This window comes from Candidatus Paraluminiphilus aquimaris, from assembly GCF_026230195.1.
GTDB lineage: Bacteria > Pseudomonadota > Gammaproteobacteria > Pseudomonadales > Halieaceae > Luminiphilus > Luminiphilus aquimaris.
The window spans coordinates 346,029-461,371 of the sequence record NZ_CP036501.1; the positions used below are offsets into that span (position 1 = coordinate 346,029).

Genomic DNA, 115,343 nt, shown 5'->3' on the forward strand with positions numbered 1-115,343 from the left:
TCACAATCAATGACGGGCGCAAGCTGATTGATGTTGTCAGGCATGTACGAGAGAAAGCGTTTGATCTCCTCGATGCAGGCGCGCTCATCGTCCGCACCGTTATCAACGGTGCCGTTTTTCGTATGTACCTTCCAGCCACCGAGCTCATCTTTGGTCTTCTTCTCGCCCATGGCACGCTCGACCACAGCGGGACCCGCTGTGATGATTTGTGCCGTGCTCTTGGACATAACTGAGAAGTGCGAGGCAACAAGTCTTCCTGCCGGAAGCCCAGCCACCGCCCCCATCGCCGCGGTCGCCACCGGCACGGTCGCCATCGCTTTTGCTACAGACCGAAAACGAGAAGGCGCATTCACCGGACCGGGAAGATTTGGGCCTTTACCGCCGGTGCCCCCAACACTGCCACCCGAGCCCTCGTGCAAGCGAATTAGGGGTACTTTGTATTGAACGGCAAGGTCCTCAGCGTAAACACTTTTTCGAAGCCCCGCCGGCGAGGGCGAACCACCACGCATGGTAAAGTCCTCGCCCCCCACAATGACACGACGACCGTTCACTTTGCCAAAGCCAAGGATGAAGTTTGCCGGATCGTAACTGACGAGCTCCCCGGCCTCGTTGTAGACCGGCGTTCCCGCAACCGGACCCAGCTCCTCGAATGAACCGGAGTCCAGTAGCTGATCGACCCGTTCGCGTATGGTCAGTCGGTTCTGACTGTGCTGTTTCGCAACCGCGTCCGGCCCGCCCTGACCCAGTGCGAGTGCTCGGCGCTGCTTAATCTCATCGACTTCAGGTTTCCAGGTCATTAGTTACTCACTTCCCTCGAACGACTCAGAGACCTTAACGTGTACCGCTAGGAAATTTCGAGTCCTTTTAAATCACCCGCCTCGCGCCACTTCGCCATGAGGTTGAAAAACTCTATGGGGCCACCACCGTAAAAGGTGTTTTGGGACTCAAACTCAACGTGACCCTCGTTATTGTAATAACCGGGCGTGCAGGACTTCTGGAATTCCTCAGTTTGTCTCGCAACGCGCTTGATGGTGTTAATCCAAGCTTTCTCGGCCTTTTCTGAGGCGTCAATGCGCGTCGCACCACGTTTCTTCAGTTCACCCAAAATGTAGGCGGTCTGCATCGCGTTCTCATCGAGGGCAAATGTGTAGGTCGCTGTAAAGCCCGATTGCTGGGGACCAAAGAAAAAAGCGTTGGGAAAGCCGCGTGTGTGGAGGCCGTGAAACGTCGCCATGCCATCGGCCCATTTATCAGAGATCGTCAAACCGCCGACCCCCGTAACGGAGTAACCCGCGCGACGAGAGTAGTCAGTTCCGACCTCAAAACCCGTTGCAAAGACAATACAATCGACTTCAAACTCCTGTCCGTTCGCGACGATACCCTTTGCCGTGAAGGCCTCAACACCTTTTCCCTCGGTATCGACCAACCTTACGTTGGCATTATTAAAGGCCTGTAAGTATTCGTCGTGGAAGCAGGGGCGCTTACAAAACTGACGGTAATAAGGTTTGAGCGATTCGGCGGTTTCTGTGTCCTCTACCACTGAGTCGGCACGTGCCCGCACTTTTTCCATTTTGGCGAAGTCGGCCATTTCCATTTTCTCCTGGAGACCCATTTCAATCATGGCCTTATCGGTCAAGTACTGCTTAATACCGCGCTCTTTACGCGCGCTGGAGAGCGCCCACCCTAAACTCCATAACAACAGACGCCAGCCACTGGGGCGATACTGGCGAACACCCCCAAAGATATCCCTGAAGGCCTCAGTCCAACCGTCGTGCACCAGGTCTTCTTTGACCGGCATTCCGGCAAGAAGAGACTCAAAATTCGTTCGGCGCTTGTGATGCCAACCAGGCGGCTGACTCTTTAGCCAGTCACCGTCAATTTGCGTGTTATTTCGAACATCAATCGACGAGGGTGTACGTTGAAAAACATACAGTTCCTTGGCCGATGCAGCGAGGTGAGGTACACACTGCACCGCTGTAGCGCCGGTGCCTATAACAGCCACGCGCTTATCAGCGAGCTTGTCGAGCCCACCGAAGGGTCCACCGCCTGTATAGCGATAATCCCAGCGACTGGTGTGAAAGGTGTGCCCGGTGAACTTATCGATACCGGGTATAGCGGGCAATTTAGGGCGATTCAGCGGCCCATTTGAATGAATCACGAAGTTGGCTTTTATGCTGTCCCCTCGATTTGTGCGAGCAACCCACAGCTTCTCTTCCTCCGACCAGTCGGTACTGAGAATCTGCGTTTGCATGAGCGCAATGTCATTGAGCTTGTATTGCTCCGCGATAAGTTGACAGTACTCGAGTGTCTCCGTGGCGTTCGTGTAGCGCTGCTTGGGAATAAATCCAGTCTCCTCAAGAAGGGGAAAATAAACGAGAGACTCAATATCACACGAGGCTCCGGGGTAGCGATTCCAGTACCAGGTACCACCAAAGCCGCCACCTTTTTCGACAATCATTAGGTCATTAATTCCGGCATCACGAAGTCGCGCCGCGGCGAGCATGCCGCCGAAACCACCACCGATAATCAGAACGTCTACTTGTGTCGTCACAGGAGCGCGTTCAAAACCCGGTTCAACGTAAGGGTCGTCGACATAGTGTGAAAAATCGCCAGTGACCTCGATGTACTGATCATTACCGTCAGAGCGGATGCGCTTATCACGCTCCTGTCTGTATTTTTCTCGCAACTGATCGGGGTCGAAGTGGAGATTGCCAGATACTGCCGCTGTCATGTGATGTCCTCACTACTCATTATTATTCAAAGGCATCGCGTCGCCTGAGAGCAATGTAGCAAAGTCTGACAAAAATCGGCGGATCGCTGTCATTGCTCTGCACCGATATTTCTGCTTTAACTGATGGCAAATAAAAAGGACATCAGCCATGAACGACCTTACCCAAGGCCAGCGCAAAGAACTCACCGCCGAGCAACAATGGCAGCAATTCTCTGAGCTCAAAACGGCGCAAGACTATATTGAGAGTCTCAGAGGGAGAAAACTCGAGGTATTCCTGTTGGGCGAGCGCGTCGAAGAGCCCGTTGATCACCCGATCATCCGGCCCTCCATCAACGCCATGGCGGAGTCTTATATCCTCGCAGACGAAGATCCGCAGCTCGCAACTGTTTGGTCGTCAATTGCACAACAGCAGATCAACCGATTTTTGCATGTGCCCGAGTCACCGCAGGACCTTGTTCAGAAAAACAAAATGCAACGGCGCATGGGCCAGCTCACAGGCACCTGTTTTCAACGCTGCGCCGGCCTCGACACCTTGAGCGTACTCTTTTCCATTACCTACGATATCGACAAGTCACACGGTACGCGCTACCACCAACGTTATGTCGACTTCCTGAAAAAAGCACAAAAACGCAATCTGATTGTGGGCGCCGGCATGACCGACCCCAAAGGTGATCGGAGCAAGCGTCCAAGCGATCAGGCAGACCCCGATCTCTTCATGCATGTCACGCGTCGAACCGAGAAAGGTCTCTACGTGACAGGCGCGAAGGCCCATATGACAGGCGGACTCAACTCACACTGGATCTGCGTCATGCCCACCATGAATATGCGAGAGGCCGATAAGGACTACGCGGTCATTGGCATGATTCCAGCCACCGCACCGGGCCTCACCTATATTTACGGGCGACAGTCCTGTGATACCCGGGCGCTCGAGGTGGGTGACATCGACAAAGGCAACGCGAAGTATGGCGGCCAGGAAACACTCGTTATTTTTGACGATGTATTCATCCCATGGGAACACGTACTGATGGACGGCGAATACGAATTTGCGCAGGAACTCGTCTCTCGATTTACCGCCTACCACCGAGCCAGCTATGTCTGCAAAACAGGACTCGGTGACGTTATGATTGGCGCCGCTTCGAGTGTTGCCGAAATGAACGGTGCCGAAACAGCGAGTCATGTGCGCGATAAACTGGTGGAGATGACTCACCTTAACGAGACCATCTACTCCTCGGGCATCGCATCGTCTTATGAAGCGACACAGCACGAAAGTGGTGCCTTCATAAATGATCCCATCCTCGCGAATATTTGTAAGCACAACGTGACGCGCTTTCCCTACGAGATATCCCGACTCGCTCAAGACCTAGCCGGTGGTCTTATGGTCACACTGCCCTCTCAAGCAGATTTCGAGCACGAAACAATTGGCCCAAAACTCGATAAGTACCTTCAGGGTAAAACCTCAGTCAGCACTGAAGATCGGACGAGAATGCTCCGTCTTATCGAAAATATGACTTTAGGGAGAAATGCGGTCGGTTATCTCACAGAGTCAATGCACGGTGCCGGGTCGCCCCAAGCACAGCGCATTCAAGTCCTCAGAGAGACCGACTTTGGAAAAAAACAGTCGCTAGCTAAGCGTCTGGCAGGCATTATCGCCACTGACGCGGATTCCCATTTGGGATAAACGCACCCCAAAAACAACCAAGGTAGTTGTGCAGAGGGCCCTCTATACGAGGGCCTGCCTGGTTTAAACCCTATGTCGCAGTATCACAGCTTTATTCGATCACCCTATTTGCATGCGGCCGCTGCGATCTTTTTCGCCTCGTGCATGAACGCCATGATAAAGGGACTGTCAATCCACGAGAGCGTGATCGTGGTTACGGCTTGGCGCTACTCGCTTGGCGCCTGCTTGGCGATCCTTCTGTGGAGCCTATTTCGGCCCAAGCTTCCGGGGTGGCAGGCAGTGCCGTTTCACTTACTCCGTGGCTTTTTCCAGATCATGTCCGCGGGGCTCTTTTTCTGGGGTGTTTCCGTTATTCCCCTAGCCACCGCCGCCGCCCTAGGACTAACAGGCACCTTGATGGTCGGGCCACTCGCTTGGCTACTTCTGAAAGAGCCCCTCAAGCGCGACGTGATCATCGGAACGCTACTCGGATTCAGTGGCGCGCTTTATATTATTCACTTCGAGGCGAATCTCTTTTCCGCCAATCTCGAGGGACCACTATTTGGTTATCTGGCACCAATCTTTGCGTCGCTGTTTCACTCTGTCTCGGTCGTGCTACTCCGCTTTAGATCCCAGAGCGAGGACCCCATTGTCGTGGCTTTTTTTGCCAACACCTTACCTGCGCTTTACGTATTGCCCATCTTTTTCCTAATGGATATACAGCCACTTGAGGGGCTATTTACCGGCTACGCTATTGCGGCTTTATTAGGGGTCAGCTTTTGGTCTCTGACGACCCTTGCCTACTCGGGCGCTCCCGCCGCAAAGCTTGCGCCGTTCACCTACACGCAGCTTATTTGGTCCGCCCTAATCGGACTCACCCTATTCGGGGAGTGGCCCGGCATAAATACGTGGATAGGCGCATCGATTATTGTTGCCGCTTGCCTCTACGTGATGCGCGCATCCTCATCCAATACAAGCCCGCTTCGCGAGAAAAAATGAGTTTTTGGACACCCATGGCCTCTACGACCGTTGACGGTAGATTCTCAGTGACGGCGACACGCGCTATGTGCGTTGGTCCCGAGGATGTGGAGTTCGTCATGGGGGGCGTGGCCCAAGCGATCGCCATTGATGCGGCTGAAATGGCGACGAATAAACCCATGCTGTGGAGCACAATTCAATTCAACGCAGCCGCTCGAAATCACCAGCTAATTGACGTTGATACCTCGCTACAAAGCGGTGGCAACAGTTTGAGCCAAGTTCGTCTTGATATAAGTGCCGACGGCAAACCCGTGCAATCGATGTTTGCAGCGCTTGGCGCACGCCCCGGCATCTCCAGACAGTTTATCCAGATGCCCGAGGTCGATAGCCCCAAGAACTGCCCCAAAAAGGACGACCCGTTGATACAGACCGACGGAAATCTCATCTTTGAGTTCGATCGACGGACTGCGCTCGAAGATCCTGATGCAGGACTTGAGTACATGTGGATCAAGCCCATTCGCGACATCCCCATCACGTCTGGACTGTTGGCTCTTACGTCAGACTTTATGCTGGGGGCACATCGCAATACTCGCGGGGGCACAAGCCTCGACAACACCCTGCGAATCTTTTCTGTTGAGCCAACGGATTGGATTTTGTGTATTACGCAAATGTCAGGCTTTCGTGAGGGCGTTGCCATGGGCGTCACTCACCAGTTCACCGAGGAAGGGCGTCTGCTGTCGACCTCCAGTCAAACCGGTTTGTTACCGAGACGGTAGGCGAGAGGATCTAGGATGGTCTTCTATCGCGACCCCACCCGTGGGCGTGTTGGTCAGCTAACCGGGAGACGCGAGACCTGTCCTGATTCAAAAACCGAGACTAGGAGCGCTTAGCGAGCGTTTCCAAATTCGCCTCATGCCTGTGCCGGTCAACCGAATAAAGTGACAGGCAGGCGACCATAATCATCCACAATCCAAAAATCACCGGCACATAGAGCCAACCAAATGTCGTCAGCACGGCCTCAGGTACTTGGTCGGGTGTAGCGCCTGCGGGAAATTGGCTGATTGTCAGTAACACCCCTGCAACCGCCGCACCAATACCTTGGGTCACCTTTCTGACAAAGGTCACTGACGCAAAAAAGACACCCTCGCTCCTGCGCTGCGTTTTAATTTCTGCCTCTTCCACCAAGTCCGCAATCATGGAAGAGGAGAGTGTCTGGTAGGCAATAATCAAAGCCACATCTACAACGATAATGCTGAGAACAAGTGGAAAAAGCATTGGGTCACTGTTTTCAGGCATGAGTCCAAGCAAGCGCATGAGAATGGGGGCAGGAGCTACGGTAAATGCCATTAGGCCAATGGTTATTGCGCCGCGTTTTTTACCAAGACGACGCGAGATGGCCGGCGATATAAAAAACGCCATGAGCGCTGAAATCACTACACTCAAGGAGATCAGACCAATCTGTTCAGTGGAAAACCCCCAGAAGAAAGTGGAGAAATAAAAGCTGAGCGTTGTTGAAACACCTGAAGCAACCGCACCAAAAAGCGCGGCCAAGAAAAGCGCGAGAAACGAGCGACTTGCCAGCGTTTCAAACACCTCACGATAGATCAACATCAAACTCAGCTTTCGGGCCGGCGGAGGGGGCTTCAGGTCGGGAATCATTTTGTGGGTGCCCAGTGCCGAAATCATGATGGCCAGAAAGATACTCATTGCCGCAATCGCGCCGACCTGGCCATGCCCCTCAACGTTGAACATGCCATTTTGCACGGTCGCCGTCGGCACCAAAATGAAAATGGTGGCGAAAGCCCCCATGAGCGTACCGCCCGTCCACCCGAAGAAATAGCGGTAGCTCAGCATGCTGGTGCGCTCGTCGTAATCATCGGACATTTCGGCCACTAAAGACGAACTCGGAATCTCGTAGACGGTAATCAAGGTTCTTACCAAGATGGCTATCGTGACGATATAAGGGAAGAGCGCATCGCCCTCAAGACCCGCTGGCGGATTCCATACAAAGTAATACGCCACAGCCGCCGGTATCGCAGCGGCGTACATAAATGGATGGCGCCTACCCCAGCGCGAACGCGTATTATCGGAGAGATACCCAATGAGCGGGTCGCTCAACGCATCCACCATCAGTGCAATCATCAGCGCAAGGCTGACCAAATAAGCACTGACACCCATCACCTGGCTGTAGAAAATCAGGAAAAAATAGTCGAAGCCGTTGCTCTTGACGCCGAAAGCCACCGAACCAAAGCCATAGGCCACTTTGCGCCCTACACTAACGCTTCCCTTTGTCGACATCGATACTCCTCGTCTGGTGACCGTAAGGAGTCGTTGTCACGGCAGTTATTGTTATGGTGACACGCGCCCTCGTTAAGAGAGTACCGAATACAGTTGCCACATAAAAGCACGCCGCACCAACTGAGCGCAGTCGGCGCAACATTGCTGAACGTTGAAAGACACGACGTCCAAATACCCTAAGCACGGTTAATGCACGCTCCAGAATCCGGGTGGCTTGACGCAAAATGAGGGGGTACTCACTTCTGGCTCGAAACTGGCTATTATCAGGGGGTGATTGACTTGAGAACCCCCATGAAACGCCTACTGCTCCCCTTACTTCTGATTTTCAACGCCCCGGCTTTTGCTCAAAGCCTGACACTCAGCGACATCTTCGATAAACCGCCTGTCGTCAATGCTTCGATTCCTACACCCGAGGAAGTCACCGGAGTGCGAGTGGGAGAGCGCCACTGGTATCACTACGAGATCGTGAATTACTTAAACGCCTTAGCAGAGGCGTCACCTCGCATGGTGGCGCTTGGCGAGCATGCGCGCAGCTACGGCGGCAGGCCTCTCGTCAGCTACGCCCTGTCCACACCGGAGAATCTCGCGCGCCTCGACGAGATCAAGCGCGCCCGATCCGCCATTATCGACCCCGAAGCTGACGTAGACCTGAACAGGCAGCCCGCTGTGCTGCATATGATGTACAGCATTCACGGAAACGAGCCAAGTGGTGCAAATGCAACGCCATTAGTCGCCTATTATTTAAACGCTGCCTTGGACGATGCGCTGCTTGCGCAACTCGAAGACGTCGTCATTATCTTCAACCCCATGCTGAATCCTGACGGGCTCGATCGATTTGCTTACTGGAGTAACGCACACCGTGGTGTGAACCCCAGCTTTGATTCAAATGACCGTGAGCACGTTCAGTCAGTACCCAATGGGAGAACCAATTATTATTGGTTTGACCTAAACCGCGACTGGCTGCCTCACCAGCACCCAGAGAGTCGTGGACGGCTGGCTTTATTTCACGAGTGGAAGCCTAATGTGCAGCTGGATTTTCATGAGCAGGGCAGTAACAGCAACTTCTTTTTCATGCCGGGAAAACCCGAGCGCACCAATCCACTAACGCCCAAAATCAACCAGTTACTGACGGCTAAGATTGGCGAGTACCATGCGGCAGCGTTCGATGCTGAGGGAGTTCGCTTTTTTACCGAAGAGGGTTACGACGACTTCTTCATGGGTAAAGGCTCAACCTACCCTGATCTGTTTGGCACCGTAGGCATTTTATTCGAACAACCCTCTTCGCGCGGTGCGGGTCAGAGCACACTTAACGGAGAACTGACCTTCCCATTTAGCATTTCCAATCAATTTAGGGCGTCACTTTCGTCGCTCAAAGCAACCGCTGAGCTCAAAGACGATTTACTGGACTATCAGCGCAATTTCTACGCCAAGCAAAAGCGCTCACGCGGGCATTACCTTGCGAGCACCGAGGGCGATAGCACGCGCTTACAAGAATTCGTACGAATTCTGAAGGGCCATCAGATTGAGGTCGAGACGCTGGCCAACGATGTCACCGCAGAAGGTCAAGTGTTCAAGGCAGGTCAGGCCATTGCCATACCACTCGATCAACCACAGGCGACCTATTTAGAGACGCTCTGGCGAGCGCAGTTGGAATTTGAGGAGAACGTCTTTTACGACGTCTCAACGTGGACACTCCCCTGGGCCTTCAACCTCTCGCATACCCGTGAACCCGTGAGAAACGCAAAGACGAAAGCGCTGGCCCCCTCTGAAGCGGGTCAGGCATTGGCTCTTGCTGAGTCTCCCATTGGCTACCTTATTGACTGGCGTGACGCAAACAGCCCCGCACTGCTTTACGACTTACTCGAAGCAGGCGCCAATGTAAGAGTTGCGAAAGCACCCTTTACGGCACTGACCACCAACGAGGGCGCCGTTAACTTCGGCTATGGTACGCTGTTTGTGGCGCCCGAACTCCAAGAGTCGATTCCAGAGGCGGCGCTGTCGCGGCTGTCCGAGGCAGTTTCAAAAGGCTTAGGTGTTTATCCGGCAGCTAGCAGTTACACGCCCGAGGGAATTGATCTGGGCAGTCGTGACTTTGATGTACTCTCGCTTCCAAACGTCGTCTTAGTTACGGGGCCGGGCACCTCCGCCTATGGCACTGGTGAAATCTGGCACCTTCTCGATACGCGCGTCGATATGCCGATAACGATGGTCGACAGCCATAACCTGAAGCGCGTTGAACTTGATCGATACACGCATGTCATCATGACCACACCACTCCGAGCGGCTGGCGCCACGGCACAACTGGATGCGTTCGTGAAAAACGGTGGCGTGTTGTGGCTACAAGGTGCATCAACGGTGGCTTGGGCAGCAGGCGAGGGTTTGACCGAGGCAACCTGGCGCGAGACGCCTGCACAACGGCAAGCTGCTGAATTGAAACGTGCGAGGAACAACAAGGCGAGCCCCGAAGCTCAAGGTGCCCTGCTCCCAGAGCGCAAGCCTTTCTCAACTGCCTCGGACGAGTACGCCTTTACACTGGTGCGTGGTGCGATCTTGCAGGGCAACCTCGATACCTCACATCCCTTGGGCTACGGCTATACCTCCAGCGAGCTCGCGGTCTTTAGAACCACAAACCGGTTCATGAATCCGTCGTCAAATGCCTATTCTTCACCCATTGTATACACCGATTCGCCCTTGCTGTCGGGTTATATGTCGGAGGAAAATCGGACGCTAGTTGCCAATTCGGCGGGGCTGGTGGTGGATGAGCGAGGGCAAGGTGCCGTCGTTCTCAGTCTGGACAGCCCTACCTTCCGCGCTTTCTGGTGGGGAACTCAGCGATTGCTGGTAAACGGTATCTTCTTCGGCGACCTTCTCGAGGAACCTCGCTAATACAGGGCTCTGAAAGAGAAAAAGACGCCCGCTAAACGGCGCAAGGCACCGCTCACCGCAAAAGTGGGTCATCTGTGGAAAAGTAACCTAGGGTTTACCGGTCTTCTCGGATACCCTGCGGCCGCATAAACGCTGGCAAATATAGCCACGATACTTTTCATGAGGGGGTTCGCCGTGGGCGAGAAAATCAAGGTCGAAAAGCCACTTGTTGTGCTGCACGGCGACGAAATGGCACAAGTCGCATTTACCGAAATATTGGCGCGTTTCGTCTCGCTGCCACTCGATATTGAGCTTGTGGAAATAGATCTCTCTGCACCCAATCGTTTCACGAGTAACGGGAAGGTAATTCACGACGCAATTTCGGCATTGAAAGAGCACGGGGTCGGCATTAAAAATGCGGGCATGACCGTCAACCGTGCGCAGCTTGATGACCTCCTGGCCAAGCACCCTGACATCAAAGAAGCCGAGCTCGACCCACTTGCGACGAAGTCGCCGAATGGCGCCATCCGTAAAGGTATCAGTGGCAACATCACCCGCGAGGATATCGAGTTCAAGAACCTCAAGAGCGTCCGACCCGATTGGATCGGTCGTGACATTGAAGTAGACACCATGGAAACAGGTGGCTTGGACTTCAGTTATAGCGAACTCTCAAACGCCACAGGCGTGGCGAAGGTTGTATTTGTCGGCTCAAGCGGCGACCCGGTTGAACTTCATCGACGCTCGCTAAACAAAGGCGACCCCTGGATGTTGGCTACCAATGATCTTGAGGATGTCAAAGCCTGGGCGCATCGCTTCTTCCAGCGTGCAATTGATGAGCAGCGAGATATTTATCTTGGCCTTAAAGATACGGTCGTTTCTGGCTACGACGGTGTTATGCGCACGGCTATCGAAGAAATTTACGAGCAAGACTACAAAGCAAAGGTTGCGAAGGCAGGTCTTAGCTACCACTACGAACTCATCGATGCACAGGCTGCTCGTATTGTTTCAAACCCACCTGCGCGGGCGCTATGGGGTATACCCGATAACGTGAGCGGCATGAAGCTCTTCAAACTCGTTCAGCAGCTCAAGCGTTATGGTCTCCCCGAGCGCAAAGCGCATGTATCGATATCGAGAATGAGCGCAGGCGGCGGTGACCAGTACGGCAGTTACAACTTGCCAGCACCCGAAAAAGGTGTGATCAAGGTGATCGTCGACGGTGAAGAGAAACACGCCCGCTACGTGGACGAGGGCGACCCCATCCTCTTTATGTCGAACGACCGCGAAGCAATCAAAGACTGGGTTAGCCAAGTCTTTAAAGATGCGGCGGCGAATAAGAAAGAAGTCTATTTCGGTCTGAAGCGAGAGTTCGTCAACTACGACGAAGTTTACAGTTCGATCATTTTAGAGATTCGAAAAGAGCTGGCAGCGCTCGACACCCCCCCACCTTCTTTCATGATCATGCGACCCTCGCGTCAGCTCAGTAAGATGATCTGCGATCCGCCTCGCTGGGGGCTCTACCCTGCCCAAAATCTTGACGGCGATATCTTCTCGGATATATCCGCCGCCCTCGGTGGGAGTCTTGCGACCGCAAGCTCAGCAATTATCAGTAAAGACGGTACTAAGCTGTTCGAAGCACCACACGGAACGGCGCACGATCTCTACATGCGATACCTCGAAACCGAGGGTAAAGAGGCAAACTTCAACTCATCAGCGCTCATTTTTGCCGTCGCCAGTGCGTTAGAGGAACTCGCGTTGAGAGAAGCCAACCAAGCCCTCAACGATTACGCAGAGCGACTCAAAGGGGCTCTCATCGAGACTGTGGCACAAGGCATCATTACGGGTGATTTAAAAGGTAAAACTACTCACCCTGAAAAGGAGCGCATTGTCGACATGAACGGTTTCCTCGATGCGATCGCTAAGAACCTAAAAACCGACTGAGCGCTAGCGGACTGAATTAAAGGTTTGATTAACAGCGGCATAAGACGGGGCGGACCAAACCAAGATGCTCGCTAAAGCACAGAAACGTTAGGGCTCTGTGCTCCGGTTAGCTGTTGGCTTGACCCTCATTGCCTCACCCTAACTGGCTTGACTCTTACTGGCTTGACCCTTCATAGCGCGCAGTAACAGATACAACAGCAGGCCGATCGGTCCGGCCATCAAGGTTAAAAACAGGCACGGAATGACCAGGAAGTGATTGATCTGATGGGACTGACTGTCTCTTAGAATCCATGCGCCGATAAAAAGATCGAATACCAAATAGTGAATCCATCCTGCGAGCAAGAGTGCATCGACGCTAAACAGGGCTTTTACTTCCTCGAGTGTGCCAAAGCCACCCTCTGCAGGTGCCTCTCCTTGGAAGCTAATCATCAAATAGGCATACACCAGACCTAACATGACTGGCGCCACAAGCGAGGGATACAAGCGCCGAGCAAGGTCTGTGGTCGGAGCCACAACTAGCCCCAGCCAACCCAGCATGGCCAAAGCACCGCATAGACTAAAAATTGTTTCGAGTGACATGGGCCTATCCTTATTTTTCACAAACACTTTCAGTGTCACCATAGTAGCTACTGTCGCCAGTTCGAGCGAGACTAGGCGGCTACAAGCCCCCAACGAGAAGGTGCCTCATGAGTATTTCTGAACAGCAACATTCCATCGAAACAGGTTTTGGAAGTAAATCCGAGGCGAGCGAGGTCATGTCGGGCATCGACCTATCAGGAAAAGTGGCCCTGGTGACCGGTGGCTATTCTGGAATTGGTTTTGAAACAGTCAGAGCACTAACAGGTGCCGGCGCAAAAGTTATTGTTCCCTCGCGCGATGTCGATCGCGCTGTGACAACCTTAGACGGTGTCATTGGGGCTGAGCAAATCGGGTTTATGGACCTGAGCGACTTGCCAAGCGTTACGCGTTTTGGCGAGGCTATCGCGGCGAACCATCCAAAAATCGATATTGCCATTTTTAACGCAGGTGTCATGGCCTGCCCGCTGTATCGAACGCAGCAAGGACTTGAGTGGCAGCTAGGTGTCAACCATGTAGGTCATTATGTCCTCTTACAAACCTTGCTACCCGCCCTTCGCGCAGCCCGCGGTGCTCGCTTAGTTACCTTGTCGTCGATCGCACACCGCATGAGTGCGGTCCGCTTCGATGACATGAACTATACCGACCGGGAGTACGACAAATGGCAGGCCTACGGACAAGCTAAATCGGCACAGTCGCTCATGGCCGTTGAGTTGGATCGCCGTGAAGCAGGTAACGGCATCCGCGGCTTTTCTGTGCACCCCGGTGGCATTTTCACCCCGTTGCAACGCCACTTAGGGAATGCAGAGATGGCAGAGTTTGGCTGGACTGATACGGACGGTCGCCCCTCTCCCGTAGCTGAAAAACTGTTCAAAACGACAACGCAGGGCTGCGCAACCTCCCTATGGGCAGCCACCCACAGCTTGCTTGATAATATCGGCGGTGTTTACTGCGAAGACTGCAACGTATCCGACGTGGTTCCCGATGAGAGCAACGCTTTCACTGGCGTGCGGCAATGGGCTATCGATTCAGAAACGGCCCAACGCACTTGGACAGAAACCGAGGCTCTGATAAGTCGTCTGTGACAAAGGTGGTTCATGAAACACTAGGATTTAGGCGTTAAAAAGTATGTCCGCATCACGCCTTTTAGCGCGCACTTTTTCTAAGCTCATTTACGTCGGCGCGTCTTTCAACCGGCGCAGATCGATTCTCTGGGGATTTTGACAAGACAATGAAGATTCAATTCATCTCAACCGGCGGTACGATCGACAAGATCTACTTCGATGCGCTGAGCCAATTTGAAGTGGGCGATTCAATCGCCACAGCGATTTTGACCGATGCCCTAGTGGACTTTGACTACGATGTTGTTGCCCTGATGAAAAAAGACAGCATCGAAATGACGAAAACGGATCGCGAGAGCATTCGAGCGCATATCGAGAACGACCCAAATACGCACTTCGTTATTACCCATGGCACGGACACCATGCCTGAGACCGCGAAAGCCCTCGAGGGCATCACGGACAAGACGGTTGTCCTAACCGGCGCATTGACGCCAGCCCGTTTTCGAACCACTGACGCAGTGTTCAATTTGGGCATGGCCGTAGCCGCCGTGCAAATAGCTAAACCGGGTGTTTACATTGCTATGAGCGGTCAGATTTTTGAGGCCAGTCGCGTACGAAAAAATCGTGAAGCAAATCGTTTCGAAGCGACTTAGTCGCCCGTATCGGCATTTAACCCTGTCGCCTTCGCGATCGGCGTCCACCACCTGCGCTACCTCGATCTGACAGATCGGGCCACGGCTTACCCAGCGCTTGCGTCATAGCAAGCGGGTCAAACACGCGAGAGGGGGTTGAATTGAGTGCCTCAACCATCGCGGCTAAATGCTCCGGCGTCGTTCCGCAGCACCCACCGATAACCGTGGCCCCCGCGTCTCGCGCATGCAACGCATACTGTGCCATGAGTTCAGGACTGCCATGAAAGTGAATCTCACCATCGACATACTGAGGGATACCGCAGTTCCCTTTAGCGATAATCGGTAAACCACTGTTGGCATTTAACAGCTCTGTCGTCGAATCCATGAGCTCGGCGGGACCGATTCCGCAGTTTGAGCCAATCAGATCGAGTCCAACTTCCTGAGCAAAGCTTGCATATTCAGTGGGAGTGACGCCCATCATCGAGCGACGCGCCGTATCGAAGGTCAGCGTCGCTGCAACGGGTAAACCCGTTTTCTTTGCGGCCTCAACGGCGGCTGCAACCTCCTCCGTTGACGACATGGTCTCGATCCAAAGCGCATCGGCACCCCCTTCGGCGAGCGCCTCTGCCTGCTCGGTAAAAAAGGCGACCGTCGACTCGTGGGTAAGCTCGCCCATGGGTGCGAAAAGCTCGCCGGTAGGCCCCATTGATCCGGCAACAACGGCTATATGCCCACTGATATCTGCAAATTCTGAAACCGCCTGTCGGGCCAGTTGTGCCGCGGCTTTGTTTATTTCGTGAACACGGTGCTCGCTCTTGTGGAGCTTTAAACGCGGCGCGTTAGACCCAAAACTATTGGTGAGAATAAGGTCTGCGCCGGCCTTCAAAAATTCGCCGTGCAACCAGAGAACTTCCTCAGGCCGCTCGAGACACCAAAGTTCGGGGGGATATCCTGCTTCAAGTCCTCGACCAAAAAAATTGGAGCCCGTAGCGCCATCAGTGACACACCATCCCTTTCGCGCAATGACATCCAAAATTGGATTAGACATCCGACAGTTCCCTTATCCAAAACCCATAGTTTACATGCCTTTTAATCGCCGTGGACGTAGGCACAACGAGGTGGGACCCGAGGCACGAAGCGTGTTGGGGTCTTATACACTTTATGCACAGCGCGAGCTCCGGCTTGCGCCCGGACCATTTGCACTTTTTGCGTGCTGAGGGCGCTTAGATATCGCCATAAGGTCTCAATTGAGACGGGGCCTTATCCGTTAAAACGCTCAAAAAAAAGGGGATTGTTATTCAGCCCCCTTCTCGATAAGCCGCAGTGTCTCGCGCTGCGATTACTCGTTATCCATCGCTCGATCAATATTCATCACCAGCAACTTGGCATGCGCTTGGGAGACCCGATCTCCGCGGCGCTTGTTCGCTAACTGCTCTCGTAGCTCTGACAAGGTCAAAACCGCCAGTGCTTGTGCGGTGCTGTGATACTTCGATGCACCTTCCTCACTCGCCATCATGGCAAGGCGATCAACATACTCGACCTGTAAGTTACGACGGAAGCTGTTAACGCTGCCGCGTGCATCCGCTGCAAATACCGCATCGGTGAGGTCTTCGAATACCTCTACCAATGGGTATTCATTTCCATAAAGCTCAGTATCTGTGATTCGCTTGAGGACAGTGGAGTTCAGTAAGTGATCGAACACGCGCTTTTGCGAAGACAATACTGCGCGATGGATTTTAGGGTCTTCCGTACTACCACCGTGCTCAAAGCCGCGACGCTCAGGTGCCGCCTGGCGCCATAGCGCGCCATCGATCTCAAAGGCCTCCGGGCTAAACAGCTGATCACTAAGTGCTGCCATCGCCGCTTTTTGACGCTCCCGCTCAACAGGCCTGAAGGGCTCCGTCGCACCTTCTTGTCCAACTACGGCCCGGTCGACGTACACACCGCCAATCCATCGCGAAATCACGCCCGCATTTGTACCCCAAAGACGAACCAGCAAGGCCACACCATCGACCACATCCTCGTAGGAGTCACCCTCATCGGGTGTCCACTTTGCTGTCTTGTTCAACGTGTCGTGCATAAGCTTCATTTGAGTCGACGCGTAAGCAATCGAGTCAGAGCTGTTGTCATAAATATTGACGCGCGGGTCCATACCTCTGCCCGGGCTGCGCATGTCATCGGCGTCGTTACCAAATGACAAAGCATGTTCGGTTGACCGCGCTGCAATTGCCTCGAGTCGCTCAACTTCTCTGTCAGCGTTCGATAAACCGGGCGAGTAGGCGTATTCGATGTACCAATCGTCATAAGGTCCCGGCGCAATGGTGTAGAACAGTGTTTGATCATCGCGGTCAGGGGCATAATTCACTGCGGGATAGTCCATCACTGAGCCCGAAATAACACCCGACTCAAGTACCTCTGGGTCCGCGAGTTGCGCGGGACTGAGCAGTTGAGTGGCCTTCATATTGTGGTTCATACCCAGTGTGTGGCCCAACTCATGAAGAATCAGGTAGTACAGGCGATCGCGCTTGAGCTGTTCCTCGATGTCCGCATCACCACCGTCCATTTGAAGGGCGATATCAGCCATGAGCCCGCCCTCGGCGATTGCATGTCCAACAGAACAAAGGCGCGCGTCGTGACCACCCAGCATCATGGGCTCCACAGCCTCACCTTGGATCAACTCGCGCGTTAGCTTTGAGCGATTAAGGAAGGAGTACTCGAGCATGATGTCGGCACCGAGTAGCTGACCGGTTCGCGGATTAGAAAAGCTCGGTCCATACCCACCAAACGGGGGTCGTGGCGATGAAGTCCAACGCAATACGTTGTAGCGAATATCACCCGCGTCCCAGTCAGCGTCGTCGGGCTGTACTTTAACGACCATAGCGTTGCTGAACCCTGCGTGCTCAAACGCCTTATTCCACTCGAGCGCCGCTCCCATAATCAGGTCACGCCATTCGATAGGGGTCGTGTTTTCAATCCACCACGTTATCGGCTCAACGGGGTCTGATATCTCAGCCGAGGGATCCTTCTTCACCAAATGCCAGCGCTCCAGTAAATCGCGGTAGGGTGCTGAATCAGTGGAGGTAAGATCTGTTACCTGTACGTTAAACGATCCGAGTCTCGCATCAGCGAAGCGAGGCTGGTAATCGTTCTCTGGCACTTCTATCCACGTATGGCGGACGGTGATAGATACGTTGCGTGCATCGGTTACCGCATCGCTCCCGCCACGCTTAGGCTTGGGATTGTTAAACACATACTCGACTTCAACCGCTGTATTTTCGGGGTAGTTACGCAAGTCAAGAATTTGGCTCTTTTCCGGATCCAAGCCGCCAAGCGTAAAGCGATCACCCGGATCATCACCGCCGTAGTAAGTGACATTGGCAAATGCCTCAGACAAGAAAAGCGCGTCTGAGTCGATTAAGACCTCGCCGGTTTCCTCGTTCTCGGCAGCAATCGCGGTGACTGCCAACACGGCTCGCGAAATATTAGCCTGTGATGCCCTCGAGATAGCGTTATCAGGGTCAAAATAGTAGGCCGTGTTCTGCCGAACGAACTGTAATTTGTCGAATCGTCGCTCGATGGTGAAGATGTATTGATCGCCGTAGGAGCCCGTGAAAGCACCGGCATCGGTGACACCATTCATGGTGTGCTTGAAGTAAATGAACTCACTATTGAGCTGGTCGCCTTGAAGCAGCATTTTAGTGGCGCCGGTTTTGGGGTCGCGAAAAAGCGTAAATAGCCCGTCGATTCGGTCCATCTCCTCGGTGAGCTCGGCGATGGTTTTGGGCTTTTCCTCTTCCTCTTCTTCACCCGCTTCGGATTCCGCCTCATCATCAGAGGCCTTCTCCGACACTTCTTCGGCCTTCACATCAGGTGTTTCACCGCCCTCGGGCGTGTCGTGCGCCAGCGCGTTAACTGACAGTGTTAACGACAGCGGTAAGACGAGCAGCAAGAGCTTCCACAGGTCAGTACGGTTCATTGTTATTCCTTGGTCATGCATGAGTGCAATCGATCTTTTTGAGTGCAGGAAAGATACTCTCAGCCACCGGTAGAAATCAAAAAAAACAGGTCTAAAAACGAATAAATCCATCGATTAAAACGCCACAAGAGCAGTACACTTTCATCAAACCACTCGGACATTTAGCGATGCGCGCGCTCTACCCTCCTCTACAACCCTCTCACAGCGGCTGGCTCGATGTGGGAGACGGTCATCAGGTGTATTTTGAGGAGTCGGGCAACCCGAACGGCAAGCCCTGCATTTTTGTTCACGGTGGTCCTGGTGGGGGCTCATCTCCAGCGGCACGACAATTCTTTAACCCTGAACGCTATCGCATCATTCTCTTTGATCAACGCGGTTGCGGTCGGTCTCTGCCGCATGCGTCGCTGGACGCAAATACCACCTGGCATTTAATAGCCGACATGGAACAGCTCCGCGAGCACCTCGGCATCGATCGTTGGCTCGTTTTCGGTGGCTCCTGGGGCAGTACGCTGAGCATTGCCTACGCGCAAACACACCCTGAGCGCGTTACCGAACTCGTTTTGAGAGGTATTTTCCTGCTACGCCCCGAGGAAATCAGATGGTTCTACCAGGAAGGTGCCAGCGCCATGTACCCGGACACCTGGCAGAACTACCTGGCCCCGATTCCCGAAGAAGAGCGTTCGGATCTTGTCAGTGCCTTTCACAAGCGCTTAACCAGTGATGATGAAGCCGTGCGTTTGGCTGCCGCGCGTGCATGGTCGGTATGGGAAGCATCGACGAGTTTCCTGCACCAAAACAGTGACTTCATGGAACAGTTAGATGAGCCAGAGGCAGCACTTGCGATGGCGCGTATCGAGTGCCATTACTTTGTGAATGGCGGCTTTTTTGAAACACCTAATCAACTCCTCGAAAATATCGATTCGATTCGCCATATACCCACCGAGATCGTTCAGGGTCGTTACGATGTTGTCTGCCCGCCGACCACCGCTTGGGCGCTGCACGAGGCTTGGCCCGAGGCGACGTTTACCCTGGTTCAAAATGCGGGGCACTCGGCTTTTGATCCTGCGAATGCCCGTGCGCTGATTGCAGCCACAGATCGATTTGCCGATCGTTAACGCTGAGCCTTTTATGGATACAAAATACTGTCTCAGCTCACAGGCTTGATCGAGCGCACCGCGACGAAACTTTTAATGAGTCGGTCAATAGGCTCGCTGCCACCCCAATCGTCCTCGTAAAGGCCTGCAATTAAAAACCCGGCATCGAGCTGTCCGCCAAGCTGATCGTCGAGCGAGTGCACGAACTCAATCGGCGCGTGGTCACCGAACCATTGCGCGCGATCCGCCTCACTCACTTTGAGATCGGAATGTGGCATCGAAAACTTCAGCTGAAAAATACCTTGCTTATCAAGCGCTGGGTCAAAAAGTCCATGAAAGGGCTGAACAAACCCACTTACGATTGAGCCGCCCGGGCGAAGTACGCGGTAGGCTTCCTGCCAAATAGGTCGGATTGCCTCGGCAAAACAGTTCGAACAGGGGTGGAAAATAAAATCAAACGCCTCATCGTCGAAGCATGCTAGATCCGCCATATCGCCCTCTATGGTCTCTAATGACAGCCCTTCACGGCGGGCGACAAATTGATCTTGCTCAAGCTGTTTGGCTGAGGCGTCAAAAACGGTCACCTCTGCACCTGCCGCCGCCAAGATTGGACCTTGTTGCCCGCCACCAGAGGAAAGGCAGAGTAGGCGACAGCCCCGCAGGTCAGGAAACCAGGTATGAGGGACCGGCAGCGAGGGCGTGAGCAGAACCTGCCAGTCTCCCTCACGCGCCCGCTTAATGTCGTCAGAACTCACGGGAACAGTCCATCGATTTCCCGACTCAACCAGCTCATCCCAAGCGCGTCGATTAAACTCGAAAATAGTCACCACAAGCTTTGCACTCTTTAACGCGCCCTACCGGTAGCGCAAATTATCTCTGCTGAGCTCGCTGAGGTGTTTGACGCCCATTAAGCGCATATCGCGCTCGATCTCTGCACGCAGGTTACCCAATGCGCGCTCGACGCCGGGCTGCCCTGCAGCGGCTAAGGCGTATAAATAAAGTCGACCACCCGATACCGCCTTGGCGCCTACCGACAGCGCTTTCAACACGTGAGTACCGCGTTGAATACCCCCCTCACAAATAACATCAATTTTGTCGCCCACGGCATCACAAATTTCAGCCAGTTGATCGAAGGGGGCGCGCGACCCATCGAGCTGACGCCCACCATGATTTGAGACCATAATCCCGGTACAACCAATATCGACCGCACGCTTGGCATCCTCCACTGACATGATGCCCTTGAGTGCGAACTGACCGTTCCACTGCGCGCAGAGTTTTTCCGCGTCCTTCCAGGACATCGTTGGATCGAGCATGCTTGAAAAATACTCACCAACAGAAACAGCCACATTCGTCCCTTGATCGACATGCCCGGAAAGATGCGGCATATCAAATTTTTCTTTGGTAAAGAAATTCCATGCCCAGGCGGGATGCGTTGCAAAACTCCAGGCGGACTGAAGATTTAGTTTCGGTGGGGAGGTGAAACCGGTCCGTAAATCTCGTTCGCGGTTACCACCGGTAATCGTATCTACCGTGAGGGCCATCACATTGAAGTTAGCGGCTCGCGCCCGTTCAAGTAGCGCGTCATTAAGCCCACGGTCTTTGTGAAAATAAAATTGAAACATCTTCGGCCCAGGCGCAAGCGCAGCAATCTCCTCGACCGCAACCGTTGCCAAGGAAGATACGCCGAACATCGTTCCAAACTCAGTCGCGGCCCTACCCACCGCGCGCTCACCGTCATGATGGAACAAACGCTGAAGCGCTGTGGGCGCACAGTAGAGGGGCATATCGAGCTTCTGTCCCATAACGGTGACAGACATATCGACCGCGTCGACCCCATTTAAAACATTGGGGACTAAATCGACGGTCTCGTAAGCCTCAGTGTTGCGTCGGTAAGTGACTTCATCATCAGCGGCACCATCAATGTAGTGGAAAATCGGACCGGGTAGCCGTTTTTTGGCCAGGCGCCTAAAGTCGGCAAAATTATGACAGTCCGTTAATCGCATGACGCTTTCCTATTTACTGTGCTGATCCGTTTACAGCGCGGCACTATTTTCAATGCAGCCGTTGCACGGCATGATAAAACACTTACAGCGCATCGTACCGTAAAGCTCAAAAGCCGCAGTTTGTGAGTAGGCTACGTATCCCATCGATGATAGGAAAGAGATCACCATGCTAATGATTAGAAACCTGCTACTCGCCTTTGTTACGGCCGTCCTTACCCAGAATGCATGGGCGGGCTTGCTTATGAAACCAACGGCGGACCCAGACCTCGTATACGATGGGAACATTCTTGAGGGAACTTACTCAGACACCGTCTCAGACCCTGCGACGTTCCTCGGATTTGAAGCGGGTCAACGCGTTGCCAATCCGGCACAAATCACTGCAGCAATCATGGCATGGCAGGGTCAGTCAGATCGGCTCAAAGTTATCGAATACGCCCAAACTCACGAGGGTCGGCCGCTTTTCGCAGTCTTTATCTCATCGCCCACAAACCTAGCCCGACTCGACGATATTGAAGCGCAAATTAATAAATTGGCGGACGCCAGAACCCTCGATAATACAGAGGCTAACGCCATCATAGAGTCGCTACCTGCCGTCGCTTGGATGGCATATTCGATTCATGGCAACGAGACGTCGGGCGCTGACGCTGCGCTAGCAAGTATTTACCATCTGATTGCGAGTACCGATGACGATACCGCATCGATGCTCGACAACATGATCGTCGTCATCGACCCCATGATGAACCCAGACGGGCGAGCACGTTTTGCGAAATCACTCGAGCAATACCGCGGTACCGCGCCCAATGTGGATGATCAGTCCCTTCTTCACACCGGAGACTGGCCTTTTGGACGAACCAATCACTACCTTTTTGACCTCAACCGAGATTTTTTCTTGCTGACCCAGCCTGAAACACAGGGGCGCGTTGCCCTGATTAATTCATGGCGCCCGCAGCTCATTATCGATGGACACGAAATGGGTTCGCAGAGCACCTTTTTGATGGGGCCACCGCGAGAGCCTCTCAACGCTAATATCGACAACGACCTGCAGAAATGGGCTCGCGTGTTCTCTGAAGAGCAAGGCGCGGCGTTTGATGACCGTGCTTGGCGCTATTTCACCGGTGAGTGGTTCGAGAACTGGTATCCCGGGTACTCCAACTACGCTGAGTATCGCGGCAGCATGCATATCTTGTATGAGCAATCTCGTATGGCAGAGGACGGCGTCCGCCGCCCGGAGGGCACGGTGCAGACCTACATGGAGTCAGTGCATCACCAATTCGTGAGTACCATGGCTAATCTCGCCTCGCTCCAGACCCACTCACAGGCCATGTACAGAGACTACTGGGATGGCCGAAAGTACAACGTTTCCGCAAAGAGTGAGTTTGCCAATCGAAGCTACGTCTTTTTAGCCAATGAAAACCACGGACGAATGAATGCCTTGGTCGATCGATTAGAGGCTCAGGGCATCGAGCTTTTTACCAACAAGTCGCCGATCAAGGTCGACTCAGCGATAACCCAGCTAGGAGAGACGAAAAAGCAATTTGAAATCCCAGCCGGCAGTCTCATTGTTCCCAACCGCCAACCGGATGCTCCGCTTGTTGCGGCGATTTTGGAGTTTGATGCCGACGTTAAAAAGTCTGTTCTCATTGAAGAGCGCCAACGTACGCTTCGCGATGGCTCCTCGTTGATGTATGACACTACCGCTTGGAACTTCAGCATGATGTTTGGACTTCCATCCGTTACGGTGCCGACACACCTATCCAAGGGCCTCTCTCCCTGGCAGTCCCACACACCGATGCAGTCGGTCGACGAAGCAGCCATCGCCTGGGCGGTAAGTGGCGAGGATGATCGTTCCGTGGCATTTGCCGCAAGACTCATGGAACAAGGCGTAAAGGTTCGTGTGATCGACAAAGCAACAGCGCTGTCAGATCAAGCTCTCCCTCGGGGTACTGTCTTCGTCACCGCCATGGATAACCCGAAAAGTGAGAACTTAGTCGAACTCATAAGCGCTGAGGCGAAAATGCTGAATATCGACCTCGTCTCAGTGGGCTCAGGCTATGGTGCCGGTGACTTACCTGACTGGGGAGGCGCGCATTTCCGTCTTCTCACGCAACCACAAATCGCCATTCTCAGTCAGCAGGGCTTCAGCAGTTATGACGTCGGCTCGAGCTGGTGGGCCATCGACACTCACCTCGGCATTCGTCACAGCCAGATTGATACAGCGTACTTGTCGCGCGCAGATCTGAGGCGCTACAACACTATCGTGATGCCCAACGGCTATCGCCCAATGAATAGTGCCGAAACGAGTGCGCTCAAAGACTGGGTTAAACAAGGCGGTACGCTGATTGCGCATGACAACAGTGCAGCTCAGATAGCGCGAGATAACGGTATCGGACAAGTGCGCTCTATCGGTGATGTGCTCGACAGCGCGCAGGACTACGACATCGCATTACAACGCGAGCGTCTCTCAACAAGTGATCAACTCGACATGGCGGCCGTCAGTGCGCACAACGTCAGTACCGTAGTCGATTACCCTTGGGAGCAAGGTGCAAAGGCCTTATCAGCCGACGAACTAAAGCGGCGTGAAGCTTGGCAGAAGCGCTTTATGCCCTCAGGGGCCATGGTCGCAGGTCAAGTCGACATCCTGCACTGGATGAGCTTTGGATCACCCGAGATGTTGCCGCTACTTTACGAAAATCAACCCGCATTGATGACCAAAGGCAGTCAACAAGCGGTCGTTCGTGTCGGCGTTATGACCAAAGACCCCAGTGCTCGCGAGGCGCAAGCCATTAATTGGTCAACCGTCCCGGAGGGTCACGCGCTCACAGTCAGGATGAGTGGATTGATTTGGCCTGAAGCTGCGTCGCGAATCGCGAACTCGGCATACGTCACCCGAGAGCGCGTAGGTAAAGGCCAAGTTATTTTGTTCTCAGGCCAGCCCAATTTCCGAGGCTCGACTCGTGGCGTCGGTCGAATCTGGCTAAATGCCTTGGTCTACGGTGCAGGCCTTGGCACCTCTGCCAAAGTAGCGCTCTAGTCGATGCCCCCGTCAAAGAGAATTCGGCGTTGCAATTCAAGCGCGCTTGAATGACCCTGCGGGGTACTAAAAAATGAGTGTCATCACTCAGAAAAATACAAGATCACACTGTTAAGCACACTATAAGGAGAAGCGGTATGCCGCGAGTAAATTTAGAAGGAAGCTCTTCCATCGTAACCGGGGGCGCCTCGGGAATTGGAGAGGCTTGCGCGCGACAATTGGCAGAGCTCGGCTCAAAAGTTGTTGTTGCCGACCTTAACGAAGAGCGCGGCACAAAAGTCGCTGACGAAATCGGTGGTAAGTTTGTTAAGTGCGATGTCTCCAGCATCGAAGACGCCGACGCAGCCATTGCCGCTGCAGCGGAGATGGGTCCATTGCGTGCCTGTGTGAATTCAGCGGGCCTCGGCGCAGCCGGTCGCACAGTGAGTCGCGACGGTGAGCCCTTCCCACTTGATAAGTTCAGCTTTGTCATCAAGGTAAACCTAATCGGGACCTTTAACATGCTGAGCCGTGCGGCGGCTGAAATGTCAAAGAACGAGCCACTCGATGATGACGGTGGGCGCGGTGCGATTGTAAACCTCGCTTCAGCAGCCGCTTTTGATGGCCAAATCGGGCAATGTGCTTATTCGGCCTCTAAAGCGGGTGTTGTTGGTATGGCACTCCCCATCGCACGCGACCTTGCTGCGGTTGGCGTTCGTGTGAATACGGTAGCACCGGGCCTGATCGATACACCCATTTATGGCGAGGGCCCAGAATCGGAGGCGTTTAAAGCACACCTTGGTAAATCCGTTCTTTTTCCCAAGCGTCTGGGCTCCGCTGAAGAGTTAGCCTTTGCTGTCATGGACTGCATCACTAACCCTTACATGAACGCGGAAGTGATTCGATTGGATGGCGGCATCCGTATGCCACCCAAATAAGTCGGTATATCACCGGGATTCATCCCGCGTGAATCGCTGTTATTTGAAAAGCCCTTGGCCATAAACGCTGAGGGCTTTTTTTTCATTGAGTGCCCATAAATCCGGTCATCTACTGGGTTTCTGCGGGTATTGGTAAAAATAACCAGAAAAACACCCGAATTTTCTCCGTCAGGAAACGGCCATTTGCGGTCTAAGCCCGTACTATTTAACGCAATAAGTCACAGAATCACCGGTCCGCTCATTTAGCTGTGGTGATTCGTGTTTCACTTAACAACATAAAGATATTATGCGTTAACGCTGCCACCCAGAGCGGCGCGGCGCGCAGACAACCCTCGTTGTCGCACCAGTTATCACTCATATATCGGAGTTCGGGATGGATAAGCCCACGTTTAAAGAGGAATCGCTCAACTATCACATTGAGGGAAAACCGGGGAAGCTAGAGGTAAGAGCAACCACACCTCTTGAGACACAAGCCGACCTTTCAATGGCCTATTCGCCGGGTGTTGCGCACGCCTGTGAGTACATAGTCGAAGACCCATTAAACGCATCAAAGGTTACCGCCCGCGGCAACTTAGTAGCGGTTATCAGTAACGGTACCGCCGTATTGGGACTCGGTGCGATCGGCGCACTTGCATCCAAGCCAGTGATGGAAGGCAAGGCGGTGTTGATGAAGAAATTCTCAGACATCGACACCTTCGATTTAGAAATCGACGAAACCGATCCCGAGAAGCTCGTTAATATTATCGCCTCGTTGGAACCCACGTTCGGCGGCATCGTACTCGAAGACATCAAGGCCCCTGAGTGTTTCTACGTCGAGCGGCAACTTCGCGAGCGGATGAACATCCCTGTGTTTCACGACGACCAACATGGGACCGCCGTAGTATCGACCGCGGCCGTGATCTCCTGGCTCAAGCTCACCAACAAAAAGATGGAAGAGGTCAAACTCGTTATCTCAGGTGCGGGCTCAGCGAGCATGTCTTGCGCGGACCTCATCGTGAGCCTTGGTCTGAAGCGCGAAAACGTCTTCATGTGTGACAGTAAGGGCCTCATTTATGAGGGCCGTCAGGAGGGCATGAATGAATTTAAAGCGCGTTACGCGCGACAGACTGATAAGCGAACCTTGGCCGAGGCCATGGAAGGCGCGGACATTTTCTTCGGCTTATCGACGGGTGACTGTGTAACCCAAGAGATGGTTAAGCAGATGGCACCCAATCCGCTCATTCTCGCGATGGCTAATCCCAACCCAGAGATACACCCTGACCTCACGCGCGAGGCGCGGCCCGATGCCATCATCGGTACCGGAAGATCGGATTTCCCAAATCAGGTAAACAACGTCCTTTGCTTCCCGTTCCTATTTCGCGGCGCCCTCGATTGCGGCGCGACCACCATTAACGACGAAATGAAGATTGCCTGCGCCTACGGACTCGTCGACCTTGCACAGCAAGAGGCCTCAGAAGAAGTCGCACTCGCCTACGACGGGCAGTCGCTGAAATTTGGCCCTGATTACATTATTCCAAAACCCTTCGACCCGCGACTCTTCGAACGTGTTCCCGTTGCCGTCGTCGAGGCGGCCATGCGAACAGGTGTGGCCAGTCGACCTATCGAGGATATGGATGCCTACCGCCGAACGCTGAGCAAGCACGTGAACCGATCGGGCATGTTTATGCAGCCCGTTATCAATGCAGCCGCCAACAGTGGACTGAAACTCGTCTACTCCGATGCGGAGAACGAAACAGTCATTCGCGCCGTTCAAACGGTGGTCGATGAAGCCATTGCTCGCCCTATCCTCGTCGGACGACCCTCTGCGCTGAATGAGATTATCGAGGATCTCGGTTTGCGCATTCGTTTGGGAGAAGACGTTGATGTCATCAACCCACGAAGTTATGACAAATATGAAGAGTACTCACGGGACTACCACCAGATAGCGGGACGCAGTGGCGTTTCGGTGGAGCGCAGTAGCGTTCTCCTTCGCACCGACAGCACGGTTATTGCGGCCATGGCGCTTCGTAATGGTGACGCAGATGGCATGATCTGCGGTAAGGTTGGTCGCTTTACTGATCACTTTCAAACACTGCGCTCAGTGATTGGGACCCAAGGGACAGACGTGAGAGCGTCGACTCTAACAACGCTGTTATTCGATGATGGTCCCCTGTTTTTAACCGACTGTTTTATCGACTTAGACCCAACAGTTGATCAAATTGTGTCTAAGACACTGCTCGGCATTGAGCAGGTCCGCCAGTTTGGTATCACACCGAAAGTGGCACTCCTCTCCCACTCGAACTTTGGATCGTCGAACGCACCTTCAGCTCGCAAAATGCGCCTGGCGAGTGAGATCTTGCGTGAGCGGTTCCCCGACGTTGAGATCGACGGAGAGATGCACTCGCTGACGGCACTCGATTCGGCATACCGCCAGACAATCTTTGACGACAGCCAGCTTCAGGGCAAGGCCAATTTGCTCGTCTTCCCCGGACTCGACGCCGCCAACATTGCGCTCGGCCTTTTACGCCAAAAAGCGAATGGTCTGCTCATTGGTCCCTACATGTCAGGACTCAAGCGACCCGCGCATATCATGGTGAACTCGGCCACGCCTCGTGCCATTTTCAATGTCAGTGCACTGGCGGCGGCAGAGATTATAGCCAAGCAAAACTAAGAGGAGATTGTGAGCGGCTTCATGCCGCCTGTCGCAGGCGGCAAAGCAGTGTGAATCCTGTTATGCGGGCTTCAGGGTCGATTCATACTCGTCGACGATAAAGCTCTGGGTTCGGTCGCGATCAAATAGCCGCTCCTCATCTGCCGACAACTCCGCCTGAGCCGCGTCCGTTGTCATGTCGCCCATTGCCGCCTCCATTGCTCGGTAGTTTTCGAACCAGACCTCCATCATGACGTCGAATTCGGGATCTTCCGCCCCATCTCCGGCCAATATTGGATATCGACGAACGTACTTTGTAGCGTGAGAAGCCAAGTACTTTTCACCCAACTTAGAGTGATGCGTTTCGTAGTAATCGCGAAATGCGTCCGTCGTCAATTCGGGTTTTTTAAACAGCAGTGTCACAACTTTAATCATGCTCTTTGCTCCCGGGGCAGCCTAAACCGTTTCCATTCTGAGGCGACCAACACCTAAAACTGTACGAAAATATCGACGGTTGAGCGCCGCAGAAATCACTTCATGGACTGCGCTATGAGGTGATCGGCACCCTCGATTGTCCCGAACTGCTCTGCGCGCTGACTGAACATATTTTCTGGACTAACCGACTCGCGGCGCGCTGACTCGTCATCGGGATCCGAGTAAAAGCCCAGCACGTAGCCGCCCTTTGCGTAGCCGATAAGCGCACGCAACTCCGGACTCAATTTTGCGGCGTGGTGGGGTGGGCAGGAAAGGTACTGATTCTCTTCCTGTCGCAACCAACTCAAGGCGTAATGCATAAAGACACCGGTGCGCACCTGGTCCGTTGTGTCATTAGCGCCCCCGCCGTGAAGCACGGTACCCGTGTAACAGAGCACTGAACCGGGGGCCATCTCTGCATAGGCAATTTCATGGGGCTCGGGTGATCGACCCTTATCCCAGTGCTGTGACCCGGGTACCACTTGGGTGGCTCCATTGGCCTTGGTAAATGGCGTGATGGCCCAAATAGTACTGAATAAAGGCTCTACTTTTCGTGGCAGATAACCACCCCAAATTCCGCGATCTCGATGCAAAATCTGAGCACTTTCACCCGGTGCGATGGCCACCGCGGATGTAAAATGCAACTGAATATCGTCACAAAATGGCTGTAGATATTGACGCGCAGAGGCCAGCATTAGAGGGTCAAGGGCAACCGCCTGGCATGCCTCAGATCGTGCAATCAAGGCACCAATCCGCTGCGTTTTATAGCCAGTGAACTCATCTCGCCCAAAGACTTCTTTGGATAAAAAAGGCGCCAAGTCAGTATTGAGTTGATCGACCTGTGCTCGCGCCATGAGGCCGTCGATAATGACAGCGCCATCGCGCTCAATAATCTCAACGATTGCATCCGTTGTGGCGCCTGCCGCTAGGTGTTCGATCGTTGCCATGCTGCCCTCTCTTATTTGATGGTTCTTTCTAGGGATCGCTAGGACCATAGTAAATGACTACCCTCACGTGTCTATAGTGTCTGAGGTAGCGCCCTATTGATTGGCTCCCCCGCACTAGGCAGACTCTTTACGTCATTAAAGGAGCGCAGACTATGACCACACCTAACGCCGTTCACCATGTGGCGATTTCGACGACTGATATGAAATCCCAAATCGCGTTTTTCTCAGATGTGCTCGGTATGTCATTACAGGGCTTATTTTGGATGCACGGTGTCCCCAACGCATGGCATGCCTTTTTAGCCATGGGTGAGGCGTCTTTTTCGTTTGTATTCATTCCAGGCAATGAAGAGAAGGAGACCGTCATAGGTCAAACGCATGCGGGAACGGGCGCTGGCTCCTCTGCACCTGGCACGATGCAGCACATCGCTTTCAACGTTGACACCCTGGACGACCTGATGAACATGCGCGACCGCATTCGCTCACGGGGTGTTCCTGTTTTTGGTCCCTTGGATCATGGACTGTGCCACTCGATTTATTTCGCCGGTCCCGAAAACCTGACCTTAGAAGTGGCCACCAGTGACCAAGTCACCCATCCACTAGATTCCACCGGAACTTGGATCGATCAGGATGTCGTCAACCTGGCTGGAATTTCGCCCGAGGAGCTGGAATCCTATCTGCGCCCGGCCCAGTTTGAGGGACAAGATGGCGCGGTAACGCAGCCTGAATTCGATGCTGACAAGCCACACTTACACTACCCCAAGGACGCCTATCCGACCATGCTCGAAATGCCAGACTCACAGTTTAAAACCCGTCCGCAGGACCGTGAGCCGCCAAGTCCCAAGGCGTCGAAATAAAATCCGCTAGACCGGGAAGTTATATTCCCGCAGCCACGCCATCACACGCTGGGTTGCCTCTTTAGCGAGTTCAGGCTGCCCCATGTAGTAATGATTCGCGCCCTTAATATCAACTCTCGCTTTAGATTCATGCGACACCGCGTCGAATAATGCCTTGGTATGACTGGGCGTGCAGGCGTCATCCGCCGTATTCCCAACCACCAAAACCGGTACGGACACCTGCGCCAGACTCGAAGGCCCACAGGCGTTGGCATCATCGAGGCTCCATTGCGACAACCAGCTTCGAAGGGTACAAAAACGCGCCAAACCAACCGGTCCGTTATTAACAACCCTAGGATCCCCAAGGTAGCACGTGCCCGGTACACGATCGTTCGGATCGACAAGCGGGTCTAACCACCGAGGGTCTGCCATCGTACCGTGCGTCACGAAAGCGAACTCCTCGTTTACCCGACCCGCCTGCTCGAGTGAATCCAATTTGTATTTTACCCATGCTGTTATTTTTTTATTTCTGGCGATTTGTGCCGCGCGATATCGCGTGAGGAACTCATCGCTAAAGGGTGGCGAGCACGCAACGCCGTAAAGGTCGAGCGCGGGATCACGCAGGTCAGGGTTGGTCTCATCCAGTACGGATGGATCAATCCACTCAGTAAGTGTGCCATGTCGAGAAACATGCGCAGCCATCATAATCACCGCATCAGCCGGTAACAATTTCTCTCTCGTGAGATCCGGCCCACCACCGCAAGGGCTTGACGTCACGGTCGGATTTTCAGCCTGCGCTTGATAAAAGGCCGACAGTGAGCCACCACCACTCCAGCCCAACAGCACAATGTTTTTATAACCGAGGGTCTCTCGAGCGTGACGCATGCATGAGCCCAAATCGACGGTCACCTTTTCCATATTCAGCGCGTAGTCTGCGCCGCGGTATCGACTGTCACAGGCGAGTACATGTAATCCGGCCCGTGCAAACTGACTCATAATGGGTAGCCAGCCCGTGCCTCCAATGGGGTGCATAGTGACTAAACACGTGTCGGAGGGTGCCGTTGTATGAATAAGCGTGCAGAACACCGTAACGATATCCTCGGCACCACCGTAAGTCTCTTTAAAGGCTGATTTCTCAACCGTGACAATCGGAAATGGCGTTCTTATTAATTTTTCTGCCATGCGGTTTGCCTCTTTTCCCTCACCATAGCATCCGAGGTGAAAGACAAGAAAGTCCCGAATCTTTGCGCATTCAGCGCGGAAAAGTCATCGCTTTACCGACTATTTCACGTACTCTATTTGCACAATGATAAAACCCGATTACACAAGGTAACCCATATGTTCACTGCTTTGCTCGCCACAAAAGAGAACGGTACTCACAGCGTCGATGTCACCGCAATCGATCACTCCACGCTCGCCGATTCCGGTGTCCTGATCAAGGTCGATTACAGCACAATCAACTATAAAGATGCCTTGGCCGTGACCGCCGCCGCGCCAATTGTTCGAACGTATCCGCTGGTTCCTGGTATCGATCTGGCCGGCACGGTAGAAGAAAGTGACGATCCAAATTGGTCTGTCGGCGATAAAGTGGTGGTGAATGGTTGGGGCATGGGTGAGGGGCACTCGGGTGGTCTTGCGCAATACGCCCGCGTACCTGGAAGCTTTCTAGTAAAACTCCCTCAGAGCATGACGACCCGCCACGCCATGGCTATTGGCACGGCGGGCTATACGGCCGCACTGTGCGTCGACGCACTCGAGGCTCAGGGTGTCACACCAGACGACGGTGCCATTTTGGTCACTGGCGCCAGTGGTGGCGTTGGAAGTGTCGCCGTTGCGTTACTAGCTGCCAGAGGATTCTCTGTCGCGGCCTCTACAGGCAAGCCTGATGCCGCCGACTACCTCAAGCGACTTGGCGCGTCATCAATCGTGGATAGAAACACGCTGTCCGAGGCAGGTAAGCCACTCCAAGCGGAACAGTGGGCAGGGGTCGTCGATGCCGTGGGTGGTAATACATTGGCTAATGCCTGCGCCCAAACCCGCTACGGGGGTGTTGTCACCGCCTGCGGCTTAGCAGAAAGCGCTTCACTTCCCGCAACCGTTATGCCCTTCATTCTTCGTGGTGTCATCCTGCGCGGAGTGGATAGTGTCATGGCGCCCAGTGAGCCTCGCCTGTCAGCGTGGGCGCGCCTTGCGCGCGATATGAACCTGGATCTCTTGGAAACCATGGTTACCGAAATTGACTTATCCGATGTTTGCGACGTAGCCCCTGATGTCCTCGCCGGGAAGATAACCGGTCGTCTACTGGTCGACGTTAACCGCTAGGTCAGCTTGAGCACTCAGCGCTTGGTAAATCGACGCAAAGGGCTGGGCTAAACCAACGGCTGACTCATTGAGTGTCAAGCCAAGACGAACCATGACGAGTTCCGCCTCGGGTACGACCACGACAAATTGACCTGAGTTACCCCCAGCATGAAATGTGTTGGCGGGTAAGTCAGGGTAATCAGATAAACGTGTATTGAGCCAAAAGCTCAGACCATAAAAATCAGCGGTCTCAGAGGGTGTAACCGCAAGACGCTGCCACTCTTGCGATAAGAGTGCGTCTCGTCCGTGCCACGCGTCGAGCCACCACTGCCCAAAGCGGGCCCAGTCTCGCGCAGTCAGGTAGGCAAAGCTTGAGCCGACTTGGACACCGCTGATATCCGGCTCAAGAAGTGGATCATCCAACCCTAAACGCTGATTAACCTCCCTATCAATCCAGTCAACGTAGGGCTCGTCATCGAGCGTGGACTGCCAAAGGTAAGACACCACATTCGTATCGCCGCTTGAGTAGACAAACTCTTCACCGGGATCAACTCGCTGACCCTGAGCCAGTGGCACCTGCCACATGGGAACACCCCCGTAGAGCATCTGCGTGACATCATCGCCCGGCAGATACCGCTCGTCGAAATCAAGGCCACTCGCCATAGTCATTAAATGCTTGAGCGTCAAATCGGCCGAGACGTTCTGAGTCACGTCAGCCGTTGCTCCGAGTGCTTGCATACGCGCTTTTACAGGCCAGGACAGGTCCATTAGTCCACGCCCCACTTGCACCCCAACGAAGGAGGCCATGAGACTCTTATTCATCGACCAACCCTGCAGGCGTGTTCTCGAATCAACAGGCGCGGCATACCGCTCAGTCACGATTTCTCCCTTGTGCATAACGAGCACCGCGAGCGTGTTTCTTCCACCCTCATCTGACTCCGTAAACAACGCATCCACGGCCTGCTCGATGAGTGGATTGTCAGAACGGTACCGCACCGCAGGCTGGATTCGGTCCCCACCCCCCTCTGACTCGGTCAACGCTTGCGCATCACCATGCAACGTACAACCATATCGCTCCTTGTAACGTGCTGTGGCGGAAGCCGTGAGGATATTAACGGTTGCCTCTCGCTCTCCGACGTGTGCGTCAACAAACCGATCCATACCGGCGACAGTCGCCATTCGGGGCAGAATATCTTTTTCCAATATGAACTCAGCCGGCAGCTGGCTGACAAACACACCCGAACACAGCTGCTTGGCAGAATAACCAACGCCAATACTTGCGGCGCTGTGTAATGCCCAAAAAAAGGCGGCAATGATCAGTGAACCAAGAGCAAGGGCAATTCGACGCATGGGGTTTCTCTTTCTCAGTGCTGACAAAGCAGCGAAGACGAGGGATTCATAGGAGCGGGTATATCACTTTGAGGCGGATTCAATCGACAATGGTGTGGTTGGCATCGAAAATCTCGTTAACCAACGCGATGACATAGGCAACACCAACCAGTAGCAGTCCGGTAACAACCAGCATTTCCGCATTCACTCCCAACAGGGTACTCATTTGGGATGACTCGAGCAGTGATGCAAAATCGCTCAAGAAGCCAAGCGTGCCTGCGACCATCAGACCTAAGCCCAGCCACTTCAGCAGCACTGACGACCCGACCCATGGCTTCAAAACAACGCCCCGTAAATTAATGTATTCGCTCATTGCTTCCCCCCGCCGTACCACTTTGCAGTAGCGGTTGGTAGAAAAGCAAGCGCCTCCTGACCGCGCAAAACCTTGCTACGCCCTATTTCTGCGACTGTAATCGAGAAAAATAATCTCGCGCTGCATCCATTACCCTTGGAGCAAGAATGAGGGTGCTGACCATGGTCGGTAGCGCCATGAGGCCATAACTGCCTGAGATCAAGTTAAAGACCACATCGACACTGACGCTGGCACCAAAAATAACCGCTGAAATAAAAAACCAGCGAAAATAAGGCTGCCATTGTGCGCCCGCCAAGAACCCGAAACACTTCGCCCCAAAATACCAACCCGTAAACATCGTCGTCGTGCTTAATATCAAGGCAACAAAAGCTAAAGCCAAGAGCCCAGGCGTACCCATTTCGCTCTGAACCGCATTCGCCGTCAGCGTGATGCCCGAGAGATTACCCGGCGACTGCCATTCTCCCGCCAAGAGAATGACTAGCGCGGTGCAGGTACAAATAAGTAGGGTGTCAAAAATAGGGCCTAGGGTGGCAACCATGCCTTCTCTGATGGGTTCGTTTGTCTTTGCCGCACCGTGAGCCATTACCTCTGTCCCAACGCCCGCCTCGTTGGAGAAAACGCCGCGGCTTACGCCAATCAACATAATACCGACGAAGCCACCACCCACAGCGGAGGGATTAAAGGCCTCAGAGACAATCAGCCACAGTAAAGCCGGAACTTCCGTAATGTGCGTGAGCACCACATACAAAGTCATCGTCACATAAACCACCACCATCGCCGGAAGTGATCGCACCGCCACTTTCGCAACACGAGGCAGTCCACCGAATATCACCACTCCAACTAACACCGCGAGGACAAGTCCTGTTGCAAGACCTGACCAAGCGGGGGGCGCACCATCAAATACAGTCTGTCCGACAAGCGCGGTCAATTGATTCGCTTGGAACATGGGAAGTGTTCCAATCAAACCCGCAACGGAAAACAGCACGGCGAGTGGGTAGAATGATCGCGGTAGGGCTTCGCGGATGACGTACATTGGGCCACCCTGCAAATTGCCTGCACTGTCCACACCTCGGTACATAACCCCTAGCGAGCAAGTAAAAAACTTCGTTGCAATGCCAACGATGGCAGAGATCCACATCCAGAAAACAGCGCCCGGCCCACCGGCTACGATTGCAAGGGCCACGCCCGCGATATTCCCCAAGCCCATCGTATTCGACAGCGCCGCGGCCAAAGCCTGAAAGTGTGACAACTCGCCCTCTTCATCGGGTGTGTCATAGCGCCCCGACATCACGGCAAACGCGTGGCCTAAGTAGCGATAAGGCATTGCCCGTGAAACGATCAAGAAGAAACCGCCGCCCCCTAAAAGAAGTGCCACCATGGGTAAACCCCAAACGGCATCAGCAAACGCAATGGACCAAGCTTCTAGGCGATCAAACATATTTTCTCTTACTCCAATGAGGTTGGGTGATCAGTCGACAAACACGCACTGTGCGCAGAACGTTCCGGGGATTACGAGCAGCATCCAAAACACCACCTAAGCGTTGCAAAGAAGAACCGACAGAAGCCCTTTCACTGCCCTAGCCTAAGCGTATCGAAAGGTTGAAGACCCTACCATCAGTTTGGTGCCACGCCACTCCACGGGCCCTCGTAAAAGTCCCGCAAGACATAGAAGGCCTTTTTGCGGCGACCGTTCTCATCGATAAGACCTTTTCTATTTCGGTAGTCCTGAACACCACCCAACGACCGAAGCATCGCCCGGAAGTCCTTAAGAATCCATGGGGTGATACCTTGAATCGCCTCACTGTTGGCAATCATTTTTACCTGAGCGCGGTAAACATTGGCTTGATAGTCCTCCGTCCAAACCCCTGCTCCACGGTTTCCTGCCTTCGCACCTGCACCGAATTCGGAGATAACGATGGGTTTGTCGAAGGCTGAACTGATCCTTATCTCAGGTATAAACGCCAACATTAGCTTGCGGATTGTGCGCTCGCTAACACCCGTTTGATCGGCTATGAAGCGCGAGTAATACCAACCGAAATACTCGTTGTAACTGACCAAATCCACTAACTCACCCAGCGGATCCGTAATGACGAGATCAAAACCGCTTCCCACCACTGGCGCCTGCTCGCCAACTGACTCTAATACTTTTTCAAAGACCTTTTTCTCTCTTGCGCTCGGAACATCTGAGGTCAAACCGTAAGCCGCCAAGTGGGCTGTAACAAACTGCAATTCGCGCCGCGTGTCGCCTAACAAGGCTGCGGATATGAGCCGCGTTCCATCCAGCTCGCGAGCGTCGGTAATCAGTCGCTCCAAAAACAACATTCTCGGCTTCGAATAGACAGTTTCATTGGCGACCGACCAGACAATAACACTCGCTCGATTCCAATCGCGCTGAATAAGCCTCGAGAGCTGATCTCTCGCAATACCCAGCGTGTCTGGATTCTCAAATGCAATATTCCAATATATGGGTATCTCTTCCCAAAGGAGTAAGCCCAACTCATCGGCGACCCGCGCCGCGTGCCGCGAGTAGGGGTAATGGGCCGCTCGAATAAAGTTGGCACCCAAGGCCTTTGCCTCGGTGAACAGGGTCATCATGTCTTGGTAGGAATAAGCGACGCCATCTCGACCAATTGGCTCCTCGTGTGTCGAAATGCCTTTCAGTCGAATTGGCTGACCATTGAGCAAAATCCTCATGCCTTGGGTCTCGATTGTTCTAAATCCAATTCGATCTGAAATCAGATCCTCACCCGCGGACACGTGGACGTCATAGAGAACTGGCGCTTCAGGAGACCAAGGGTTTATCTCAGCGTCAAAGGAGAAATGCGCCATTGAGTCGCCGTCTACCGTGGCAATGTGCTTTGCCGCCGCGCCTGGAATCTCGATGGTAACCGGCGTTCCCTCGGGCATACCAAACGTGCGCACATGGCCATTGATCCGACCCGCGGTTTCGGCCTGAGCTAATTGCGCATTTGTAATGTATGCCTCGGATGTCTCTATGAGTAACACATCCCGCGTCAGCCCCCCGTAAGGCCACCAATCAGTCCGGCCAGTGGGAATTGTCTCCGCGTTGAGTCTGTTATTCACGCTAATCACGAGGTCATTTTGATCGGCTTTTACATGCTCAGTCACATCGACGGAGAAAGGTACATACCCTCCTTTTTGCTGAACGATCGCTGACCCATTAAGAAATACAGTGGCTTCAAAATTGGTGGCACCAAACCAGAGGTGATAGCGCTTATCGGGGACAATTTCGACATCAAAAAAACGCTGATACCAAACCATGTCCCGGTAAAATAGAAGTTCATCAACCTGCGTATTAAAGTCACCCGGCACCCGTATGTCGGCTGCAGAGGGGTAGCTGTACTCGAGGAGCTGATAGTCATTTTCGGGGACCCTTGTTGTCGCCCACCCACCAAACAGACTGCCAGGGGTTCCAACCTGCATTGGATCCACCAATATTTTCCAGCTGCCGTTGAGACTTTGAGCCTTCCGAGAATCAATCCAACCCAGAAGGTGTTCACTAGGGGCTGCCGCACTAAGCGCTGCGACCGCAAAAGGTGATTCATCCTCAGTCGCATTTCCGAAGAGCGGCAGCAGATAACTAACACCGGCGATCCACACAAAAAATAACAGTTGCTTTCGCCCTATTCTCTTCACCACGGAACGCCCCTCGTTGCTTAAATGCTCAAAAAACAATGCTCAAAAAACACCGGCACAGTGTTACACCGCCACACCGCACCTTAACTGAGGATTCTTATCCCCTTGATCCCCGGGAAATAGATTCCTATTTCCCCCTCTCACAAACCGGTGCAAGATAAGACTGAGACCCATAATAAAACTAGAGAGCGATAACATGACAGACCTCGCGCACAAACCTTTCCTCAAAAAAGTTGCCCTCATTTCAGGTGGTGCCTCCGGCATAGGCCTTGCGACCGCAAAACGGCTGATCGCCGGCGGTGCAACAGTTTGGATTACTGACATCCAAGACGCTTTGGGCGAGCGGATCGCAGAGGAAATTGGCGCAACCTATGTACACCTTGACGTTGTCAATGAGGCGGAATGGATATCAGTTATTGAGCTCATCGCCAGCCAGGGACAGGGGCTGCACTACGTGATGAACAACGCGGGCATAGCCTCGAGCGGTAATCTGGAAACCGAGACCGTCGAGGGCTTCATGCAAACGATCAACATCAACCTCCTTGGTGTGTTTTTGGGATGTAAGGTTTGTGCCCCGCTGATGGCTGTCTCAGGGGGAGGTGCCATCGTCAACGTATCCTCAATCTACGGAATGGTTTCATCGCCTAAAGTACTTGCCTATTCAGCGTCCAAAGGTGGAGTGAGGGCCATGACCAAGTCAATGGCGCTCGATCTTGCGGATCGAGAGACTGGCGTCCGCGTGAACTCAATCCATCCGGGATTTGCCGATACGCCACTCGTTGAAAACGCAATCGCCGCGCTGGAGCCCGAGGAGGGCGAACAGTTCTCAGCTCAAATTGCAGAGCGTGCCAAACTAGGGCTTGCGGACCCTGACCAAATCGCGGCGGCAGCCGTGTTCTTGTTCTCAGACGACAGCTCATTTATGACGGGCTCAGAGCTTGTTGTCGACGGTGGCTATACCGCCAGTTAAAGCGTCGACAGCAAGCTGTTTCTGTTAAAGGGTGGGTTTTGCTCAGTGAAGCCGTGTTCCATTAGCACTCACTTTCAACCTTGGCATTTCTAAAAAACTGCTTTTTTTAGCGTAAATCCAAAGTAGTATGCGCGCTGGCTACGTTAAGGCACCCCGATGCATAAGATCATTTTCTCAATCTTTCTCGCCCTGCTCGCGACATCAGTGCAGGCCGATTATTCCCGGCTTTATTTTGACCACATGCCAGCGAGCTCTGCCGAATCGGGGGACTCCGAGATCGCTTATCGAGTTTTTAATCGCGGCGCCGATAACCCAAAGCTACTCCTCATCATGGGGTTGGGTGGCGCCGGGGCTGCCTGGGGTGATGCCTTCATTCAGGCACTGGAGTTCGAAGGTTTCGAAGTCATTGTTATCGACAACCGGGACACAGGCGGGTCAGAAATGTTCACGGATTGGGGGAAGCCCACTCTGTGGTGGCAACTGCTCAAATATGAGCTTGGCTTTTCAGTTGATGCTCCCTACACCTTGAGCGACATGGCCGCAGACAGTCTCGCCGTCCTCAATACAATAGGGTACGAGCGTGTCCACGTCATGGGGGTTTCTATGGGCGGGATGATTGCACAAGTACTCGCGGCCCAACACCCAGAGCGCGTAGAGAGCCTGACGTCGATCATGTCGACAACCTTTGCGCCCCATCTGCCGCCACCAACATCAGTGGCTGAGGGAAATCTTCGGTCTCTCGCCGACGGTGATGCCGAGGCTTCCCGGGAAGATGCGATGCGAAACCGCGGCTTTTATCCAGAGTCGATGGAGCGTCATCTGATGGCTGTTTTCGCAAGTGGCGATCGAACAAAGCAAGTTCAGACCATTCGCAAACCGACCCTCGTCATTCATGGCTCTGAAGATCCGCTCATTCCACCCGAGCACGGTGTGCACACAGCTGAGCAAATCGAGGGGGCTGAATTTGTACTGATTGAAGGAATGGGACATAACCTCCCTGAAAGCTTCCACCCACAGGTCATTGGGCTTATGTCCGAGCACATAAATAAGGTGCATTCGCCCTAAGCACCTGCTCATAAGGTTATGCTCCCAATATAGAGAGGTCTGTGCGACATACGGGCTGTGCAATAGCGCCGTATGCAACAGCTCCCCATTGAGAAGCCATAATGTGACCAAGGGCCCCGTATGAAACACCTTAAAATGCGCAACCAATCAGCCAAATCACGCTTTATCTTATGCTGCGCCCTCTTGATGCCGCTCCTGGTATTCGCCGGCCAAAGCGTGTCTCACGAGAGCGCTAAGGGAAATCTCGACGCCCTCATTGACGGCCTTCACAGAGACGCACATGAGGGAAATTTCGACACCTATTTTGCGCGCTACACCCAAGACGCAGTCTTTATGGGGACGGATAAGAGCGAGCGCTGGAGAATCGATGCCTTCAAGGCTTATGCCGCGCCGGCCTTTGCCGACGGTCATGGGTGGACCTATTCGGTGATCGAGCGAAACTGGGAAGGTGAGGATGATACGCGGTGGTTCGATGAAATTTTATTCAATGAGAAATTGGGGCACTGCCGAGGCACAGGAGTTGTCGAACAAATCGACGGTGAGTGGAAGATTGCTCATTACTCACTAACGCTTTTGATCCCAAATGACATTGCCGAGGCTGTCGGTAAGCAGTCTCAGCGTGCAGACAATTGAAGCATCTGAGCGCCGGGAGTACTGACCGATATCGGAGTCTCAGACCGTGAGCAAACGAGCCCAGCAAGGACGCATCAACGTCATCATGCAAACCCTAGCGTGGCTGAGCTTCATGGTGTTGGGCGTGCTTTTTTTCGGCGATCAACTTGAAGCGCAGTACAACCCTAACCGCAGTGTTGAAACACGCCAAAACGCTGATACCACCGAAGTTCGCCTTCGGCGAAACAGGCTAGGCCATTACGTTACGGCAGGCACCATTAACGACCGTCCTGTCACCTTCTTGCTTGATACGGGTGCCACAGGTGTCGCCATAGGCACAGCGGTGGCCAATGAGCTCGGTTTGAAAAGAGGCCGACGCATCGCCACGCGAACGGCAAATGGGATAGCCGCCTCTTATTTAACAACGCTCGATACCGTAAGCGTAGGCGGCATCTCGGTGCGAAACGTCGATGCAACGATTGCGCCGGGGCTGAGGGGGGAAGAAATCCTACTTGGGATGAGCTTCCTCAAAAACATCGAGTTTGCGCAGCGCGGTGACACCTTAATTCTGCGCCAGTATTCAACTCGCTAGCATCATGAACACCGCCAAAGCTTTAGCGTTTTCGCTTTTTAAACCAGCACGTTGGAAACAAAAACGCCCCAGTAAGGGGCGTTAGTTTGCCTGCACTGAGGGACTGTCAGAACTGCATATTCACGGCGAGGCGAACGTTCAGCGGCGCGCCCACAGTTGCTTGATGGGTGCTGTGCGCATTTGGGAAATAAAGCTCATCCGTTAAATTTTCAACATTAAGCTGTAATGTTGTGGCATCCGATAGTCGATACGAAACAGACGCGTCAACCCGTGTGTAACTCGGTAGCACTGCCGAATTGCTGTTATTGATAAAGCTCTCACTTTGATGTGTCAGTCCAACCCCTACTTTGAGGTCACTGGAGAGTGAGAATTGATTCCACAGAGAGAACATTGAATCGGGGAGCTCTCTGGGCGTAAGTCCCGTCTTACCAGAGCGTTTAACCTGCTCGCCGTCGAGTGCGCTGTAGGCGGCTGAAACGCTCCAAATCTCGGTAACCTTTCCCTGAACCTGAATTTCAAACCCTTCAATTTCTGATTCGATGACGTCCAAGGTCGCTGGGTCATTGTCAGCCACCTGGGGCGAGCGCTGCTCGATCTCAAAGGCAGCCGCTGTCAGACTCAGTCCGGAGGCGAAGTCATACTTGAATCCCACCTCGCGATTGCTAAATGTATTAGGAGCCAACTTATCGTTGTTGCCGTTAATATTCGCAAATTGCTCACCACTACGAGGCAAAAATGATTCGCTGTAGCTCGCATAAATTGAAATGTTTTCTTGGGGTTTATAAACAACACCAAAGCGGGGCGAAACTTCACTGTCTTTCCTGGATCGCGAATCCTCTGCCACCCGGTTCAACACATTGATATCAAAACTGTCGTAACGCAGACCCGCAACAAGACGAAATGCGTCAGACAGTTCCATTTCGTCCTGGATGTAAAATGAGGTGACATCAATTTCGACTTCTGTGTGGTCATTCACGTCAACGCCAAAGTCATTTGTCGCCATAACACCCAACGCGTTGACACCCACACCGCCACGAATACCTAAATTACGTGATATCGAGAAGGTTTCGTTGTCATCTTGGGTGGTATCCCAAAAGGTGTTGTAACGGTCTTGATCGCTTGAGGTGGAAATAGACTCAACCCCAGAGAGAATGGTGTGTCCCACGTTACCCAATCGCGCTTCTTTCACGATATTGGCTGATAAGATTGTATTTTTGCGCTGCGTGGTATCCACGTAGCCATCTAACGTCACCTCATCAGGCGCGCCTTCCTGATCGTAACCAGACGCATAAAAATTCTGGTAGAGCTTGTCATAGTCACCGTAGAACGCCGAAGCATTGAGTTTGAGCGTATCGCTAAAAGTGTGCTGTAACGCCGCGCGCCAAAGATGCGCCTCTAACTCTGTCGTATTCACTTTTGGATCGCCAAACACCACATCTTCTAACGCCTCAACAGGGCGTCCATTTGCACCGGTGGGAATGCCCCGATCGATGAATCGTTGATGATCAACGTACTCATAAGACAGGTCGACTTTACTGTCACCTGACTCAATACGGAGCGTTGGGTTGAAGCCTCGGCGGTCACCCTCATAAAAGTCTCGATGGTTATTGAGTTCCTCCACCATGGCGTTCACGCGAAAAGCCATTGTGTCGGTTAAGCTGACATTGTGATCTATCTGTCCGCCGACCTCTCCAAAGCTATCAATGCTCATTTGCGCCTGGGTAAAGGCATCATCAACAACGGCTTTCTTGGTCACCCGGTTGAGTACACCGCCTGTTCCGCCTCGGCCAAACAAGAGTGCATTAGGACCGCGAAGAACCTCGACCTGCTCCAAGTTATAGAGCGGACGATAATATTGGACATCGTCTCGCATGCCATCGATGTAAAAATCGGCCGTCGATCGCACACCACGGAAAACAACCGCATCCCGGTGACCTTCACCTTGAGACGATGTCACACCGGGCATATAGGCAATCACCTCACCGATGCTGTTGAAACCGCGCTCTCGGATATCGGCAGCCGACATGAGACTAAGACTCTGGGGGACATCCAATATTGGTGTGGGCGTCTTTAGGGCATTGACGGTATCTGTATACAAGAACTGACCCGCGACGATCACCTCTTCCATTGAATTGGGTTCGCTCTCTGGGGTCACCTGAGAGAACGTGGTGGTGGAGGCAGACATCAAAACAGCCGCAGCCAAGGGTCGAAGATAAAACATAGAGGGACCTAAAATACTTAAGATGAGTAATGTTAATCATTCTCATTTGCATTTGCAACATTACTTCGTATTTTTTTGGCTCGTCGTAGCATTTTTACCTATTCACTGGACTGCACGGAGCAAAACAGAGGCCGCCACGGGCCTCTGGAAGAAGTCTTACCGCAGAAAAGATAGAAGCTCTCGACTACCGGAGCTCAAGGAAGCGCCCTAATTCAAAAAGCGCGAAGGACAGACAGGGGACAAAGCACAAGTCGCCTAACGCGATGCCTCTCACGCAGGCTATTTATTTAGTCGACGAGACTGGGAATACAAAATCGGTAGTCTGTTGTACCGCTGGTAATGCAATAGCGCACCACCCGCGGCCCATCACCGTCATCTTTTACAATGCCTGAAAAAGGCGTCATGCCCGAATAGCGACCGATGATGCCTTTGGAGTCCACTTGGCCTGTAAAACGATAGCCGTACGTGGCACCCACTCGAGCAACGGGCACCGCGCCCTCGAGCCCTCGATAGCATTTGAGATCCTCAAAAATAACAGACTGAGGGTCACCCATCCGGGCGGTAATAAACGGCGTCGCAGTGGCAAGACAATCCGCCTCGGTCATGGATCGGCCAAAGTCGGCCGCATTAATTTCTTGTTCGGTGGGTGTAGAGGAACAACTTGCCAGCGCAGTGGCGATAACGATCAAACATATTTTTTTCATGGTGACGCTCTCTGCGGTACGCTTATGCTCAAACAATAGACGTATGAAGATCAGGCAACAAGACCTGCAGGAATAAGCATGTTGAAGAACGTTTTTTTCATAAACCGCTTTTTGTGAGGACTGCCATGATCTTGGTATTAAGCGCAGTGCTCTCGGTGGTCATTATTGTTGTCGCTTTTTTATTTGCACCCGCCGATGCAAGCTTAAGAAGCGCCGAGCCAGCGGGCTTTCTACTTTTGTGGACCCGGTACTCAGCACACCTCGCATTTGCTTTTCTCATCGTTGCGTTTAGCGCCAGTACGCTAAAGCGAGTTAGTAATAACGCGCTTTCAACTTACTTAATGCGGCACCGCCGACAGGTTGGGTTAGGCTTTGCAACAGCCCATTTCGCGCATTTAACAGCGCTGTCACTCTATTTGACGGGCCTGGAGGGGTTTTCTGTAGACGCGAGTACCGCCGTTGCGGGTTTTGGCTATGTGGTGCTGCTTGCACTCACGCTCACCTCTAATGACTGGAGTGTCAAACAGATGGGCCCTGTCGCGTGGCGGCGTCTCCACACGACCGGGATAAACATTCTAATGCTTTATTTTTTCGTGGCCTTTAGCGCAAAACTGCTAACCGAGGGTGACGCCATCTATGCCGTTTATACAATGACCACGGCATTAGCGGCCATCACCAAGCTATCGATAAAACGCAACTATCGAGCCATCACTCCTGACTAAAGTAGATATTACGAAGAAAAATCTCACGCTCAGGCGCGCGATCTTGACTCAAGAGTGCAATCAAGTTGGAAACATCCGTCATATCGGTGCCGCTGTTGATTTCCGAGATGGGTAGCGCCACCGCCTGCCAATCACTCGAAACTCGCCTGTTGCTACTCGGTCCAAAATTAGCAAAATTATTGACTTGATCGCCTCGCAAAAAATTACCTGTCTGGAAGCCTAGGCTAAAGTTGACGTTATCGCTCCCTCGAATATCAAAATGCAACGTGCCCTGGTTAAACGCAGATAAGTCCTCGCCAACATCAGCTGCGAACTCAAGGCTAGCACCCCACCAGTCACCCGCGCGCGTTTCGATGCGAACCACCCCATCTGGCATCAATTCAATCGCTGTCGTGCCTTCCCAAGGCGTGAGCTTAAGCATCGCACTAGGAAAGGTGATGTCGGACGAATCATCCGATAGCGTGTCATGAACGACGACCAAACGCTGCTCAGTCACAGCCTCCCCGGGCTCCCGGGTCTTGTTGACGGTCTCAATCCTGCGGACAGCCATCTGGCTCTTGAAAGGCGGCACCATTGCGCTGGCCAAAAGCGACTCAAGCTCTCCCGAAAAACTTTTCTTCAAAGGGGCACCGTTGCGGGTCAGCTCAGCGAAACGGCCTTCATCAAACGCCTCCCAAAGCGCGTATTTCAGTTCGTTATCCAGGGTTACAAGACCGAAATGATTCTCAGAGTGGTCCGGGCTGTCAGCATTTTTCCACTGCTCATCAAATGCCTCGAAGAAGAAGAGCGAGATACCTTCCTCGTCAGTCCACGCACGCAATCGATCGTGAAAAGCTTTTTGCTTGTACTCGTCAGCCGCTTTGGAACCTTTTACGCCGTAGGCCGTTCCATCGATGCTTGCCCAACCGGTCTCCCCTATGTGGACGGGTTTATCAATGCCTAGCTGGCTCATGTAATCGAGTACTGATTGATACTGCCCCTTGGCGTAGGCAATAGCGCGATCCATGGTAAGGCCCGTCATCTCATCAAATGGCAATGCCTCCTCGCTAGGTAGTACGCCCCAAAAAGACGGGTTATAGAAGGAGTCATGAAAGGGGTAGGTATGGACTGATACAAAATCGACCGCCTCAAAAAGTTGCGTGAGATCAGCCGTGTGATAGACCGGGTTACCACCACCCCAGGACTCATAATTGTCCGAACTCGTTACCCAAACGTCAGCTTTGAGTTCGCCGCTGGCTTTGGCCGCCTGAAGGTAGTTCACCCACTTTAATATTGTCTTTGGGTAGACGAAGTAAGTGACTGCCCACTGCACCATTGCCTCGTTTCCGACGGAAATCGCTTTTACGATATCGGGGTGCTCATTGGCGAGCCTAATCGCGGTATCAATCTCTTGAGAATTATTCTGTAAGTTGCCCTCTGTGTGATCAGGCCCAGTTCCCTCAATCCAGGTATCGTTATCTGCATCCCAGACAGCTTCAGCCCAGGAGTTTTTGGCTTCAATCCATGCCCCTAGCATCACGTACATCTCGAAGGACGGATCTGCCTGCTTCTCTCTTCTGATGGCTTCGAGCAAACGCTCAGCCTGGGGAAACTGCGAAGTGTTATACGTCCGCAGTAGTTTTATGCCCATGGCATTGAGAATGCGAATGTCATCGACCAACTGCTCAACAGTCGGTCCGTCATCGCGGGTTTTACCTCTATAACCGCCATACGACATCGCTTGATAATCTGGGTTACCCAGAATCTCCGCAGGTGTCGGTCCGTTATCCGAGCCATTAGTGGGCGGCGTACAAGCCAAGGTGAGAGCGAGGCTTGCACACAGTGAGGTGCGAAAAAACGAGGAGGCAATACCCACAGCAGTTCCCTAAAAAAATCAGTACATAGTATGAAACTGGTACGCCGAGATCTTGTAATTGCTTATCTCAAAAGAGGTCCTATTCGACGCGAAAGACGTGTCGGCATGTTCATTTAACATCAGAACAACTGGCTCAAGCCACTATGGGGGCACAAAAAAAAGGGAGCATCGCTCCCTCTCCTAAAACTATTTTTGCCCCCCAGTGCTGACCTCATATTTCGGCCAGTTCGAGAAACTATTGAAACTACATACCGGCCATAATGAGCTTTGCTGCCACGCAAAGCATGACCAGCCAAGTCGTGACATTACCCACCACACCGATCGGATTGGGCACTTTTGCTTGCTGGATGCCGTAGGCGTGCAAAACCCGTGCGGCGAATAATGTACCGCCAAGAATATTGAGGGTTTGAGCTGATGCTCCCGTCATCGCCAATAAGCCAAGGCCCAGTAAGATAAAGGGTACGTATTCGATATTATTGCCGTGTGCTCGGACCGCCTTTTGCAGCGTATCAGGATCACCCGAGTCTCCCATGGCTTTGAAGCGATTGCGCGTCACGTTCACCGCTAATACCAGTGTGAGTAAAATATTCAGGCCTAGCCAAAGCGACAAAGCGCTTAATTGTGCTGCTTCCATAGTCTCTGATCTCCCATGACGTTTTATTAAACGTGTCTATTTTTATGCATTTTTATCGAGAACCGGCTCGTAAAGCGTTTACCGGTGAGCAGACTGTGCACTTATTTCAACGCGCCGTAAACGATGTTTTTGAGCTGCCCCCTAAAATTAAAGGTCGATGACGGTATGAGCTGGGTCATGAAGATAACCTGTAAATCCTCCTCGGGATCGACCCAGAAAAGGGTAGAAGCACGGCCACCCCAATAGAAATCGCCCGCACCCACGCTCGCTGATGCCACTTCATCGAGGGTCGATGCAAAGCCCAAGCCAAACCCAACACCTGCGTTTGTTGTTTCAGAGAAAGCACCCAAGGCCATTTGCGCAAGAGATTGTCCGCCTAATAAGTGATTCGCGGTCATCAGCTCCAACGTTCGTCGCCCAAGAAGTTGATAACCGTTGTGCTGCCCTCCCTGCCGTAACATCTCGCAGAAAGCCATGTAGTCCGTTGTAGTACCCACTAAACCTCCGCCACCAGAAAAGAAATTACGCTTGTGGCGGTAGTGGCTGGTCTCCGGGTCGTCCTCCAAGATCAGTCTTTTGTCCGGCAGTCTCATGTAGCACGCGGCAAAACGATCCACCTGCTCATCGCTCACCCTAAAACCGGTATCGACCATCCCAAGCGGTTGCAAGATGCGCTCTTGCAAAAAAACTTCAAAAGGCTGGCCAGAGATAATTTCAACTAAGGCTCCGCAGACGTCCGTCGCCAGCGAGTAGCACCAGCGCTGTCCTGGGTCATAGAGTAAGGGCACGCGCCCAAGCTTATCGGCGAATTCGCGTAGCGTCTCACCTTGGCCCCTTGCAACACCGAGCCCCTGGTAAGCCTCATCTACGGGGGTCTCCAAGCCCGGCAACAACCCCCCATAAGTCAGGCCCGCCGTGTGACTGAGAATGTGTTGCATTGTCGGAGCCGCTAGGGGCGGACGGGTCACCATTTCGTCACCGGCGCCCTCTTGCCAAACACGCTGATCGCGCCAAGATGGAATAAATCGGTGGATTGGATCTGTGAGTTGGAAGCGCCCCTCCTCCCACAGCATCATTAGGGCCACCGAAGTAATCGGCTTGGTCATCGAATAGATACGAAAAATAGTGTCGTCGCGCATCGCCTTACCGCGCTCTCGGTCCATAAGACCCATCGACTCAAAATAGGCTGGGATACCATGACGCGACACCAAAACCTGACAACCGGGAATCTTGCCGGGCTCAACGTAATTTTCTCTGAGGTGGTCGCCAATCCTCGCCAGCTTTTCTTCTTGGAAACCGGCTCCCGCCGCATCAACGTTCATTATCCATGCACCTCTTAAACCGTTTAGAGCAACGATCCCGAAATCGGTATTGCTCTCTTATGTAGGCAGTTATTTACGCGCTACTGCCTGCTGGCGGTCCATAGTGTCGTTAACAGCTCGGCAAGGCAATTCCGCGATACGTCCGTAGAATAAACGTCTAAACTGGCGACGTGGGGAAACAATAATAAGGACTCCGGTATGAATCTGCAGCTTGCCATCATCGACCTACTTCGGGGAACGCCGAAGCCCGTTCTTCGGCTCCTCTCAGGAAAGCCAAGCCGCATCGACGGTCGTACGCTAGACCTCAATATGCATATGATGGCCAAGCTCGCTGCACGCGGTGCGAGCAGCACTGGTGCACCCATGACCGTTAACGCCCTCAGGCAAGCGGCGAGTGCCTATAACAGCCTTAATCTACCGATCGCTGATGGCGTGACGACACTCGATACCGCCTTAGCGCTAAGAGGCAATACGTTGAACGCACGCATCTACCGTCCAGCGGCCGTCTCGGGAGAGCTCCCCGCTGTGCTCTTTTTCCACCAAGGCGGACTCGTGATCATGGATCATCTTACCGATGATCATTTTTGCTCGCTCCTGGCCGCTCGTTGCGAGGCCGTTGTTATCTCTCTCGAATACCGTCTATGCCCCGAGCACCGCTTTCCGTCACCGATCGAGGATGCGCAGGCCCTGTGGGATCACGTACACGCCAACGCAGCAGATATGAATATTGATCCTTCGCGAGTGGCACTCGCTGGCGATAGTGCTGGCGGGCTGATCAGTAGTAGTTTGGCGATTACCTTGCGCGATCAAGGCGGTGTACAACCTGTAGCCCTCTGCCTCGCCTATCCGTGGGTCACCACCAATGATGAGGACCAACCCTCTCTAAGTAGCTGTGCAAACGCCTTCCCTCTCACTGCAGCCACCATGGAATTCTTCAACGAGCAGGTCTTCCCAAATGACCGAGAGAAAGACAGCCCATTGGCCAACCCTCTGCTTATCGACGATCTCAGCAACTTCCCGCCCACCATCATAGGCACCGCAGGCTTCGACCCGATAAGGGATCAAGGCAATGCATTCGCGCAGCGACTAATGGCGTCTGGAAACGAGGTTAAGCATTACTGTTTTGACAGCCTCACGCACAGTTATTTGATGTTTGGCCGAGTGAGCAAAGCTGCCGAGGACGCTTGCGAGACACTTGCCTCATCGCTCGCTGAGCTGCTTAGTCGAGCGAGCTGAACTGCCTTAGCCCACAATTCGCTGCGTAAACCACCGACTCACGCCCATGCCAAATAATCGACTTACCCGGTGCCAAGTGCGGGTTGATGAGCCCAGGACGTGGTGGAGCGCACGGCGCTGCGTTAGCCCGTAGACAGCAGTGGCCACAGCGTCGGGTTTCATTTCCCACGTCATATTTTCAATGTGGCGAGGATCCAAAGAGCGACCCATTTCAGTGTCTATGACAGGCGGCTTAATGCAAGTCACATAAATATCGTCGTCTTCCCACTCAAGATTGAGCGCCTGCGTAAGTCCGTCTACATAGAATTTAGTCGCACTGTAGACCGCCAATAATGGAATGCCGTGAATGCTTGAGGCCGAGCAAAGATTAATCACCATGGCACCCTCCGTCGCTTTGAGTAGCGGATGCGCCGCACAGGAGACCATCGTCAATCCCGTTACATTGACATCGACCATCGCACGAATCTGGCTCTCGGAGTGGGTCATGATCTCCCCACCAGATAAAACACCTGCGTTGTTTACAAGCACATGTAACTGGCCTCCTGTCGCCTGTGTGAAGGTGGACAAGGCCTCGTTAATCGACGCGCTATCGCGAACGTCGCAAAAGCCCGCGACTGCGTGTTTAAACTCGGGGTGCGACAGTAACTCTTCGCAACGCGCTGCGTTGACATCAAATAAACCAACTTGATAACCCTCACGCGCAAATTGGCGGGCTATGGCGAGCCCAATACCCTGCGCAGCGCCCGTAATAAATGCTGTTTTCATGCCTCACTCCATTCTTGTTGTTATGTTCTGTGGGATGCGAACCCAACGCTTTGGTTAGTAGATCATGGATAGCGTGACAGCCCAATCCCAAAAAGAATTTGCTTCCCAGCCACTCAAAAAGTGCTAATACTGCGGGCATAACTCAAACGATATCTGCACTATGAAATGGCCACATCTCGGCAATGCTATTCCACAGCGAATCCAACCGATTAGAGCGCTAATTGGGCGAACAGTCTTTAAGCTCACGGGGTGGAAGCTGGTTGGCAACCTTCCGAATGAATCAAAATTAGTCATAGTGGCCCTGCCCCACAGCTCCAACTTCGATTTCATTTTGGCGCTATCGGTCATTTGGGGCTGGGGGCTTAAGATCAACTTCATGGCGAAACACACCCTGTTTAAGTTCCCTCAGGGCCTTTTCTTCAGAGCGGTTGGAGGTATTCCCGTTGATCGTCGATCCGCACACGGATTGGTGGAAAAAATGACGCATGAATTCAACTCGCGATCGTCTTTGATCCTTGGTATTGCGCCGGAAGGCACACGTAACAGCGATGGGAGCCTCAAAGCGGGCTTCGCGCGAATCGCCAAAGCAGCATCGGCGCCAGTGGTTCCTATCATCGTCAATTACAAGACGAAAACGCTCACGTTAGGGAACCTCGTATCGGACCTGAGTGATGTTGACGGCATTATCGAAGCGGTAAAAGCGCAAGGGCTGGGTGGTCATCGACGGGCACCTGCACGGCTGTAACGCCGCCCGCAACGCCGCCTCAGGCTTTTGGTTTTGAATGACAGAGGGGATGCGTTGACCTGTGAGTGCGAGAGCTTGCCAGTTCAAACACAAGCGCGTGATCGCAGGCCGTGGACCCATGGCCGAATAGCACGGGCCTATCTTGCTCTGAAAAAGGGGATACAGTAACAGGGGTAAAGCGTCAGTTATTGAGAAAGACCACCTAAAGAGGGGGTCCTTCAGCTTGGGAGAACTTGGTTATGAAGAAAGTGTGCCTAATTATCGGAGCGGGGGCCGGTATTGGTGGTTCGGTCGGCGCAAAGTTTGCGGCGAATGGCTACCATGCAGCGCTTTGTCGCCGAAGTGATGCTGATGGCCTGCAACATCTAGTCGATGGCATTGAGTCAAATGGTGGCTCTGCTTCCGGGCACCTGCTCAATGCCGTTGAGGCTGGCGCCATCGAGAAATTGGTCGAAGAAGTCGAGCAAATTGGCCAAATTGAAGTGGTACTGTTTAACCTTGGTGCGCAAATCGGCAATCGATCACTCGAGGGAACCGCCCTCAAAACCTTTGAACTTGGATGGCAAATGGCCTGTATGGGTCTATTTCGACTCGCCAAAGCGGTCATCCCGGCGATGGAAGCGCGCGGCAAGGGCACCATCCTAGTCACATCAGCCACAGCAGCCGTGCGAGGAAATGCAGGTCAGCATTCTCATGCCGCCGCCATGGGCGGTAGACGAATGCTCTGCCAATCGTTGAACGCAGAATACGCATCTAAGGGCATACATGTTGCCCATATCATCGTTGATGGTGCAGTGGACGCCCCCGACACACTGGGCAAGATGTTAGGTGCTGAAATGTTTGAAAAACTGCGTGAAACCCGAGGGAAGGAACACGACGGACTGCTCTTACCCACCGAGATGGCGGAAACCTATTTCCACATTGCGCATCAGCACCGATCCGCTTGGACACACGAGCTCGACCTGCGCGCCTATTCAGATTTAGCATGGTGGAATCATGCACCGTGAGATCTGATGCATCACTAACAATAATAACAGGAGAAGTGATATGACGCTGACCGTAACACCCTCTGGGCAAGCCTGCGGTGCTCGCATTGAGGGCATCGACCTAACGCAAGACCTTAACGCGTCTCAGATTGAAGAGCTCAGACAGCTATGGCTCGAGCACAAGGTCATTGCGCTCCCTAATCAGTCACTGGCGCCTGAAGATCTCGAGCGGGTAGCAAACTATTTTGGCGAAGTCGGTGAGGACCCCTTTTTCGGGCACATCGATGGCTACCCCAATATATGTGCGATCCAACGTGACGCAGATGAGAAAACACCGATCTTTGCCGAAATTTTCCACACTGACTGGAGTTTCATGCAAATACCGCCAGCGGGTACTGCACTGTTTGGCATCACGATTCCACCGCATGGTGGAGACACATTATTTGCAGACCAAGTGAAAGCTTACGAGGACATGCCTGACGCGCTACGCGAGAAAGTTAAGGGCCTGACGGCTATACATTCTGCGGCACTCGGTTATGCGCCAGACGGCGCCTACGGAGATAACGATCAAGCCAGTGGGCGCAGTATGCAGATCAAGCCCAGCGAAAAGGCACGTGAAACCTGCCCCCACCCCATGGTGCGAACGCATCATGAAACAGGCACCAAGGCTCTATTTTCGTCGGCAGCCTATATTCAAAGTTTTCAAGACATGTCCCTTGAGGCGTCACAAGCACTCGCCATGGAGCTTTACGCTCATCAAACGCAAGAGAAATTTCAGTACCGACATAAATGGGAGAAGGACATGTTGGTCATCTGGGATAACCGTTCGTTACTCCACTGCGCAACTGGCGGATTTGATGGCTATGACCGCTTGCTTCACCGCGTAACGATTGCGGATACAAAGTGGTAGGCAAGGGATAAAACTAATGACGATGGATGCATTTCTAGAACGCCTTGCCCACGCTATCAGAGACAACGCCACGCTCCCGGAATTCCCGCCTGGCGTCACCTTAGATGAGGCTTATCGCCTACTACCCAAACTTACTGAACGCGTTTCGAGCCACCCTCACGTGGGCCTGAAAGCGGGTCTAACCAACGTCGACTTACAGCAACTCTTTTCTCTAGAGGAACCCCTCCTGGGCCTGCTTTATGACTCTTGCGAAATCCGGCCAGGCGATGCCATGCCTTTCTCGCCACATCGACTAATCGAGTGTGAAATGTGCGTCACTTACCAAGCCGATGGGCGCCCGATTGCTGTTGGCCCGGCCGTAGAGTTTGTCCGTGTGAAGTTTGCAAGACCCGAGGATATGACACCGGGCAACCTTACCCTCTGCAATTTAGGGGCTGACAAATTTATGAAAGGTGAGATGACTGCCTGGGAAGACTTTGATTTTGACGCATTGGGAAACCTTGAAATTGTGGCAACACGCGACGGCGAGACCTTACTCAAAACCACGCCACTGGAATCACTCGGCGGGCCTGTAACGGCTCATGAGTGGTGCATCGGGAAAGCCAAATCGCTAGGGTTTACGCTCCCTCAGAACGGCATTCTCCTTGCCGGTACAAACGGATCAGCACTCCCTGCTGAGCCTGGAAATTATGACGTGCACTATGGCCACCTTGGGACCGTTAGCTTCTCTATTTCAGCCACTTAATCTCAGCAACTTCGTAACCTCAGTCACCTCATCGTAGCCACTTAGCGTCCCGGTCGGAGGGCGCAATGACTCATTTAGAGGTGCCTATGGTTCATAACACCCGAGTATTACGGTCGCGTCGTCGCGTCTCCGACGGTTACTGGCTATGTGTTGCCACAAGTCTGCACTCAAACACGACACTCCCTTATGTCCAGATAGCCTTTGACTGGTAGGACCGGCGTTTTTTAGGTTAACTAGCGAGCACATAAAATAATTCAGCAGGCCGGTTTCATGAGTTCAGTTTTATCAAAGCCGATGGTGAGACGCGTTGTCGGCGCCTTAGCAGTGGGTAGCGTCCTTTCGTTGGTAGCCTGCAAAGAGCAAGGAAGCGCTTTACCAATACCCAAGTACACAGCAACCGTCACAAAAACCGAGTTTGGCATACCGCACATCACCGCTGACTCGTGGGGGTCCTTAGGCTTCGGCGAGGCCTACACCGCCGCTGAGGATCAGCTCTGTAATATGGCGCTAGCGCTCGTGCAGGCGCGCGGCGAAAGTGCCGCCGCATTTGGTCCAGGGCCAAGAAACCGCAACGCAAGTCGCGATATCGTAGTTAAAGCCCTTGGAATATCAGAGAAAGCTGAGACGGCGCTAAACCAACAGGCACCCAATATTCGGCAATGGATAAAGGGTTACACGGCCGGCTTTAACCAGTATGTCACTGAGCAGCAAGGGAATTACGGCTCTTGGTGTGATCAAGCCGACTGGGTGAGGCCTGTCACAGCGAATGAGTTCATGGCGCAGTATGTGACTTTGGTCCACACCCTGCCTCGCATCGCAGGCGCCATCGTTGCTGCAGCGCCACCTGCAAAGACACTCTCTTTTCAGTCGCCCCCGCCCAGCGAACCCGACACGAGAGATATACACATAGCCGCTCTGCGCTCAGCACCCAGCCTGTCCAACACACTCACCGACATGAAACTGCGTGATATGGGTTCTAACGCTTGGGCAATTGCGGCAGAGCGCTCTGAAAATGGTAAAGGCCTTCTGCTGGCTAACCCTCACTACCCTTGGTATGGCATCGCGAGATTCTGGGAAAAGCACCTCACAATTCCTGGTGTCTATAACGCCTACGGCGCGGGACTTATTGGAGCGCCGGGTGTCGCGGTTGGCTTTAACGAGGCGCTGGGTTGGTCTCATACGGTGTCGAATTCCAAACGCACTGTCGTTTACCAACTCACCCTAAACCCCGAAAACCCGAATCAGTACCGCTTCGAAAATGAGTGGCGTGATCTGACATCTGCCGAGGTCAACATCGCCATCAAGACAGAGCAGGGGCTTGTAGAGAAGGCACATACCGTCTACTTCTCGCATCACGGCCCGATGATGGCGCTTCCTGGACTCAGCGATAACCCAATGACCGCCTTCGCCGTGCGAGACGCGAATGCTGAGAACATTCACACCTTCGCGCAGTGGCAGGCTATGGGAAGTGCGCAGAGCATGGATGCGTTCATCGATGCCCACCGTCAACACAACGCAATGCCGTGGGTAAATACGATTGCTGCCTCCAAGGATGGCCGCGCGGTTTACATCGATAACTCCAATGTCGGGGCGCTCAGCGAAGAGGCGATCGCCACTTGGCACAACACCCTAAAAGCGGTTCCTAAGTTGCAATACCTTTTCCTGTCAAAGGGCCTGGTCATCTTAGACGGTAGTAAAGCGGTGAACGAGTGGCTCGAAACAGACTCGCCCGTCCCTAATACGGAACCCTTCGAGCGACGCCCTCTTATCGAAAGCGAACAGTATGTTTTTAATTCAAACGACAGCTACTGGCTTAGCGACCCTGATAAACCGGCAGCGTCCCTGTCCCCTCTCTACGGCCCCACGATGACGCCACGCAGTGTTCGCACGCGAATGAATATCGCTTTGCTGCGATCTGACAGCGACTATGGTTACGCGGGTGATGATGGAAAATTCAGCCGGGCCGAAATGCAAAACGCCCTATTCAGCAACGATAGCCTCACCGCGGCGATGCTTCTCCCTGAGCTGCTTGACGCCTGTCGCGCTGACCCAGTTCGGGATGTGGACGGAACCACCGTAGATCTCCTCACTGCTTGCAACGTGCTTGATAACTGGGATCGACAGTTCAACAGTGAGTCACGTGGCGCGGTATTGTTCCGAGAGTGGATCACTCGCTACCCCTACGATGAAACCTATTTGGGATCATCTTTATTTAAAAACGGTTTTAACCCAGCGGCGCCTGCCACCACGCCCTACGGGCTTGCTGACTCAGACCAAGCCTTGGATACACTAGCGCAGGCAGTCGTACTGTTAGGCGGCGAAGGCATTGCACTCGACACCGCCCTGGGGAATTTGCAAATTGGGCACCGACTTGACCGTCAGTACCCTTTACATGGCGGCAATCGATACGAGGGTATTGCCAACCTCCAAGTATCAAATTCGCCAGGCAATAACCCGACGGAAACGCCTATCTTTACGGGCAGTGAAAACTTCATTGCGGGCAGCAACAGTTTGTCCGAGACGGGCTACAACGTGGTTCATGGCTCTAGCTTTATCATGACCTTGGGCTGGGGTGATGACGGTCCAAAAGCCGAAGCGCTACTGTCTTACTCTCAGTCAGGCGATCCTAATTCTCCGCACTTTGACGATCAGACTCAGTTATACGCACAAAAAGCTTGGCGTCCGATTCGCTACACGTTGGAAGATATTCAAGCGAACGCTGTATCAACCCGGATTGTTAGCTCCGCTGAGTGAAAAAAGCCCGCAATAGCGGGCTTTTCAATTTCAAACCAATCTTAGTCCGGTGCCTTCGATAGATCTTCACGGATAAAGCGTGAGGCAATCATATAAAGAACGCCCGAAATAAACATAGCGGTTGGAACGATATACATCATGGCGTAACGCAGGGAGTCCGTACCGTGTTGATCGACCATTAAATCGCTCACCAAACCAACGGTGGTAGGTCCCATACCGAGCCCAATAATATTAAGAATGAAGAACAATAATGCTGACGAAACCGCACGCATCTTAAGCCCCACCATGCCATGAACAGAGGCAATCGTTGCGCCAAGGTAAGCGTTGGCCAGGACCGACGGAATCACCATACATAAAAGTGCCGTGTAAGGACCGTCTACCCAGAACGTGCTAATTTGTAACGGTACAGAAATCGCGCAGGCACAAACCGCCACCCACATATACCAACGCTTGTCATCCTTGCCTAACTTGTCTGCCAAGACCCCAGAACCAAAAACACCTATCGCACCACCCACGCCAATAATCAGTGCCAACCATGTACCGAGCTCTCCGGTCGGCATCTCGTGCGTGCGGATCATGAAAGACGCCACCCAGTTTGCCGTGCTATAGCCCGCGAAGGCGTTCATCGCAGCGCCCAGTGCCATAAAGATGAAGGAAGGACGGCTTACGAGCAGCTTAAAAACTGCCAGCATTGTCGGGTTGTCACCGCTGGTTACACGATTTTCTGTAAGCCCACGAATGGGTTCGGGTACCGTCAAATAAAGGATTGTAGCAAGAATGACACCCGGAACCCCCACCACGAAAAAGGCGATTCGCCAGCCAAAAAACTCATTGAGCCAGCCTCCAAAAAGGAAACCAAAAAGAATGCCAATACTGATTCCGGTTGAATAGAAACCGATGGCACTGGCTCGCTTATCTGGCGGAAACATATCGGAAATCATTGAGTGCGACGGCGGACTGCCGCCAGCCTCGCCAATGCCCACGCCTACGCGTGCAAGCAGTAACTGCCAATAGTTTTGAGCGAGACCGCTTAGCGCGGTCATACCACTCCAAATCGTAAGTGAGATCGCCACGATGTTTCGGCGATTGCTACGATCGGCCAAGCTCGCGATGGGGAGACCGGCAAATGTGTAAAAGAGAGCAAATGCAAAACCAGTGAGCAGACCAAGCTGCGCATCGCTCAACATTAAGTCGGCTTTAATCGACTCTTGCAGGATCGACAGAAGTTGCCGGTCGATAAAGTTGATGCTGTAAACGAGGGTAAGGATACCGAGCGCGTAATAGGCAGCTTTCGTTGAGCCGTACGGGTTGGTTACGGATTGCTCCGCTGAATTAGTATCTGTCATTGGTTACCACTATTTGAATTATGTTTTGCGGTGAACGCTCAATGAGCCGCGTTCGTGACTTAAAGCTACACTAACATCGCATTGGTGGACCAGCGTTAATACTTAAAACAGGAATGGGCGAAGACGAAAATAACAACACGCTCGTTCTTGTGACCCGCAGACAAGCGATGATAGCCGCCGGGCATAGGCCCGTTGCTTAATTACCCCGCTGGCGCTCTAGAAGCCGAAAGAAAGGGTAGCCGAGAGCGATCAAGGCGAGCGTTAAAGCGAGCTGAATAGGGTATTGAACCGCCGTGTAAAGCACAGTCCAGCCTGTAATCGTCAAGAATATAATTGCGGGGAGAGGGTAAAAGGGAATCGTGAATACGGATTTAGCGTCGTCGTGGCGACGGGCGCGACTAATAAATAAAGCCATCACGGTGAAAAGCGTATTCGTGGCCATAACGAGTCCGGCAAATAGCAGTATTTGCTCGAAGGTCGATGTCCAAAGAAAAATAAGTGCCACAACACCCATCAATATAATGGCGTTGCGGGGTAAGCCATGAGAATTGATAGCGCCTAACCAACGTAATCCACGGTAATCCTCACCCAACCGCTGCAGCGCGCGAGGGCCAGCCATAACCATGGCGCTCACGGTTGATATCAAAATGCCAGAGAGCAGCAGAGAGACGACGAACGCTCCCCCTGAACCCAGCACCTCACCTGCGACTATGTAGGCAATCTCGACCTCTCCTGATAGGTCACCCAGCGGTGCCGATGTTAAGAAAACCGTGTTTAACATTACATAAACGAGAGTTACCACCGCACAGCCCACAACAAGCGCTCGAGGTAAGTCGCGTTGCGGCTCCTCCAACTCACCCAAAATATAGGTTGCCGCGTTCCACCCCGAGTAGGCGTAAGTGACATAGATAAGTGCCACAGCGCCCGCGCCGGTTGCAACTTCGCCTACATCCAGAAGTGAGACCAAGGGTAGCTGCTGCGGATATTGACTCCCAACGAGCCACGCTGTCGCAATAAAAAGAATAATCAAAGCCAGCTTGAGCAGGGTGAGCAGAACCTGACCCCGAGAACTTTCACGGTAGGTCCGAATATGGAGGGCCACCATTGCGAGAATCAGCAGGCTCGCCGTTACTTTCGGTGGCGCTTCGGGAAAGGCAGTCGCCAAATACGCACCGAAAGTGAGTGCCGCCAGAGCAATCGGCGCCGCAAAGCCGACAGTGGCTGACACACCGCCAGAGAGGAAACCTGCGTAGGGGTGAATCAGCTCCGATAAGAAATGGTATTCGCCGCCCGAGCCGACGTGGTGTGCGCCAAGCTCGGCGTAACAAAGGGCGCCGCACAATGCGCAGAGACCACCGAGTACCCATAGCCACATAATAGCGCCCGTTGATTCGATGGCTAACAACTGGAACCCCAACGAGGTAAAGACACCGGTCCCGACCATATTGGCAATCACCACAGCCGTGGCAACATTGACCGAATAACCGCCTGTCTGCGACATATGTGACGAACCTAAATAAGCTGGAAAATAGTGCGATATGACACGCTGGCAAGCGGACCGCAATCACAGCGCTATAATCTAACAGGTATGTTCGCAGCTGACATAAATGAGGATCTATCGTGCGCATCGCTCTTTTCTATAACCGCGATATTTACGCCCACCTAGCGCTTAATTTATTAACGTTAAAACTAAGTGAGCACTCACTTGGATTTTTTTATTCTGAGCATGTTGGCACGAAGGTCGAGCGTGATAATCGACTGCAAAAGTTAGCGGAATTTGAGAAATCATTTGATACGCTGCCCGGAAACTCCTTCGAACAGCTCGCTAAATCTGCTAACAGTTTTGAAAATGCTATAACCGACATAAACGGCGTTGACGCTGAAAAACTCACTGACTTTAAACCCGATCTGGTGGTCAGTATTCGTTTCGGACAAATTTTTCAGGCATCTACAATTTCAATTTCTCGATTGGGTGTCATTAACCTCCACTCGGGACTGCTTCCTGACTACAAAGGTGTCATGGCGAGCTTTTGGTCATTACTTAATGGCGCGTCAGAATTGGGAACAACGCTCCATTGGATCACTGACAATAAAATAGACTCTGGCGAGATAATTTCGCGTTGCACACAGCCCGTTCGACACGGACTCACTTATAGCCAGCAAGTCCGCGCGCTCTATGAGCCGGGTGTCGAGCAGATAGTCAGGGCCCTCGGTGATATCGAGTCGCTCGCAAAGCGACAAAAAAAGAACCTCCCCGACGGCCATTACTACAGTTTTCCAGAACCCAAGCACTTAGATGCTTTTGAAGAGAGCGGATGGAAACTTTACTAAACGCTTTGATCGAGGGCGCGCGAAGTCGCTACCCGACGGCACCAAGACCCTGCCCTTCCCTCATGAGTCGACAAAGCAAGCCTTGGCTGTCTTCCCTCTTAGTCCTTTGCGGATTCGACTGACTTACGTTTCGCTCTACACTGGGCACCTCCGAACAGATATTAACTTTGAGGCCATAGACAATGCGCACATCTCTGCAGCGAATGCTCACTGCATTTCTTACCACCCTTTCCATGACCGCACTTTCTAACGCGAGTGTCGCCGACGATCTGCTGATCACGGGCACGATTTACACGGCCAACGACGACTCGCCTATCGTGGAGGCCGTGGTTGTCTCTAATGGCCGCTTTAGCTACGTGGGTTCTCTAGAGGGAGCCCGCCTGGCTGCAAGCGGGCCGGTTAAGGAGATAGAACTTGATTCGCGAATCGCCTACCCCGGTTTCATTGAAAGCCATGGTCATTTATCCAGCCTGGGCGAATCTATAACCAACCTCGACCTCAATGGCGTAGACAGCTACCAAACCATTGTCGGTATGGTTGCCGATGCAGCTGCCAAAGCAGCGCCCGGACAGGTGATCAAGGGACGTGGCTGGCATCAAAGCAAGTGGCAATCACAACCTAAAATAACCGTCGATGGCTTTCCCACCCACCGGTCCCTTTCTGAGGTAAGTCCCAATAACCCGGTATTTTTGGGGCATGCAAATGGACACTCGGCGCTCATCAATCAAGCTGCGATGGACGAGATCAACCTTAGCTTTACCACGACGCCACCCGAGGGGGGAGTGATCGTAAAGGATACAAGAGGAAACCCTACGGGCATCCTGCACGAAAATGCGATTGACCTTGCCTACCCCCTCATCGCGCTATCGGTTGATTCCGCCAAGGCCGCCATCTTGTCCGCCCAACGTCACGCATTTCGCTGGGGAATCACCAACTTCCATGACGCTGGCGCGGGTAAAACCGATATCAAAGCGCAGCAAATGCTCAATGACTCCGGGGACCTAAAGCTTCGGGTATACACCATGGTGAGTGCGCAAGATGAAGCACTCTCGGACTATTGGCTCGCCAGAGCACCCTTGATTGCCAAAGACGACTCTCGTTTGACCATCCGCTCCTTCAAAGCCGTGATGGACGGCGCTCTCGGATCTCGCACGGCCTGGCTTCATGCGCCGTATACCGACGATCCAGGCACCTCGGGCGTGCAAACTTTCGACGAAGATCGCTTAATCGACATAATGAAGCGGTCGGTTAAGTACGGCTGGCAAATCAACACACACGCTATTGGCGACAAGGCAAATACCGTCGTATTAGATGCCATTGAGGCCGCGCAGCTGGCGCCTTACGACCATCGAGCTCGAATCGAGCATTCTCAACATTTAATTTGCTCAGACATTAACCGCTTTGCTGACTTGGGTGTCATTGCATCTATTCAAACCATACATATGAGTTCTGACAGACCTTGGGCCATTGACCGACTGGGTCAAGAGCGGATTGAAACGGGGGCGTACATATGGCGTGATCTTTTAAACGCAGGTGTCCACCTTGCAAACGGCACTGACGTACCTGTTGAGCCAATAAATCCATTGGCGAATTTCTACGCAGCGGTGGCAAGAAAGACCCTCAAAGGTACACCTGAGGGTGGTTTTGAGTTAAGTCAGCGCATGACCCGCGAGGAGACACTGAAATCGATGACCTTGTGGAATGCCTTCGCAGGATTTGAGGAAGACCAACTTGGCTCCATTGAGGTCGGTAAACAGGCCGATATAACCGTACTTGACCGCGACATTATGACCGTAGAGGAGTCAGATATTCTCTCTACCAATGTTGCGATGACCATTGTTTCAGGTGAGATCGTTTATGAAGCTCCTTGACCTTGTTTTAGGCACAAAAAAAACCCGCCTAATGGCGGGTTTTCTCTTAGAGGTTCAACTCACTTAGAAGTTGTAACGACCTTGTACATACCAGCTACCACCGTTAAAGCCGAACGGGCTATCTTCTGGGTAAAGCTGGCCTACACCGCCTGCACCTGGGTTGCGATCAGGATACTCATCAAAGAGGTTATCCACACCGAACGTGAGCTCAAGCTCTTCAGTTACCTGATAAGCAAGCTGCACATCAAGCATTGTCGTTGAACCAACGCTGTAGCCATTGCTAGTCGATGTCCACGCGCCGTAGTAGTTCGCACGAACAAGCGCTCGGATATCACCAATTTGGTGGTTCCACGCAATGTTACCTTTGAGGTTAGGAAGCTGATCTTCCAGCGCTTCAACACGGCCATCAGAGATGGGGTTGATAGATCCACGGCTGTCGACAGACGTCTCATTGTAGTTAAACGCAAACGTTACGGTTGAAGCACCGCCCATCGCATCAAAATCTACACTACCGACAAGATCAAGGCCTTTTGTGGTCGTACCAAAACCGTTTGTGAAGAAACGGAATTGAGCAAGATCATCCAAACCCAAGAACTGCTGACGATCGATCGTGCCGTTAGCGTCGAGCGCAGTTAACGCTTCGCCTACTGAGCTATAGCTTCCACCGGCGGTGTCAGCGAACTCAAGTGCAGCCAAGAAATCAACGTTAGCACCGAGTGCAATACGATCTTCAACCTTGATGTTGTAGTAGTCCAGCGTGAACGACCAGTTGTCTACGTCGACTGCGATACCAATTGAGTAGTTATCAGCATCTTCGGTGCCCAGTGTTGGACGGCCGTTGCCAGCGCTCTCAATGAAGTCTGCCGCCAACTGACCTGCTGCAGAGAAGAATGGCAGCGTGCCCTGATCAACTAGCACACCGTTCACGTTCTGTGTTGTAACGTTGGTAATGCTGGCCTGACCTGATGTAGGCGCGTGGAAGCCCGTAGAACGTGCCGCACGAATGCGAACGTCATCGCTTAAACGATACACACCTGCCAACTTGTAGTTGGTGGTTGTGCCAAAGGCACTGAAGTCTTCGTAGCGCGCTGCAACTTGCAACGTCAACGCATCAGTAACATCCGCTTCCAGGTCAACAAAGTAAGCCGTGCTGTCCTGAGAGGCCGACGTGTCGTTAGGGAAGCCACCAAAGCCGTTTGAGCTTGATGAGAATCCTTGTGATGACAATGGACCCAACGCATAAGACGCTGCATCACCTGCGAAGAGGTCAAACTCTTCTTCACGGTACTCAGCACCAAAGGCAACGTTAAGGTCTGAGGCAAAGCCTGCGTCAACTGACTTAACGAAGTTCAAGTTGTAGACCGTCTCTGTCTGCTCCTGACCACCTGGGACAAAGTCACGCGGTGTATTTGGACCCAAAGACGCATTCACAGTGTTGCGAATGAAGTAGTCAGTGCGGTTTGAACCACGCTGCGCACTTAGGTCATAAGAAACGCCGCCCATGAGATTTGAATCACCACGGATACCAACAGCGATTGCTGAGTCTTCGTTGTCGCCACCAAAACGGGGGACGAAGCCCGAAGGAATCGTTTCAATGAACGAGAAGCAGTTAGCGTCAGCCGTTACAGAAGCCAAGAAGCCTGCATCAGGGATTACGCCATTGCCGGGCAATGGGATACCGTCAATACAGCTGCTTCCACCGTCCATGTCACCAACGAGAACCGATGCTACGGCATCGTCCGCGTCAGATGCCATACCCGTGAGAGGGTCAACACGTGGTCCACGATAAACACCACCGCGCTGACCGCCGCCGCTGCCGTTACCAACAACGTTTCGGTAGAAGAAGCCACCGGTGACCGTTCGCTCGCCGTAGTTACCAAAGGCATAGAGCTCAGTAGAGTCATTCAGCTCATAAGCGGCATTGAAGAAGATTTTGTTATCGTCTTCGACGTCTGGCTGGCCCCAGTATTGTGGCGCTTCGTTTGTGTAAGAGTTGATGGTGCGGAAGTCAGAGACTGGCGCGTAACCACCTGCAATACCCGCGAGGACGTCGCTTCGGACAACCGATCGCACAGTTCCTTCAACATCGCGAACTTCACCCGTGATATTGATGAAACCGTTGTCGCCCAGTGGCAGACCAAGGTTGGCAGAAACCATGTAGTTGTTGCCGTCGCCTTCGAAGGTTGATCCATAGCGTGTAACAACTTCAAGGCCTTCTGCGTCGTCGCGCAAAATAAAGTTCATTACGCCCGCAATGGCATCCGAACCGTATTGTGATGATGCGCCATCACGCAACACTTCAACTTGCTTAAGCGCAAGCGAAGGAATCGCTGAAATGTCCACACCTTGTGCGCCATCGGAAATACCACCACCGAGGAACGAAATAACAGAACCGCGATGACGGCGCTTGCCGTTAACGAGCACTAACGTATTGTCTGGAGACAGACCGCGCAGGTTCGCAGGACGAACGATTGTCGCCGCGTCACTAATAGGCTGCGCATTTACGTCGTATGAAGGAACCGACGTTCGCAACATGTCTTGGATGTCAGTTGAGCCGTTGTCACGGAACTCTGAACCAGTAATAACGTCAACAGGAACGGGCGAGTCTGCCGCAGAGCGGTCAGCTACACGAGTACCTGTAACGATCACTTCCTCAAGGTCGCTATCCTGAGCAGTAGCTTGGAGGGGAAGCCCCATCGCTACAGGGACGGCTAAAGCCAGTATTGCCAGCTTTTTACGTGGGAAATATGTATTCACAATCATTCTCCTTTAGAGATTCATGATGTTTCGGAGTGGCAACTCCACCTCCGACAACCAACGTAAAAGTAATTGGACAAAAAATTTGTCAAATTAGTTTTGCATTGCGGGTTATCGAATGCGCGAAGTTACAGAAAAGTGACAAACGTTACCAGCATTTTGATGTCGACTTTTCACACAGGTAAGAAAAGCAGCTTGGACAGCTACGAGACGGAAGTCGCCGTGTAACCTCAACTAACGGTCCTTATCTCCCCCAGCGAACAGGCTGGAGGGGGGCCGGCAGTGTAATTAAGCGTCTTCTTTTTCTTTCCAATAGGCGGATACGGTTTGTGCGCCGAAGTCAGCAATCGTATTAAAAAAGGTGTCGGGATCGCCATGGCGCATCTGCGCTAAGCCCATCTCCATCTCTTTCGCATAAATGTATTCGGGCGTATCCGAATTAACCGCCTCCCAAATGCAACGTGCGCAATCCATTGGATCATCGCCCGCGTCGATGACCGAATCGGACATGCCGCGCTTGGAGCCATCGCCCGTCAAGGCGTTGCGCGAGACATCTGTCGCAACCGAACCTGGAAGAATATTGGTGACTTTTATGTTATGGCTGCGATCGACTTCGGTTCTCAGTGCATCCATGTAGCCGATAAGGCCAAACTTCGCTGCCGAGTAAGCCGTTCTCAACGGCGCACCAATACGACCTGCGACAGAGCTGATGGCAATAATATGACCGCCCCCCGCGTCAGCCATGCGTGAGAGTTGCAGCTGCGTCAGCCAAATCGGTGCTATTAAGTCGACGTTGATAAGGTCGGTGTATACCTCGGGGTGCGCATCGATCGCCAAGCACCGCTGGCTAATACCTGCGTTATTGACTAGCACATCGACTCTGCCCTGCCACGCCCACGCCGCATCCACTTTCTCAGCAAGTACGGCATAGTCAGTCACCTCAAAAGGTAGTACTAAGCAATCCACCGGTAAGGCTTGGGCTAATGCCTCGAGCGCCTCTACCCTGCGCCCAGATAAGATAAGTTTCGTATTCTGCGCGGCGGCTGTTGTAGCGAGGGCTTTGCCGATACCCGACGAGGCGCCGGTAATCCATATGACCTTATTTGCTAACTCTGTCACGTACCTATTCCTTATTGTTGTTAACAACTGAAACTGTACTCAATCTAAAGACAGAGATCAGCTTAAGTTTTGTGTTTGCGACATAACGAATGCTCATGGGGTATGCCCCTGTCTCACAAGCGGGGATATCATGAAAACCGCTCCAACTAACGCGTGGTTAAGACTGTCTGGGTCCAGACTGCGTATAGTTATCTTGATACCAAGGAAATTTACATGTCAGACCAAAGACCCCTCGCAGGATTGCGTGTTATTGAGTTAGGGCAACTTCTTGCTGGCCCCTTCACCGGAACCATTCTCGGCTATTTCGGCGCCGAGGTAATCAAGGTCGAACCGCCTACCGGCGATCCCATTAGACAGTGGCGTGAAGTCAAAGATGGCACGTCACTTTGGTACCACTCACTTGCGCGGAACAAAAAAAGCGTGACGCTCGACCTCAAGTCCGAGCGAGGTAGGGCACTCGCCTTCGACCTCCTGTGTAAGGCCGACGTCGTGGTTGAAAACTTCAGACCCGGGCTAATGGAAAGCTGGGGCTTGGGACCCGACAAGGTCAAAGAAAGTAACCCGGGCGTCATCTACGCGCGAATATCCGGCTACGGGCAAACGGGCCCGTTTGCAAGCAAGCCCGGCTATGCCTCAGTTACTGAAGGCTACGGGGGCTTCCGGTATATTAATGGTGAACCCGGTAAAGCACCGGTGAGACCCAATATATCGATGGGCGATACCTTGGCCGGCATTCACGCGGCACTTGGCGTGGCCCTAGCCATTATCCAGCGCCACCAATCGGGAGAGGGTCAGGTGGTGGATGTCGCTCTCTACGAATCCATTTTCAACCTTCTTGAGGGCATTGTTCCTGAGTTTGATGGAGCAGGCGTCGTACGTGAGCCGTCAGGTACCACCATCACGGGCATCGTTCCGACGAATACCTATTTATGCAAAGACGGCAAACACGTTGTCATTGGCGGCAATGGCGACAGCATCTTCAAACGCCTAATGACCGAGGCTGGTCGACCCGATATCGCGGCGGATCCAGAGCTTGAGCACAACCCCGGTCGAGTGGTGCATCAAGAGCGGATCGATAAGGCGCTATCTGAGTGGTGCGCAACCCACAACTCGTCTGACATTATCGACAAATTGGAAGCAGTTCGTGTGCCCGTTGGCCCTATATATAGTGTCGAGGACATGCTCGCCGATCCTCACTACAACGCTCGCGGCATGTTTGAGACCGTTGAAATAAATGGTGAGCCACTAAAAATTCCCGCCATCATGCCCAAGCTATCGCGCACGCCCGGGGAGACTATGTGGCCCGGTGCGGCCATAGGCGAGCACAATGAAGAGATTCTGGGTGGGTTACTGGGCTTATCTGATGAAGAGATTGCAGGTCTGTAGGGTACCCTGGCTTAGTAAAGCGCCTCACGGATGAAGGCCACAAAACGAATGCTGATAAAAAAGGGGGCTAATAAGCCCCCTTTTTTGGATCCGTGTTTTAGATCCGTTGTGCAGCTAACCCCTAAAAACGATAGCTGAAGTCAAGACCATAGCCCCTCAGTGCTGAGGGGTGGTTAAAGGTTCCACCAAACTCGGGTGCCGGAATGACTTCCTGAAGGTACTTCTCATCCGTCAGGTTGCGACCCCATGCGGTGAGGGTCCAGTCCGCCGCTTCAAGGCTTATACGCGCATCAACTGTCGAGTAGGCGTCACGCGCCGACTTCGAAAAGTCTTGATTGAATCCCGGTGCAAAGAACGCATTCCAAATAGTGGGAGTTTGCTCGCCCTGCAGTGTGTGGAAGTGCGTCTCACCGACATATTGGTAGTCGACGCGTGCGACGAGATCCATGCCGGAACCTACCGAGCTCACCCACTCAACGCCTAAGTTACCGCTGCTATCGGGCGCCTGCGGAACGTCGTTCCCGACTGACAGAGGACGATTTCTATTCTCTTCGATCTCTGAGTTAAGGAAACCTGCACCACCGTAGACTGTGAGGTTCTCAGTCATTGCGAATGATGCATCGATCTCGAAACCACTAATGGTGAGTTCGTCGATCGTTGTTACCGTCCTCAGGAGACCAAAGGGACCTGCAAAGAATTCGAAGAACTGGTTGTCTTCCACATCAGTGCGGAACGCCGCACCGTTGATTCGAACGCGACGGTCCATGAATTCTGCTTTAAAGCCGACTTCAATCGACGTCGATACTTCTTTGTCATAGTCGTCCGTGATTTGGAGCTGAGCATCAACCGCCTCACCGGGACCGCCAAATCCTGAATTGAACCAGAAGTTCAGCGTGTCACTCGTACCGACACTGTTAAAACCACCCGACCGGAAACCGACCCCGTAAGATGCATACCAATTCATCGCATCGGATGCTGCCCAGCTAAGTGTGACTTTGGGTTGGAACTGATTGAAATCAGCGCTTCGATTGGGAATCGACCCCCCCGCTAATGCAGGGTTAATCGGGAGAGGTGCAAACGTTGCTGGATCAACAAGGTTCACATTCAGACCTGAGTTAGTGACGTTAGGCACCTGGTTATCGACACTGCGCTCTTCGCGGTCGTATCGGCCCGCCACAGCAAGTTCAAGGGTATCCGAAAGATCCCACTCTACCTGACCATAAAGGGCTGTAACGGTCGTATCAAACTTGTCCCAGAACAGCAGATCAGTGGGGTTCGGACCCGAGGCCGGCACATAGGGCTGGCGCAAGAATCCATTCCCCGTATCCGCGCCGTAGGCAACCACGACTTCACGATCAATCTCCGCCCAATAAACACCGCCGATCCAGCGCGGTCCTGTCTCGTTATTGGAGACTAAACGCACGTCGATACTCATATCTTCTTGGTTTCGCTCTTGGTACTGGTAACCGTCGCAAGATGTCGGCGTATAAGGTCCGTAAACACCCGCAAAATCATTCGCAGGATCACCCGACGGTAATACCAGGAACGGCGCAGCAGCCGGCCCGAACAGGTCAGGACGCGCAAAACTGTTCAACGTCGCACGATCTTCCTGACACTGTGACGTAAGTTCGTAACCGTAGAACGTCGCAGACGTTCCATCAGACAGGAGGTACTCCTCCAAATCGGTGTAAGCAAAGCTCGCTACAAGGTCCATACCGTCCATGCTGTAGTCTGCTTTTACGGAGAAATCTGAGGTCTTCTGCTCGTTCTCACCCGGGACATTGAAGGTAAAGTTGAAATCAAGATCGTTGGGGTCAGCGAAGAAAGCAGGGCTGCCGAATGCCGCCTCAAATGCGGGAATGGCAAAGGCCGCGTTGAAGTTAATGGCACCACCACTAACGTCGGTGTATCCGGCACGGAAATCGAGCTCTAAGTCATCACTGACATTCCATACAAGGCGTCCGCGAACACTTGTATCTTCGAGGTAATCAACCGTTCCCTTTTCGCCCGTAAAGCTGTTGCTGTAGAAACCATCGGTTTCGCGTGTGCTTACCGCAATTCGACCGGCTGCATCCTCACCAACAGGGCCACTGACAACGGCACGCGCCTTGAAACTGTTATTGTTCCCAATGCCTACAGCAACCTCTGCCTCTGGCTCGTCGCTGGGCTTTTTAGTGGTGACCAAGATTGCGCCCGACACGGCATTTCGCCCGTAAAGCGCTCCCTGCGGGCCCTTCAAAACTTCGATTTGCTCTACGTCGAACATTTCTTCGTTAAAGCTGTTTGGGTTAGTGCTCAGCACACCATCAACCACGTAAGCAAACGTAGACTCAGCGTCTCGCGTAGAGACGATTCCTCGGATACTGACTTGGGTATCACCAACGTTGGCCGTATCGACCAGCGTCACGTTAGGAATCAAGCTGATGTAATCACCGGCGCGCTCAATGCCTGCGCGATCAATCGTTGTGGCATCAATAGCGCTAATTGCGATAGGTACCTCTTGAAGGTTTTCTGCACGCTTTCGCGCCGTAACCACAACTTCTTCTATGACAAAGCCTGAATCTTGTGACAGCGCAACAGGTGTTTGAGTGGTTGCTGTTACGGCCAAAACGGCCAGGAACAGCGGTGATTTTTTGTTCAACATACGTTGACTCCTTTCTTGTTTTACCGCTTGCGCGGCTTTCTTCATTTGCACAGACCGACGCTCAGACAACGAAGCCGATCTTCAATTGCACCTTTTATACGCACCAACTCAAAAAGTGGGTGCAACGGGCGCAGACATATGTGTCTCCGCTTCACAGCGACTGCGTAATTCCTCCACGGTGCCGCCGCGATTAAACAGGGGGATCTCACTTCGCTCAGCAACCAATGTTTGACGCATCGCATGAGTGGCATCGACATTTACCTCGCCACCCTCAATGACCACACCGTAACGTTGCGCGCCGGCCTCTGTTACCAGACCTCGGTCCACATCGGTCTTTACGAGTTCAGGGTCGCGGGCATAAGGGTCGCCCCAGCCGCCACCACCCCACGTATTGAAGTAGAGGATATCTCCCTCTTTGACCTTGATTCCTTCAACCTTCGCCGGGAGCCACTCTTCGCTGCCGTCGGCGCGCACTAAACGTTTCGTAGAGCGTCGACCTGTCTCACCCCCAAGCACACCCCACGGGTACGTTAACCAGCGTTCGTCGTGTACACCGATCTGCCCATCCGCCAAGAATCGGTAGGCGACCGATAGGCCGTTGCCTCCGCGGTGCAAACCGGCCCCGCCCGAATCGGGAATCGTTTCATACCGCTCGATTCGCAATGGGAAGTAAGACTCAATAAATTCGTTAGGTACGTTGGTGAACCCGGGCCACAAGCTGTGCCCGTCAGGCCCATCTCCGACTGGACGACCCGGAACCCCGCCAAAGCCAATCTGGAAAAGCTGAAACCACTCACCCTTCTTGTCATAGCCGCTGTAGAACAAATGCGGTGAGTCAGAAAAGCCCGCAGCATTGAGCATCATTTCTGGCGCACCCATGCCCAGCAATGCTCCCAAGATATCGAATATTCGTCCGAGCGCATGAGTTCGCCCCGAGAGTGCAGCTGGATACTTTGGCTTTAAGAGAGTCCCTTCAGGGATCCGCACATCAACGAGGTCATAAAAACCATCATTAAAGACAATTTGGGGGTCGACCACGTTGATAGTGAACGAGCCAAAGAACATTTTGAACATGTCTTCGTTCAAGAAGAAATTCACTGAGCTTTGCGCCTGTGGGTCAGTCCCCGCGAAGTCAAAAATCGCTTTGTCGCCCTCGCGCCACAACGTGCATTTGATCTTGTAGGGACCCATGCCCATACCGTCGTCACAAATGTAATCCTCGAACTCGCGAGGCTCTTCTGGAATGAACATGCCAATGATGTGCTTCATGGCGTCGTAGTTACGCTGAAGCATGGTATCCATAGTGGAATACAAAACGTCATCGCCGAATCGTTCTGCCAGCTCAACCACACGCTTGGCGGCGGTATTGCAGGCAGCAACCAGCGCGTTCAAGTCGAATCGGTTCCACTGCGGTGTTCGGACGTTGTGCAGAATCAGCTCCAAGAGGTCTTCCTGAAGAACACCTTTCTTGTACAGCTTAGTGGGCGGAATACGGATGCCTTCTTGGAAGATGGTTGTCGCCTCAATTGGAATCGAGCCCGGTACCATACCGCCGTTGTCTGACATATGACCGAACATCGCAGACCACGCAATGTGTCGACCATTCCTGAAAATAGGCACCAAAACCACCCAGTCCGGCAGGTGAGAAACCGCGGCATTACACAGGTAAGGATCGTTGGTAAGGATGATGTCACCCTCTTCGATTTCGGCGTCGTAAGCGCTCAAAAAGGGGCCAATGAATGAGCCGAACTGCCCCACCACCATTTTGCCTTCGACGTTGGCAATCATTGGGAAGCAATCGCCCTGCTCGCGAATACCGGGAGACATGGCCGTCCTAAACAAAACGGCGTCCATCTCCTCGCGGGCATTGCGCAGTGCATTTTCAATTAAATCAACCGTCACACCGTCGACCTCGACCGACTGAAGCGCTTGGTTATTGGTCTGAATAATCGTTGCTGTCATTTCGCGTCTCCCGATTACGCAGGTTGGATGAGCAAGTTGCCCACCGCGTCTACTGTTGCTGAATGGCCGGGTAAGACGACCGTTGTTGAGTCCATCTCGGAAACGATCGCCGGCCCGGCGACCACATCGTCAGCCCCAAGGCGCCCGCGGTCATAAATGCCAGCCTCGTGCCAATCCCCCTCGTAGAAGAATCGGCTCTGATGAATCAGTGCAGAGCTGACATCACCCAACCCCTTGGGAATAGAGATGTCGGCTTTCAAGGTAACCGATGCTCCGACAACGGCGCGGATCATCAAAATCTCGTGTCCATCGCCAAGCTTGAAGGTGAAGAGCTGCTCGTGCTCGCCATCGAATTGATCCGTGAGTACAGCGACGCCCTTTGCTCTGAGTTCGGCCTCGGTGAATTCGACGGTAATCTGGAAAGCCTGACCGGCGTAACGAAGATCTGCCTGGTAGGTAACCTCTAAACGATCCTCGTCGATGCCATCCTCAATCAAGGATTCGCTGGCGCGCGCTTTGAGCGTCAGTAAATCGTCCGCCAGCTTATCGGCCGTGAGATCCGATGCCATTGTGATGTAGGTCCGCGCCGCCTCATCCTGCACGCGCGTGGTCGCATCGCCGTAAGCACACAGAACACCGGGACCCGGCGGAACAATCACCGGCCAGGCCTCGGTCAGAATACCCAAGGCATTCGCATGTAGCGGGCCTGCGCCACCAAAACCCACCAACGCAAAGTCGCGAGGGTCGTAACCTTGCTCGACGGACACCAATCTCAGCGCACCAAACATAGATTCGTTAACAATCTTGATGATGCCCTCCGCCGCCGCCATAAGGTCGACTCCCATGGCGTCGGCGACGCTCTGAACTGCAGCAACCGATGCATCTCGATTGATCTGCATATCGCCCCCCAGTTGCACATCCGAGGGCAAATAACCGAGAACCACGTTTGCATCACATACAGTTGGGGCCTCGCCACCCTTCATGTAACAGGCAGGACCAGGCACTGCGCCCGCGGACTCAGGGCCCACCCGCAATGCTTTCGTTAATTCGGGGACGAAGGCAATCGAACCGCCACCTGCGCCCACAGTGCGAACATCAACCGACGGCGCACGAACCCGCACATCACCCACGAAGGTCTCTCGTCGAACCCGGGCGCGACCGTTTTGAATAAGCGCCACATCGGTAGACGTACCGCCCATATCAAAGGTCAAAATATTGCTAAAGCCCGCCTTGGTACAGAAGAACAAGGCGCCGGTAACGCCGCCCGCTGGGCCTGACATCAACAGATTCACAGGTGATTCTGCAGCGGCCCGACTCGATGCCAGACCTCCATCAGAGCGAAGAATCGAGAGCTGGGTGTCATTGCCCAAGCGCTCGTTCAAGGCGCCCTGAAGGTTATTAACGTAGCGGGCGACTTCGGGACGGACGTAACTATTTACCACCGTCGTCTCCGTACGCTCGTACTCCTGCATTTCCGGCACAACTTCGCTTGAAATGGAGATCGGAATATCAGGGTAGACTTCCTGTGCGATCTCCCGCGCACGTTGCTCATGCTCTGCATTGATATAAGCGTTGATAAAGCAAATCGTTAACGCCTCAATGTCATCAGCCATTTCTAGTCGCAGTGACTCGCGCAATGCGGCCTCGTCAAGCTCTCTGACAATGCTGCCATCGGCGGCAATACGCTCGTTCGCACCAATCGTGAGTTCAAGTGGTGCCAACAAAGGCTTTTTTACGAATGTCACCCAGCCGCCCAGACCGCCAGGGCAAAACGAGCGCGCGACTTGGAGCGTGTCTTCAAAGCCCGATGTCGTCATGAGACCCACCTTGGCCCCGCGACCTGTCAGGACGGCATTGGTTGCGACAGTTGTGCCGTGCATCACCAACTTAATATCTGCCGGGTCAATGCCGGACGAGTCGCAAATTTTTGCAACCCCGTTTAGCACACCAATCGACGAGTCCTCGGGTGTTGACGGCACTTTCGCCGTCTTGGTTTCACCGGTGTCCTCGTTTAGTAGAAGGAAGTCGGTAAACGTTCCCCCCACATCGACGCCAAGACGGTATGACATGTTGTTCGTCCTCTTATCTCGTTATTCAGTTGGCGATTTTCTGCCAGTTATTTGTAAGCCAATAGTGCGCTCGGCCGCCTTGCTGAGCGCCCATCATCTGAGTCAAACACTCGACACCCTGCAGAAGTGCCTCCAGGTCGATGCCGGTCGCAAGCCCTGAGCTTTCACACAGCATCACAACATCCTCCGTCGCAACATTGCCTTTTGCACCGGGAGCGAAGGGACAACCTCCCAAGCCGCCGGCGGAACTATCAAACTGTCGGACGCCGGCATCGAGCGCAGCGAAGACATTGGCGAGACCCATAGCTCGTGTATCGTGGAAGTGACAACCCAGAAGCTGAGGCCCGTATTGGCTGACAAGCTCGGACATCATCGACTTAACATCTCTTGGGTTGGCGGCGCCGATCGTGTCGGCAATGACTAATCGTGCAGGCTTATTGCGCATCAGCTCGCCCACCTGCTCTAGCACGGTGGATAAGGCAACCTTCCCCTCATAGGGACATTCAAAGGCAACGGCCAAATAGGCGTGGATCTCGACATCGTCGTCCTGTGCCCGTGCCAAAATATCGCCCGCCATGGCGAATGTATCGACGAGGCTCTTGCGAATGTTATTTTGATTCATCTGCTCCGTTGCCGACAGCACGATCGCTATCTGATCTATTCCCTCACGACGAGCAAGCTCATACCCTTTCATGTTCGGTGCGAGCGCACTGAACTTAGGGCCGGTTTTGGGGAGACTTCTCGCCAGCTCGTCGGTTCCTGCCATCTGAGGGACCGCTTTGGGTGATACAAATGAACCAATCTCGAGCTCGGGAACGCAGGCCTTCGCCAAGGCTTCGATCAGCTCACGCCGCTGGTCAAGCGTAATTTCGACTGACTGCGCCTGCAGCCCGTCTCGTGCCGCAACTTCTTTGATCGTCACTCTGTCCGTCATGAGCCATTATCCGAGAAATTTATTAAATCCACGCGCCGAGTTTTTCTCATTTGAATCAGCGTATGTATGCAATTTTAAGAATATGTATGTCTACTGTGTTTGTACCGTCCTGACCAGCTAACGGATCGAAAATGACCCTACACAACTTAGTCATTTTGGCCGAAGGCAAGCTGCAGTTGACCCGTCGACATGCCGTCCATTTTGAGATCGACAACTCGCCAACCCGAAATACCCTCCCTAACTTCAACACTCTCATCGAATGAGTACACTCCATCGCGGGCGGGTCGCTCTGTTTGAGCAACACCCAAAGACAAGAGAAATAAGCCCTCACCTCGCTCACGAAGCTGCCGCATCGGCTCACCCTCTGCAACAGGCTGAACCAATACAAGCCAAGAGTCTCCAAGTGAAAACCGTGAAGTGAGAACACCTCTGGAGGGAAGCGGTTCATCGATAAATTTCACATTGAATACGTCTCGATAACGTTGCTTGGCGGTTTCGATATCGCGCACTAATACGTTTACATGATGGATATGCGTCAGATCGAATTTCTCAGCCACAAAAGTATACCCCTTGTTTATCATTTGGCGTTCTGCGCCCACTCGATAACGCAGCACCGAGGGTTCACCGCCTTGATACGCATCGAGTTTGTCTTGCGACCTTTCTGCCCTACGTAGCATCATGTGTTTCTAGTTTCAAAGGAACGGCGCAATGACGAGCACACCGCGACAAGCACTTGCACGCCAAGCGCAGGGGTTGGGGAACCGTCCCGCCCTACTGATTGTCGATATGATTAACGGCTTTACGGACCCAGCCTGCCCTTTGGGGAGTGAAGCAGAGTCGGTTATCGATGCGAACAAGGTGCTCATGGCGGCTTTTCACGAGCGGAGTCATCCCGTCTATCTCACCAGTGTGGTCTACGATCGCGATGATCAAGCCTCGGTTTTTCGTGCTCGGGTGCCCGCCCTCAATCTTCTGACTCGTGGCTCACATTGGTGTGACATTGACTCACGACTCCCTGTGCATGCGTCCGATACCCTCGTTGAAAAAACCCATGCCAGCGCCTTTCATGGCACGGGACTGGCCGATCTCTTAACCCAACAAGGCATCGACTCGCTTGTCGTGACCGGCCTCACCACAAGTGGGTGCGTGCGTGCCTCTGCCGTCGACGGACTTCAGCACAATTTTAAAGTCGTGATCGTCGAGGAAGCGACGGGTGATCGCGACCTAGCGGCTCACAAGGCTAACTTGTATGACCTCAACGCAAAGTATGTTGACGTACTGCCCCTTGAGGAAACCTTGCAGCTACTCTGAAAGACCGATCACGCCGAGTAGGAAGATCACTTTACGATCCAGTCATCGCATCATTCATTGATCATCGTCATTTTGTTGTCAGCCCAAAACGGCAGCTTACGCTCTTGACCCTCAAGCAAAGGCAAGTGCTCGCGATGCCAAAGTGGCTCCCATAACCCTGTCTCCTTCAGAAGGGCCTGCAACTGAGCCTCGGCTCCCGCCGATAGGACCCTGTAATGTCGGCGTAGCTCGGCAAGACACCAAACGCGGTATCGAGACGAGCGTGCCTTGGTGTAAGTGACACCATCAACCGTTGTGGTGAAACGCGACTTGCCACCTGCTACCGCGTCGACGTTTGAATTTAGGTAGGGTAGATACCCTCGCGCCATGTGAGCCAGGAGCATTCGGATATCGTTTGGCACTGGGTCGACCAACGCCCCCTGAAAGGATGACGGATTGCTGTTCCACAACCGCATGACCCACTCAAGCGTTTTAGGTGCGGTGTGTCGGAGTAGTTGAAGCGGTATGGGATCCAACGCGAAATGGCGGAAGAAGGGCCCGGAAAAACCAACATCGGCAAGTGTGGGGTAGTCGCCCAGCAAGTACGGACGCTTGGTAAAAATCCCTTCTAGTACCGCTAATAAAGCGGTGACATCAGCCTCGACACCCAACACCGCATCAGGCCCAATACCGTCGCCAGAGGTGTAGCCGCTTCGTTGGCGTCTACGCAGCATCCTGCGTTTCACAAACAGCGGAAGCCGCATGCCACCCGTGATCTCTCGCGCTAGGTGACCAGAGGCAAATCGCGCACCCTCCTCGTAATACCACCGATAATGCATGGCTGGGCGCCACCACCACTCGTCGGCCCAGTCCTCCAGTAAATAGCAAACGTAGGCAAGTATGGGGTCATTGGGCACGATAGGGTTTTGCGGATACGCGGCTTCAAACCATTGGATCATCGCCGTTGTATCGGTCATCCAGCGGCCATCGGGCAACTGGACGACCGGCATCTGGGAGAGGCCCAGAACTTTTTTATTTCGCGCCACCTCTCCAGGAAAAACCATACTCTCAAAGCGATAGGGAATGCCCTTCAGCCGAAAGTAATTTTCCATCTTGCCGGTAAAGTAAGAGATGCTCGAGCCTCGCAGCTCGAGCACCTGTGGCTTGTCAGACATACCGCCTCCCTCTTCTTTTCAGAGGTTATGCTAGACGGCTTCTCAACAACAGTAAGCTAGTTACGACTAGCGTGAGATAACAAGGTGCGAACGATGGAGGTCAGTAATGCACTGCGCCGGATTTTCTAAGCCCGCCTTTTGCATTGCCTTAGCCGCCTTGCCACTGCGCACATTATCCATCACAGCCACCATATCAGCGGTTTTACCCGATACCATCGCGACATAGTCAAACCCGGTAATACCAAGCGCAGGTGTAAAGATTGCGCTGCCAACGCTCCCGTCGATCATGTCATTCGCCATTTTATTGACGCCCTTGCGGTAAGCGAGTGCATCCTGGATTGTTTTACCCTCGTCGAGGTTGCACACCATGGCAATGAGGGGTTTCTCTTGCGACGCTGCAGGTTGTGCACCGGCATTGTGCACGGCAAGTGTCCGCGCCTTACTGCAAGAGACGCGCTCAAAAATGCCCGCTGCGACATCTTGTGCGGTCGTGCGCCAAGCTTCTTCACTGGCGAAATAGTCACCCCAAGTCGGGAAATAATTGACCCATCTCAAGTCGGGCTCATCATAGGGCGGTGATACCGCTACCGCTTCCCAGATGAAGGTATTCATGGCGAAGCTATTTGCATCCGCAAAGGCCTTAAAGTCTGATCGCGCAAAATCGACGAGATCTGACACCATCACGCCCTCATTCAGGCTGCATTCATAAATCTCCGCGATCATGGGTGTTTCTTCGTGGTGCGCAGCTAAAACCGACGTACTGAGTAAAATACTACTGATAGTTAATATTTTCTTGAACATAACAATCCCCTAGCTTTTATTAGAATGGAGGGCCCAAGACATGGGTCCTGACCCCAGTCTAGAGAGTGAAGGACTATTCACCAGTAGTTTCGGAGATGTCTGTCACAATGTGTCAGAGAAAGACGACTCAGCTCACCCGAGCCGTCTTTCTTTATGTCACAGGTAGGTCTGTAAAAACCCCAGGTAGGCTTCGCTCGCAGTAATTCGGTTAACGCGTTTTCTGAAGCCGTGCCCTTCGTCCTCGAACAAGACGTATTCAACCGGGACATTGTTCGCTCGCACCTCATCCACCAACTCATCGCTCTCCACTTGAAGGACGCGCGGATCGTTAGCGCCTTGAACGACCAGCAAAGGCTTCACGATATTTTCCGCATGGAATAGTGGTGAGATAGCCGTCAAACGATCGGTATCCGTCGCAGGGTCACCCAGTTCTGCATAGAGCGAATCCCTGAAGGCACCCCACCAAGGTGGAATGGATTTAAGTGTGCGAAGCCAGTTCGTCACGCCAAAGATATTGATGCCTATCTCGAAGGCCTCAGGCTCAAAGGCAAGGGCTGCGGCAACCATATAACCGCCGTACGAGCCACCGATAATCCCAACGCGGTCACCGTCGATCCAGTCGTAGGATGCAAGAAACTCGCGTGACGCAACAACATCGCCTAAATCAGCCTCACCGTGCTTAAGGTCATCGAGGTGATAAAACGTTTTGCCATAACCGCTCGAGCCGCGATTATTGATTTGGTAGACCGCATAACCATGGTTTACCAAATGCTGAATCGCGGCTGAATACCCTTTGCGGCTCTGTCCGCCTGGACCGCCGTGTACCCATACCAAAGCGGGCGCCGGATTCTCTGATGATGCCTCGCGCGGCTGGTACAAGATGCCGGGAACGTTGAGGCCGTCATAACTGGCAAAGCGAACAACCTCGCCTTCCACCATAAATTCGCTGTTAATTGCGGGATTGAGGGCAGCTGTAAGCCGCGTGGCTTCACTACCCAGAGGCATATAATACAAATCGTAAGGCGCCGTATCGCGGTTCAAGCCAAAGGCAATCGCTGTCTCGTCACGGTTAAATCGCACTTGGGCCAGGTCACCCGCTGGCACATTATTGAGCACGACAGCGTCACCTGTTTGCAGGTCGATCAACGACACATCCGTGCTTGCGTCATTGTTGACCCCACTTACGCGATAGCGACCGCTGGGTGAGTAACCTACGTACATGACATCCCAATCTTCAGTGATGAGCGGCGCTCGCTCACCTGTTTCTAGCGAAAGCGTCCAAGCCTGATTGAACTCACCAAACTCATTGGTTGAATAGATGAACGTCTGGTTGTCTGGCGTGAAACCCATCGCTGAGTACTCGACATTACCCTCGTGCGGAGTAATGGTTACCAACTCTGGCGTTTCTTCGGTGACATCGATGAGAAAGAGGTCGTTGTCGGCATTACTGTTATTACGCGCGTATACGACCCAGCGCCCATCGTCACTTATAGCACCAAGGTCTAGGCCCTCGCTGTTCTCATAGAGCATAGTTCGGCTGTAATCCGCTGCACTGTAGCGATACATATCAAACGCACCGCCGTCGCGCTCGTTACTGAAGATATAAAAGCTTTCGCCATCCGAAGCCCAGCCTGCAAAGCCCGCCTTGTGCCCCTCACCCGGGGTCAGATCAGTAATCTCACCCGCCTCAGACATCACAAAAACATGTGTGAGTTCGTCGCCATTGCCGTCCTGCTGATAGATAAAACGATCATCTCTGGGAAACCACGATTCCGCGTACACACCCCGATCAGCCGACGCCGTTAAAGCGGTCATTTGACGGGTTTCCGTGTCAAGGCGATATGCGTTGTAGACACCGGTTTCATCTGAACTAATGAGGAGATCGCCGTTCTCGGCAGAGAACGCATAAGGACCGGCTCCGCCCATACGATAACTTGTAGTCTCGAAGAACTGCGCCGCAGAGTAGGTCTCGTGTACCAGGGGTGCATTTGCTTCAAGGGCGGACTCTTCACTCGCGCACGCGCCTAAAAACATACAAGCGCCGGCGACCGCGCCGCCAAACCATCGTTTATTCATCTTTTGGACTCCTATTGGGCTGACCTTTCTAAAAATTATGAGCTCGGATTCTGACTACGAAACGGCGCTCATATATAACGGATGAGCACCCCAATAATGTCGGTTCAATAGACATCGAGATCTCTGGCTGAGACGACTTCGCCGTCATATATTTCTCGCACTTCCCTCAACAGGGTCTCATGGCTCGAGCCCCAAAGTAGTTGATGATACAGCACCAATAATTTCGGTCTCGCCTTGACTGCCAACGCGCCTAACTCGTGAGTAGAAGTATGGTTTCCCGCGTGATATTTCTGCCACCGAGGTTCTTTTTTCTGAAAGCCCTCTAGGCTGTAGACCTCATGAATCAAAATATCCGCGCCTTTGGCGTATTCGAGCAAACGCTCTGAGGGTGCCGTATCGCCTGAGATGACAATGACTTTATCCGGGGTCGTGAAGCGATACCCCCAAGCATCGGGCCAGCTTCCATGTGGCACACGAAACGCCTCGACGGTCACATTGTTGTCTTTAAAAATAACCCCTGTTTGCGTCACCTCAGATGTATCAATACGCCACCCCTGATTATTCGCAGGCTGATCGCTGTAGAGTCGGTAACGAATGTCCTCTTCGTAGGCGGCAATAATGTTCTTAGCCATTGAAGCTGTGCCCTCTGGACCGAATAGCCTAAGCGGACGGTCGCGCCCCGCCACCCAGCTGGTCAGCAACAAATCGGGTAAGCCCACACTGTGATCCGAGTGCAAATGGGTCAGGAATGCATGGTTAAGTTTTTCAACCGCAAGGCCCGGAATTTCCCCACCGTACTCCGGAGATAACGACGCGGCTCGGCGTACTACACCGGCCCCGAAGTCAACGAGGTAGGCCTCATCATTAACGACAATGGCAACACCGGGGCCTGACCGCTCCGGAAACGGGTTGGGTGTCCCTGTGCCAAGCATAGCGACTTGAGTGACCGTCCCTGCAGTGTCAGCGAAACTGGGCAGGGTGAGTACTAAAAACCATAGCAATAAGGTTTGTGAGCAAATGGTTTTGGCAATTTTCATGCGGGTTTTCGCGCAGATGTGCAAACTGGGCCCCCTGGGTACATTTGGGTTGTGCTCAGCACGTTGCGTAGCTGGCACAATCGGCTTATTGAGGTTTTCACGAGACTAAATGCTCGTGACTTACATAGCCAGTCTTGCTTAGCCCGTCGTGGCGTAACTGGCCCTCGCACAGCATGCGTCAGCAGGCTTGATTCATGCCCGCTCGCTCGGTGTTCTCGTCACGCGTGATGCGGCAGGAAACCCTTATGGCACGGGAAGCCATCGCTTCAAAACTATCAATACCCTCGTTCGCAAAGCCTTTGCGCGTTCGATGAATATTAAATCGACCCGATAGGGCACCACCAAAAGCCTCTTCAAGGTGATCTCTTCCCAAAGCAAACCCCAGCAAGCCTCCCCAGGTGGCTGCGGGATTATCAGCGTCCCACCCTGCGAGCGCCGCAATTTTAATCGTCTCCTGAATGTCTCCCCCCCCATAAAAAAGTGAGATCAAGCTTGCAGCAAAATTGATTCCCGAGGCGAAACAGCCATTGCAATAGAGGCCCCTACTCGACATGTCATAACCATCGGCCTGCGCGACTTGATACCGCTCATAGACCCGATCTCTCGTCGCCTCCCAAGGCAGACCCGCACGGTAATTGGTTAACACAAAGTCAAACATCGCGGCCGGCGTTGAAGCGTCAGGCAAGTGCTCGCGAGCTCTAAGGGCGAGTGCTAAGAGGTGCTCAGGCGACACTGGCCCGCGGGGTTCATCAGCCACCAGGGTATGAAGTACCACGTAGAACTCGGCAGCGATAACTGCATCGCCATACCCTGCCGTGCGAATAGGAAAATAAGCGACATCCAGAGCCACATCGACCCGGCCGGGTGCGAAAAGACCAAATATTTCGGTGGTGAGCTGCGCGTCAATCATTTCCCCATGAGGGTTATTCGCTGGGGCGGCCGTTTGGGGAGGTAGTTCTCCCTTCAACATCAGCTCGTGTGCCGTCTGGTTGGAAACCCATAAATAATTTTGATAGACCGCACCGTCCTTTCCGTAGGGGGTAGGTAACTGCTCGTCATAGATATGGGCTAACCAGACATCACGAATAGTCTCAGGATCTAGCGTCTCAAGACCCAGATCGTCCATTGCCGATAAATACATATATTCGATATCGGTATCGTCATCCGCACCCCAGGTTTCACCAGGACGCCTCAGGACAAAATCTATCGTCGCCGAGATGTCACTTGGCAAATGAGACCAGATAGCCGGTTGATCCATGCCGCCCCAATCATCGCGGGTGTAGAACTGTCCGTGCGGGCCCCCGCCGCCAATTTTATCCATTTCAGTAACAAGTCCCGTCCAGTTACCGATAGATTGGCCAAGCCAAAAGCCTTGCCAGCGGTCATGCAGCACCTCTCGCTCGGTCTCGACCACGAAAAGCTCGTCAGGCGGATCGTCTGAGCAGCCCGCAGAGACTAAAATCGAAAAAACGAGTAACCACTTCCAACTGGCAACCCAGCCTCCTCGTCTCATGTCGAAACCGGCAATGCTCGGACCTTCCAAAGCCGAGCGCTTCCTGACCGTGATAACTGATACGCCCATTGTATTTTTAGCAAACCCCTATTCACCACACAGCAGCCATCAATCGGTATCGCCTGCGTGAAACCGCTCCCTTGGCAGGTTACCCTTGCGCCAATGTAACGTCAGTTTTGAGTAATTTACATGCGAGATGGCCTGAAGCTTTTTTACCATCTAAAAAATGAATGGGTGTCGATCGTTGTCGATTGCCGAAGTCAGCAGCCCTCGATCGCTTATTTTGGAGAGGCGCTAGGCAATGTAAATGCATCAATGCTGGGGCAGCTAGACCGCCATGAAGCGCCTGCCTCGCTGAGCGCGGAACCGGTTATTTCCCTATCACCGTCGGTCGGAACAGGTTATCTCGGTCATCCCGGCATTGCGCTTCGTAAAGCGCCTAATAGGTGGCAGTTCAATCCGCGTCTGGTCTCTTGCGAAGCTTCCGAGTCGCGGCTTGCACTCGTCAGCATTTGTGAGGCGCTGGCAGTAGAGATCACCCATTATCTTCGGCTCGATCGGAATACGAGCGTGACCGAGTTAACGACACATATTAAGAACCTCGATTCTGAAGCGCGAGTGAGCGTCGATCGGTGTCTAATGACAGCGCCTATCCAAGACCACCTCACCGAAGCGCTCGAACTCACGGGTCGCTGGGGCTATGAGCTTCAACAAAATCGCTTCCCACTCCCTGCCTCCTCGGTTGTCAGAGAGAACCGAACGGGGCGCACCTCGCATCACCTACATCCATCAATCAGGCTTCTATCGACCACCACGTCGCTTCATTCGGGTGACGCAATAGATGTCCAGCTGGCTTGGAGCGGAAATCATACGACACGCATAGAACAGCTGGCCGACGGCCGCCGACTGGTGCAGGCCGGTGAGTTACTCGAGCCAGACGAGCTTGAATTGGACCCGAACACCTCTTATACAAGCCCCTCATGTTTTTTCTGCTTCAGCAACGAGGGGGTCAGCGGTCTTACCCAGCAGTGGCATCGATTCATTCGCGCGCGGCATGAACCCGTGAACGCCCTACCCCACAGGACTCGCCCGGTTCAGCTCAATACCTGGGAGGCGTGTTATTTCGAGGTCAATGAGGCCACCGTCATTGAACTTATCGATCAGGCCGCAGATTTGGGTATCGAACGGTTTGTTCTCGACGACGGCTGGTTTGAAGGTCGAAATAACGACCACACTTCTCTTGGCGACTGGCAAGTTGACCGGTCTAAGTTCCCGGCGGGACTGACCCCCGTCGCGACGCACTGCCACTCAAAAGGGCTTGAGTTCGGACTCTGGATAGAACCCGAAATGGTGAGTCGCAAAAGCGAACTCTATCGCGCTCATCCAGATTGGGTGCTCGGCTTCTCTGGTACTTCATTGATAGAAGCCCGCCATCAGTTAGTACTCGACCTTGGGCGCGAGGAGGTTGTCGACTATCTGTTTGAATCGATTTCTGCGTTGCTAACAGAGACACCCATTCGCTATCTCAAGTGGGATATGAATCGGGATATTCACCAAATGGAGAACGCAGTTGGCGGTCGCGCAGTTCATCATCAAACGAACGCGGTTTATGCCTTGATGGCACGTATTCGAAAACAGTTCCCGCATGTGGAAATCGAAAGCTGCGCATCGGGCGGTGGACGTCTCGATATGGGCGTATTGCAGCACGCCACACGATTTTGGCCTTCCGACACGAACGATGCGTTGGATAGAGTTCGAGTACAAACAGGCTTTTTATCGATGCTGCCTCCGGAGCTCATGGGCTCACACGTCGGCCCAAGTCCCTGCCACCTGACGGGAAGGCAACACGCTATGGCCTTTCGGGCGGGCGTCGCCCTCTGGGGGCATATGGGCGTTGAGGCCGATATCCGAGCACTCGATGAAAGCGAGCGCGCAGTACTTGAAGCCGCGATTAACCTGCACAAGCAACATCGTCTTCTTCTCCATCGAGGGTGCTATATCGAGCACGAATCGTCCGCTCAGCAGGTTTCGTGGAGTGTCGTGTCCGCCGACCAAACCGAGGCACTGAGTGCACTAGCCCTGATGGAAACCCCGAATACCGCGTTTCCAAAACGCATGCGCTTTCTAGGTATTGATGTCGCCAAACAGTATCGGGTGAACCTAGTCTGGCCTCAAGAATTGTCCGCAGCACAAGCCCAATATCGGGACAGCTTACAAGCCAATACCTTCGGTGGAGATTGGTTGCAACACGCAGGGTTGGAACCCCCAATCATGCGTCCAGAAAGTATTCTCATTTATCATTTGACCGCGATATAGACCGCGAACTCGGCCTAGCTAATGTGTATCGCCGGCTCAAATTTGGGTGAGGTCCCAAATGCAAACCGACTAATAGCCAGCGCAGCGACCACACAGAAAAGCACTGTGAAAAACATCATGTGAATGTAGTGCAAGGGCGCCCAAACAAAGGAAAAGAAGGCGTATAACAGCACGCCAAGGACGACTGCGGCGATGGCAGCGCCCGCCGCAACATCGCGAAAAAGCAAACCGACAATAAAGGCGGAAAGAATAGGCATGCTCAACAACCCGTACAGCTCCTGCACCAAATTAATAATGCTGTCTGCCGTAGTGTAGACGGGCACCATCGCAAGACCAATAAGCACAAACGTCACCGTAATCACAAGGTTGAGACGCCTAAGGTCGGCCTTAGGGTTAATGAAGGGTTCGTGAATATCACATACCCACAGTGTCGTTGATGAGTTCAGTACGCTATTCACGCTGGTCAAAACTGCCGCGGCAATAGCGGCGGCAAAAGCGCCTGACAACCAAACAGGAAGTACATCTCGAACGATCATTCCAAACGCGGCATCGCCCACATCACCGTATAATTTATACGAGACAATGCCGGGAATAACGACCAAAGGCGGGATGACCATTAGCCTGATGGCGGCCGCGGCGAGCACCCCTTTCTGACCCTCTTCAACCGTGGGTGACGCCATGGCCCGTTGCGTAATGGTCTGGTTGGTCCCCCAATAGAATATTTGAATAAAGATCATCCCTGTCAGCAGTGTGTGCCAGGGAATAGGCGAAGCGCTGTCACCCACCATGGTCAGCCTGTCGGCTGGAATGCCCGAAAAATCAAAATCAATCGTTGCCAGTGACAAGACAACGACCAATGCCCCCAGGGTCAGCAATAAAACCCCACTGTAAGCGTCTGAGACCGCTACCGCGCGAAGCCCACCCAGAACCGCATAGGCCGAACCCACAATCGCGAAGGCAATGGATATTAGGAGGAGTGGCAGATCAACGTTGAACATCGTCTGAATGAAGAGCGAACCACTGTAGAGCATCGCTGGGATGAAAATGAAGAGATTGCCAAGGAGAAACAAGAGCCCGATTAAAGCCCTGATTCGCTGATCGTTGTAACGTTTTTCAAGCAGTTCTGTGGTGGTCGTGCAGTGGTATCGGTAGTACACGGGTAAGATGACCTTCGCGAGAATGATCAGCCCCACCACAGCTGAAAGCTCCCACCACGCCAAGAGCGCCATCTGATTGCCATTCATACCCACAAGCTGGTCGGTACTTAGGTTGGTGAGCGTGATAGAGCCAGCCACCACAATCCAACTCAAACCCTTCCCGGCAAGAAAAACCTCCTCCCGAGTGCTCGTGACAGCCCCTGTTGCGGCGATATCACGAGTCACACGCCGGTACGTCAGTCCACCAATCAGCGTCGTAATGGCAATAAATATGATGATTTGGAGAACGTCTGCAGACATAGTTAAACCGCTTAGCCTTTGTTTTTGGAATGAGTGGGCGGGTGATTTGTAGTGAGACTAACACCCTCACAAGTCGACGCCTATCTTCAAAGTGTTGAAGGCGAGGCGTGCCTTACCTATGCTGAAACCTAACCTTGAGAGACACCACGCGTGACCAGTTTCGAACTTTCCTCTGTACTTCTGTCATGCGGCTTCTTCATGAGTCTCGTCGCTTGGTACTCGTATCGCGCCGCTCGCGACGCCACAGCTAATAGCGATGGTTACTTCCTGGCGGGGCGAGGTCTGAGTGCGACCTTCATCGCCGGATCTTTATTGCTCACCAATTTATCAGCCGAGCAATTAATAGGTCTCAACGGATCCGCCTACGGCTACAACATGAGCTCAATGGCATGGGAAGTAACGGCAGCCGTGGCAACCATCGCTATGGCGTTTTTCTTTCTCCCTCGATACCTTAAAGGTGGCTTTACTACGCTGCCCCAGTATCTCGCTGATCGATATGATGATGATGTACGAAGACTCAGCGTCGTCTTATTTCTTTTGGGATATGGCCTCGTAACGCTTCCAAGCGTGCTCTACTCCGGCTCGGTCGCCGTACTGAAACTGTTTGATATTCAGACCCTCTTTGGCCTCAGTTACGCCAGCGCTTTATCGTCCACGGTTGTCGTTATCGGAATTTCAGGTGCGCTTTACGCCGTACTTGGTGGACTTAAAGCGGTAGCTGTATCCGACACACTCAACGGTATCGGTCTACTCATTGTCGGTGTCGCCGTTCCCATTCTTGGACTTAAATTATTAGGCGGTGATGTGTGGGGTGGACTCACTGTTTTAACCAGTGAGCACCCAGAGAAGCTCAATGCTATTGGGGATGCCTCTTCGCCAACGCCGTTTGGCACACTTTTCACGGGCATGGTGTTTGCCAATCTTTTCTACTGGTGTTCAAACCAATACGTCATACAACGCACCCTCGCCGCAAAGAGCTTCTCAGAGGGGCAAAAAGGCGTATTACTCTCCGGCTACTTCAAGGTGTTAGTGCCCTTTTTTATGATGATTCCGGGTGTTATTGCCTATCACCTCTATGGAGCCGGTCTCGATTCCATTGATCTTGCCTACCCTCGATTAGTCAAAGATACGCTCCCGGTTTGGGCGCTCGGCTTTTTCTTGGCCGTGCTTTTGGGCGCTGTCTTTAGCTCATTCAATTCACTGATCAACAGTGCTGCCACCATGCTGACGCTGGATGTCATACAGCCCCTCAGAAAATACAAAATGTCGGATAAAGCGCTTGTCTCAACGGCCAAGATTGCGAGCATTTTCATCGCCGCCATCTCGTTGGCCATTGCGCCGCTTTTACAATATGCGCCCGAGGGGCTCTGGCAAATCATTCGCATCTTCACCGGGTTTTACAATATCCCTATCATTGCTGTGGTTTTGGTGGGAATGCTCACAAGCCATGTACCCGCGCTGGGCGTGAAGCTTGCGATTGGGTTTCACCTCGTGGCTTACGCCCTGATGCAGTTCGTTTTTAAAACAGCTGTCGATATCCACTTCCTTCACCTCTACGCCATTTTATTTTTCTGTGAAGTAGCGATTATGCTCACCGTCGGGTATTTCCGGCCTCAAATACAAAAGGCGACAGGTGCCTTCGCAGAAGGCCAATCGACTGCCGTCGATATGACGCCGTGGCACTATGCGAAGACGTGTGCCATAAGTCTTTTTTCTTGCGTCGTGTTTCTCTACCTCCTTTTTTCACCCGTCGGTATCGCGGGCGACTCAGCGACCTTATTTATTTCGCTGAGCTGCCTTCTGGTTACGCTAAATGTGGCGGCTTGGTATAAAGCGTTTAAGCGTGACAGTTCGCCACGCATGGTCCATTAATCACCAACGATAGCGTGCACCCATAATGAAAGATGACTTAGATAGCATTGTTCAAAATTTGCGGGCTTCGATGAGCCCCGATGGGAAAAAACCGGGGTATGCCATCGTAGGCACCGGCATGATGGGTCGAGAACATATCAGAGCAGTTCTTCTGCTAAACCAAGCCACCATTGTTGGGCTGTATGACTCGAACCCTAAGAGCTTGGCGCTTGGCGTTGCCGAAGTGGAGCGGGTCGGTGGTAAAGCCCCAAAGCAATATACTGATTTAGCGGCGCTCACTGACGATTCAGCGGTGGATGCAATCTTAATTTGCACACCTAATTTTACGCATCGCGCTATTTTCGACAGTGTTAAAGCGAGTAAGAAGCCGATTTTTCTCGAAAAGCCCATGGCAACAACGCTCGATGACGCACTGTACTTGGCGCAAGCTGCACTGGCCTATCCCGCGCCCATTCAGCTGGGTATGCAGTATCGCTATAAGTCGCAGTATCAGCTGGCACTTTCCGCACTTGAGAAAAGTGAGCTAGGGCCGGTCCACACAATAAGCCTTTGCGAGTACCGACCGCCGTTTCTTGGAAAAGTCGGCGAGTGGAACAAATTTTCGGCGTATTCGGGCGGTACCCTGGTGGAGAAATGCTGTCATTACTTTGACCTTATGAATCGGATCGCGGGCGCTCCGCCTGTTCGGGTGTATGCCACGGGTGGCCGCGCTGTGAACTTCACAGAATTTAAATACGAGGGCAAACCGTCGGATATCGACGACCACGCGCTGGTCATTGTCGACTATCAAAACGGGGTAAAAGCCCAATTTATTCTCAACATGTTCAGCGAAGAACTTTTTGAATCCCTCGCAGTCAGTGGCGCAAAGGGGACCCTTTTCGCTGAGGAGCACGCGAGTTTCAAGCCAAACAGGCCCTCGCGTTCGAGTATTAAGGTGCAAGCTAAAGGTCACGCAGCCTACGAGGGTTTCGATTGCACCTACCCCGAGGACATTGAGCTCGGCGGCCACTATGGGTCCACGTTATTTGAACACCAACGATTTCGAGATCAAATAACAGGGCTCAAAAATGACGGAGCGAACTGCGCCGAAGGGTTGTGGGCCATTATCACCGCATGGATGGCACAGGCATCCATAGAGCAGGGACAAGTCATTGATGTACAAGCGATGCTTGCATCAAAATCCCTCAACCCCTATCAAGCCGGCTTGTTGCCCCAAGACTGGACAGCACCCATTACTGACGATTGGGAAACGAGTGAACGAGGTCTAGCATAAAGTGAACGAGACACCCGAGATTGCATTGCTGTCACCCAAAGAACTCCCCATCACATTGGGAGCCGCGCTCGACGGCCCATCCAAGACCGTCGTGAGCGACCTCATTAATACACATGGCTTCGTCGTTTTCCGTGGCTACGGTATTCAAAGCGATCAAGATTTTCATAGGTTCGTAGAAGGTTTTGGGCTCGAGAATTTTAAATACGCAGACTCCTTCTCGAACGCGGTGAGGCATAACCGGACGGACCGTGTATTTACCGCCAACGAAGCGCCCCCGAACGTTGAAATATTTCTCCACCACGAAATGGCGCAAACCTTGACCTTCCCTGGCGCACTCTTTTTCTTTTGCGAAAAAGCAGCTGAGTCCGGAGGCGCGACGCCCATCTGTAGATCTGATCTCGCCCTTAAAACGCTAGAAAAGCAAAATCCGACCTTTACTGCCAAACTGAGAAGTGTCGGCGTCAAATACCGTAACTCAATGCCATCCGAGGCGAATCATGAATCGGGGCAGGGGCGGAGCTGGAAAGACACGCTGACCGTAAACAGCGCGCACGAAGCAGAAGAAAAACTCGCCGTACTGGGCTATCAGTTCAACTGGCTCGAAGACGGTGGTCTCTCGGTTCAGACACCTGCGCTGGCGGCTGTTGATAACTTTGGTCGTGGCAAAGACGTCTTTTTTAATCAGATCGTGGCTGCCGCAGCTGGCTGGACAGTGGCCGCAGATGATAGAGAGCCGAGACTTTGCTTTGGTGATGACAGTCCGATTCAACAGGCTGATTTGGCGGACTCGATAAAAGCCGCTTATCAACACACCGTGGATCTCAATTGGCAAACAGGCGATGTCGCCCTACTGGATAACCTCAAGGTAATGCACGGCCGACGCCCGTTTGAGGGCAGTCGAAGTGTGCTTGCATCCCTGTGCAACCCGATTTCCCGGCCGGCGGTAGAAGCCTAAATCAGTTTAAATGCGGCCATAGCCTCGTAGTGTGCCTGCATTTGGCACGCCAGTGCCTCATCTGCTGGATCCAATGCGGGCACCTCAACAGCGGGCGCTGCAAAGCCGGTAGACGCCTCAACCGCTGCGTACCAGTGTGGCGCCCATACGCCATCACTGGCGCGCGAACCAGGCGCCCATTTCGTCATGGCGCCTTCTATCCACTCGATGCCCAAGGTGTGACAGAGCTTTTGCAACATGTGCTCGGGGTTGGCGAGCACATCGGCGCTGTCCATAACCGGTGGTCGCTCACCCAGAATATCGGATACCTCATCGAAGAGCTCACGCTGGCGCACAATGCCAATATCCTCCTCGGATACCGTGGGCATCTTTTGTCGGTAAGAAGCGATAATGCGCGCGGGCGAGCGAATAAGAAACACATGCTTCGCCTCCACTGTCCAGCTGAGATCAACACCGCGAGGCATATGATGGGTCATGTGCTTCTCGTATTGCAGTGAGCATCCCTCGCTCAGGCGCAATTGAGCCTGGACGTCCTCGCGGGACTGCGGCTGACTACGAATAATGGCTTCTCGCATCGGATGCTGAGCACCTGATTCAAGCAGGTAGCAGCCGTAAAACGGCTCGTCGACTACTCGACAGTCAGGGCGTGACTCCCATGCACGCATCATGGCGGTCGATATGTTCCTTGGCCCCGACCAGCCTGCAACACGAACGCTCATCTCAGCGACTTCGATTTGTGTTTGATCGACTCTCTGAAACAACCAGCTCTTTATAAAGTGCCTGAAGCCGATCCACCATCGGACCCCGCTGAGTGTGCGTTAGCGTACGTCCGTCAACCTCAAAAACGGGCGTCAAACCAGCAAACGTGCCGGTCACAAAGGCCTCATCTGCGCCGTAGACCTGCATCAATGAAAAATTCTTTTCAAACACCGGTATGCCGTTGGCTTTACATACGTTAATGACATTTCTGCGCGTAATGCCGTCCAAACAGTAATCCCCTGAGGAAGTCCAAACCTCGCCATCTCTGACGATGAAAAAGTGTGTGGAGTTGCAGGTTGCTACATGGCCATGGGGATCGAGCATCAGCGCTTCGTCGTAGCCCGCTTTGGCCGCTTGGATGCACCCAAAAATACAATTGAGCTTTGAGTGACTGTTGATCCGTGGGTCCTGTACGTCAGCGTAGCCCCTTCGGGTATAAACCGTGTAAAGCCGAACCCCGCGATCATTGAGACTTGGATCGGGCTCTTTGTATTCAGGAATGATGACAATCGTCGGCCCGCCTATGGTCACAGCGGGGTCTTGGTAAGGCGTGGATTTAATACCACGCGTCACCATGAGCCGAATGTGGACATGATCACTCATATCATTCGCCCTCAGCGTCTCAAACAGCCGGTCCGCAAGCGCGTCCTGTGAGATTTCCATGTCCAGATCGAGTGCTTTAGCACCTTCCCACAGTCGCTTGAGGTGTTTATCTAAAAAGGGAATAGCACCTTCGTGGACGCGAAGTCCCTCCCAAATCCCGTCTCCAAGAATAAATCCGCTGTCAAAAACCGAGACAGTTGCTTGCTCCCGTGGCACCAAATCGCCGTTAATGTTGATCAGTATCGATTGGTTGCGGACGTCGGCTGTATAGGTATGGGTACTGTTTGCCATGCTGATACTCCTAAAGCGATTGCGAAAGTCTGCTGATAGCGCCTCTCGATAGCAACAAAATATCGATTTCAACCTGACACAATCTGACTAAGAATCCCGCTCATATCGGCGCGGTCAGCGTCCCACTAGCAGCGAGTCAAATGGCATGAAAATGCGTTGTTCACGCCAATGTATAACCCCTTGCAATAGTTCATCCCGCCGAAAGTCCCAGTCGTCGAATTTTGCGCACCTCGACCAAGGGGCTGTGAGATAACAGACTCGGAATTCTCCCACTATTTTAATTTTAATACCGAGATCAGTAACAGGATTTTATTATGAATTCGATAACACGGATCATTTCTCATGCATTGGTAGCCAGCTTGATGGTCTTCCTTGCTGCGTGTTCAGAAAGCGGTGACGGCGTTCTTTACGAGGACGATTTACCCACCGCTGAGGCGCCAGCAGCGCCAACTCCCGACCCAGGTCCAGGCAACATTGTAGAAGTTGCCACCGAGTCAGGCAGTTTCCCTACACTTTTAGCAGCAGTTGAAGCGGCAGGCTTGGTTGACGCGCTTTCGGATAGCAGTGCCTCGCTTACCGTTTTTGCACCGACCGAAGCGGCCTTCGCGGCACTGCCAGAAGGCACCCTGGATAGCTTGCTTGCGGACCCCGATGCCTTAGCAAACGTTTTGACTTACCACGTTTTAGGTAGTTCCGTTGACGCCAGTGCTGCGCTTGGTCTCGCACCAACGACCGTAGAGACGTTAAACGGCAACGACATTGCCGTAACGAAGCGCGATGATGAAAACCTTTACGTCAACCTATCTAAGGTAGTTGACTACGACATCGAAGCGTCCAACGGCGTTATTCATGTAATCGACTCGGTTTTACTGCCTCCCGATCTGACACCATCAACGATGACAATCGCTGAAATCGCTCAGGCGGACGGTAACTTCGACACCCTCGTGGCGGCACTGACTGCAGCCAACTTGGTTGGTACCGTTAATGACCCTGATGCATCGCTTACTGTGTTCGCACCGACTGATGCGGCCTTTGAAGAACTTGGTGACGCTGCACTTAACTACCTGCTGAACAACCCAGAGATCCTCGAAAGCACACTGCTGTACCACGTTGTCGCAGGTGCTGAGCTGAGCTCAATCGATGCGATCGCGGCGGCAGGTACGTCATTAACCATGGCGAATGACGACGAAGCCACCATTTCGCTGGGTGAAACCGGCCTGATGATTGAAGGCGCCAACATCGTTACAACCGATATTGTTGCGTCAAACGGCATCATTCACGTTATCGACGTTGTGCTTGAAGCCCCCAGCGCAACGGGAGCCCCACTTGCGGTAACGCTCGCATCGAACGGCTCGTTCTCAACTTTGGCAGGACTGATTGAAGATGCTGGTCTTACAGACGAGCTGATGGATCCAAATGCCAACGTAACTATTTTTGCTCCAACAGATGATGCGTTCGCTCAAATGAAGCGTGCGGGCATGTTTACCAAGCTTCTTGGTAAAGACGCAGGCGACCACCTAGCGGACTTCACTAACGGCTCATTCGGTGACGCGATCGTTGACGCCGAAACCGAAACATATACGTTCCCAACAGGCGCTCAAGACTGGGCGGGCTTTGCGAATAACGCAGACATCTATCCTCTGACCTTTGAAGAGGGTGGCTCGATTACGTTCACCGCCTCGGCTGCAACACCTACGAACATTCGTTTCCGTTTTGAGTACCAGCCTTTCCCAGATGTGGATCCGGCCTACGATACGGCTACAGTACTGATCGATAGCGCCGAAGCGACTGAATACACCATTGAGATCCCATCTCAAGGTGAGAACACGTTCTCCTCCTTCCTGCTGTATGTGGTGGAGCGTGACCAGCCTGTCGTGGTTTCGAATGTCATTGTCAGCAATGACACGACGCCGGCACCAGAGCCCGATGCGGATCTCGTTAACTTGCTGACATACCACGTCTACGGTGACACCGTTTACTCAGGTGACGCCATCGCGCTCGATGGTAACTCCATTGAGATGCTTAACGGCGAGCTCGTGGATATCTCGGTCCAAGACGGAAACCTCTTCGTCAATGACGCTCGGGTAACGAGCGCAGATATCGCTGCCGGAAACGGGGTGATTCATGCAATTAATAAGGTATTGTCACTGCCTGGTGGACCTACATCAGTAGCCGCCGACTTCACAGCGGGCGCCTTTGGCAACGCCGTGGTTGATGCAGAGACACAAACCTACACATTCCCATCGGGTGCAGAAGGCTGGGCCGGTTTTGCGAACAACGCAGACATCTATCCCATCTCGTTCCCTGAGGGTGGTTCGATTACCTTTACGGCATCAGCAGCGGTACCCACTAACGTGCGATTCCGCTTCGAGTACAAGCCCTTCCCTGATGTGGATCCGGCTTACGATACTGCAAACGTCTTAATTGACAGCACCGAACCTACTGAGTACACCATTGAGATCCCATCTCAAGGTGAGAATACGTTCTCATCCTTCTTGCTTTACCTGGTAGAGCGTGATCAATCAGTCGTTGTTACCGATGTTATTGTAACCAGTGGTGTTGCAGCTGAACCTGAGCCAGAGCCACCAGCAAGCGGTGTGACGGCTGACTTCACTGCAGGCGCCTTCGGTAACGCCGTGGTTGATGCGGAAACGCAAACCTACACGTTCCCATCAGGTGCAGAGGGTTGGGCAGGTTTTGCAAACAACGCAGAAATCTACCCACTCACCTTCACAGATGGTGGATCAATCACCTTTACCGCATCGGCAGCCACACCCACCAATGTGCGTTTCCGTTTCGAGTACAAGCCGTTTCCTGATGTAGATCCTGCATATGACACGGCGAATGTACTTATCGATAGCGCTGAGGCGAAGCAATACACCATTGATATCCCCTCACAAGGTGCCAACACGTTCTCATCCTTCCTCCTCTACATCGTAGAGCGTGACAGTCCTGTCATGGTGAGCGACGTTGTCGTCTCTAGCGAGGCAGCTCAGGAAGCGCCAACCAATGACGCGACTGCGGATTTCACGGCGGGTGCCTTTGGTAATTCAGTTGTTGATGCTGAAACACAGACCTACACGTTCCCATCGGGTGCGGAAGGTTGGGCTGGCTTTGCGAACAACGCAGAAATCTATCCGCTGTCATTTGAAGCTGGCGGCTACGTGACCTTCTCTGCGTCGGCCGCGACAGCTACCAACGTGCGCTTCCGGTTCGAATTCAAGCCTTTCCCGGATGTGGACCCTGCGTATGACACAGCGAATATACTGATCGACAGTACAGACCTGCAGGAGTACACCGTTGAGGTGCCCTCGCAGGGTGCGAACACATTCTCATCGTTCCTTCTTTACTTAGTCGAGCGTGATAGCCCCGTCGTCGTTAAGGACGTTGTGGTTTCGAGCTACGTGCCCGGAAGCTAATCACTCGTGATTCATAAAGGCGGCTTCGGCCGCCTTTTTTTATGCTCGCAAAAAGAGAACGGGGAGCGAGTAGGCTATTGCACCCGCGCTATGAATACGCTCTGCAACCAACTTCAGCGCTTCTAAGTCAGCACTGCTAAAAAGAAGCGGATAGCTCTTAGCTCTTAGCTCTTAGCTCTTAGCTCTTAGCTCTTAGCTCTTAGCTCTTAGCTCTTAGCTCTTAGCTCTTAGCTCTTAGCACTGAAGCACAAATAGAGCGCTAAATGCGCGCTGTAAACTCTGGCGCTCACAGCCCACTGCGGGTCTTCAAAATCTCATCTGAGTTAGCTGGCATCGAAAAACTTACGCCGTCCTGACCGACCGTATAGTCAGGAAAAATATCCTCAGCCCCGTTTAAGAAAAGAAGCTCCTGGCCCGGGAATACAAGCGGCGGGACAATGTGGTAGTACAGTAGGTGTCCGACGCCTGCATCCCGCGCCGTCTCAGCCGCTTCTTTGGGGCTCGCATGATAATCCAAGATATCAAACGTGATTTTTTCCATGACAGCGTTACCGCTTTTGGCGGCTGCCGCATTCATCATCATGACGAGGTTGGGCGCTAAGGCCTCATGCACCAAGAGGTCGACACCCTTCGCATGCGTTTCAATCACCGAGGATTTATCCGTATCGCCCGTTATTAGAGCCGAGCGGCCTTTGTATCTGAAGAGGTAACCCACCGCAGGATCGACAGGAAGGTGATCGACTCCCATCGCATCGACCGTTAAGCCATTTGCTTCAAAAATGCGTGTTAACGCGCCTCCCGTAGGAATAGAAAATGGAACCGCTCTTAAGCCTGCCGACTCTAGCGGCGCCACCAAATCTCCGTGGTGCTCATGGCGATGAACGAAGTCGTGCGAATACGCCATATTGAAACCATCCACTACGGTCTCAATTCCTGTTGGGCCATACGCCGGGAGTGGGGATGGGTTTGATCCCGCTGCCCATCGAATCGTTGCCATCTCGCCCAACGTATCAATGTGATCGGAGTGAAAATGCGTTACGAACACGGCCGCTATATCGCCAACCGGGTACCCCATGCGACCTAAGTTTCGAACGCCGTCAGTCCCTGCATCCACGATATAAAGCTGCTTTCCAGCCACCACCGCAACGCACGGGCCCGACGCGTTGGGCGCCGGCATCGGACCACCGGCACCACAGAGCGCGACGTGCAAGCCGTCTTCCATTGACGTGAGAATGTTGTTGCCTATTCGAGCATCCATACCACGAGCCATCACTGTCTCAAGTACGGTGGCACGTTGAGAATAACCCGCTGCCACGATGACTAAGACGACGAAAAATATGATTTTTTTCATGAGTTTTTCTCCTGCGGGTTACGGATTCGTAAAGAGCCCATCACTTGCACACGGTCACAAAAGGCCGGTTCCCAAATCAGCCCGAGGCCACCGCTGCATGACGAATCGTGATTTGGCGAAATTACCCCACAATCTATTGTCAGTCTATATGCCATAAATTGGCCTCGGGAATACCAACATGGTCGCCATACGGTTTATTCTAAGGTGGGAGTACATCGCAGGCTTAACGCTGTAGGCATACGCAGAAGGCGTCATTTCCCGCCCTTCACCTGTAATAAAAATTTTTTCAGGACTCCGAAGCGACAGCGCTTGCGTTACTATGACAGACAAATAATGAGGTAATCACAGGTATCCCATGGAACAGTTAGACACATTTAGACAGGAAACACGCGACTGGCTTGAGGCAAATTGCCCAGAGGATATGCGTCAACCAATGCGATCCGATGAAGATCAGTGCTGGGGTGGCAGGAAATGGGTTTTTCAAAGCGAAGGCCAGAGGCTCTGGCTCGAGCGCATGGCGGCAAAAGGTTGGACAGCGCCACGTTGGCCAGCCGAGTATGGGGGCGGCGGCCTCTCGGGAGCCGAGGCCAAAGTTCTTGGCGAAGAAATGGCGCGTATTGGCGCTCGCCGACCATTGAGTAGTTTTGGGCTGGACATGCTGGGCCCAGCACTGCTGCTTTATGCAACAGAAGAGCAAAAGCAGGAATATATTCCGGACATTATTAACGGCAAGATTCGCTGGTGCCAGGGCTATAGCGAACCCAACGCCGGCTCTGACTTGGCGAGTCTGCGCACAAAAGCCGAGGACATGGGCGACCACTATCAGATCAATGGATCAAAAGTGTGGACATCGTACGCTGACAAAGCCGACTGGATTTTCTGCCTAGTGCGAACTGACTTTGACTGCCCCAAGCACGAAGGCATTAGTTTCCTACTTTTTGACATGACGAGTGAGGGAGTGAGCACTAAGCCGATCAAGCTTATCAGCGGCACCTCGCCATTTTGCGAAACGTTCTTTGACAACGTCCAAGTACCAAAAGGACAGCTCGTCGGCACCCTAAACAAGGGCTGGGAGATCGCGAAATACTTGCTGACGCATGAGCGCACCATGATCGGTGGGTTCGGCTTGGCTGGCGGTGGCATGAAAGGCATGGGCCAAATGGCCGCAGCGAAGCGCGGTAAGAAGGACGGTCGATTACGCGACGCGTCGTTGCGCGCCGAAGCGAGTTCTTTTGAAATTGACGAGATGGCGTTTGGCCTCACCATCGAGCGAATTACCGATGAAACCAAGGCGGGTCAGGGGACCGGCGCGTCATCCTCAATTCTCAAAATGTACGGCACCGAACTCAATAAGCTGCGCCAAGAGCTGTTCATGGCTATCGGCTCCACCGATGCACTGAACTTTGACACGGACAGTAAAGGCGCATTGGTAAGAAATTGGCTTCGAAGCAAAGCTAATTCAATTGAGGGCGGTACCACAGAGGTTCAGCTCAATATTATTGCCAAGCGCATTCTTGGCTTACCGGCATAAGGGGATAAACCGTGGTAATGATTTTGAGCGAGGAGCAACAGCTTCTCAAAGATTCGGCAAAACTGTTGCTCTCTGAGAACGCACCGATTTCAGCGTTACGTGCTATGCGCGATAGCGGCGAAGACCACATGCCGGAACTATGGTCAAAAATGAGCGAGGCTGGGTGGCCTGGTATTGTCATCCCCGACGCCTATTCGGGCCTCGAATTTGGTTATGTTGGTGCCGGTGTGGTTCTCGAGGAGATGGGCCGCACCTTGGCATTATCCCCGTTCTTGAGCTCAGCAGTCGTTGCAGCAAGTCTGATTAACCAACTCGGGTCTGAGCAACAAAAGGAAAAATACTTACCCGGCATTGCCTCTGGCGAGTTAACGGCTGTGTTGGCGGCAGATGAAACCGGGTTTTTCGATCTTGACGATATATCGACTTCGGCGACGTCTACCGACAACGGCTATACCTTATCGGGCAATAAGCGGGGCGTGATTGACGGGCACAATGCAGATTTACTGCTCGTTGTAACGAACGGCGAAGAGGGTATGAGTGTTTTCGCGATCGAAAAAGACACCGCGGGTGTCTCGTGCGAAACCCGACTCATTGTCGACAGCCAAAGAGCGGCCGATATCTCACTTGAGGCTGTCGCTGTAACAAAAGAGGCACTGCTTGGCTCATTGGGCGACGCCTCGAGCGCACTGGAGTTCACAATCGACGTAGCCGCAGCTTGCTCTGCGGCGGAGATGCTGGGCATTTCGATTGAAACCTTCGAGCGTACCGTGGGCTACCTAAAAGAGCGGGAACAATTCGGCAACAAAATTGGGACGTTTCAGGGGCTTCAGCATAGAGCTGCACAACTTTTTGCCGAGATTGAGGTCAGCAAGTCAGCGGTGCTTGCAGCCTTGCAGGCGCTCGATGAAAACAGTGAAAAACGTTCTGTACTGGCCAGCATGGCTAAGGCGAAATGCGCAAAGGTTGTGCGTAACGCGACAGAGGAAGGCGTTCAGATGCACGGTGGCATTGGTATGACTGATGAGTTCGACATTGGGTTCTTTATGAAGCGAGCAGCGGTCTGCCGGCAGGCCTATGGCGACTACCACTTCCACGCAAACCGCTTCGCAGAGCTCAGAGGCTACTGAGGTAACACCCGAGGTTTAAGACCCGCGCTGAGCGCGGGTTTTTTTTGTCTTTTTGACTTACCTCGTCGAAGTAAACAACGCTTGCTCTTCCTCATCCATCTCAGCGGGAATCGACTCGAATAGGGGTGTCGATAGGTAGCGCTCAGCGGTATCGGGTAGCATCGCCAAAATAGTCGAGCCCTCGGGTGCGCTCTCGGCAACCTCTATTGCGGTAAGTAGGGTGGACCCACCAGAAACACCGGTCAAAATCCCCTCATTGGCCGCCAAATGCTGCGCCATAGCCATCCCTTTCATACCATCGACGGGCCTAACCTCGTCGAAGAACGAATGATCGATCCCTTCTTGGAGCACCTTTGGAATAAAATCAGGCGTCCATCCTTGAATCACATGCGGCTCCCACGCAGGGTGACTTCCTGCGGGAGAATCATCGTCGTTGCGAACCTGTGGGATACCTGACCCGATAAGGGTCGCATTATTGGGCTCAGATAAAACAATCTTGCAGTCGGGTCTCTCGGCTCTCAGCGCGCGGGCTACGCCGGTGACCGTGCCTCCGGTACCGTATCCCGTTACCCAATAATCGAGTGATGTGTTTTCAAAATCGGTCAGAATTTCACGCGCTGTTGTTGACTCGTGAATATCGGCGTTGGCCGCGTTTTCAAATTGTTGCGCAAAAAACCATCCGTTTTCCTGAGCGAGTTTCTTTGCTGTGTTGTACATGCCGATGCCGCGCTCTTCTTTAGGCGTCAACACAACTTTGGCACCCAGAAAACGCATAAGTCTTCGGCGCTCTACCGAAAAACTCTCCGCCATGGTGATGACTAGCGGATAGCCTTTTGCCGCGCATACCATCGCAAGTCCAATACCTGTATTACCCGACGTAGCCTCAACCACAGTTTGGCCAGGCTTTAATGTGCCATCTCGCTCAGCCGCCTCGATAATATTCAGTGCGAGCCGGTCTTTTACAGAAGCCAGTGGGTTGAATGACTCCACTTTCACATAAAGGCTGACATGAGAGGGCCCTGTGCGACTCAGCCGTACGCAAGGCGTGTCGCCCACCGTCTCGACAATACTGTTGTAAAGCGTGCCCCGTCCGTTGGTCGAGTAAATAGTCATAAGAAAGCTCCCGTTGTTACGGCTTACGCATAACGGTAATACCGCCATCACGCATCGCCAATTGTCTTTGCTTCACCGTACCCTCAACGTTGCCACGCTCAATGCAGCAACACAACGCTGAGACTCAAGCCCTTCGTTTACTCCGCACCGATCCATACCCCCCTGGGGTATTTGACACATCATACCCCAGGGGGGTATCTTCTGCCCTTCGTGGAGGAGAGTGATGAAAAAAGAAACGAGAGAAAACGTCGACCGGAGACTGGCCCGTATTGAAGGTCAGGTTAAGGCGCTACGCAGGATGGTAGGCGAAGACCGATATTGCATTGATGTTGCCCGACAGGTTCAGGCCGCGCGTGCCGCGTTATCCAGCCTCGAGTCGATAATCTTGGATGACCATATCGCCACGTGTGTTCAGCATGCACTGGAGGGAGATAATCTGAGCGAGCGCGAAGCCAAGATCGATGAGCTCATCAATGTGATGAGAGGAAAAAAGTGAGACCTTTTTTTGAGTGGGTGGTGATAATGCTGCTCGCTCTCTCAATGAGCACCCCGGCTTTCGCACGCCCAGTTTCCTATGCCGGAGGTTGGACGCTTATAGAAACCTCAAATCGCGCCTCGAGTGCGGCACTGCTTCATTACACGCCCGCCTACAACTATTCCGTCGGTGCGCGTTACGAGTGGATGCGAGGCACCGATATCCGGATGCAAGTAATTCAGCCCACTTACCTTGCAAAACGTTGGTTTGGAAAAGATTACCAAGCCAATCTCTATCTCACCGGTGGCATTGGCCGCGCCGAGCGAACACGCGGCCAGAGCTCGATAACAGAAACAGCGAGTTTCGCAGGGGTCATGGCTGACTGGGAGACACGCTCTCTATTCGCAAGCTATGAAATGCGTGCGGCTGATCTGGGACGACTAGGAAATCAAACCATGCATGCAGCTCGTGTTGGGTGGGCACCTTATGAGGGAGACACAGGCGACCTGCACACTTGGCTCATGGTCGAAATCGATCGACGAGAACATCTCGAGGAAACCACTACCGTTACGCCACTCATTCGTTTTTTCAAAGGTCCGGCTTTGTTAGAGCTTGGTTATAACCTCAACAATTCAAAGCCCCTTTTGAATTTCACTTACCGCTTTTAGAGGAGCGCTTCTATGAACACGGCATTTTTTAAAACTTTGACCCTGGCAGCTGCACTGGCCTCACCGATGACGACACTCGCTGACCACAGCAACGAGGGACCGGATCATCACGCTATGTCTGGCATGCAGCACGATGATCACGACCACGGACATGCCCACACGCATGAGCATCAGGATAGCGCCCAGGAGGGACACGATCATGGTGCGATGAAGGTGGCAGCAACCATTACCCAAACTGACGAGGTCACCGCAGCACTTGCCGCTGGTGGCGCACCCGTTGTTGTCGATGTACTTGGTGTTGTTTGTGACTTTTGCGCCACGGCCATGAATAAAACCTTTGGTAAGCGCGATGAGGTCGCGGCCGTCTACGTCGACTTGGACAAGAAAACCCTGAGTCTGGTTATCGGTGAGGGCGCGGCGTTATCGGATAAGCAAATTGAAAAGCTTGCAAAGAAAGCGGGCTATCGAATTGCGGCCATCCGACGCAATAGCGAGGCGCTTGGCGGATGAATCCGATCGATCGCAGATCCCTCATTGGCCCGACCCTGTCCTTATTTGCAAGCACATCGACGCTCGTTTGCTGCGCGCTTCCCGCTCTGCTGATTACCATTGGGGCGGGCGCCGTAATGGCGGGCCTCACCGCAGCGGTTCCAGGGGTCATGTGGCTGTCAGCAAATAAAGGCCCTCTTTTTATTGCGTCAGGGGTGCTGCTGAGCGCCTCTGCCTTTATGCAGTGGCGAGCGAGAAACGCCCCCTGCCCTGCGGACCCTGAGCAGGCAGCAGCATGCAACGCGCTTCGAGCCCTCAGCCGCCGGATACTTATCGGCTCCTCCAGCCTGTATGCCACGGGAGTCTTCTTTGCCTATCTCTGGCCCGTTATCTACCTTTAATCACACACCGTAACCCCTCAAACGTCAGGGTCTGCGAATGCTCATGCCTAAGGCGCCTAGTCTCAAGTAACGACTCTCAGAAATGGTGCAGCTCGGGCGCGAGTGGGTTTAAGAAAATATCAGTCTGAGGATCGATATCAGCGTGGGAAATTCCCTGCAAACGCTTGGACTCGGCTTTGCGCGCCTCAGCAAAAAACGCAATAAAGACCGCAGGAAAGAGTAGATAAGCCGGAAAGCAAAAAACTCAGCGAAACCTAAGCTTTTGACTTAGCCCGCCCTGGAATCAAAGCATAAAGCACAATACCGGCAATTGCGGTCAATAAAGCGAGCAGAGAGAACAGCTTGAGTAGCCAGGTGCCAATATCATCACGATCGTCGTAATCCATGATGTGGAGCATCCAGAGAAAATCCCAGGCTCGCCATGCGGTATTTCTGATCGCCACAATATCGCCAGATCGGGGGTCAACATAAACTCTCAACGAAGGCTCATCGACATCATAAGCGCGCCACAAGGGTAGCTGCCGGCCCCGATACTCCGCTGCTTCCGATGCTGTGGTTACCCATTCGGTGACATCTGCGGCAATATCGGTCTTATCCCAGACCATTGATATTGCTTCTTGTGAGGTGAGCGGCTCTACCGGCAAACCCTTTGGTGTAAGCCAGTTAGTCGTTCCTGTTTTACCATCAACAACCCCGACTATTAGCTCGCCTTTAAGTCTCGGCTTGACCGTTAATTGCGAAGTCGCCTTGGTGGGGAAATCGAATTGAGATAAATCGATCGCTTGAGTCGGCAGCGCAAGACGATGTGGCTCGCCACGAACCTCCTTGATATCAATAAAGGCGAAATAAACGCCGCTGACAGTCCAAAGCAACAGCTGCACCGCCGTAATAATGGCCAGCCGCCGGTGCCAAACCCGAAGACGACGCTGCCATGCAAGAGAATTGGACTTGAGGTTCATGTTTGAATTGGGCATCAAATAAAAGGAAGGGAGCTCGAAGCTCCCTATAATACCGCTGACACTCTATTAGTCTTGAAAAGCTGTTGAAGTGTCAGACTTGTAGAGCGATTGTTTGGGCTTCTCAAACACACGCTGAATCATAGGCTCAAAGAAAGACAGTGGGTAAGCCTCTGCTTCGGGGTCAAAAGCCGGCGCATCGTACTTTTCGATGAACTCGAGCGTCTGCTCGTACATCGGGTGATCCTTGTAGGTCTCACGCATATTCTTGTCGAGGCCAAGGTACTCAAAGAAGTAATAGCCCTGGAAAATTGCGTGATGTTTAACCATCCAATGGTTCGCTTCACTCACGTAGGGCTGGAGCAACACGGCCGCAATATCGGCGTGATTTGCTGGGCCCAGAGTATCGCCAATATCATGCAATAAAGCGCAGACAACATACTCCTCGTCTTTACCATCTTTATGAGCCAATGTAGCTGTCTGCAAGCAGTGTGTCAGACGATCCACAGGAAACCCACCGCAGTCACCCTCGAGCAGTAATAAATGATCGATGATCCGTTGGTACAGAGTTTTCGAAAACTCCTGCACTTCGGCACCAATGATCATCCAATCGTCTGCAGTGCCATCTTTCATGTGGTAGAACTTTGCGCGTTCAGGTACCGCTGTATTCATTTTTTTTCTCCGCTTCGTCAGTGTCGCGTTGAAAGACTTCAAATCGTATGTATTGGTGATAGATTAGCGCGCATTGTCGCGTTTCGCACCATTCTTGCGAAAACGATCTCAATTAATGATTACCTCAAGGCGAACACTTCATGTCTTTCTTGCCGAAGCAACTCTTTAAGATCACAACCCTAGTTCTCATTTTCATTGCAGGTCTCGCTGGATGCTCTAGCGAGCAGGCAGCTGAGCAAGATGTACCTATGTCACTGACTGAGTGGCTAGATGCAGAGTACGAAGAGCAGCTGATGCGCTCGCCCATGAACCTTACTTATCTCGGTCGCAGTGAACGTAAAGACGAGTTGGACGAATTCACCCTCGCGTCCTACAAAGAAGACCTCGCGTGGCAGGAAGCATCCGTAACCGAAATGGAGAGCCGATTTGACCGAGCCGACCTCACAGAATCCGAACAGTTGTCCTACGATCTCTGGAAGTACAGCTATGAACAATCAGCCGCGAGCGAGGCTTACTTTTACAACGGCCTCGTTTTCGACCAAATGAACGGCCTGCACTCGTTCGTACCCACTTTCTTCATCAACTTCCACACCGTGGAGAGCGTCTCGGATTTCGAAGCACTGGTGGCGCGCTTGAATCTCGTCAAGCCACGGATGATGGATGCCTTGGATATCGCTCGAGAATCATCAGAGCGTGGTGTGGTGGTTCCCTACTTTGCCATGGAAGGTGTTGCCGACCAGTCACGAAAAATCATTTCAGGCCAGCCTTTTGATGCTGAAGCGGACACCGACAGTGCAATTTGGGCAGACGTCCAAAGAAAAATAGCTGGGCTACTGGAGAGTGATTTACTCACCGAAGAAGAAGCCAGTGCACTGCAAACGGAAGCACGAGACGCCCTCCTCTCATCGTTTGGTCCGGCTTATGAAGCCATCATCGCCTGGACGGAAGAGGAGCGCCTCTCATCGCCTGAAGTTGCGACGGGAATCGGAGCGCAAGAGGGTGGCGATGAGTATTACGCGCACCTACTCGCGCAGCAGACAACGACCGATTTGAGTGCTGATGAGATCCACATTATCGGCCTAAACGAGGTCGCGCGTTTGCGAAACGAGATGCTTGGTATCATGGACCAAGTCGAGTTCGAGGGAGACCTCCAAGCGTTCTTTGAAGAGGTACGAACCGGCGAGTGGAATTACTACCCTGATACCGACGAGGGACGTCAGGCTTATATCGACGACGCAACGGCGGCTATCGATAATCTAAAAGCCTTGCTCCCGGAGTACTTTGGACTTCTGCCAAAAGCTGACCTCATCGTGAAGCGGGTAGAAGCCTTCCGCGAGCGCGACGGTGCGGCGCAGCACTACTATGCGGGAACACCCGATGGATCGCGCCCCGGTATCTACTACGCGCACCTCTCAGATATGACCGCCATGCCAAAAAACCAGCTGGAAGTAATTGCTTACCACGAGGGTTTACCCGGTCACCATATGCAGATTTCAATCGCACAAGAACTCGAGGGCGTACCGCAATTTCAAACGCAGCTCGGTTTTACTGCCTACGCTGAGGGCTGGGGCTTGTACTCCGAGAAACTAGCGAGTGAAATGCCCGGCACTTACGCTGATGCCTACCAACAGTTTGGACGCTTGAGCAGTGAAATCTGGCGCGCAATTCGTCTGGTGGTTGATACCGGCCTGCACTCAAAGGGCTGGACCGAGGAAGAAGCGATCGACTACTTCATGGCCAACTCACCAGAGCCTTACGAGAGCGTGCGTTCGGAAGTGCGTCGCTATATTGTCATGCCCGGGCAAGCGACTTCTTACAAGATTGGCATGATCAAGATTTTAGAGCTACGAGCAACCGCCATAGAAGCGTTAGGCGACGACTTCGACATTCGAAGCTTCCACGACACAATTCTGGGTGCGGGGTCCCTGCCACTCCACCTGTTAGAGCGACGGGTCATGCAGTGGATTGAAACCGTTAAAGCAAGCTGAATATAGCGTGCCTTAAGATCTGGTCTCAGGCAGCCGCCTGGGTCCGGATCATCTGCGATCCCTCGAGCGCCTCGAGTGCTGCCCGATATTTCGCAGGCGGAATGAAGCCGAGCTCTTCCCTCACCTTATCGAGCGGTTCATGGAGACGATCCTCCCAACAGGTGAATAGCATCCAGTCAGCTGCCTCACCAATTTGTCGACCTTCACCGATCAACTCTTTCAGGTTCAGCTCGGGCTGCTCTTTTTGGCCTTTTGTACGGCCCATGAAAATGATGAAGTCGATGCCGCGAGAGGGAACCTGGGATGTCATGAATGACAGTAGACACAACTCGCCCAAGGTATCTCGTCCGTAACCCGTCATCACATGCTGCAAATCATGGATATCCCGAAGTCGATCACCCAGCCAGCGCAGATTCTGCCCAATCTTCTCGAATCGAGGCGCCTCATGGCTGGATGCAATCAGGCCGTCCGCGGACAAGCCCTCAGCATGGACAAAGTCGTAATAGGCCCGTCCGATACTGCCCTCAGGAAGCGACGCGAGCATGTCTCGATCGTTCAAGACTTTGACAATGTTGGGCTGCTCTTCGAGCAGTCGTTGGCCACGCTCATCGCTGCTCATACGGCTCAGAGCTCTGCTCAGCGAGTCACCTCGAAGGGCCTCGAGCACCTTAAATACCTGGCTCGTATCGTCGGGGTCACGCAATAGCCGAGAAATCGCGAGCCCAGCCTGTATCGGCTTAATGCGATTTTGCTCATACCACTGTCTTAACGAATTCAGCATAGCGTGCCTCCAAATAGGCGAATGTTAACCTTATGCTAACAAAACCTAATCACTACTCCCTAGTGCAAAATCGGCCATTGTTTCCTTAGCAATGCGCTGAAGATACGCAACGTCCATTGCGCTGATCCTTCCGAAATAATCGTAGTCCAGCGTACTCGTAGGCTCACCCTACAGCGTTAAAAAGGTGACATAGGCCCCAAGCATGGTTCCGAGCAGGTTGGGGTGTGTCCCGTCAAAATCCATATGCAGGGAAAAATTGGGTCGTTCTTCGTAATATCGAGCAAAAGCCAAGCCCATCAAAGAATTAAAAAACCAATGGCACTGCAAGCGTAGCCAGCAGTGTAAGCACCACGAGCGCTACAAGGTTCATGACGAATCCGGCACGCACCATTTCCGGGATAGTTAAAACGCCCGAGGAGAAAACAATGGCATTCGGTGGCGTGGCGACAGGCAACATGAAGGCGCAGCTAGCCGCTAATGTCACCGGCACGCAGAGAATCAGTGGCTCTATCCCAGACTGCGCGGCGATAGCAGCAATGACGGGTAAAAACGTCGCTGTTGTTGCCAAGTTACTGGTGAGTTCGGTAAGGAAAACGACCAAACCTGCAGCCGCCACGATGAGAGTCAACGTGCCCAAATTGGCCACAGGTAGTAAAGATTCACCGAGCCATACTGCCAGCCCAGAGCTGGACACCTGCGCAGCAAGTGCTAATCCACCTCCGAAGAGAATCAAGACACCCCAGGGTAAGCGCGAGACGTCCTCCCATTCCATTAAGCGAGTTGCATATCCTTTCTTTGACGGTACGACGAATAACAAAAGTGCGGCTGCCATAACAATGCCTGCGTCACTTAGACCCTCAAATCCTGACACATCATTGAGCCACTTCCTCGACATCCAGAGCAAAACGACACTGAGGAAAAGAAGCCCAACCCGTCGCTCAGGGCTTGTCATCGCTCCCATCTCTCGACGCATACCTGAGATGACATGGGCTGCCTCAGGACTGGCTGGTACGTCGACACGAAAGGCGACTCGCGTTAGGACAACCCAGCCGAGCGGGAGCAGCACGAGCGCTAAAGGCAACCCGATGAGCATCCAGTCGAAAAAGGCGATCTGGAGGCCATAGGTTTCGTCAATAAAACCAGCCAGCATTACATTGGGTGGCGTCCCAATGATGGTCGACATACCCCCGATGGTGGTTGCGTATGCGAGCGCCAATAACAGCGCTACCTGAAATCGTCGTTTTTCTTCAACACTGACGCCGACCGCTTTTTCAGCCACCATAGCCGCCACGGACGCGGCAATGGGAAGCAGCATCATCGCCGTTGACGTATTAGTCATCCACATCGAGAGCAAGGCAGCAGCGACCATGAAGCCAAGAATCAGCTTCCGTCCGTCCGTCCCACTTTTCGACAAGACACTTAATGCTATTCTGCGGTGCAAGGACCACTTTTCAACCGCTAGCGCCAGTACGAATGCGCCCATAAATAAGAAAATAGTCGGATGAGCGTAGCTCTGAGCCACTGCTTTCACCGGCATAACCTGTAATAGCGGGAAGCTCACCAACGGGATAAACGCCGTTGCCGCGACGGGAATTGCCTCGGTCGACCACCAAGTCGCCATCCAAAAGCCCACGCCCGCGACCAGCCAGGCCTCGCGTGACATCGTTTCTTGGAGACTGCTCGTCAGCAACATCAGAAAAAAAGCGAGCGGTCCGGCCCACAGACCAACCTGTTTTATTACGGAGCGTTCACGATCCGTTGTCACCACAGTTTCCTGATTTTAGGAAGAAATCTGATCACTGGTTTTTTACTCTGGTTTCAACTATCGCCTAAGAGAACTTACCGCTTCGGGATTCGACCAAAAGCCCCCCAAAAGGTCCGTGTGGGAAATAACATACAACGCTTCGTTATCGAGGATCACTCGCGTATCGCCATCCACCGAATTAGGTTCTAGCGTCACTTCTCCAACGGGCAAGACAGCCGCCGCATCGGGCTCGTTTTTGTTAGTGATTTCAAATAGCGCGATTCTCTCGATATGTTGGTATTCATCATCTCGAAGCCCACTCGCCACGTAGGGAACAGTGAGACGGTCGGTCTCATTCCCGGCAAGATAGGTAAATGCGTAGCGGTTGTATTGAGCAGGACTGTAACTCCAATCCATTTCTTCACCCAGTTCGACAAGCCCCTGAGATATCGGTGAAGTCACATCGCTAACATTGTAGAGCTCAAGCTTTGGGAAGAAGCGGTCGCTTGAGCCCAGACCAAGCAACAAATCATCGGACACCTCATGCAATAAATCAGAGAAACCAGGCACCTCTAGCTCGCCAACAATTGAAGGCTGGGAGGGGTCTGAGAGGTCGATGACGTATAGGGGGTCGATTCGCTCAAACGTGACCATATACGCGCGATTGCCCATGAATCGAACCCCGTAGAGGTCTTCATTGGGCTTTCCAATGCGCGCTTGGGGGTCATCACCCAACACCCCGAGAACATCGAGCTCGGGGGCTGTGTCACTTGGAGACAGGGTGAATAAGCGATGGGTAAAGGCATCTTCAGGGTCACCTGTCCACTCAGTGGTTACCAGCCGCAAAACACCACCGGACTCACTGATACGAAAATCTGCATTACCGCCGCTGTATAGGTCGCCGTCGATCAATTCGGATCCTAAGTAGTCGAAGCTATCGCGGGCCATAAGATGAACCAGGGTTCCTCGCTGTTCTAAGTCCCAGCGCACGTGGGTCAAGGCAATGAAACTGCTTCCCATGTAAATCCCTGACACCGGCTCAAACGTACACGCGGCGCGCAAAACCTCACCCGTCTCAGCGGAAATGGCGAGAAAAGTTGTCAGCGTTGAGTCGCTGGGTACAGGCTCAGCCAATGGATGTTCAGGGTCAACCCGATAGCAGCTGTCGAGCGTTAAGGGCTCGATAATCTCGCCATCGATACGCACCTCAGGGAGAATATCGCTCTCCGAAGTTTCAGCGAGCAGGGCCTCGTTATTGGCAACCTCCTCCTCGGTCTGCGGATAGCTCACTAAGCCTTCGATGTTGGGGGCATGGCGCGAGACAACAAATATCTCATCACCCGCACGACGAGACGCAATCAAGGCGCCTTCAACGGTCATTGTGTTGGTCAGTACAGGGTTCTCAACATCTGTCAGGTCATAATTTAGCAGTGATACCTGCTCGTCCAGCCAGCCATCAGACGTGGTGAATTGCTCACCAAACGCACCCCACCAAGCTGTCGATAACAACACCTGAAGTCGCGACTCCGATAGGTACATGCCTTCGGCAGTCTGGCCCTCCTGGAGAGCGATAATACCCGCAGCAGTTGCCGAACCGGAACCGGGATCTGTTTGGTAAAGCGCTATCTCAGACTCTCCCTGACCTTCTTGGGGCGGTGGTAGCGCATCGGAGGCAATTCGAGGCTCCACAACAAAGCAGCAACCACTGCGGCTCGGCGCTACGGCGAGCGTTGAGCCGTTATATTTGACGATATCGTATTCATCGACATCAGCCTCTAAGGTGTAAGTCGTTGAGAAGCCGCTGCCTCCAGCCGATGTGTCAGCAACCGGTGCAGCCTCGAAAACCGGTCCACCCGTAGCGCTTCGAGTCATCCCAATGCGGGTCAGTTTTGCCGTGTAATCGGCTAGACCTGCGCCCTCGGTTGCACCGTCAGTCTCGCTGTTGACCCACAGTCCAGTAGGGTCGGGTGGTGGTGGCGGCGCAACAACGACAGGTGGTGGTGTACTGCTGGGTCCACCGCCTCCGCCGCCACAGGCTGTGGCTAAAGGCAAGACCAACAAACCCATCAATAACCTAGAGATCCGCACTTTAAATTTCTCCAATATTTCTTAATGGCTTAGCCATCAGGTCGAGCGCCAGGATCAGCTCGCCACTCACAAAAACGAAACTACCCACGCTTAAAGAGCCGTCGAACCAAACCACTCAAAAAAGGCCGCCACAGACTCAACCACCTCTGGCGCAACAAAAAAGCATATTGCAGCGATACTTGCAGATAAAATAGCGTAGGGAAGCTGGGTAATTGCATGTTGATAGGTATCACAGCCTGCGCCTTGTGCCGACAACACCGTCGAGTCTGAATAAAAGCAAGCGTGACTTCCGAAGCCACTGGCGGATAGCAATGCACCGATCACCAGCGGGATACTTACACCGTATGCCTCAGCCAACGGGAAAGCGACGGGCATGGCAATCGCGATGACACCCCAGTTCGATCCTGTTGCAAAAGAGACAGCAGACATGGTGATGAAAATGATCACGGGCAGCCATGTTGCCGTCATGAAAGGCTTCACCGCTTGAATCACAAAATCGGTAAGTCCAATCCGATCGTTTGCTTCTACGAACACAAAAAGCGCAAGTAACATTGCCAACACCGGCACCATAATTTTGATGCCGTTAGTGCAGGTATCGAAAAGCTCAGACAGCGGCATGATTCTTAATGACGCGTAATAGACAACGGTCACGATGATTCCAGCGATCACACCGCGCAGCAGATCTACATCGTAAGACAACGAAAATACAGGAACGATAGTGAAGTAGAGGAGCGCTGCAATGGGAATAAAGAAAGTTCCCGCTCCTCCTGACCCAAATTCCATTTCATTTGAAGGATCTTCGGAGATACCCAACTCGCCAGTTTCCTCGGCAAGCGCTTCCGCTTTGGCCATAGCACCAAGACGAGGAATGACACCGATTACCACTAACGGCACTACAAGCACGGCGATGATGGGGTAAAACATATAGGGAATAGACTCGATGAACAAATTCAATCCCTGCCCATCGGCAGCGACTGCATTTTTCTCCAAAAGGCCCGCAAAGTAGGCGCCCCAACTCGATATGGGTATCAAGAGACACAGAGGTGCCGCGGTTGAATCAACCACGTACGCGAGCATAGCGCGAGAGGTCTTGAAACGGTCGGTCACCGCTTTCATGGTCGCACCCACTGTAAGAGAGTTCAGGTAATCATCGAGAAAGATCACCAGACCTAGCACCCAAGTTGTCAGGAGGCCCTGCCGCTTATTTTGAAGTCGAGCGAGCAATAACTGGCCAAAGGCCATTGAGCCACCGCTTCGAACAAGAAGCGCAATGAAAACGCCATAAAGTGCGCAAACCAAAATAATCCAAGCGATGTCTTCATCTCGGAGCACGGATAGGGAGACTTCAGCAAGGGTCTGTACAAAACCCACACCATCCATAATGAGAAAGGCAAAAATAGCGCCAGCAAGGACGGACTCGAGCGTACGCCGTGTTTTTATCGCCAACACGAGAACCAGCGCTGTTGGCAGCAAGCTGACAATTCCGTATTCCATTACCCCCAAAGCCTCACTCAGAAATTGATCCCGAATGAGTCTACATGGCACGAGCGTAAAAATTCACCTTAGCTTGAGTTTTTTGATGTGAACCTCCATCCTCGCGCGTCAGGTAACATCGACGCGCAGGTACACACCCTGAACACACCAAAAAACAGTCAAACCCGCATCGCCGTTATAGGCGGTGGCTCCTGGGGTACAACGCTTGCGTCATTGATCAGCCGGAATGCGAACGTAACGCTTTGGGCGCGTGATGAGGCTGTTGTTGACGAGATAAATGGTGCGCATACACATCAGCGGTACTTAAAAGACCTAGAACTCAATCCGCTCCTTGTTGCTACCACGGACCTCAGTGAGGCATTGACCGATTCTCATGCCGTGCTTGTTGCCATACCCTCGCATACGTTCAGAGGGGTCTTTGAGCGCGTTGCGCCGCTAGTGCCCGCAAATATACCTCTCGTTAGCATGACCAAGGGGCTTGAGGCGAGCACCCAAAAGCGCATGACCGAGGTCATCAAGGAATACTGTCCTCATCACCCCATTGGCGTCATCACAGGACCCAACCTCGCAAAAGAGATCCTCGAGGGTAAAGCGGCCGCGAGTGTGTTGGCGCTAGACGACCCCTCTGCTCAATGGTTGCAGCCGTTATTGAACGTTGGACTTTTTCGGACCTACCACAACAGTGACGTCATTGGCTGTGAACTCGGGGGAATTCTCAAAAACATCATTGCCATTGCGGTGGGACTCGGAGACGGTCTTGGCGCTGGCGATAACACGCGAGCGGCATTAATCACCCGAGGCTTGGCTGAGGTTACTCGATTAGGTACCGCGATGGGCGGGCGGCCAGAAACCTTTGCAGGTCTCGCAGGAATGGGCGATATGATCGCTACCTGTAACAGCCCGCAGAGCCGAAATCGCCACGTTGGTTTAGAATTGGCAAAAGGGAAGTCGGTCGAAGATATTACCAGTGCTATGAACATGGTGGCGGAGGGTGTGAAAAGTGCACCGACTGTTGTGTCACTTGCTAAAAAGCTCGATGTCGAAGTGCCGATTTGTGCTGAGATTCATCGAATCCTCGAGGGTCAGGCTGATGCAACTCGCGTCTATCGCGGCCTGCTTCGTGTCGTTGCTGGCGCTGAGTCTGCGCCCGGCTAAGGATATTTCATGGCTTATAACGACCCTTTGGTTGCCACCTGCTAAACGCTTTCAACCTATGCGCCTTTTTAAAATTACAGCCGGATCGTTTTTAATCTGTCTTCTGACCGCCTGCAGCACAAGTCCCACGGGCAGAAGCCAATTCCTTATCGTTTCTCCCGAGTCCGCCATTCAGCAGTCTCGCGGGGCGTATCGTCAGGCAGTGGAAACTATTCGAGAGGAAGAGAAGCTCTCGAAAGACCGGGCACTGGAAGCACGTATTCGCCGTATTGCAGGTCGAGTGGTAACGGCGGCCGTGGAAGACTTCCCACGTTCGGCTGGCTGGGAGTGGAGCGTCGTTGTTGTTGACGATGACGAGACAGTTAATGCGTGGTGCATGGCCGGTGGTCGCATGGCTGCATACACCGGCTTGTTTGAACAACTCAAGCTAACGGACGCCGAATTTGCACAAATCATGGGCCATGAAATTTCACATGCTCTGGCAAACCATACGGCGGAGCGTATGTCACGCGCTATGGCCATTCAGCTCGGTCTCATCGCAGTGAGTGCGGCGACAGACCAAAGCCAAAGTGCTAGTCAAGGCGCAGAGTTGTTGGCGCAAGTTGCCCTGGAGTTACCAAACAGTCGCACCGCAGAAAGGGAAGCAGACCGATTGGGGATGCGACTGGCAACGCAAGCCGGCTATGACCCCGAGGCCGCTGTGACACTCTGGCAAAAAATGGCCTCACTGGGGGACGATCGCCCGCCCGCGTTTTTAAGTACGCACCCGGCACCCAACGATAGGCAAGCTCAGTTGAACGCCATGATTCCCGCGATGAGAGCGCTAAATCCAACAGGCAGCAAGCTGCCTGCAACCAACATCAGGATTGCTAACTAAGTTCTCCTATGTTGCTCAAACTGGGCGAGCACATCAGCG

89 protein-coding genes (2 of these 89 cut by a window edge) are annotated in these 115,343 nt (G+C 53.0%); 42 read left to right on the top strand and 47 right to left on the bottom strand.

Translation table 11 applies throughout. From position 1 onward, the window contains the following. Positions 1–797: the 5' portion of an acyl-CoA carboxylase subunit beta gene (locus tag E0F26_RS01555; protein ID WP_279242289.1), read on the bottom strand. It extends 757 nt beyond the left edge of the window; 797 of the gene's 1,554 nt are visible here — the first part of the coding sequence; it begins with the start codon at positions 795–797; its stop codon lies off the left edge, out of view. Between the two features lie 47 nt (positions 798–844). Then, positions 845–2,731, bottom strand: coding sequence for a flavin-containing monooxygenase (locus tag E0F26_RS01560; protein WP_279242290.1), 1,887 nt, complete (start codon positions 2,729–2,731; stop codon positions 845–847). A 148-nt stretch (positions 2,732–2,879) separates the two neighbouring features. On the opposite strand from E0F26_RS01560, the gene E0F26_RS01565 reads away from it, so the two are divergent. The 3 genes from E0F26_RS01565 (at position 2,880) to E0F26_RS01575 (ending at position 6,142) form a co-directional block, all read left to right on the top strand. Next, a complete protein-coding gene (locus E0F26_RS01565) occupies positions 2,880–4,409 on the top strand; it encodes a 4-hydroxyphenylacetate 3-hydroxylase family protein (RefSeq protein WP_279242291.1) in 1,530 nt (509 codons plus the stop codon). Between the two features lie 72 nt (positions 4,410–4,481). After that, positions 4,482–5,387 (top strand): DMT family transporter, encoded by a 906-nt coding sequence (locus E0F26_RS01570; RefSeq protein ID WP_279242292.1) that lies wholly within the window; start codon positions 4,482–4,484, stop codon positions 5,385–5,387. Next, positions 5,384–6,142 carry an acyl-CoA thioesterase domain-containing protein gene (locus E0F26_RS01575; RefSeq protein WP_279242293.1) on the top strand — a complete coding sequence of 253 codons (759 nt, stop codon included), beginning with the start codon at positions 5,384–5,386 and terminating at the stop codon, positions 6,140–6,142. The genes E0F26_RS01570 and E0F26_RS01575 overlap by 4 nt, the downstream gene beginning before the upstream one ends. Before the next feature lie 100 nt (positions 6,143–6,242). On the opposite strand, the gene E0F26_RS01580 is transcribed toward E0F26_RS01575, so the two are convergent. Beyond that, a complete protein-coding gene (locus E0F26_RS01580; RefSeq protein WP_279242294.1) occupies positions 6,243–7,664 on the bottom strand; it encodes an MFS transporter in 1,422 nt (473 codons plus the stop codon). A gap of 291 nt (positions 7,665–7,955) precedes the next feature. On the opposite strand from E0F26_RS01580, the gene E0F26_RS01585 reads away from it, so the two are divergent. Continuing rightward, positions 7,956–10,550, top strand: a complete 2,595-nt coding sequence (locus tag E0F26_RS01585; protein WP_279242295.1) for a M14 family zinc carboxypeptidase — start codon at positions 7,956–7,958, stop codon at positions 10,548–10,550. A 174-nt stretch (positions 10,551–10,724) separates the two neighbouring features. After that, entirely contained in the window at positions 10,725–12,467 is a 1,743-nt protein-coding gene (locus E0F26_RS01590) for an isocitrate/isopropylmalate family dehydrogenase (protein ID WP_279242296.1), read from the top strand. A 138-nt stretch (positions 12,468–12,605) separates the two neighbouring features. Here E0F26_RS01590 and E0F26_RS01595 read toward each other — a convergent pair whose 3' ends face one another. Then, a complete protein-coding gene (locus E0F26_RS01595) occupies positions 12,606–13,046 on the bottom strand; it encodes an ABA4-like family protein (protein WP_279242297.1) in 441 nt (146 codons plus the stop codon). A gap of 107 nt (positions 13,047–13,153) precedes the next feature. On the opposite strand from E0F26_RS01595, the gene E0F26_RS01600 reads away from it, so the two are divergent. Together E0F26_RS01600 and E0F26_RS01605 are read left to right on the top strand one after the other, a co-directional pair. Further along, complete coding sequence (locus E0F26_RS01600) at positions 13,154–14,128, top strand: oxidoreductase (protein WP_279242298.1); 975 nt, start codon at positions 13,154–13,156, stop codon at positions 14,126–14,128. 146 nt (positions 14,129–14,274) lie between these two features. Further along, complete coding sequence (locus tag E0F26_RS01605) at positions 14,275–14,757, top strand: asparaginase domain-containing protein (RefSeq protein WP_279242299.1); 483 nt, start codon at positions 14,275–14,277, stop codon at positions 14,755–14,757. A 16-nt stretch (positions 14,758–14,773) separates the two neighbouring features. Here the strand turns inward: E0F26_RS01605 and bmt are convergent, their stop codons facing one another. Together bmt and E0F26_RS01615 are read right to left on the bottom strand one after the other, a co-directional pair. Continuing rightward, a complete protein-coding gene (gene bmt, locus E0F26_RS01610) occupies positions 14,774–15,784 on the bottom strand; it encodes a betaine--homocysteine S-methyltransferase (RefSeq protein ID WP_279242300.1) in 1,011 nt (336 codons plus the stop codon). Positions 15,785–16,075: 291 nt separating this feature from the next. Beyond that, positions 16,076–18,712 carry a zinc-dependent metalloprotease gene (locus tag E0F26_RS01615; protein ID WP_279242301.1) on the bottom strand — a complete coding sequence of 879 codons (2,637 nt, stop codon included), beginning with the start codon at positions 18,710–18,712 and terminating at the stop codon, positions 16,076–16,078. 167 nt (positions 18,713–18,879) lie between these two features. On the opposite strand from E0F26_RS01615, the gene pip reads away from it, so the two are divergent. After that, positions 18,880–19,827, top strand: a complete 948-nt coding sequence (pip, locus tag E0F26_RS01620; RefSeq protein ID WP_279242302.1) for a prolyl aminopeptidase — start codon at positions 18,880–18,882, stop codon at positions 19,825–19,827. Positions 19,828–19,859: 32 nt separating this feature from the next. Here the strand turns inward: pip and E0F26_RS01625 are convergent, their stop codons facing one another. Next, positions 19,860–20,633, bottom strand: coding sequence for a class I SAM-dependent methyltransferase (locus E0F26_RS01625; RefSeq protein ID WP_279242303.1), 774 nt, complete (start codon positions 20,631–20,633; stop codon positions 19,860–19,862). A 27-nt stretch (positions 20,634–20,660) separates the two neighbouring features. Then, positions 20,661–21,809, bottom strand: a complete 1,149-nt coding sequence (locus tag E0F26_RS01630; RefSeq protein ID WP_279242304.1) for an alpha-hydroxy acid oxidase — start codon at positions 21,807–21,809, stop codon at positions 20,661–20,663. A 166-nt stretch (positions 21,810–21,975) separates the two neighbouring features. On the opposite strand from E0F26_RS01630, the gene E0F26_RS01635 reads away from it, so the two are divergent. The 3 genes from E0F26_RS01635 (at position 21,976) to E0F26_RS01645 (ending at position 28,407) form a co-directional block, all read left to right on the top strand. Next, complete coding sequence (locus E0F26_RS01635) at positions 21,976–24,840, top strand: M14 family metallopeptidase (RefSeq protein WP_279242305.1); 2,865 nt, start codon at positions 21,976–21,978, stop codon at positions 24,838–24,840. 137 nt (positions 24,841–24,977) lie between these two features. After that, positions 24,978–25,757 (top strand): SDR family NAD(P)-dependent oxidoreductase, encoded by a 780-nt coding sequence (locus E0F26_RS01640; RefSeq protein ID WP_279242306.1) that lies wholly within the window; start codon positions 24,978–24,980, stop codon positions 25,755–25,757. A 373-nt stretch (positions 25,758–26,130) separates the two neighbouring features. Then, on the top strand, positions 26,131–28,407 hold the full coding sequence (locus tag E0F26_RS01645; RefSeq protein WP_279242307.1) for an NADP-dependent malic enzyme: 2,277 nt from the start codon (positions 26,131–26,133) through the stop codon (positions 28,405–28,407). Positions 28,408–28,467: 60 nt separating this feature from the next. Here E0F26_RS01645 and E0F26_RS01650 read toward each other — a convergent pair whose 3' ends face one another. Then, positions 28,468–28,821, bottom strand: a complete 354-nt coding sequence (locus E0F26_RS01650) for an EthD domain-containing protein (RefSeq protein ID WP_279242308.1) — start codon at positions 28,819–28,821, stop codon at positions 28,468–28,470. Positions 28,822–28,916: 95 nt separating this feature from the next. Beyond that, positions 28,917–29,807 (bottom strand): phytanoyl-CoA dioxygenase family protein, encoded by an 891-nt coding sequence (locus E0F26_RS01655; RefSeq protein ID WP_279242309.1) that lies wholly within the window; start codon positions 29,805–29,807, stop codon positions 28,917–28,919. Positions 29,808–29,959: 152 nt separating this feature from the next. Here E0F26_RS01655 and E0F26_RS01660 point away from each other — a divergent pair, with 152 nt between their 5' ends. Beyond that, on the top strand, positions 29,960–30,661 hold the full coding sequence (locus E0F26_RS01660; RefSeq protein WP_279242310.1) for a VOC family protein: 702 nt from the start codon (positions 29,960–29,962) through the stop codon (positions 30,659–30,661). Between the two features lie 6 nt (positions 30,662–30,667). On the opposite strand, the gene E0F26_RS01665 is transcribed toward E0F26_RS01660, so the two are convergent. Then, a complete protein-coding gene (locus E0F26_RS01665; RefSeq protein WP_279242311.1) occupies positions 30,668–31,822 on the bottom strand; it encodes an alpha/beta hydrolase in 1,155 nt (384 codons plus the stop codon). 156 nt (positions 31,823–31,978) lie between these two features. Here E0F26_RS01665 and acuI point away from each other — a divergent pair, with 156 nt between their 5' ends. Continuing rightward, entirely contained in the window at positions 31,979–32,962 is a 984-nt protein-coding gene (gene acuI / locus E0F26_RS01670) for an acrylyl-CoA reductase (NADPH) (protein WP_279242312.1), read from the top strand. On the opposite strand, the gene E0F26_RS01675 is transcribed toward acuI, so the two are convergent. From E0F26_RS01675 to E0F26_RS01690, 4 genes are all read right to left on the bottom strand, one after another. Continuing rightward, the gene (locus E0F26_RS01675; RefSeq protein WP_279242313.1) at positions 32,939–34,291 is read right to left on the bottom strand and encodes a serine hydrolase domain-containing protein; all 1,353 of its coding nucleotides are present in this window, start codon (positions 34,289–34,291) and stop codon (positions 32,939–32,941) included. The genes acuI and E0F26_RS01675 overlap by 24 nt on opposite strands. Before the next feature lie 79 nt (positions 34,292–34,370). After that, positions 34,371–34,643, bottom strand: a complete 273-nt coding sequence (locus tag E0F26_RS01680) for a hypothetical protein (protein WP_279242314.1) — start codon at positions 34,641–34,643, stop codon at positions 34,371–34,373. A gap of 82 nt (positions 34,644–34,725) precedes the next feature. After that, entirely contained in the window at positions 34,726–36,081 is a 1,356-nt protein-coding gene (locus E0F26_RS01685) for an alanine/glycine:cation symporter family protein (protein WP_279242315.1), read from the bottom strand. A 176-nt stretch (positions 36,082–36,257) separates the two neighbouring features. Next, on the bottom strand, positions 36,258–38,303 hold the full coding sequence (locus E0F26_RS01690) for a glycoside hydrolase family 2 TIM barrel-domain containing protein (protein WP_279242316.1): 2,046 nt from the start codon (positions 38,301–38,303) through the stop codon (positions 36,258–36,260). A 193-nt stretch (positions 38,304–38,496) separates the two neighbouring features. On the opposite strand from E0F26_RS01690, the gene E0F26_RS01695 reads away from it, so the two are divergent. The 4 genes from E0F26_RS01695 (at position 38,497) to E0F26_RS01710 (ending at position 41,539) form a co-directional block, all read left to right on the top strand. Continuing rightward, positions 38,497–39,270, top strand: a complete 774-nt coding sequence (locus E0F26_RS01695; RefSeq protein WP_279242317.1) for an SDR family oxidoreductase — start codon at positions 38,497–38,499, stop codon at positions 39,268–39,270. 156 nt (positions 39,271–39,426) lie between these two features. Further along, positions 39,427–40,335 (top strand): alpha/beta fold hydrolase, encoded by a 909-nt coding sequence (locus E0F26_RS01700; RefSeq protein ID WP_279242318.1) that lies wholly within the window; start codon positions 39,427–39,429, stop codon positions 40,333–40,335. 120 nt (positions 40,336–40,455) lie between these two features. After that, on the top strand, positions 40,456–40,968 hold the full coding sequence (locus E0F26_RS01705; RefSeq protein ID WP_279242319.1) for a nuclear transport factor 2 family protein: 513 nt from the start codon (positions 40,456–40,458) through the stop codon (positions 40,966–40,968). 46 nt (positions 40,969–41,014) lie between these two features. After that, on the top strand, positions 41,015–41,539 hold the full coding sequence (locus E0F26_RS01710; protein WP_279242320.1) for a retropepsin-like aspartic protease family protein: 525 nt from the start codon (positions 41,015–41,017) through the stop codon (positions 41,537–41,539). Between the two features lie 106 nt (positions 41,540–41,645). Here the strand turns inward: E0F26_RS01710 and E0F26_RS01715 are convergent, their stop codons facing one another. Together E0F26_RS01715 and E0F26_RS01720 are read right to left on the bottom strand one after the other, a co-directional pair. Continuing rightward, entirely contained in the window at positions 41,646–43,760 is a 2,115-nt protein-coding gene (locus E0F26_RS01715; RefSeq protein WP_279242321.1) for a TonB-dependent receptor, read from the bottom strand. A 287-nt stretch (positions 43,761–44,047) separates the two neighbouring features. Then, positions 44,048–44,464 (bottom strand): hypothetical protein, encoded by a 417-nt coding sequence (locus tag E0F26_RS01720; RefSeq protein WP_279242322.1) that lies wholly within the window; start codon positions 44,462–44,464, stop codon positions 44,048–44,050. 125 nt (positions 44,465–44,589) lie between these two features. On the opposite strand from E0F26_RS01720, the gene E0F26_RS01725 reads away from it, so the two are divergent. Beyond that, positions 44,590–45,186, top strand: coding sequence for a hypothetical protein (locus E0F26_RS01725; RefSeq protein WP_279242323.1), 597 nt, complete (start codon positions 44,590–44,592; stop codon positions 45,184–45,186). Here E0F26_RS01725 and E0F26_RS01730 read toward each other — a convergent pair. From E0F26_RS01730 to E0F26_RS01740, 3 genes are all read right to left on the bottom strand, one after another. Next, positions 45,173–47,041, bottom strand: a complete 1,869-nt coding sequence (locus E0F26_RS01730) for a glycosyl hydrolase family 17 protein (RefSeq protein WP_279242324.1) — start codon at positions 47,039–47,041, stop codon at positions 45,173–45,175. The genes E0F26_RS01725 and E0F26_RS01730 overlap by 14 nt on opposite strands. Before the next feature lie 244 nt (positions 47,042–47,285). Beyond that, complete coding sequence (locus tag E0F26_RS01735) at positions 47,286–47,675, bottom strand: MAPEG family protein (RefSeq protein WP_279242325.1); 390 nt, start codon at positions 47,673–47,675, stop codon at positions 47,286–47,288. Between the two features lie 101 nt (positions 47,676–47,776). After that, positions 47,777–48,997, bottom strand: coding sequence for a serine hydrolase domain-containing protein (locus E0F26_RS01740; protein ID WP_279242326.1), 1,221 nt, complete (start codon positions 48,995–48,997; stop codon positions 47,777–47,779). Positions 48,998–49,195: 198 nt separating this feature from the next. Between E0F26_RS01740 and E0F26_RS01745 the strand changes: the two genes are divergently transcribed. Further along, positions 49,196–50,233 carry an alpha/beta hydrolase gene (locus E0F26_RS01745; protein ID WP_279242327.1) on the top strand — a complete coding sequence of 346 codons (1,038 nt, stop codon included), beginning with the start codon at positions 49,196–49,198 and terminating at the stop codon, positions 50,231–50,233. 6 nt (positions 50,234–50,239) lie between these two features. Here E0F26_RS01745 and E0F26_RS01750 read toward each other — a convergent pair whose 3' ends face one another. Further along, a complete protein-coding gene (locus E0F26_RS01750) occupies positions 50,240–50,998 on the bottom strand; it encodes an SDR family NAD(P)-dependent oxidoreductase (RefSeq protein WP_279242328.1) in 759 nt (252 codons plus the stop codon). Between the two features lie 160 nt (positions 50,999–51,158). On the opposite strand from E0F26_RS01750, the gene E0F26_RS01755 reads away from it, so the two are divergent. The 5 genes from E0F26_RS01755 (at position 51,159) to E0F26_RS01775 (ending at position 57,138) form a co-directional block, all read left to right on the top strand. Next, positions 51,159–51,743 carry a 1-acyl-sn-glycerol-3-phosphate acyltransferase gene (locus tag E0F26_RS01755; protein WP_279242329.1) on the top strand — a complete coding sequence of 195 codons (585 nt, stop codon included), beginning with the start codon at positions 51,159–51,161 and terminating at the stop codon, positions 51,741–51,743. A 239-nt stretch (positions 51,744–51,982) separates the two neighbouring features. Beyond that, on the top strand, positions 51,983–52,750 hold the full coding sequence (locus E0F26_RS01760) for an SDR family NAD(P)-dependent oxidoreductase (RefSeq protein ID WP_279242330.1): 768 nt from the start codon (positions 51,983–51,985) through the stop codon (positions 52,748–52,750). 40 nt (positions 52,751–52,790) lie between these two features. Next, on the top strand, positions 52,791–53,639 hold the full coding sequence (locus E0F26_RS01765) for a TauD/TfdA dioxygenase family protein (protein WP_279242331.1): 849 nt from the start codon (positions 52,791–52,793) through the stop codon (positions 53,637–53,639). A gap of 16 nt (positions 53,640–53,655) precedes the next feature. After that, positions 53,656–54,384, top strand: coding sequence for a hypothetical protein (locus tag E0F26_RS01770; RefSeq protein ID WP_279242332.1), 729 nt, complete (start codon positions 53,656–53,658; stop codon positions 54,382–54,384). Between the two features lie 270 nt (positions 54,385–54,654). Next, on the top strand, positions 54,655–57,138 hold the full coding sequence (locus E0F26_RS01775; RefSeq protein ID WP_279242333.1) for a penicillin acylase family protein: 2,484 nt from the start codon (positions 54,655–54,657) through the stop codon (positions 57,136–57,138). A 41-nt stretch (positions 57,139–57,179) separates the two neighbouring features. Here E0F26_RS01775 and E0F26_RS01780 read toward each other — a convergent pair whose 3' ends face one another. Both E0F26_RS01780 and E0F26_RS01785 read right to left on the bottom strand, forming a co-directional pair. After that, positions 57,180–58,484 carry a spinster family MFS transporter gene (locus E0F26_RS01780; RefSeq protein ID WP_279242334.1) on the bottom strand — a complete coding sequence of 435 codons (1,305 nt, stop codon included), beginning with the start codon at positions 58,482–58,484 and terminating at the stop codon, positions 57,180–57,182. Between the two features lie 196 nt (positions 58,485–58,680). Further along, positions 58,681–59,985, bottom strand: a complete 1,305-nt coding sequence (locus E0F26_RS01785; protein ID WP_279242335.1) for an APC family permease — start codon at positions 59,983–59,985, stop codon at positions 58,681–58,683. 119 nt (positions 59,986–60,104) lie between these two features. Between E0F26_RS01785 and E0F26_RS01790 the strand changes: the two genes are divergently transcribed. After that, a complete protein-coding gene (locus E0F26_RS01790) occupies positions 60,105–60,815 on the top strand; it encodes a formyl transferase (protein WP_279242336.1) in 711 nt (236 codons plus the stop codon). 182 nt (positions 60,816–60,997) lie between these two features. Beyond that, positions 60,998–62,686 (top strand): amidohydrolase, encoded by a 1,689-nt coding sequence (locus tag E0F26_RS01795; protein WP_279242337.1) that lies wholly within the window; start codon positions 60,998–61,000, stop codon positions 62,684–62,686. Positions 62,687–62,749: 63 nt separating this feature from the next. Here E0F26_RS01795 and E0F26_RS01800 read toward each other — a convergent pair whose 3' ends face one another. Both E0F26_RS01800 and E0F26_RS01805 read right to left on the bottom strand, forming a co-directional pair. Further along, the gene (locus tag E0F26_RS01800; protein ID WP_279242338.1) at positions 62,750–65,443 is read right to left on the bottom strand and encodes a TonB-dependent receptor plug domain-containing protein; all 2,694 of its coding nucleotides are present in this window, start codon (positions 65,441–65,443) and stop codon (positions 62,750–62,752) included. Between the two features lie 288 nt (positions 65,444–65,731). Continuing rightward, complete coding sequence (locus E0F26_RS01805; protein ID WP_279242339.1) at positions 65,732–66,562, bottom strand: SDR family NAD(P)-dependent oxidoreductase; 831 nt, start codon at positions 66,560–66,562, stop codon at positions 65,732–65,734. 213 nt (positions 66,563–66,775) lie between these two features. Here E0F26_RS01805 and E0F26_RS01810 point away from each other — a divergent pair, with 213 nt between their 5' ends. Continuing rightward, positions 66,776–67,948 carry a CaiB/BaiF CoA transferase family protein gene (locus E0F26_RS01810; RefSeq protein ID WP_279242340.1) on the top strand — a complete coding sequence of 391 codons (1,173 nt, stop codon included), beginning with the start codon at positions 66,776–66,778 and terminating at the stop codon, positions 67,946–67,948. 121 nt (positions 67,949–68,069) lie between these two features. Here the strand turns inward: E0F26_RS01810 and E0F26_RS01815 are convergent, their stop codons facing one another. The 5 genes from E0F26_RS01815 to E0F26_RS01835 all read right to left on the bottom strand — a co-directional run bounded on the left by E0F26_RS01815 (position 68,070) and on the right by E0F26_RS01835 (position 76,114). Then, positions 68,070–70,592, bottom strand: coding sequence for a TonB-dependent receptor (locus tag E0F26_RS01815; RefSeq protein WP_279242341.1), 2,523 nt, complete (start codon positions 70,590–70,592; stop codon positions 68,070–68,072). 108 nt (positions 70,593–70,700) lie between these two features. Next, entirely contained in the window at positions 70,701–72,554 is a 1,854-nt protein-coding gene (locus tag E0F26_RS01820) for a hydantoinase B/oxoprolinase family protein (protein WP_279242342.1), read from the bottom strand. A gap of 14 nt (positions 72,555–72,568) precedes the next feature. Then, the gene (locus E0F26_RS01825; protein ID WP_279242343.1) at positions 72,569–74,623 is read right to left on the bottom strand and encodes a hydantoinase/oxoprolinase family protein; all 2,055 of its coding nucleotides are present in this window, start codon (positions 74,621–74,623) and stop codon (positions 72,569–72,571) included. Between the two features lie 25 nt (positions 74,624–74,648). Next, positions 74,649–75,557, bottom strand: coding sequence for a hydroxymethylglutaryl-CoA lyase (locus E0F26_RS01830; RefSeq protein ID WP_279242344.1), 909 nt, complete (start codon positions 75,555–75,557; stop codon positions 74,649–74,651). A gap of 146 nt (positions 75,558–75,703) precedes the next feature. After that, the gene (locus E0F26_RS01835; protein ID WP_279242345.1) at positions 75,704–76,114 is read right to left on the bottom strand and encodes a VOC family protein; all 411 of its coding nucleotides are present in this window, start codon (positions 76,112–76,114) and stop codon (positions 75,704–75,706) included. Positions 76,115–76,265: 151 nt separating this feature from the next. Here E0F26_RS01835 and E0F26_RS01840 point away from each other — a divergent pair, with 151 nt between their 5' ends. After that, on the top strand, positions 76,266–76,868 hold the full coding sequence (locus tag E0F26_RS01840) for an isochorismatase family protein (protein ID WP_279242346.1): 603 nt from the start codon (positions 76,266–76,268) through the stop codon (positions 76,866–76,868). 50 nt (positions 76,869–76,918) lie between these two features. On the opposite strand, the gene E0F26_RS01845 is transcribed toward E0F26_RS01840, so the two are convergent. The 5 genes from E0F26_RS01845 to E0F26_RS01865 all read right to left on the bottom strand — a co-directional run bounded on the left by E0F26_RS01845 (position 76,919) and on the right by E0F26_RS01865 (position 83,518). Continuing rightward, complete coding sequence (locus E0F26_RS01845; RefSeq protein ID WP_279242347.1) at positions 76,919–78,022, bottom strand: glutathione S-transferase family protein; 1,104 nt, start codon at positions 78,020–78,022, stop codon at positions 76,919–76,921. A gap of 66 nt (positions 78,023–78,088) precedes the next feature. Beyond that, a complete protein-coding gene (locus E0F26_RS01850) occupies positions 78,089–78,823 on the bottom strand; it encodes a hypothetical protein (RefSeq protein ID WP_279242348.1) in 735 nt (244 codons plus the stop codon). Positions 78,824–78,979: 156 nt separating this feature from the next. After that, a complete protein-coding gene (locus tag E0F26_RS01855) occupies positions 78,980–80,899 on the bottom strand; it encodes a S9 family peptidase (protein ID WP_279242349.1) in 1,920 nt (639 codons plus the stop codon). A gap of 104 nt (positions 80,900–81,003) precedes the next feature. Continuing rightward, on the bottom strand, positions 81,004–81,936 hold the full coding sequence (locus E0F26_RS01860; RefSeq protein WP_279242350.1) for an MBL fold metallo-hydrolase: 933 nt from the start codon (positions 81,934–81,936) through the stop codon (positions 81,004–81,006). 178 nt (positions 81,937–82,114) lie between these two features. Continuing rightward, the gene (locus tag E0F26_RS01865; protein WP_279242351.1) at positions 82,115–83,518 is read right to left on the bottom strand and encodes an ADP-ribosylglycohydrolase family protein; all 1,404 of its coding nucleotides are present in this window, start codon (positions 83,516–83,518) and stop codon (positions 82,115–82,117) included. 120 nt (positions 83,519–83,638) lie between these two features. Between E0F26_RS01865 and E0F26_RS01870 the strand changes: the two genes are divergently transcribed. Then, entirely contained in the window at positions 83,639–85,765 is a 2,127-nt protein-coding gene (locus E0F26_RS01870; RefSeq protein WP_279242352.1) for an alpha-galactosidase, read from the top strand. A 14-nt stretch (positions 85,766–85,779) separates the two neighbouring features. Here the strand turns inward: E0F26_RS01870 and E0F26_RS01875 are convergent, their stop codons facing one another. Next, complete coding sequence (locus tag E0F26_RS01875) at positions 85,780–87,222, bottom strand: sodium:solute symporter family transporter (protein WP_279242353.1); 1,443 nt, start codon at positions 87,220–87,222, stop codon at positions 85,780–85,782. A 150-nt stretch (positions 87,223–87,372) separates the two neighbouring features. Between E0F26_RS01875 and E0F26_RS01880 the strand changes: the two genes are divergently transcribed. The 3 genes from E0F26_RS01880 to E0F26_RS01890 are packed head-to-tail and all read left to right on the top strand — an operon-like array spanning position 87,373 to position 91,322. Beyond that, positions 87,373–89,094: a solute:sodium symporter family transporter gene (locus tag E0F26_RS01880; RefSeq protein WP_279242354.1), complete on the top strand. Its 1,722-nt coding sequence runs from the start codon at positions 87,373–87,375 to the stop codon at positions 89,092–89,094. Between the two features lie 25 nt (positions 89,095–89,119). Continuing rightward, positions 89,120–90,367: a Gfo/Idh/MocA family protein gene (locus E0F26_RS01885; RefSeq protein ID WP_279242355.1), complete on the top strand. Its 1,248-nt coding sequence runs from the start codon at positions 89,120–89,122 to the stop codon at positions 90,365–90,367. Position 90,368: 1 nt separating this feature from the next. Further along, entirely contained in the window at positions 90,369–91,322 is a 954-nt protein-coding gene (locus tag E0F26_RS01890; RefSeq protein WP_279242356.1) for a TauD/TfdA family dioxygenase, read from the top strand. Here E0F26_RS01890 and E0F26_RS01895 read toward each other — a convergent pair. After that, the gene (locus E0F26_RS01895) at positions 91,319–92,041 is read right to left on the bottom strand and encodes a sulfotransferase-like domain-containing protein (protein ID WP_279243242.1); all 723 of its coding nucleotides are present in this window, start codon (positions 92,039–92,041) and stop codon (positions 91,319–91,321) included. The two genes, E0F26_RS01890 and E0F26_RS01895, sit on opposite strands and share 4 nt — an antisense overlap. A gap of 1 nt (position 92,042) precedes the next feature. Continuing rightward, positions 92,043–92,975, bottom strand: a complete 933-nt coding sequence (locus E0F26_RS01900) for an aminotransferase class IV (RefSeq protein ID WP_279242357.1) — start codon at positions 92,973–92,975, stop codon at positions 92,043–92,045. Positions 92,976–93,289: 314 nt separating this feature from the next. Here E0F26_RS01900 and E0F26_RS01905 point away from each other — a divergent pair, with 314 nt between their 5' ends. Beyond that, positions 93,290–96,394, top strand: coding sequence for a fasciclin domain-containing protein (locus tag E0F26_RS01905; protein WP_279242358.1), 3,105 nt, complete (start codon positions 93,290–93,292; stop codon positions 96,392–96,394). A 286-nt stretch (positions 96,395–96,680) separates the two neighbouring features. Here E0F26_RS01905 and E0F26_RS01910 read toward each other — a convergent pair whose 3' ends face one another. Beyond that, a complete protein-coding gene (locus E0F26_RS01910) occupies positions 96,681–97,745 on the bottom strand; it encodes an MBL fold metallo-hydrolase (protein WP_279242359.1) in 1,065 nt (354 codons plus the stop codon). 355 nt (positions 97,746–98,100) lie between these two features. Between E0F26_RS01910 and E0F26_RS01915 the strand changes: the two genes are divergently transcribed. Together E0F26_RS01915 and E0F26_RS01920 are read left to right on the top strand one after the other, a co-directional pair. Beyond that, complete coding sequence (locus E0F26_RS01915) at positions 98,101–99,276, top strand: acyl-CoA dehydrogenase family protein (RefSeq protein WP_279242360.1); 1,176 nt, start codon at positions 98,101–98,103, stop codon at positions 99,274–99,276. Positions 99,277–99,293: 17 nt separating this feature from the next. Further along, the gene (locus E0F26_RS01920; RefSeq protein ID WP_279243243.1) at positions 99,294–100,403 is read left to right on the top strand and encodes an acyl-CoA dehydrogenase family protein; all 1,110 of its coding nucleotides are present in this window, start codon (positions 99,294–99,296) and stop codon (positions 100,401–100,403) included. Positions 100,404–100,460: 57 nt separating this feature from the next. Here the strand turns inward: E0F26_RS01920 and E0F26_RS01925 are convergent, their stop codons facing one another. Then, positions 100,461–101,516: a PLP-dependent cysteine synthase family protein gene (locus E0F26_RS01925; protein WP_279242361.1), complete on the bottom strand. Its 1,056-nt coding sequence runs from the start codon at positions 101,514–101,516 to the stop codon at positions 100,461–100,463. Positions 101,517–101,739: 223 nt separating this feature from the next. Between E0F26_RS01925 and E0F26_RS01930 the strand changes: the two genes are divergently transcribed. From E0F26_RS01930 to E0F26_RS01945, 4 genes are read left to right on the top strand one after another with little or no spacing between them, the layout of a single operon-like run. After that, positions 101,740–102,012, top strand: a complete 273-nt coding sequence (locus E0F26_RS01930) for a metal-sensitive transcriptional regulator (protein WP_279242362.1) — start codon at positions 101,740–101,742, stop codon at positions 102,010–102,012. 26 nt (positions 102,013–102,038) lie between these two features. Continuing rightward, positions 102,039–102,659: a hypothetical protein gene (locus E0F26_RS01935; protein ID WP_279242363.1), complete on the top strand. Its 621-nt coding sequence runs from the start codon at positions 102,039–102,041 to the stop codon at positions 102,657–102,659. Between the two features lie 12 nt (positions 102,660–102,671). Next, positions 102,672–103,169 carry a heavy-metal-associated domain-containing protein gene (locus tag E0F26_RS01940; RefSeq protein ID WP_279242364.1) on the top strand — a complete coding sequence of 166 codons (498 nt, stop codon included), beginning with the start codon at positions 102,672–102,674 and terminating at the stop codon, positions 103,167–103,169. Beyond that, entirely contained in the window at positions 103,166–103,549 is a 384-nt protein-coding gene (locus E0F26_RS01945) for a hypothetical protein (protein WP_279242365.1), read from the top strand. Before E0F26_RS01940 ends, E0F26_RS01945 begins: the two co-directional genes overlap by 4 nt. A gap of 254 nt (positions 103,550–103,803) precedes the next feature. Here the strand turns inward: E0F26_RS01945 and E0F26_RS01950 are convergent, their stop codons facing one another. Together E0F26_RS01950 and E0F26_RS01955 are read right to left on the bottom strand one after the other, a co-directional pair. Further along, a complete protein-coding gene (locus E0F26_RS01950; RefSeq protein ID WP_279242366.1) occupies positions 103,804–104,508 on the bottom strand; it encodes a PepSY domain-containing protein in 705 nt (234 codons plus the stop codon). 66 nt (positions 104,509–104,574) lie between these two features. After that, the gene (locus tag E0F26_RS01955) at positions 104,575–105,177 is read right to left on the bottom strand and encodes an HD domain-containing protein (RefSeq protein WP_279242367.1); all 603 of its coding nucleotides are present in this window, start codon (positions 105,175–105,177) and stop codon (positions 104,575–104,577) included. A 140-nt stretch (positions 105,178–105,317) separates the two neighbouring features. On the opposite strand from E0F26_RS01955, the gene E0F26_RS01960 reads away from it, so the two are divergent. Beyond that, positions 105,318–107,165, top strand: coding sequence for a DUF885 domain-containing protein (locus E0F26_RS01960; protein WP_279242368.1), 1,848 nt, complete (start codon positions 105,318–105,320; stop codon positions 107,163–107,165). 25 nt (positions 107,166–107,190) lie between these two features. On the opposite strand, the gene E0F26_RS01965 is transcribed toward E0F26_RS01960, so the two are convergent. The 4 genes from E0F26_RS01965 to E0F26_RS01980 form a co-directional block, all read right to left on the bottom strand. Next, the gene (locus E0F26_RS01965; protein WP_279242369.1) at positions 107,191–107,946 is read right to left on the bottom strand and encodes a Coq4 family protein; all 756 of its coding nucleotides are present in this window, start codon (positions 107,944–107,946) and stop codon (positions 107,191–107,193) included. 304 nt (positions 107,947–108,250) lie between these two features. Next, the gene (locus E0F26_RS01970) at positions 108,251–109,711 is read right to left on the bottom strand and encodes a DASS family sodium-coupled anion symporter (RefSeq protein ID WP_279242370.1); all 1,461 of its coding nucleotides are present in this window, start codon (positions 109,709–109,711) and stop codon (positions 108,251–108,253) included. A gap of 57 nt (positions 109,712–109,768) precedes the next feature. After that, on the bottom strand, positions 109,769–111,778 hold the full coding sequence (locus tag E0F26_RS01975) for a beta-propeller domain-containing protein (RefSeq protein WP_279242371.1): 2,010 nt from the start codon (positions 111,776–111,778) through the stop codon (positions 109,769–109,771). Positions 111,779–111,868: 90 nt separating this feature from the next. Next, entirely contained in the window at positions 111,869–113,272 is a 1,404-nt protein-coding gene (locus tag E0F26_RS01980) for a Na+/H+ antiporter NhaC family protein (protein WP_279242372.1), read from the bottom strand. A gap of 87 nt (positions 113,273–113,359) precedes the next feature. Here E0F26_RS01980 and E0F26_RS01985 point away from each other — a divergent pair, with 87 nt between their 5' ends. Beyond that, the gene (locus tag E0F26_RS01985; protein ID WP_279242373.1) at positions 113,360–114,427 is read left to right on the top strand and encodes an NAD(P)H-dependent glycerol-3-phosphate dehydrogenase; all 1,068 of its coding nucleotides are present in this window, start codon (positions 113,360–113,362) and stop codon (positions 114,425–114,427) included. Between the two features lie 202 nt (positions 114,428–114,629). Continuing rightward, positions 114,630–115,304 (top strand): M48 family metallopeptidase, encoded by a 675-nt coding sequence (locus tag E0F26_RS01990; RefSeq protein WP_420887691.1) that lies wholly within the window; start codon positions 114,630–114,632, stop codon positions 115,302–115,304. Here the strand turns inward: E0F26_RS01990 and E0F26_RS01995 are convergent. Next, positions 115,301–115,343: the end of a BCCT family transporter gene (locus E0F26_RS01995; RefSeq protein ID WP_279242375.1), read on the bottom strand. The gene runs 1,913 nt beyond the window's last position; the window shows 43 of its 1,956 coding nt (coding positions 1,914–1,956); its start codon lies off the right edge, out of view; it ends in the stop codon at positions 115,301–115,303. The genes E0F26_RS01990 and E0F26_RS01995 overlap by 4 nt on opposite strands.

Coding starts and splice junctions, on each gene's coding strand:
- E0F26_RS01560 (WP_279242290.1), bottom strand. CDS start 2,731: ATGACAGCGGCAGTATCTGGCAATCTCCACTTCGACCCCGATCAGTTG.
- E0F26_RS01565 (WP_279242291.1), top strand. CDS start 2,880: ATGAACGACCTTACCCAAGGCCAGCGCAAAGAACTCACCGCCGAGCAA.
- E0F26_RS01570 (WP_279242292.1), top strand. CDS start 4,482: ATGTCGCAGTATCACAGCTTTATTCGATCACCCTATTTGCATGCGGCC.
- E0F26_RS01575 (WP_279242293.1), top strand. CDS start 5,384: ATGAGTTTTTGGACACCCATGGCCTCTACGACCGTTGACGGTAGATTC.
- E0F26_RS01580 (WP_279242294.1), bottom strand. CDS start 7,664: ATGTCGACAAAGGGAAGCGTTAGTGTAGGGCGCAAAGTGGCCTATGGC.
- E0F26_RS01585 (WP_279242295.1), top strand. CDS start 7,956: ATGAAACGCCTACTGCTCCCCTTACTTCTGATTTTCAACGCCCCGGCT.
- E0F26_RS01595 (WP_279242297.1), bottom strand. CDS start 13,046: ATGTCACTCGAAACAATTTTTAGTCTATGCGGTGCTTTGGCCATGCTG.
- E0F26_RS01600 (WP_279242298.1), top strand. CDS start 13,154: ATGAGTATTTCTGAACAGCAACATTCCATCGAAACAGGTTTTGGAAGT.
- E0F26_RS01605 (WP_279242299.1), top strand. CDS start 14,275: ATGAAGATTCAATTCATCTCAACCGGCGGTACGATCGACAAGATCTAC.
- bmt (WP_279242300.1), bottom strand. CDS start 15,784: ATGTCTAATCCAATTTTGGATGTCATTGCGCGAAAGGGATGGTGTGTC.
- E0F26_RS01615 (WP_279242301.1), bottom strand. CDS start 18,712: ATGAACCGTACTGACCTGTGGAAGCTCTTGCTGCTCGTCTTACCGCTG.
- pip (WP_279242302.1), top strand. CDS start 18,880: ATGCGCGCGCTCTACCCTCCTCTACAACCCTCTCACAGCGGCTGGCTC.
- E0F26_RS01630 (WP_279242304.1), bottom strand. CDS start 21,809: ATGCGATTAACGGACTGTCATAATTTTGCCGACTTTAGGCGCCTGGCC.
- E0F26_RS01635 (WP_279242305.1), top strand. CDS start 21,976: ATGCTAATGATTAGAAACCTGCTACTCGCCTTTGTTACGGCCGTCCTT.
- E0F26_RS01640 (WP_279242306.1), top strand. CDS start 24,978: ATGCCGCGAGTAAATTTAGAAGGAAGCTCTTCCATCGTAACCGGGGGC.
- E0F26_RS01645 (WP_279242307.1), top strand. CDS start 26,131: ATGGATAAGCCCACGTTTAAAGAGGAATCGCTCAACTATCACATTGAG.
- E0F26_RS01650 (WP_279242308.1), bottom strand. CDS start 28,821: ATGATTAAAGTTGTGACACTGCTGTTTAAAAAACCCGAATTGACGACG.
- E0F26_RS01655 (WP_279242309.1), bottom strand. CDS start 29,807: ATGGCAACGATCGAACACCTAGCGGCAGGCGCCACAACGGATGCAATC.
- E0F26_RS01660 (WP_279242310.1), top strand. CDS start 29,960: ATGACCACACCTAACGCCGTTCACCATGTGGCGATTTCGACGACTGAT.
- E0F26_RS01665 (WP_279242311.1), bottom strand. CDS start 31,822: ATGGCAGAAAAATTAATAAGAACGCCATTTCCGATTGTCACGGTTGAG.
- acuI (WP_279242312.1), top strand. CDS start 31,979: ATGTTCACTGCTTTGCTCGCCACAAAAGAGAACGGTACTCACAGCGTC.
- E0F26_RS01675 (WP_279242313.1), bottom strand. CDS start 34,291: ATGCGTCGAATTGCCCTTGCTCTTGGTTCACTGATCATTGCCGCCTTT.
- E0F26_RS01680 (WP_279242314.1), bottom strand. CDS start 34,643: ATGAGCGAATACATTAATTTACGGGGCGTTGTTTTGAAGCCATGGGTC.
- E0F26_RS01685 (WP_279242315.1), bottom strand. CDS start 36,081: ATGTTTGATCGCCTAGAAGCTTGGTCCATTGCGTTTGCTGATGCCGTT.
- E0F26_RS01695 (WP_279242317.1), top strand. CDS start 38,497: ATGACAGACCTCGCGCACAAACCTTTCCTCAAAAAAGTTGCCCTCATT.
- E0F26_RS01700 (WP_279242318.1), top strand. CDS start 39,427: ATGCATAAGATCATTTTCTCAATCTTTCTCGCCCTGCTCGCGACATCA.
- E0F26_RS01705 (WP_279242319.1), top strand. CDS start 40,456: ATGAAACACCTTAAAATGCGCAACCAATCAGCCAAATCACGCTTTATC.
- E0F26_RS01715 (WP_279242321.1), bottom strand. CDS start 43,760: ATGTTTTATCTTCGACCCTTGGCTGCGGCTGTTTTGATGTCTGCCTCC.
- E0F26_RS01720 (WP_279242322.1), bottom strand. CDS start 44,464: ATGAAAAAAATATGTTTGATCGTTATCGCCACTGCGCTGGCAAGTTGT.
- E0F26_RS01725 (WP_279242323.1), top strand. CDS start 44,590: ATGATCTTGGTATTAAGCGCAGTGCTCTCGGTGGTCATTATTGTTGTC.
- E0F26_RS01735 (WP_279242325.1), bottom strand. CDS start 47,675: ATGGAAGCAGCACAATTAAGCGCTTTGTCGCTTTGGCTAGGCCTGAAT.
- E0F26_RS01740 (WP_279242326.1), bottom strand. CDS start 48,997: ATGAACGTTGATGCGGCGGGAGCCGGTTTCCAAGAAGAAAAGCTGGCG.
- E0F26_RS01745 (WP_279242327.1), top strand. CDS start 49,196: ATGAATCTGCAGCTTGCCATCATCGACCTACTTCGGGGAACGCCGAAG.
- E0F26_RS01750 (WP_279242328.1), bottom strand. CDS start 50,998: ATGAAAACAGCATTTATTACGGGCGCTGCGCAGGGTATTGGGCTCGCC.
- E0F26_RS01755 (WP_279242329.1), top strand. CDS start 51,159: ATGAAATGGCCACATCTCGGCAATGCTATTCCACAGCGAATCCAACCG.
- E0F26_RS01760 (WP_279242330.1), top strand. CDS start 51,983: ATGAAGAAAGTGTGCCTAATTATCGGAGCGGGGGCCGGTATTGGTGGT.
- E0F26_RS01765 (WP_279242331.1), top strand. CDS start 52,791: ATGACGCTGACCGTAACACCCTCTGGGCAAGCCTGCGGTGCTCGCATT.
- E0F26_RS01770 (WP_279242332.1), top strand. CDS start 53,656: ATGACGATGGATGCATTTCTAGAACGCCTTGCCCACGCTATCAGAGAC.
- E0F26_RS01775 (WP_279242333.1), top strand. CDS start 54,655: ATGAGTTCAGTTTTATCAAAGCCGATGGTGAGACGCGTTGTCGGCGCC.
- E0F26_RS01780 (WP_279242334.1), bottom strand. CDS start 58,484: ATGACAGATACTAATTCAGCGGAGCAATCCGTAACCAACCCGTACGGC.
- E0F26_RS01785 (WP_279242335.1), bottom strand. CDS start 59,985: ATGTCGCAGACAGGCGGTTATTCGGTCAATGTTGCCACGGCTGTGGTG.
- E0F26_RS01795 (WP_279242337.1), top strand. CDS start 60,998: ATGCGCACATCTCTGCAGCGAATGCTCACTGCATTTCTTACCACCCTT.
- E0F26_RS01810 (WP_279242340.1), top strand. CDS start 66,776: ATGTCAGACCAAAGACCCCTCGCAGGATTGCGTGTTATTGAGTTAGGG.
- E0F26_RS01815 (WP_279242341.1), bottom strand. CDS start 70,592: ATGTTGAACAAAAAATCACCGCTGTTCCTGGCCGTTTTGGCCGTAACA.
- E0F26_RS01820 (WP_279242342.1), bottom strand. CDS start 72,554: ATGACAGCAACGATTATTCAGACCAATAACCAAGCGCTTCAGTCGGTC.
- E0F26_RS01825 (WP_279242343.1), bottom strand. CDS start 74,623: ATGTCATACCGTCTTGGCGTCGATGTGGGGGGAACGTTTACCGACTTC.
- E0F26_RS01830 (WP_279242344.1), bottom strand. CDS start 75,557: ATGACGGACAGAGTGACGATCAAAGAAGTTGCGGCACGAGACGGGCTG.
- E0F26_RS01840 (WP_279242346.1), top strand. CDS start 76,266: ATGACGAGCACACCGCGACAAGCACTTGCACGCCAAGCGCAGGGGTTG.
- E0F26_RS01845 (WP_279242347.1), bottom strand. CDS start 78,022: ATGTCTGACAAGCCACAGGTGCTCGAGCTGCGAGGCTCGAGCATCTCT.
- E0F26_RS01850 (WP_279242348.1), bottom strand. CDS start 78,823: ATGTTCAAGAAAATATTAACTATCAGTAGTATTTTACTCAGTACGTCG.
- E0F26_RS01855 (WP_279242349.1), bottom strand. CDS start 80,899: ATGAATAAACGATGGTTTGGCGGCGCGGTCGCCGGCGCTTGTATGTTT.
- E0F26_RS01860 (WP_279242350.1), bottom strand. CDS start 81,936: ATGAAAATTGCCAAAACCATTTGCTCACAAACCTTATTGCTATGGTTT.
- E0F26_RS01865 (WP_279242351.1), bottom strand. CDS start 83,518: ATGGGCGTATCAGTTATCACGGTCAGGAAGCGCTCGGCTTTGGAAGGT.
- E0F26_RS01870 (WP_279242352.1), top strand. CDS start 83,639: ATGCGAGATGGCCTGAAGCTTTTTTACCATCTAAAAAATGAATGGGTG.
- E0F26_RS01875 (WP_279242353.1), bottom strand. CDS start 87,222: ATGTCTGCAGACGTTCTCCAAATCATCATATTTATTGCCATTACGACG.
- E0F26_RS01885 (WP_279242355.1), top strand. CDS start 89,120: ATGAAAGATGACTTAGATAGCATTGTTCAAAATTTGCGGGCTTCGATG.
- E0F26_RS01895 (WP_279243242.1), bottom strand. CDS start 92,041: ATGAGCGTTCGTGTTGCAGGCTGGTCGGGGCCAAGGAACATATCGACC.
- E0F26_RS01900 (WP_279242357.1), bottom strand. CDS start 92,975: ATGGCAAACAGTACCCATACCTATACAGCCGACGTCCGCAACCAATCG.
- E0F26_RS01905 (WP_279242358.1), top strand. CDS start 93,290: ATGAATTCGATAACACGGATCATTTCTCATGCATTGGTAGCCAGCTTG.
- E0F26_RS01910 (WP_279242359.1), bottom strand. CDS start 97,745: ATGAAAAAAATCATATTTTTCGTCGTCTTAGTCATCGTGGCAGCGGGT.
- E0F26_RS01915 (WP_279242360.1), top strand. CDS start 98,101: ATGGAACAGTTAGACACATTTAGACAGGAAACACGCGACTGGCTTGAG.
- E0F26_RS01920 (WP_279243243.1), top strand. CDS start 99,294: ATGATTTTGAGCGAGGAGCAACAGCTTCTCAAAGATTCGGCAAAACTG.
- E0F26_RS01925 (WP_279242361.1), bottom strand. CDS start 101,516: ATGACTATTTACTCGACCAACGGACGGGGCACGCTTTACAACAGTATT.
- E0F26_RS01930 (WP_279242362.1), top strand. CDS start 101,740: ATGAAAAAAGAAACGAGAGAAAACGTCGACCGGAGACTGGCCCGTATT.
- E0F26_RS01935 (WP_279242363.1), top strand. CDS start 102,039: ATGCTGCTCGCTCTCTCAATGAGCACCCCGGCTTTCGCACGCCCAGTT.
- E0F26_RS01940 (WP_279242364.1), top strand. CDS start 102,672: ATGAACACGGCATTTTTTAAAACTTTGACCCTGGCAGCTGCACTGGCC.
- E0F26_RS01945 (WP_279242365.1), top strand. CDS start 103,166: ATGAATCCGATCGATCGCAGATCCCTCATTGGCCCGACCCTGTCCTTA.
- E0F26_RS01950 (WP_279242366.1), bottom strand. CDS start 104,508: ATGAACCTCAAGTCCAATTCTCTTGCATGGCAGCGTCGTCTTCGGGTT.
- E0F26_RS01955 (WP_279242367.1), bottom strand. CDS start 105,177: ATGAATACAGCGGTACCTGAACGCGCAAAGTTCTACCACATGAAAGAT.
- E0F26_RS01960 (WP_279242368.1), top strand. CDS start 105,318: ATGTCTTTCTTGCCGAAGCAACTCTTTAAGATCACAACCCTAGTTCTC.
- E0F26_RS01965 (WP_279242369.1), bottom strand. CDS start 107,946: ATGCTGAATTCGTTAAGACAGTGGTATGAGCAAAATCGCATTAAGCCG.
- E0F26_RS01980 (WP_279242372.1), bottom strand. CDS start 113,272: ATGGAATACGGAATTGTCAGCTTGCTGCCAACAGCGCTGGTTCTCGTG.